99 protein-coding genes and 1 tRNA gene (1 of these 100 running past the window's edge) are annotated in these 113,612 nt (G+C 66.4%); 49 read left to right on the top strand and 51 right to left on the bottom strand.

Going from position 1 to position 113,612, the window contains the following annotated elements:
• Nucleotides 1-1,012, bottom strand: partial view of a YcjF family protein gene (locus CLV77_RS15090; RefSeq protein WP_076980370.1) — the 5' portion only. The gene continues 203 nt to the left of window position 1, outside the view; the window shows 1,012 of its 1,215 coding nt (coding positions 1-1,012); its start codon is at nucleotides 1,010-1,012; the stop codon falls past the left edge of the window.
• Entirely contained in the window at nucleotides 1,009-2,433 is a 1,425-nt protein-coding gene (locus CLV77_RS15085; protein WP_076980369.1) for a YcjX family GTP-binding protein, read from the bottom strand. Before CLV77_RS15085 ends, CLV77_RS15090 begins: the two co-directional genes overlap by 4 nt.
• Before the next feature lie 173 nt (nucleotides 2,434-2,606).
• On the opposite strand from CLV77_RS15085, the gene truA reads away from it, so the two are divergent.
• On the top strand, nucleotides 2,607-3,386 hold the full coding sequence (gene truA, locus CLV77_RS15080) for a tRNA pseudouridine(38-40) synthase TruA (protein ID WP_076980368.1): 780 nt from the start codon (nucleotides 2,607-2,609) through the stop codon (nucleotides 3,384-3,386).
• A 110-nt stretch (nucleotides 3,387-3,496) separates the two neighbouring features.
• Here the strand turns inward: truA and CLV77_RS15075 are convergent, their stop codons facing one another.
• A complete protein-coding gene (locus tag CLV77_RS15075) occupies nucleotides 3,497-4,219 on the bottom strand; it encodes an arylesterase (RefSeq protein WP_076980367.1) in 723 nt (240 codons plus the stop codon).
• On the opposite strand from CLV77_RS15075, the gene CLV77_RS15070 reads away from it, so the two are divergent.
• The 6 genes from CLV77_RS15070 to CLV77_RS15045 all read left to right on the top strand — a co-directional run bounded on the left by CLV77_RS15070 (nucleotide 4,218) and on the right by CLV77_RS15045 (nucleotide 12,264).
• Nucleotides 4,218-5,000, top strand: a complete 783-nt coding sequence (locus tag CLV77_RS15070; RefSeq protein ID WP_083707813.1) for an ABC transporter ATP-binding protein — start codon at nucleotides 4,218-4,220, stop codon at nucleotides 4,998-5,000. The genes CLV77_RS15075 and CLV77_RS15070 overlap by 2 nt on opposite strands.
• The gene (locus tag CLV77_RS15065; protein ID WP_076980366.1) at nucleotides 4,997-7,579 is read left to right on the top strand and encodes an ABC transporter permease; all 2,583 of its coding nucleotides are present in this window, start codon (nucleotides 4,997-4,999) and stop codon (nucleotides 7,577-7,579) included. The genes CLV77_RS15070 and CLV77_RS15065 overlap by 4 nt, the downstream gene beginning before the upstream one ends.
• A gap of 91 nt (nucleotides 7,580-7,670) precedes the next feature.
• The gene (locus CLV77_RS15060; RefSeq protein ID WP_076980365.1) at nucleotides 7,671-8,516 is read left to right on the top strand and encodes a response regulator; all 846 of its coding nucleotides are present in this window, start codon (nucleotides 7,671-7,673) and stop codon (nucleotides 8,514-8,516) included.
• Nucleotides 8,507-9,115 (top strand): response regulator transcription factor, encoded by a 609-nt coding sequence (locus CLV77_RS15055; protein ID WP_076980364.1) that lies wholly within the window; start codon nucleotides 8,507-8,509, stop codon nucleotides 9,113-9,115. Before CLV77_RS15060 ends, CLV77_RS15055 begins: the two co-directional genes overlap by 10 nt.
• A 190-nt stretch (nucleotides 9,116-9,305) precedes the next feature.
• Complete coding sequence (locus CLV77_RS15050; protein WP_076980363.1) at nucleotides 9,306-10,256, top strand: TAXI family TRAP transporter solute-binding subunit; 951 nt, start codon at nucleotides 9,306-9,308, stop codon at nucleotides 10,254-10,256.
• Nucleotides 10,257-10,335: 79 nt separating this feature from the next.
• On the top strand, nucleotides 10,336-12,264 hold the full coding sequence (locus tag CLV77_RS15045) for a TRAP transporter permease (RefSeq protein ID WP_076980362.1): 1,929 nt from the start codon (nucleotides 10,336-10,338) through the stop codon (nucleotides 12,262-12,264).
• 16 nt (nucleotides 12,265-12,280) lie between these two features.
• Here the strand turns inward: CLV77_RS15045 and CLV77_RS15040 are convergent, their stop codons facing one another.
• The 7 genes from CLV77_RS15040 to CLV77_RS15010 form a co-directional block, all read right to left on the bottom strand.
• The gene (locus CLV77_RS15040) at nucleotides 12,281-15,268 is read right to left on the bottom strand and encodes a M10 family metallopeptidase C-terminal domain-containing protein (RefSeq protein ID WP_076980361.1); all 2,988 of its coding nucleotides are present in this window, start codon (nucleotides 15,266-15,268) and stop codon (nucleotides 12,281-12,283) included.
• Entirely contained in the window at nucleotides 15,265-15,759 is a 495-nt protein-coding gene (locus CLV77_RS15035) for a hypothetical protein (protein WP_143815110.1), read from the bottom strand. The genes CLV77_RS15040 and CLV77_RS15035 overlap by 4 nt, the downstream gene beginning before the upstream one ends.
• Nucleotides 15,760-16,208: 449 nt before the next feature.
• Complete coding sequence (locus CLV77_RS15030) at nucleotides 16,209-16,595, bottom strand: hypothetical protein (RefSeq protein WP_076980359.1); 387 nt, start codon at nucleotides 16,593-16,595, stop codon at nucleotides 16,209-16,211.
• A gap of 36 nt (nucleotides 16,596-16,631) precedes the next feature.
• Nucleotides 16,632-18,515, bottom strand: a complete 1,884-nt coding sequence (locus CLV77_RS15025; RefSeq protein WP_076980358.1) for an acyl-CoA synthetase — start codon at nucleotides 18,513-18,515, stop codon at nucleotides 16,632-16,634.
• A 152-nt stretch (nucleotides 18,516-18,667) separates the two neighbouring features.
• Complete coding sequence (locus tag CLV77_RS15020) at nucleotides 18,668-20,458, bottom strand: ABC transporter transmembrane domain-containing protein (RefSeq protein WP_076980357.1); 1,791 nt, start codon at nucleotides 20,456-20,458, stop codon at nucleotides 18,668-18,670.
• A gap of 179 nt (nucleotides 20,459-20,637) precedes the next feature.
• Nucleotides 20,638-20,711: transfer RNA gene (locus tag CLV77_RS15015), tRNA-Gly, on the bottom strand.
• Between the two features lie 233 nt (nucleotides 20,712-20,944).
• The gene (locus CLV77_RS15010) at nucleotides 20,945-21,997 is read right to left on the bottom strand and encodes a ketopantoate reductase family protein (protein ID WP_076980356.1); all 1,053 of its coding nucleotides are present in this window, start codon (nucleotides 21,995-21,997) and stop codon (nucleotides 20,945-20,947) included.
• A gap of 241 nt (nucleotides 21,998-22,238) precedes the next feature.
• Here CLV77_RS15010 and CLV77_RS15005 point away from each other — a divergent pair, with 241 nt between their 5' ends.
• Nucleotides 22,239-23,618 carry a helix-turn-helix domain-containing protein gene (locus tag CLV77_RS15005; RefSeq protein WP_321174935.1) on the top strand — a complete coding sequence of 460 codons (1,380 nt, stop codon included), beginning with the start codon at nucleotides 22,239-22,241 and terminating at the stop codon, nucleotides 23,616-23,618.
• Nucleotides 23,619-23,639: 21 nt separating this feature from the next.
• Here the strand turns inward: CLV77_RS15005 and CLV77_RS15000 are convergent, their stop codons facing one another.
• From CLV77_RS15000 to CLV77_RS14985, 4 genes are all read right to left on the bottom strand, one after another.
• The gene (locus CLV77_RS15000) at nucleotides 23,640-24,389 is read right to left on the bottom strand and encodes a hypothetical protein (RefSeq protein ID WP_143815111.1); all 750 of its coding nucleotides are present in this window, start codon (nucleotides 24,387-24,389) and stop codon (nucleotides 23,640-23,642) included.
• An 82-nt stretch (nucleotides 24,390-24,471) separates the two neighbouring features.
• Entirely contained in the window at nucleotides 24,472-25,521 is a 1,050-nt protein-coding gene (locus tag CLV77_RS14995) for an ABC transporter substrate-binding protein (protein WP_076980353.1), read from the bottom strand.
• A complete protein-coding gene (locus tag CLV77_RS14990; RefSeq protein ID WP_076980352.1) occupies nucleotides 25,518-26,900 on the bottom strand; it encodes a sensor histidine kinase in 1,383 nt (460 codons plus the stop codon). The genes CLV77_RS14995 and CLV77_RS14990 overlap by 4 nt, the downstream gene beginning before the upstream one ends.
• On the bottom strand, nucleotides 26,893-27,564 hold the full coding sequence (locus tag CLV77_RS14985; RefSeq protein ID WP_076980351.1) for a response regulator transcription factor: 672 nt from the start codon (nucleotides 27,562-27,564) through the stop codon (nucleotides 26,893-26,895). The genes CLV77_RS14990 and CLV77_RS14985 overlap by 8 nt, the downstream gene beginning before the upstream one ends.
• A 163-nt stretch (nucleotides 27,565-27,727) precedes the next feature.
• On the opposite strand from CLV77_RS14985, the gene CLV77_RS14980 reads away from it, so the two are divergent.
• From CLV77_RS14980 to CLV77_RS14970, 3 genes are all read left to right on the top strand, one after another.
• Nucleotides 27,728-28,705, top strand: a complete 978-nt coding sequence (locus CLV77_RS14980) for a Bug family tripartite tricarboxylate transporter substrate binding protein (RefSeq protein ID WP_076980350.1) — start codon at nucleotides 27,728-27,730, stop codon at nucleotides 28,703-28,705.
• Nucleotides 28,706-28,783: 78 nt separating this feature from the next.
• Nucleotides 28,784-29,215 carry a tripartite tricarboxylate transporter TctB family protein gene (locus CLV77_RS14975; protein ID WP_076980349.1) on the top strand — a complete coding sequence of 144 codons (432 nt, stop codon included), beginning with the start codon at nucleotides 28,784-28,786 and terminating at the stop codon, nucleotides 29,213-29,215.
• Nucleotides 29,216-29,227: 12 nt separating this feature from the next.
• The gene (locus CLV77_RS14970) at nucleotides 29,228-30,766 is read left to right on the top strand and encodes a tripartite tricarboxylate transporter permease (RefSeq protein ID WP_076980348.1); all 1,539 of its coding nucleotides are present in this window, start codon (nucleotides 29,228-29,230) and stop codon (nucleotides 30,764-30,766) included.
• Nucleotides 30,767-30,853: 87 nt separating this feature from the next.
• On the opposite strand, the gene CLV77_RS14965 is transcribed toward CLV77_RS14970, so the two are convergent.
• The 8 genes from CLV77_RS14965 to nirD all read right to left on the bottom strand — a co-directional run bounded on the left by CLV77_RS14965 (nucleotide 30,854) and on the right by nirD (nucleotide 37,973).
• Complete coding sequence (locus CLV77_RS14965) at nucleotides 30,854-31,741, bottom strand: NAD-dependent epimerase/dehydratase family protein (RefSeq protein ID WP_076980347.1); 888 nt, start codon at nucleotides 31,739-31,741, stop codon at nucleotides 30,854-30,856.
• Nucleotides 31,741-32,688, bottom strand: a complete 948-nt coding sequence (locus tag CLV77_RS14960) for a VOC family protein (RefSeq protein WP_076980346.1) — start codon at nucleotides 32,686-32,688, stop codon at nucleotides 31,741-31,743. Before CLV77_RS14960 ends, CLV77_RS14965 begins: the two co-directional genes overlap by 1 nt.
• Before the next feature lie 26 nt (nucleotides 32,689-32,714).
• Nucleotides 32,715-34,184 (bottom strand): aldehyde dehydrogenase family protein, encoded by a 1,470-nt coding sequence (locus CLV77_RS14955; RefSeq protein ID WP_076981147.1) that lies wholly within the window; start codon nucleotides 34,182-34,184, stop codon nucleotides 32,715-32,717.
• Between the two features lie 32 nt (nucleotides 34,185-34,216).
• Nucleotides 34,217-35,029 (bottom strand): ABC transporter permease, encoded by an 813-nt coding sequence (locus tag CLV77_RS14950; protein ID WP_083707812.1) that lies wholly within the window; start codon nucleotides 35,027-35,029, stop codon nucleotides 34,217-34,219.
• Entirely contained in the window at nucleotides 35,026-35,796 is a 771-nt protein-coding gene (locus tag CLV77_RS14945) for an ABC transporter ATP-binding protein (protein ID WP_076980344.1), read from the bottom strand. The genes CLV77_RS14950 and CLV77_RS14945 overlap by 4 nt, the downstream gene beginning before the upstream one ends.
• Complete coding sequence (locus CLV77_RS14940; protein WP_076980343.1) at nucleotides 35,793-36,557, bottom strand: ABC transporter permease; 765 nt, start codon at nucleotides 36,555-36,557, stop codon at nucleotides 35,793-35,795. Before CLV77_RS14940 ends, CLV77_RS14945 begins: the two co-directional genes overlap by 4 nt.
• 67 nt (nucleotides 36,558-36,624) lie before the next feature.
• On the bottom strand, nucleotides 36,625-37,572 hold the full coding sequence (locus CLV77_RS14935; RefSeq protein ID WP_076980342.1) for an ABC transporter substrate-binding protein: 948 nt from the start codon (nucleotides 37,570-37,572) through the stop codon (nucleotides 36,625-36,627).
• Between the two features lie 74 nt (nucleotides 37,573-37,646).
• Nucleotides 37,647-37,973: a nitrite reductase small subunit NirD gene (nirD, locus tag CLV77_RS14930; RefSeq protein ID WP_076980341.1), complete on the bottom strand. Its 327-nt coding sequence runs from the start codon at nucleotides 37,971-37,973 to the stop codon at nucleotides 37,647-37,649.
• A gap of 147 nt (nucleotides 37,974-38,120) precedes the next feature.
• Between nirD and CLV77_RS14925 the strand changes: the two genes are divergently transcribed.
• The 4 genes from CLV77_RS14925 (at nucleotide 38,121) to CLV77_RS14910 (ending at nucleotide 41,537) form a co-directional block, all read left to right on the top strand.
• Nucleotides 38,121-38,651, top strand: a complete 531-nt coding sequence (locus CLV77_RS14925) for a MarR family winged helix-turn-helix transcriptional regulator (protein WP_157802073.1) — start codon at nucleotides 38,121-38,123, stop codon at nucleotides 38,649-38,651.
• A gap of 101 nt (nucleotides 38,652-38,752) precedes the next feature.
• A complete protein-coding gene (locus tag CLV77_RS14920; protein ID WP_076980340.1) occupies nucleotides 38,753-40,090 on the top strand; it encodes a Rieske 2Fe-2S domain-containing protein in 1,338 nt (445 codons plus the stop codon).
• Nucleotides 40,087-40,566: a nuclear transport factor 2 family protein gene (locus CLV77_RS14915; protein ID WP_076980339.1), complete on the top strand. Its 480-nt coding sequence runs from the start codon at nucleotides 40,087-40,089 to the stop codon at nucleotides 40,564-40,566. Before CLV77_RS14920 ends, CLV77_RS14915 begins: the two co-directional genes overlap by 4 nt.
• Nucleotides 40,563-41,537, top strand: coding sequence for a dihydrodipicolinate synthase family protein (locus CLV77_RS14910; protein ID WP_076980338.1), 975 nt, complete (start codon nucleotides 40,563-40,565; stop codon nucleotides 41,535-41,537). The genes CLV77_RS14915 and CLV77_RS14910 overlap by 4 nt, the downstream gene beginning before the upstream one ends.
• 56 nt (nucleotides 41,538-41,593) lie before the next feature.
• Here the strand turns inward: CLV77_RS14910 and CLV77_RS14905 are convergent, their stop codons facing one another.
• Nucleotides 41,594-43,483: an FAD-dependent monooxygenase gene (locus CLV77_RS14905; protein WP_076980337.1), complete on the bottom strand. Its 1,890-nt coding sequence runs from the start codon at nucleotides 43,481-43,483 to the stop codon at nucleotides 41,594-41,596.
• 128 nt (nucleotides 43,484-43,611) lie between these two features.
• Between CLV77_RS14905 and CLV77_RS14900 the strand changes: the two genes are divergently transcribed.
• The gene (locus CLV77_RS14900) at nucleotides 43,612-44,058 is read left to right on the top strand and encodes a MarR family winged helix-turn-helix transcriptional regulator (protein WP_076980336.1); all 447 of its coding nucleotides are present in this window, start codon (nucleotides 43,612-43,614) and stop codon (nucleotides 44,056-44,058) included.
• A gap of 114 nt (nucleotides 44,059-44,172) precedes the next feature.
• Here CLV77_RS14900 and CLV77_RS14895 read toward each other — a convergent pair whose 3' ends face one another.
• The 9 genes from CLV77_RS14895 to CLV77_RS14855 all read right to left on the bottom strand — a co-directional run bounded on the left by CLV77_RS14895 (nucleotide 44,173) and on the right by CLV77_RS14855 (nucleotide 54,780).
• Nucleotides 44,173-45,693 carry a tripartite tricarboxylate transporter permease gene (locus CLV77_RS14895; protein WP_076980335.1) on the bottom strand — a complete coding sequence of 507 codons (1,521 nt, stop codon included), beginning with the start codon at nucleotides 45,691-45,693 and terminating at the stop codon, nucleotides 44,173-44,175.
• A 37-nt stretch (nucleotides 45,694-45,730) separates the two neighbouring features.
• A complete protein-coding gene (locus tag CLV77_RS14890) occupies nucleotides 45,731-46,234 on the bottom strand; it encodes a tripartite tricarboxylate transporter TctB family protein (RefSeq protein WP_076980334.1) in 504 nt (167 codons plus the stop codon).
• Between the two features lie 35 nt (nucleotides 46,235-46,269).
• A complete protein-coding gene (locus CLV77_RS14885) occupies nucleotides 46,270-47,232 on the bottom strand; it encodes a Bug family tripartite tricarboxylate transporter substrate binding protein (RefSeq protein ID WP_076980333.1) in 963 nt (320 codons plus the stop codon).
• Nucleotides 47,233-47,366: 134 nt separating this feature from the next.
• Nucleotides 47,367-48,224 carry a universal stress protein gene (locus CLV77_RS14880; RefSeq protein ID WP_076980332.1) on the bottom strand — a complete coding sequence of 286 codons (858 nt, stop codon included), beginning with the start codon at nucleotides 48,222-48,224 and terminating at the stop codon, nucleotides 47,367-47,369.
• 11 nt (nucleotides 48,225-48,235) lie between these two features.
• On the bottom strand, nucleotides 48,236-49,903 hold the full coding sequence (locus CLV77_RS14875; RefSeq protein ID WP_076980331.1) for a formate--tetrahydrofolate ligase: 1,668 nt from the start codon (nucleotides 49,901-49,903) through the stop codon (nucleotides 48,236-48,238).
• Between the two features lie 98 nt (nucleotides 49,904-50,001).
• Nucleotides 50,002-50,883, bottom strand: a complete 882-nt coding sequence (locus tag CLV77_RS14870; protein WP_076980330.1) for a methionyl-tRNA formyltransferase — start codon at nucleotides 50,881-50,883, stop codon at nucleotides 50,002-50,004.
• 65 nt (nucleotides 50,884-50,948) lie between these two features.
• Complete coding sequence (gene frc, locus CLV77_RS14865) at nucleotides 50,949-52,226, bottom strand: formyl-CoA transferase (protein WP_076980329.1); 1,278 nt, start codon at nucleotides 52,224-52,226, stop codon at nucleotides 50,949-50,951.
• Nucleotides 52,227-52,266: 40 nt separating this feature from the next.
• Nucleotides 52,267-54,015, bottom strand: a complete 1,749-nt coding sequence (gene oxc / locus CLV77_RS14860) for an oxalyl-CoA decarboxylase (protein WP_076980328.1) — start codon at nucleotides 54,013-54,015, stop codon at nucleotides 52,267-52,269.
• Between the two features lie 66 nt (nucleotides 54,016-54,081).
• Nucleotides 54,082-54,780 (bottom strand): GntR family transcriptional regulator, encoded by a 699-nt coding sequence (locus tag CLV77_RS14855; RefSeq protein WP_076980327.1) that lies wholly within the window; start codon nucleotides 54,778-54,780, stop codon nucleotides 54,082-54,084.
• A 531-nt stretch (nucleotides 54,781-55,311) separates the two neighbouring features.
• Between CLV77_RS14855 and CLV77_RS14850 the strand changes: the two genes are divergently transcribed.
• From CLV77_RS14850 to sucD (CLV77_RS14840), 3 genes are all read left to right on the top strand, one after another.
• Nucleotides 55,312-55,854 (top strand): hydrolase, encoded by a 543-nt coding sequence (locus CLV77_RS14850; RefSeq protein ID WP_076980326.1) that lies wholly within the window; start codon nucleotides 55,312-55,314, stop codon nucleotides 55,852-55,854.
• Between the two features lie 72 nt (nucleotides 55,855-55,926).
• A complete protein-coding gene (gene sucC / locus CLV77_RS14845) occupies nucleotides 55,927-57,120 on the top strand; it encodes an ADP-forming succinate--CoA ligase subunit beta (RefSeq protein WP_076980325.1) in 1,194 nt (397 codons plus the stop codon).
• 4 nt (nucleotides 57,121-57,124) lie between these two features.
• A complete protein-coding gene (gene sucD, locus CLV77_RS14840; protein ID WP_076980324.1) occupies nucleotides 57,125-58,006 on the top strand; it encodes a succinate--CoA ligase subunit alpha in 882 nt (293 codons plus the stop codon).
• Nucleotides 58,007-58,165: 159 nt separating this feature from the next.
• On the opposite strand, the gene CLV77_RS14835 is transcribed toward sucD (CLV77_RS14840), so the two are convergent.
• Nucleotides 58,166-58,705 (bottom strand): DUF2127 domain-containing protein, encoded by a 540-nt coding sequence (locus tag CLV77_RS14835; protein ID WP_076980323.1) that lies wholly within the window; start codon nucleotides 58,703-58,705, stop codon nucleotides 58,166-58,168.
• Between the two features lie 235 nt (nucleotides 58,706-58,940).
• On the opposite strand from CLV77_RS14835, the gene CLV77_RS14830 reads away from it, so the two are divergent.
• The gene (locus CLV77_RS14830) at nucleotides 58,941-60,191 is read left to right on the top strand and encodes a lytic murein transglycosylase (protein WP_425319794.1); all 1,251 of its coding nucleotides are present in this window, start codon (nucleotides 58,941-58,943) and stop codon (nucleotides 60,189-60,191) included.
• 307 nt (nucleotides 60,192-60,498) lie between these two features.
• On the opposite strand, the gene fdhF is transcribed toward CLV77_RS14830, so the two are convergent.
• The 3 genes from fdhF to CLV77_RS14815 form a co-directional block, all read right to left on the bottom strand.
• The gene (gene fdhF / locus CLV77_RS14825) at nucleotides 60,499-63,294 is read right to left on the bottom strand and encodes a formate dehydrogenase subunit alpha (protein WP_076980322.1); all 2,796 of its coding nucleotides are present in this window, start codon (nucleotides 63,292-63,294) and stop codon (nucleotides 60,499-60,501) included.
• A 72-nt stretch (nucleotides 63,295-63,366) separates the two neighbouring features.
• On the bottom strand, nucleotides 63,367-65,067 hold the full coding sequence (locus CLV77_RS14820) for an NAD(P)H-dependent oxidoreductase subunit E (RefSeq protein WP_076980321.1): 1,701 nt from the start codon (nucleotides 65,065-65,067) through the stop codon (nucleotides 63,367-63,369).
• Between the two features lie 93 nt (nucleotides 65,068-65,160).
• Nucleotides 65,161-66,045 carry a LysR family transcriptional regulator gene (locus CLV77_RS14815; RefSeq protein WP_076980320.1) on the bottom strand — a complete coding sequence of 295 codons (885 nt, stop codon included), beginning with the start codon at nucleotides 66,043-66,045 and terminating at the stop codon, nucleotides 65,161-65,163.
• A 209-nt stretch (nucleotides 66,046-66,254) separates the two neighbouring features.
• Between CLV77_RS14815 and sucC (CLV77_RS14810) the strand changes: the two genes are divergently transcribed.
• The 5 genes from sucC (CLV77_RS14810) to CLV77_RS16440 all read left to right on the top strand — a co-directional run bounded on the left by sucC (CLV77_RS14810) (nucleotide 66,255) and on the right by CLV77_RS16440 (nucleotide 71,902).
• Complete coding sequence (sucC, locus tag CLV77_RS14810) at nucleotides 66,255-67,430, top strand: ADP-forming succinate--CoA ligase subunit beta (RefSeq protein ID WP_076980319.1); 1,176 nt, start codon at nucleotides 66,255-66,257, stop codon at nucleotides 67,428-67,430.
• Nucleotides 67,430-68,308 carry a succinate--CoA ligase subunit alpha gene (gene sucD / locus CLV77_RS14805; RefSeq protein ID WP_076980318.1) on the top strand — a complete coding sequence of 293 codons (879 nt, stop codon included), beginning with the start codon at nucleotides 67,430-67,432 and terminating at the stop codon, nucleotides 68,306-68,308. The genes sucC (CLV77_RS14810) and sucD (CLV77_RS14805) overlap by 1 nt, the downstream gene beginning before the upstream one ends.
• 24 nt (nucleotides 68,309-68,332) lie before the next feature.
• On the top strand, nucleotides 68,333-69,337 hold the full coding sequence (locus CLV77_RS14800; protein WP_076980317.1) for an NAD(P)H-quinone oxidoreductase: 1,005 nt from the start codon (nucleotides 68,333-68,335) through the stop codon (nucleotides 69,335-69,337).
• A gap of 47 nt (nucleotides 69,338-69,384) precedes the next feature.
• Nucleotides 69,385-70,659, top strand: coding sequence for a Na+/H+ antiporter NhaA (locus tag CLV77_RS14795; protein ID WP_076980316.1), 1,275 nt, complete (start codon nucleotides 69,385-69,387; stop codon nucleotides 70,657-70,659).
• A 217-nt stretch (nucleotides 70,660-70,876) separates the two neighbouring features.
• Nucleotides 70,877-71,902, top strand: coding sequence for a LysM peptidoglycan-binding domain-containing protein (locus CLV77_RS16440; RefSeq protein ID WP_076980315.1), 1,026 nt, complete (start codon nucleotides 70,877-70,879; stop codon nucleotides 71,900-71,902).
• A gap of 60 nt (nucleotides 71,903-71,962) precedes the next feature.
• On the opposite strand, the gene CLV77_RS14780 is transcribed toward CLV77_RS16440, so the two are convergent.
• Nucleotides 71,963-73,528 (bottom strand): bifunctional metallophosphatase/5'-nucleotidase, encoded by a 1,566-nt coding sequence (locus CLV77_RS14780; RefSeq protein WP_076980314.1) that lies wholly within the window; start codon nucleotides 73,526-73,528, stop codon nucleotides 71,963-71,965.
• 139 nt (nucleotides 73,529-73,667) lie between these two features.
• Between CLV77_RS14780 and CLV77_RS14775 the strand changes: the two genes are divergently transcribed.
• Together CLV77_RS14775 and CLV77_RS14770 are read left to right on the top strand one after the other, a co-directional pair.
• The gene (locus CLV77_RS14775; protein ID WP_076980313.1) at nucleotides 73,668-74,006 is read left to right on the top strand and encodes a DUF952 domain-containing protein; all 339 of its coding nucleotides are present in this window, start codon (nucleotides 73,668-73,670) and stop codon (nucleotides 74,004-74,006) included.
• Nucleotides 74,003-75,091, top strand: a complete 1,089-nt coding sequence (locus CLV77_RS14770; RefSeq protein WP_076980312.1) for a quinone-dependent dihydroorotate dehydrogenase — start codon at nucleotides 74,003-74,005, stop codon at nucleotides 75,089-75,091. Before CLV77_RS14775 ends, CLV77_RS14770 begins: the two co-directional genes overlap by 4 nt.
• A gap of 25 nt (nucleotides 75,092-75,116) precedes the next feature.
• Here the strand turns inward: CLV77_RS14770 and CLV77_RS14765 are convergent, their stop codons facing one another.
• The 3 genes from CLV77_RS14765 to CLV77_RS14755 are packed head-to-tail and all read right to left on the bottom strand — an operon-like array spanning nucleotide 75,117 to nucleotide 77,468.
• Entirely contained in the window at nucleotides 75,117-76,460 is a 1,344-nt protein-coding gene (locus CLV77_RS14765) for an MATE family efflux transporter (RefSeq protein ID WP_076980311.1), read from the bottom strand.
• A 10-nt stretch (nucleotides 76,461-76,470) separates the two neighbouring features.
• Nucleotides 76,471-76,971: a PaaI family thioesterase gene (locus tag CLV77_RS14760; protein WP_076981144.1), complete on the bottom strand. Its 501-nt coding sequence runs from the start codon at nucleotides 76,969-76,971 to the stop codon at nucleotides 76,471-76,473.
• On the bottom strand, nucleotides 76,971-77,468 hold the full coding sequence (locus CLV77_RS14755) for a PaaI family thioesterase (protein WP_076980310.1): 498 nt from the start codon (nucleotides 77,466-77,468) through the stop codon (nucleotides 76,971-76,973). The genes CLV77_RS14760 and CLV77_RS14755 overlap by 1 nt, the downstream gene beginning before the upstream one ends.
• A 143-nt stretch (nucleotides 77,469-77,611) precedes the next feature.
• Here CLV77_RS14755 and CLV77_RS14750 point away from each other — a divergent pair, with 143 nt between their 5' ends.
• The 8 genes from CLV77_RS14750 (at nucleotide 77,612) to CLV77_RS14715 (ending at nucleotide 85,258) form a co-directional block, all read left to right on the top strand.
• Nucleotides 77,612-77,980, top strand: a complete 369-nt coding sequence (locus CLV77_RS14750) for a MerR family transcriptional regulator (protein WP_076980309.1) — start codon at nucleotides 77,612-77,614, stop codon at nucleotides 77,978-77,980.
• Between the two features lie 228 nt (nucleotides 77,981-78,208).
• Entirely contained in the window at nucleotides 78,209-78,607 is a 399-nt protein-coding gene (locus CLV77_RS14745; protein WP_076980308.1) for a MerR family transcriptional regulator, read from the top strand.
• Between the two features lie 67 nt (nucleotides 78,608-78,674).
• Nucleotides 78,675-80,453, top strand: a complete 1,779-nt coding sequence (locus CLV77_RS14740) for an acyl-CoA dehydrogenase C-terminal domain-containing protein (RefSeq protein ID WP_076980307.1) — start codon at nucleotides 78,675-78,677, stop codon at nucleotides 80,451-80,453.
• A gap of 106 nt (nucleotides 80,454-80,559) precedes the next feature.
• A complete protein-coding gene (locus CLV77_RS14735; protein WP_076980306.1) occupies nucleotides 80,560-80,772 on the top strand; it encodes a hypothetical protein in 213 nt (70 codons plus the stop codon).
• Between the two features lie 67 nt (nucleotides 80,773-80,839).
• Nucleotides 80,840-81,469, top strand: a complete 630-nt coding sequence (locus CLV77_RS14730) for a glutathione S-transferase family protein (protein ID WP_076980305.1) — start codon at nucleotides 80,840-80,842, stop codon at nucleotides 81,467-81,469.
• Complete coding sequence (locus tag CLV77_RS14725) at nucleotides 81,466-81,846, top strand: hypothetical protein (protein WP_076980304.1); 381 nt, start codon at nucleotides 81,466-81,468, stop codon at nucleotides 81,844-81,846. Before CLV77_RS14730 ends, CLV77_RS14725 begins: the two co-directional genes overlap by 4 nt.
• On the top strand, nucleotides 81,839-83,050 hold the full coding sequence (locus CLV77_RS14720; protein WP_076980303.1) for an acetyl-CoA C-acetyltransferase: 1,212 nt from the start codon (nucleotides 81,839-81,841) through the stop codon (nucleotides 83,048-83,050). Before CLV77_RS14725 ends, CLV77_RS14720 begins: the two co-directional genes overlap by 8 nt.
• A 12-nt stretch (nucleotides 83,051-83,062) precedes the next feature.
• On the top strand, nucleotides 83,063-85,258 hold the full coding sequence (locus CLV77_RS14715; protein ID WP_076980302.1) for a 3-hydroxyacyl-CoA dehydrogenase NAD-binding domain-containing protein: 2,196 nt from the start codon (nucleotides 83,063-83,065) through the stop codon (nucleotides 85,256-85,258).
• On the opposite strand, the gene CLV77_RS14710 is transcribed toward CLV77_RS14715, so the two are convergent.
• From CLV77_RS14710 to CLV77_RS14700, 3 genes are all read right to left on the bottom strand, one after another.
• Nucleotides 85,240-85,968, bottom strand: a complete 729-nt coding sequence (locus tag CLV77_RS14710; RefSeq protein ID WP_076980301.1) for a Hint domain-containing protein — start codon at nucleotides 85,966-85,968, stop codon at nucleotides 85,240-85,242. The genes CLV77_RS14715 and CLV77_RS14710 overlap by 19 nt on opposite strands.
• A 165-nt stretch (nucleotides 85,969-86,133) precedes the next feature.
• Complete coding sequence (locus CLV77_RS14705; RefSeq protein ID WP_076980300.1) at nucleotides 86,134-86,781, bottom strand: sulfotransferase family 2 domain-containing protein; 648 nt, start codon at nucleotides 86,779-86,781, stop codon at nucleotides 86,134-86,136.
• A 124-nt stretch (nucleotides 86,782-86,905) separates the two neighbouring features.
• Entirely contained in the window at nucleotides 86,906-87,805 is a 900-nt protein-coding gene (locus tag CLV77_RS14700; RefSeq protein ID WP_076980299.1) for a DUF6692 family protein, read from the bottom strand.
• Between the two features lie 445 nt (nucleotides 87,806-88,250).
• On the opposite strand from CLV77_RS14700, the gene CLV77_RS14695 reads away from it, so the two are divergent.
• On the top strand, nucleotides 88,251-89,873 hold the full coding sequence (locus CLV77_RS14695) for an AMP-binding protein (RefSeq protein ID WP_076981143.1): 1,623 nt from the start codon (nucleotides 88,251-88,253) through the stop codon (nucleotides 89,871-89,873).
• A 163-nt stretch (nucleotides 89,874-90,036) separates the two neighbouring features.
• Nucleotides 90,037-91,050, top strand: a complete 1,014-nt coding sequence (locus tag CLV77_RS14690; protein WP_076980298.1) for a hypothetical protein — start codon at nucleotides 90,037-90,039, stop codon at nucleotides 91,048-91,050.
• Between the two features lie 124 nt (nucleotides 91,051-91,174).
• Here the strand turns inward: CLV77_RS14690 and CLV77_RS14685 are convergent, their stop codons facing one another.
• The 6 genes from CLV77_RS14685 to CLV77_RS14660 all read right to left on the bottom strand — a co-directional run bounded on the left by CLV77_RS14685 (nucleotide 91,175) and on the right by CLV77_RS14660 (nucleotide 97,163).
• Nucleotides 91,175-92,479: an SPOR domain-containing protein gene (locus tag CLV77_RS14685; protein WP_100053084.1), complete on the bottom strand. Its 1,305-nt coding sequence runs from the start codon at nucleotides 92,477-92,479 to the stop codon at nucleotides 91,175-91,177.
• 68 nt (nucleotides 92,480-92,547) lie between these two features.
• Complete coding sequence (upp, locus tag CLV77_RS14680; protein WP_083707807.1) at nucleotides 92,548-93,246, bottom strand: uracil phosphoribosyltransferase; 699 nt, start codon at nucleotides 93,244-93,246, stop codon at nucleotides 92,548-92,550.
• Complete coding sequence (locus CLV77_RS14675; RefSeq protein ID WP_076980296.1) at nucleotides 93,243-94,232, bottom strand: adenosine deaminase; 990 nt, start codon at nucleotides 94,230-94,232, stop codon at nucleotides 93,243-93,245. The genes upp and CLV77_RS14675 overlap by 4 nt, the downstream gene beginning before the upstream one ends.
• Entirely contained in the window at nucleotides 94,232-95,434 is a 1,203-nt protein-coding gene (locus CLV77_RS14670) for a phosphopentomutase (protein ID WP_076980295.1), read from the bottom strand. Before CLV77_RS14670 ends, CLV77_RS14675 begins: the two co-directional genes overlap by 1 nt.
• The gene (locus tag CLV77_RS14665) at nucleotides 95,434-96,765 is read right to left on the bottom strand and encodes a thymidine phosphorylase (RefSeq protein ID WP_076980294.1); all 1,332 of its coding nucleotides are present in this window, start codon (nucleotides 96,763-96,765) and stop codon (nucleotides 95,434-95,436) included. The genes CLV77_RS14670 and CLV77_RS14665 overlap by 1 nt, the downstream gene beginning before the upstream one ends.
• Nucleotides 96,766-96,770: 5 nt before the next feature.
• Nucleotides 96,771-97,163 carry a cytidine deaminase gene (locus tag CLV77_RS14660; protein ID WP_076980293.1) on the bottom strand — a complete coding sequence of 131 codons (393 nt, stop codon included), beginning with the start codon at nucleotides 97,161-97,163 and terminating at the stop codon, nucleotides 96,771-96,773.
• 122 nt (nucleotides 97,164-97,285) lie between these two features.
• Between CLV77_RS14660 and CLV77_RS14655 the strand changes: the two genes are divergently transcribed.
• From CLV77_RS14655 to CLV77_RS14635, 5 genes are all read left to right on the top strand, one after another.
• The gene (locus tag CLV77_RS14655; protein ID WP_076980292.1) at nucleotides 97,286-97,501 is read left to right on the top strand and encodes a DUF3072 domain-containing protein; all 216 of its coding nucleotides are present in this window, start codon (nucleotides 97,286-97,288) and stop codon (nucleotides 97,499-97,501) included.
• Nucleotides 97,502-97,633: 132 nt separating this feature from the next.
• Nucleotides 97,634-99,913: an NADP-dependent malic enzyme gene (locus tag CLV77_RS14650; protein ID WP_100053085.1), complete on the top strand. Its 2,280-nt coding sequence runs from the start codon at nucleotides 97,634-97,636 to the stop codon at nucleotides 99,911-99,913.
• A 201-nt stretch (nucleotides 99,914-100,114) separates the two neighbouring features.
• Nucleotides 100,115-102,007 (top strand): propionyl-CoA synthetase, encoded by a 1,893-nt coding sequence (locus CLV77_RS14645; protein ID WP_076980291.1) that lies wholly within the window; start codon nucleotides 100,115-100,117, stop codon nucleotides 102,005-102,007.
• 167 nt (nucleotides 102,008-102,174) lie between these two features.
• Nucleotides 102,175-103,986, top strand: a complete 1,812-nt coding sequence (locus CLV77_RS14640) for a response regulator (protein ID WP_076980290.1) — start codon at nucleotides 102,175-102,177, stop codon at nucleotides 103,984-103,986.
• The gene (locus CLV77_RS14635) at nucleotides 103,983-105,476 is read left to right on the top strand and encodes a sigma-54-dependent transcriptional regulator (protein ID WP_076980289.1); all 1,494 of its coding nucleotides are present in this window, start codon (nucleotides 103,983-103,985) and stop codon (nucleotides 105,474-105,476) included. The genes CLV77_RS14640 and CLV77_RS14635 overlap by 4 nt, the downstream gene beginning before the upstream one ends.
• A gap of 82 nt (nucleotides 105,477-105,558) precedes the next feature.
• Here the strand turns inward: CLV77_RS14635 and CLV77_RS14630 are convergent, their stop codons facing one another.
• Entirely contained in the window at nucleotides 105,559-106,320 is a 762-nt protein-coding gene (locus tag CLV77_RS14630) for an NAD kinase (protein WP_076980288.1), read from the bottom strand.
• Between the two features lie 199 nt (nucleotides 106,321-106,519).
• Between CLV77_RS14630 and glyA the strand changes: the two genes are divergently transcribed.
• The 5 genes from glyA (at nucleotide 106,520) to CLV77_RS16950 (ending at nucleotide 110,172) form a co-directional block, all read left to right on the top strand.
• Nucleotides 106,520-107,806 (top strand): serine hydroxymethyltransferase, encoded by a 1,287-nt coding sequence (gene glyA, locus CLV77_RS14625; RefSeq protein WP_076980287.1) that lies wholly within the window; start codon nucleotides 106,520-106,522, stop codon nucleotides 107,804-107,806.
• 132 nt (nucleotides 107,807-107,938) lie between these two features.
• A complete protein-coding gene (locus tag CLV77_RS14620) occupies nucleotides 107,939-108,712 on the top strand; it encodes an alpha/beta fold hydrolase (protein ID WP_076980286.1) in 774 nt (257 codons plus the stop codon).
• Nucleotides 108,713-108,825: 113 nt separating this feature from the next.
• Nucleotides 108,826-108,951 carry an entericidin gene (locus CLV77_RS16875; protein WP_076980285.1) on the top strand — a complete coding sequence of 42 codons (126 nt, stop codon included), beginning with the start codon at nucleotides 108,826-108,828 and terminating at the stop codon, nucleotides 108,949-108,951.
• Nucleotides 108,952-109,142: 191 nt separating this feature from the next.
• Nucleotides 109,143-109,784: a DUF433 domain-containing protein gene (locus CLV77_RS14610; protein WP_158086717.1), complete on the top strand. Its 642-nt coding sequence runs from the start codon at nucleotides 109,143-109,145 to the stop codon at nucleotides 109,782-109,784.
• 4 nt (nucleotides 109,785-109,788) lie between these two features.
• On the top strand, nucleotides 109,789-110,172 hold the full coding sequence (locus CLV77_RS16950) for a DUF5615 family PIN-like protein (protein ID WP_158086718.1): 384 nt from the start codon (nucleotides 109,789-109,791) through the stop codon (nucleotides 110,170-110,172).
• A 79-nt stretch (nucleotides 110,173-110,251) separates the two neighbouring features.
• Here the strand turns inward: CLV77_RS16950 and lepA are convergent, their stop codons facing one another.
• A complete protein-coding gene (lepA, locus tag CLV77_RS14605; protein WP_076980283.1) occupies nucleotides 110,252-112,051 on the bottom strand; it encodes a translation elongation factor 4 in 1,800 nt (599 codons plus the stop codon).
• A gap of 211 nt (nucleotides 112,052-112,262) precedes the next feature.
• Between lepA and gntA the strand changes: the two genes are divergently transcribed.
• Together gntA and CLV77_RS14595 are read left to right on the top strand one after the other, a co-directional pair.
• Nucleotides 112,263-112,940 (top strand): guanitoxin biosynthesis heme-dependent pre-guanitoxin N-hydroxylase GntA, encoded by a 678-nt coding sequence (gene gntA / locus CLV77_RS14600; RefSeq protein WP_206779614.1) that lies wholly within the window; start codon nucleotides 112,263-112,265, stop codon nucleotides 112,938-112,940.
• A complete protein-coding gene (locus CLV77_RS14595; RefSeq protein WP_076980281.1) occupies nucleotides 112,940-113,545 on the top strand; it encodes a DUF1989 domain-containing protein in 606 nt (201 codons plus the stop codon). The genes gntA and CLV77_RS14595 overlap by 1 nt, the downstream gene beginning before the upstream one ends.
• Nucleotides 113,546-113,612 lie beyond the last annotated feature (67 nt).

The raw sequence follows: 113,612 nt of genomic DNA, 5'->3' as shown, positions 1-113,612 counted from the left end.
CGAAGCGGCGCGACAGTTTCGACAGCAAACCACCCCCCGCGACCGAGCCGATCAGGTCGTCGCCAACCGCCACTGCCCCGGTGGCCACCAAATGGGCAAAGACCGTCCGCGTCAGACGCCAGCTTCCCAGCGTGCCGGCCCGGCCGCCATATATCTCGGCGATGCGGCGGATCATCCGCAGGTTCGAGGTCAGGGCCGCCGCTACGTCTGCCAGCGCCAGCGGCACCACCGCCGTCACCGTCGCCACCTGCCGCGCCGCCGCCTCGACCTCGCGCTGGGCGCGGATGTCCAGGGGCGCCAGGATCTCGGCCTCGGCCAGGTGCAGCAGCGCCGGCGCATCAAAGACATCGCCCCGCCGCTCTGCGAAGCGGTCGCGCCCCCAGGAGACGTCGCTGCGCCCGGCGTAAAAGCCGACCAGCCGGTCGGCGGCGGCACGGGCGTCCGACAATTCCCGGGTGGCCATCGCATGTTCGGCCGCCTGGCGGATGGTGTCGATCCGCCCCAGCCGGGCAAAGGCCGCCAGTTCCCGCAGCGCGATGCCCAGAAGCGCCAGCAGCACGGCCCCGATCAGGACCACCGCCGTCCAGCCCAGCACCGGGTTGCGCGCCAGCATCGACATGGCAAAATCCCAGGCCGCGACCGAGACGCCGAAACTGATCAGCGCCCCCGCCGCCCCCCAGAAAAGCCGCCCCAGAAAGCTGCGCCGCCCGGCCGCGAGCATCGCCGCCTGCTGCATCGCAGCCGGCCGCGCCGGAAGCCCGCCACCGGGTCCGAGGTCCGATTCCAGTTCGGGCACCGGCGGCGCGAGCGCGGGGTCATGGGCCGGATCGGACCGCCCGCCCGCGCCACCGCGCCCGGGTCCGGTCCGCGCCCGGATCAAGTCGTCCTCTGCGGGGCGCGCCCCGCCCGCAGGATCAGGGGGAGGCGTCCGGTGCGCCGAAGCAGGGGCCTGCGCGGCCGCCGGTGCCTCGTCGTCATACTCGATCAGCACGGGTTTGCGGGGAGGCTTCATTTCAGGCGATCTCCGATCAGGAATTCCGCCGCCCGGTCCAGGCGGATGTGGGGCGGCCCCTCGTCCCGGCGCAGGGTCAGGGGCGCCGGGGCGAAATGCATGGCCCCATAATCCCCGTCCAGCCAGCGCGGCGCGCCCTCGCGGGCCGGTGCCAGAAGCACCGCCGGATCGACCGGCAACTCCCCAGGATAGAAGGCCGCCCGGCGCCCCCCGTCCAGCAGCGTGCCGCGCACCACCTCCAGCGGATGACCCTCGTGGGTGATCGTGTCCTCGACCGTGGTCCGCAGCGAGGCAATGGACATGGCCTCGGTCCGGGCGCCGGCGAAATCGGCGCGGCTGCGGGCATCGCGCACCAGCGCCTCCATGATGCCGGTCAGACGGGCGTGCTGGGCGTGGTGAAGATGGTCGGCCTTGGTCGCGGCAAAGAGGATCCTCTCCACCCGGCGGCCCAGGATCGAACTCAGCCAGCTGTTGCGGCCCGGGCGGAAGGCGGTGAGGATCTCGGCCAGGGTGGCGCGCAGATCCTCCAGCGCCGGCGGCCCGGCGTGGATCGCGCCCAGCGCATCGACCAGCACCACCTGGCGGTCGATGCGGGCGAAATGATCGCGGAAGAAGGGTTTGACCACCTCGCGCTTGTAGGCGTCGAAGCGGCGGGCCATCTCGCGGCGCAACGCCCCGCGCCCGGTCCTCGCGCCCGCCGCGACCGGCGGCAGAGGGGCGAATGTCAGCACCGGCGATCCGGCCATCTCCCCCGGCAGAAGGAACCGGCCCGGCGTGCAATCCGAATAGCCCGCGGCGCGGGCCTCCTGAAGGTAGGCGGTGTAGCTTTCGGCCAGGCGCTGGGCCAGCGGCTCGTCGAACTCGGCAGCCGGGTCGGTACGGGCCGCGAGGTCGGCAAAGGCGCGGCCCATCGGGCGCGTGTCCAGCCGCGCCAGCGCCTCGGCCGCCCAGCCGTCGTAATCCTTGTCCAGCAGCGCCAGGTCCAGAAGCCACTCGCCGGGATAGTCGATGATGTCGAGATGGATCGTGCGCGGCCCCGACAGGGCGCCCAGCATGCCCTGCGGCTGGACCTTCAGCGACAGGCGCAGTTCGCTGACGGCGCTGGTGGGTTCGGGCCAGCGCGGGCTGGCGCCGGTCAGGGCGGCCAGGTTGGCCTCGAAGGGAAAACGCGGGATCGTGTCGTCGGGCTGGGGCTGCAGATAAGCGGTACGGATCGCGCCATTGGCGGCCGCCGTCAGCTGGGGCATCCGCCCGCGATCCAGCAGGTTGGCCACCAGCGAGGTGATGAACACCGTCTTGCCCGAGCGCGCAAGCCCGGTGACCCCGAGCCGGATCACCGGCTCGAAGAATGTCTCGGATACGGTCGAGCTGACACCCTCGACCCCGCGGGCCAGACCATCGGCGATTGTTGTGAAAACCACGTCGTCCCCTCTTGTTCCTCCCCCTAGATAGGCCGCGCGAGGCGGTGCCGCCAGTGCCGGCAGGACAGCGGTGCGTCGCCCGGGCACCAGGTCGCACAGCCCGGCGCCTTCTCGTCCCCCTCCCCACGCAATCCCAATTGCCAAATTCGACGACAGGCGCTAGGTCCGCCCGCATGCCGCGCTATGCCCTCAAGATCGAATATGACGGCGGCCCGTTCTCGGGCTGGCAGCGTCAGGTCGCGTTTCCCTCCGTCCAGGGCGCGATCGAGGCCGCCCTGGCCCGCATCGCTCCCGAAAAGCCGCTGATCCAGGGTGCCGGCCGCACCGACGCGGGCGTGCACGCCCATGCCCAGGTAGCTCATGTCGATCTTGCGCGCGAATGGGATCCGTTCCGCCTGGCAGGGGCCATCAACTACCACCTGAAACCCGCCCCCGTCGCGATCCTGGACGTGGCGCCCGTCGCCGACGATTTCCACGCGCGTTTCAGCGCAAGCGGCCGACGCTACATCTTCCGGCTTCTCAGTCGCCGGGCCCCGGTGACCCTGGAGCGCGGTCAGGTCTGGCAGGTGGGCCACCCGCTCGAGCTTGCCCCGATGCAGGAGGCGGCAAGGCTTCTGCTTGGCCATCACGACTTCACCACCTTCCGCTCCAGCACCTGCCAGGCGGCATCGCCGATGAAGACGTTGGACAGGCTGGAGATCACCCGCCGCGACCTCACGGTCGGCGCCGAGTTCACCTTCGACGTGCGCGCCCGCAGCTTCCTGCATAACCAGGTCCGCAGCTTCGTGGGCACCCTGGAACGGGTCGGCGTCGGGGCCTGGCACCCCGAGGACGTGGCGCGCGCCCTCGAGGCCCGCGATCGCAGCGCCTGCGGACCGGTCTCGCCCCCCCAGGGGCTCTACCTCGCCGGGGTGGACTACCCCCGGGATCCCTTCGCTTCCGCAGCCAGCTAGGACTGCCTCGCCCGTTTCATTGTCGCTCAAATATCCCGGACGCACGCTGGCCGCAGGCGGAAGGCCGGATATTTAGACGACAGTGAAACAAGGGGCGGAGCACGCTGCCCTCACCTTGCGCGCACGGCCTCGGCCAGCTCCAGCACCCGGGGGCCGAGGTTCTCGACAATCAGTTCGACCCCCGCCGCGTTGGGGTGGAGGCGGTCGTCCTGGAGGTATTTCAGCAGCAGGCCGGCTGTTTCGGTCCGGGCGGTGATGGGGCCGAGGAAGTCCTTTTCGTAAAGCACACCGTGGCGCTCGGCGAGCGCGGGGTACATGCCGTCGAAGGCCTGCTTGAACTCGGGCCCGAAATTGCGGGAGGCGACGAGACCCACCAGCAGCACCTCGACCTTCTTTTCCCGGGCGGCCAGGATGATCCCTTCGAGGTTGCGCCGCGAAGAGGCGGGGTCGGTCCCGCGCAACAGGTCGTTGCCCCCCAGCGCCAGGATCATCGCATCAACAGAGGGTTGCAGCGTCCAGTCGAGCCGGGCGAGTCCGCCGCGTGTCGTGTCGCCGGAGACGCCGGCGTTGACCAGGCGCACGTCCGCCCCCCGCTCGTCGAGCCAGGCCTGGAGTTGCGGCACGAACCCCTGCCCGCCCCGCAGGCCGTAGCCCGCGGTCAGGCTGTCGCCCATCGCGGCGATCGTCACGGTCTGGGCCAGCGCCCAGCCCGGCGCCGCGAGGGCCGACAAAGTCACCGCGGCGGCCAGCATCGCCTTGCGCAGCCCGCCGGGCGTCCCATATCCAAGGCAGGCGGCACCACGGCGCGCAAACCGAAACAGGGACGATTTCATGGATGACACGGTTCTGTCCCTGCGCGACGCGCGGCTGACATTGGACGGCAACGCGGGCCCGGTCGAGATCCTGCACGGGATCACGCTTTCGGTCAGGCGGGGCGAGACGCTGGGGCTGGTCGGTCCTTCGGGATCTGGCAAGTCGTCACTCCTCATGGTGATGGGCGGTCTGGACCGGGCCACGGGCGGCGAGATCCGCGCCCTGGGCCAGGATCTTTCCGCCATGAACGAGGACCGGCTTGCCCGTTTCCGCAGGGACAATATGGGTGTGGTCTTCCAGTCCTTCCACCTCATTCCGACGATGACGGCAATTGAAAATGTCGCGACCCCGCTTGAGCTGGCCGGGCGCCGGGACGCGTTCGAACGTGCCGCCGAGGAGCTGGAGGCCGTTGGCCTGTCCCATCGGCTCGACCATTACCCGAGCCAGATGTCGGGCGGCGAACAGCAGCGCGTGGCACTGGCCCGCGCCGCCGCCCCCCGTCCCGCCATCCTGCTGGCCGATGAGCCGACGGGCAACCTGGACGGCGAGACCGGCGCACGCATCATGGAGACCCTCTTCGGCCTGCGCGACCGCGCCGGATCGACCCTGGTGCTGGTCACCCACTCGCGCGAGCTTGCGCGGCGCTGCGACCGGGTGATCCGGCTGGTCGACGGGCGGCTGGCCCCGGGCGACGGGCTTGTGCCGGCCGGGCTGGAGGATGATGTCGCGGGTGCGACGGGAGGCCTTGCGCCCGCCTCGGCGGATGCGCTGGCGGCCTCGAACGGCCCCGCGCGTCGATGACCGGGACCGGGCCGCAGGCCAGCACCCCGCAGCGCGCCCGCTTCGCGACCGAGCTTGCCTCGGCCCTGCGCATCGCCCGGCGTGAGCTGCGCGGTGGCTTGGCGGCCTTCCGGGTCTTCCTTTTCTGCCTGATGCTTGGCGTCGCGGCCATCGCTGCCGTCGGCGTCGTGCGCGCGGCAATCCAGGAAGGGCTGACCCGAGAGGGGGCGAGCCTGCTGGGCGGCGACGCCGAGCTGACCTTCACCTACCGGGTCGCCACGGGGCCCGAGCGCGACTGGCTGGAGGCCAACGCCCAGCGCCATTCCGAGGTGGTCGAGTTCCGCTCCATGGCCGTCACCGGCGCGGGCGACGGGGCCGAGCGTGCCCTGACCCAGGTCAAGGCGGTCGACGGGGCCTATCCGCTGGTGGGCCAGGTCGAGTTGTCGCCGCCCATGCCGCTGGCCCAGGCGCTTGCGGGCCGGAACGGCCTGCCGGGTGCCGTGGTACAGCCGCTTCTGGCCGACCGGCTGGGATTGCAGCCCGGCGACCGCTTCCGGCTGGGCACGCAGGAATTCCTGCTGACGGCCCTGCTGGAGCGTGCCCCGGACGGGGCCACCGACGGCTTTGCCCTGGGGCCGCGCACGCTTGTCGCGACGCCGGACCTCGATGGCTCGGGCCTGCTGGGACCCGGGACGCTCTATTCCACCCATTACCGCATGCTGCTGCCCCCGGACGCCGAGTTGGAGCGCGTCAAGGCCGAGGCGCTGGCGCGTTTCGCCGACCAAGGCGCGCGCTGGCGGGATGCGCGCCGGGGCGCCCCCGGCATCCAGCGTTTCGTGGACCGGCTGGGCACCTTCCTGGTGCTGGTCGGCCTGGCCGGGCTGGCGGTCGGCGGGGTCGGCGTCTCGGCCGCCGTCCGGGCCTATCTGGCGACCCGGCGCGGCACCATCGCGGTGCTCAAGACGCTGGGTGCCTCGCGGCGGGTCATCCTGATGGCCTATGGCGCGCAGATCGGGGTGCTGTCGGCGCTGGGCATCGGTGCGGGGCTGTTGCTGGGCCTTGTGCTGCCGAACATCGCGCTGCCGCTGCTGGCCGCCCGGCTGCCGGTGCCGGCGGTGCCCGGGCTGCACCCCGCCCCCCTGTTGCAGGCGGCACTTTACGGGGCGCTGACAGCGGCGGTCTTCACCCTCTGGCCCCTGGCCAGCACCGACCAGATCCGCCCCGCCGCCCTTTTCCGGGAGGCTTTCACCCGGATCCGCGCCTTTCCGCGCCCCGCCTTCATCCTGGTGACGGCGGTGCTGCTGGCGCTGCTGGTGGGGGCGGCGGCGCTTTTCGCGGGTTCGGCCCGGCTGGCGCTGGCGGCCGCGGTGGGGATCGCCGGGGCGCTGGTGGCATTGGCGCTGGCGGCGCTGGCCCTGCGCTGGCTGGCGCGCCGGCTGGCAAGGCTGAGGGCGTTTCGCGGACGGCCCAGCCTGCGGCTTGCCCTGGCCTCGATCGGGGGGCCGGGACAGGAGGCGATGTCGGTGGTGCTGGCCCTGGGCCTGGGTCTGTCGGTCATGGCCACGGTCGGTCAGATCGACAGCAACCTGCGCCAGACCATCGCCGGTGATCTGCCCGAGGTCGCCCCCAGCTATTTCTTCGTCGACATCCAGCAGGACCAGATCGACGAGTTCCGCGACAGGCTGGCCGCCAATCCCGGCGTCACCCGGGTCGAGGCCGCGCCCATGCTGCGCGGGGTCATCACCCGGATCAACGACCGCCCGGCCGAGGAGTTCGGAAACCACTGGGTCCTTCGTGGCGACCGGGGCCTGACCTATGCCGCCACGCAACCGAAGGGCACCCGCCTGACCGCCGGCACCTGGTGGCCCGAGGATTACGCCGGCCCGCCCCAGATCTCCTTCGCCGCCGAGGAGGCCGAGGAGATCGGCCTGACCCTGGGCGACACGATCACGATCAACATTCTGGGCCGGGACATCACGGCCACGATCACCAGCCTGCGCGAGGTCGATTTCTCGAACGCGGGGATCGGCTTTGTCATGGCGATGAACCCCGCCGCGCTGGCCGGGGCGCCCCACAGCTTCATCTCGACCGTCTATGGCGACGCCGAGGCCGAGGCGGCGATCCTGCGCGAGTTGTCGACCGCGTTTCCCAACATCACCGCGATCCGGGTGCGCGATGCCATCGACACGGCCGCCCGGCTGATGGAGGGGCTGGCGGCAGCGATCGCCGCCGGCGCCGGGGTCACGCTGCTGACCGGCTTTGCCGTGCTGATCGGAGCCGCCGCCGCCGGTGAGGGCGCCCGCAGCTTCGAGGCCGCGGTGCTGAAGACGCTCGGCGCCTCGCGGGTGCTGGTGCTGGGCAGCTTTGCCCTGCGCTCGGTCCTGCTGGGGGCGGCAGCGGGAGCTGTGGCGATCGCGGCCGGGGGCGCCTCGGCCTGGTGGGTGCTGGAACGGCTGATGGGGTTGAACTATGATTTCATGGCCCTGCCCGCCCTGGCCGTCGTCGGCGGCGGGATCGCGGTGACGCTTCTTTCCAGCCTCTTCTTCTCGCTGCGTTCCATCTCGCGTCGGCCGGCCCGGGTCCTGCGCGGGCGCGAGTAGCGCCGCGCCGAAAGCCCATCCGCAGTTACCAATCCGAAAGATCCCCTGCGCTATGCAATCGTGGGTAGTGGGTGAAAATCGGGTGACGAGTATGACGGATGAACTTCAGACGCGTGATGTGAATGTGCACGATCTCAACAACATGCTGGCGGCGATCATGATCAGCGCCACGATCGTCGAGCGGGAGTCGGAGGCTCCTGGGATGGCCCATCGACACGCGGGCCATATCCTGGACATGACGCGGAACGCGGTCCGGCTGATCAACGGCGCGGACGACCCAAGGCGGGCGCGCGCATCGGAAGGGGCTGGTGCGACCGCACCCCCCGCCAATTGCGGCGAGGTTGCTCCCGAGGTGCATGGTGCGGCCCCCCGTATGGTGCGCAGCGCGGCCACGGGCGCCGCTCAGGGACCGGCGCGGGGCATGGGCCGGGCGTTGGCGGCCCGCCCTCCCCTGCCCCGGGCGAACCGGCTGGACGGTGTCAATCTGCTGCTGGTGGAGGATGACGCGACCCTCGCCGGGGTTCTCGAAAACTGGCTGGCCCTTTGCGGAGCCCAAGTGACGGTCGCCGGGGACATCGCCACCGCGCGGGGTCACCTGGAGGGCAACACCCCGCCCGAGATTGTCCTCTGCGATCATTTTCTGCCCGACGGCACCGGGCCGGACCTGGCGCGAACCCTCGACGGCCCACTCGACGGGCGGCCCGACGCGCAGCCCGCGCGGATCATGGGGCGCCGATCTGCCCGCGCCCTCGCGGCACGGCCCGCCTTTTGCCTCATGTCGGGCGCGGTCGGCGGCGCCGGCACGCTGGACATGCGGGGCGGAACGGCCCTGATCGACGCCAGCTTCGCCAAGCCCCTGCGCCTGGGCGCCCTGGCGGCCGAGCTTGCCCGCCTAGCCCGCATGGTCCGCCAGGAAAGGACCATGGCATGCGCCTGATGATCGCCGACGACCACGACTTGCTGCGCGAAAGCCTGTGCCATTACCTGGAGGGGGAAGGCGGGTTCGAGATCTCGACCGCCTCCAGCCTGCCCGGCGCCCTGCGCCAGATGGACGGCGCCGCGCCCTACGACCTGGTGCTGCTGGATTACTGCATGCCCGGCATGAACGGGATGAACGGCCTGCGCGAGGCGATCGAGGTGAACGTGGGCCAGCCCGTCGCCCTGATGTCGGGCACGGCCAACCGCTCCGTCGCGCAGGAGGCGCTGGATGCGGGCGCGGTCGGCTTTCTGCCCAAGACCATCGGCGCCCGGTCCCTGGCCCATGCCATACGCTTCATGGCAGCGGGGGAGGTGTTCGTGCCCGTGGGCTTCATGACCGCCGAGGAGGAGGGCGAGACCACGCGCGGCGACCTTTCGGCGCGCGAGCATCAGGTCCTGGGCGGGCTGTGCCGGGGCCTGTCGAACAAGGAAATCGGCCGCGAAACCGAATTGCGCGAAGTCACCGTGAAGCTTTACGTCAAGACGTTATGTCGCAAACTGGGCGCGCGAAATCGGACCCATGCCGCGATGCTCGCACGGGATGCGCAAATATTCTGAAGGACTGAGAGGAATTTCCTGCTTCCATCCCTTGGCTATTGAAGGAATTTGGCACCCGGTTTTTGCATTACCCGGCGGCGTTACTTTACGCCCGCACCTTTAGGTTGTATTCTCATTGAGAAAATCATTGTCATCAACCTTAACACCCGACTATCCATGAACGTGGATCGTCACAGGCCGGGGCACGAGTATGCGAACCTTGTTTTACGCTTTGCTGACGTCATTCAGCTTTGCGAATGCGGTACAATCCGCCCCCGAAACGGTCGGGATCGCAACCTCGAATGCCGGGTCGCTCCATTACAACATGGCCACCGCCATTGCCCGGGCGGCAAACGACGCAGGGTTGAAAACCACCGTTCAGCCCGCGACCAGCGCCAATCAATATCTGCCCCACATCAATGCAGGCGGTATCGAATTCGGCATCTCAAATCTCCAGGAGATGAATTACGCGCTGACCGGCGCAGAATGGTGGAACGGCCTGGCCAGTCCGAACCTGCGCGTCGTCGCCCTGCTGATGCCCCTGCGCGAGGCGATCTTCGTGCGCGCCGACAGCGATATCCGTTCGGTCGCGGACCTGCGCGGGCGCAAGGTGCCGGCCGGCTATGTGGCGCAGAATTCGATCAACGCCCAACTGGCCGCATTCTATGCCGCCGCCGGCCTTGACGAGGGTGACATCCGGCCCGTCAACGTGCCTTCTGTCGTGGCAGGCGCCGACGCGTTCATCTCGGGCGATGCCGAGGCTTTCATCTTCGCGCTCGGCGCCGGCAAGGTCTCGGAAGCGGCCGCCGCCGTCGGAGGCCTGCGCGCCCTGGGCGTTGCCAAGCCCGACGAGGAAACGCTGAAGGCAGCCCGCGGCGCCTGGCCGACCCTGACCTTCGTCGAGGTCGCGGCCGGATCGGCCATCGGGGTCGACGACGACGGTGTCTTCTTCGCCCTGCCCCAGGCGCTGGTGACCCACGCGGGCGTGCCCGACGAGACTGTGGCGGCCATGGCGCGCGTGCTCCACGAGGGGCACGAGGTGCTGACCTCGACCTTCCCGGGCTTTGCCCTCTTCAACCCGATGGCGATGAAGGGCGATGTAGGCACCGCCGAGTATCACCCCGGCGCGTTGCAGTTCTACCAAGAGATCGGCCTGGAATGAGAAGACCGACCGCCCCCGCGCCGGGTGTAGCGCTAGGTCTTGCGCCAGACATCGCGCTGCCCCGCCTTCCGGGCCAGGCGTGAGCGGCAGCGCCGCCCCCCCGTCTTCCCGCCCGCTCACGGCCCTTGTCGCCGACGGGCTTTCCACGCTGCTGGTCCTCGTGGCGATCGCCTGGTCGCTGAACCTGACCCGCAAGCTGGGCTTTCACTTCTACGCACAGCAATACCTCGCCCTACTGCTGGGCCTGTCGCTGGCGATCACGTTCCTGTCGTCACGCAGCTGCGAGGCCCGGCCCACGCGGGCTGCGCCCTGGGGCGATCAGCTGCTTGCGGCCCTGTCGCTTCTGGTGCTGGGCTTCGTCGCGCTGCGCTACCCGGCACTGGTGCTGCAAGTCTTCCTCAAACCCCTCGCGGTCTGGGTGCCGGGGCTGCTGACCACCGCCCTGCTGCTCGAGGCCCTGCGCCGGATCACCGGCTGGGCCCTGCCTGCGATAGTCACGGTCTTCCTTTTCCTGGCGCTGGCAGGAAACATGCTGCCCTGGGACCTGGACCTGCGGGTGCAGGAGTTCCGCCTGTTGTCGGGATATATGGGGTTCGACGCCAACGCCGTGCTGGGCCTGCCGCTGGCAGTGGCGGGCGGGGTGATCGTGGTCTTTCTGCTGCTGGGCGCCCTTCTGGGCCTGACCGGGGGCACGAGGTTCTTCACCGACCTGTCGATCGCGCTCATGGGACGGTTCCGGGGCGGGTCGATGAAGATCGCGGTGCTGTCCTCGGCCCTGTTCGGCACGGTCTCGGGCTCGGCGGTGGCCAATGTCCTGTCGACGGGCACGGTCACCATTCCTCTGATCAAGGATGACGGCTTCTCGCCGCCCAAGGCCGCGGGGATCGAGGCCGCGGCCTCGACCGGCGGACAGCTTCTGCCGCCCGTGATGGGTGCTGCCGCCTTCCTCATGGCCGAGTTCCTCGAGGTGACCTATGCCGCCGTGGCCTATGCCGCGTTGTTGCCCGCGCTGCTGTTCTATGCCGCGCTTTTCATCCAGGCCGACTTCGAGGCCGCACGCCTGAACCTGCGGCCGATGCATTCCTCGCGCCGCCCGCCCCTGCGGCGGCTGTGGGGCGGCTGGCATTTCCCGCTGACCTTCGCGGTGCTGATCTTCCTGCTCTTCGGCCGGGGGTTCCAGGCAGAGCGTGCGGGCCTTTGGGCGGCGGCCACGCTGATCGTGACGGGGATGATCTTTGGCTATGGCGGCCAGCGGCCCGGCCTGCGCGCGCTGGTCCAGGGATTTGCCATCACCGGACGCCGCGCCTCCGAGATCGCGGTGATCGCGGCGGGCGCCGGCGTCGTGATCGGCGTGCTGGGCATCACCGGGCTGGGCTTCAACCTGACCTACGTGCTGGTCGCCCTCGGCGGGGGCAACCCCGTCGTGCTGTTGCTGCTGGCGGCGCTGATCTGCATCGTGCTGGGCATGGGGCTGCCGACCCTGGCGGTTTACGTGCTGCTGGCGGCGCTGGTGGCGCCCGCCCTGGTCGAGACGGGGGTGCCCCCGATGGCGGCCCATCTATACGTGCTTTACTTCGGGATGATGTCGATGATCACCCCGCCGGTCGCCATGGCGGCCTTTGCCGCCGCCTCGATCGCCGATGCACCACCGATGCGGTCGGGGCTGCACGCGATGCGATTTGGCTGGGCGGCCTATGTGGTGCCCGTCCTTTTCGTCGCGGCGCCCTCGATGCTGCTGGCGGCGCCGCTGCCGGTGGCGATCCTGGCGGGGCTGACCGCGCTTGCGGGGATATGGGCGGTCTCGGCCGCGCTGGTCGGCGGGGCCGTGGTTTCCGGACCGGCGCCGCGGATCGCGCTGGCGGCGGCGGGCTTGGCTTTGCTGGTGCCCGCCGATGCGTTCGAGGGGGGCTGGATCACCGATTTGGCCGGCGCCATGGGCCTGGCCCTGGTGTTGATGCTGGCCCGGGGCGAACGGGCGCGACGGGCCCGCGTGGTCGAGCCCGGCTGAACGCCCCCTCCCCCAGTCAGACGAAGATGAAACTGTCGCGCAGGGCCGCGTCCCAGTCGGCATCGGGCAGGGTTGCCATCGCGGGCTCGGCCATCTGCTGGGGGGCGGTGTCGCCCTGCGTGGCGAGGGGTGCGGCCTGAGCGCTGGCGGTGCTGTCGGTCGTCTCGACGTAGACGGCTGTCCAGTCGCCCCACTCGGTCCCGTCATGGGCCCGGATGAAGATGAACTGATCCCCCGCCGCGTCGTCGCCCAGCACCCACAGGTCGGCCAGCTCGGCCGCCGTGATCTCGAGCCCGCCGCTGGCCTGAAGCGTTCCGACCCCGTCAAGGTAAAGGCTGTCGGCGCCGACGGCATCGATCACCTCGTAGGCCACGACCGCATCGCCGTCGGCATCCGCCACCGTCAGCGCATCGGCCAGCCGGGAAGAGCCGCCGGCCGCCACGGTGATGGCGCTGCTGTCGATGGTCGCCAGGTGGTTCGCGGTGACCACGTGGAAGGTGTAGGATTCGGTCCAGCTCGTGCCGTCATAGGCGCGGATACTCAGGCTGCGGGTGCCCAGGGTGCTGTCGGACTGAATCCAGACCGACCAAAGCTGATCGGCGGTGATCTCGTACCCAGCCGAGGCATCGACCGCCCCCACGCCCGAGATGTAGATCCCCTGCCCCGAGCTATCGGTGATCTGGTAAGCCATAGCCGTGTCGCCGTCGGCGTCGGTATAGGTGAGGTTGGCGCCAAGGCTGGTCCAGCGACCGACCGAAAGGGTCTGGTCGGCAACGGTGACCGTGCCGACCGTGTCGGCGGTCGTCACCTCGAAGGCTGCCCAATCGCCCCAGTCCTTGCCGTCATAGGCCCGGATGCGCAGGGTCTGGCTGCCCTCGGCCGAGGCCCCCTCGACGTAAAGATTGGCCAACTGCCCCGCGTCCAGCACGTAGCCCGCCGAGGCGTCGACCTGACCGACACCGCTGAGGTAGAAGCTGCTTTCGCCCGCCAGGTCCAGGATTTCATAGCTGACGGCCGCGTCGCCGTCGGCATCGCTGTAATCCAGCAGGTCCTTGACCGCGACGAAACTGCCGACGCCGACGGTCACCGATAGATCCGCCACCCGGGGCACGTAATTGTCGGTGCTGAGCACGAAGCTTTCCCAGTCGCCCCAGCCGGTCTGGTCGTCATAGGCGCGCACGCGGATGGTCTGATCGCCCAGCACGGCCTCGCCCTGAAGCCAGACGCCGCCCAACTGGCTGGCCGAAATGATATAGCCCGCGCTTGCGTCCACGATGCCCGCGCCGTCGACATAGACGCTGTCGGCGCCGCTGTTGTCCTGGATCTCATAGGCGCTGACGTTGCCCGAACCACCGGTCAGCGTCAGGATCGAGATCAGCGAGATCCAGCGCCCGGAGGCCACGCTTTGGTCCGCGATGCTGACGGTGGCGGAGCTGGCGACCAGCGAGACGGTCTGATCATCGAAGATCAGGGTTTCCACGTTGTTCAGCGTGGCCGTGGCGCCGTTGCCCGACACCTCGGTCACGGCACCGCTGGTGGTGATGGTGTAGCTGGCGGCATTGCCCGAAAAGACGACGCTGTCCTGCCCCGCGCCGCCGTCGATCCGGTCCGCGCCGCCGCCGCCGGTGATGCGGTTGTCGGCGTCGTTGCCCGTGATCGTGTCGTTGCCGCTGCCGGAGACCACATTCTCGATCACGGTGCTGCGGTCGATGGTCAAGGAATTGGGCAGGCCCAGCACGTCCGAGATGGCGCCCGGGCGCAGGTCGATGACCTGATCCTGGCTGGCGTGGCCCAGGTCCAGCGTGTCGTTGCCGCCGGTATCAAAGATCGTCAGCAGCAGCCCGTCGCCAGACGCCCCCGTCCACAGGTCCAGGTAGCCGCCGGCGGTCGAGCCCCGGCCATAGACCGTGTCGCCCGCGTGCTGCGCACCCGGATCGCCGTAAAGCGACTGGATCGCGATGATGTCGGCCTGCATCGGGGTCAGGTGCACGGCATAGTCCAGCCCGTCGGTCGTGTTGGACCAGGGGTCCATGTAGGACATTACCGAGTTGAGCCAACTGTCGTTGAGATAGTGATTGTCGCCGCTTTCCAGCGTGGTGCCGTAATCGGCCGCGCCGTTGTAGTCACCCGCGTGACCCAGACCCAGGGCGTGGCCGATCTCGTGCAGGTAGGTGGAGTAGGAATAGCTGTTGATCGTCGCCTGCCCGTTGACCAGGTCGGGCTGGATCCACGCGGTCGAGACGTTGATGACCGAGCGCAGGATCGTCCCCCCCGAGGTGGTCGACCAGGAATAGGCGCCGCTGTCGGAATCGTCGAAGAAGATGTCGGCGGTCTGGCCCAGGTCCTCGTCCACGAAGACGAACTCGATACCGCTGACGTCGGACCAGGCCTCCAGCGCCCAGGTGGCGTATTGCTGCCCCGCCGAGGTCAGCGAGGTGATGTCGACCGAGATGCTGCGATCGGCGCCCAGGGCAAAGGCCCGGCCCTGCCCGCCGCCGTCCTGCCAGTAGCCATCTGTAAGATAGGCCGCGATCTGGTCGTCGTCGTATTCGGGAAGCGCCTCGCCCAGGTCGGTGACGGTCAGCGTGTAGGATCCGCTGCCGCCAAGGTAGCCGCTGCCGGTCAGGGCCCAGGCGGCCACGTAGTAAGTGCCGCTTTCGCTGGCCACGAACTCGAACTGGGCATCCAGCCCGTTGCCGCCGTCATCGTTGAACGAGATCAGCTCGCCCGCGCCATCGTAGAACAGCAGGTAGGCGTCCGAGACGCCGCCCGTACCGCCGCCGCTCATGGTGATCTGGATGTTGTCGCCGGCGGTGACACTGATCGCGATCCAGTCGCCGTCGCCGGACAGCGAACCCGAGAAGCTGTCGCCCTTGGTCAGCGTGTAGCCGGTGGACGTGCCCTCGGGCGCGTCCGTCCCCTCGACGACGGCGGCGTCGGTTATGCTGTCGGCATCGCCCCGGATGCTGGCCGCGATTTCGTCTTCAAGCGAGGCCCGGATCATCGCTCACCCCTTTGTGTGCTGGTGGTGGTCCCCGTGGCCGCGCCTTGCGCGCCGGGCCATCCGCTGAGGCGCAGAAGGTTGCGCAGGAAGTGCTCAACCGCCGCGGCAGGCAGGGCGCGGCTGTCCTGGACCGATGTGTCGAGCATCGGGCTGCTGCCCGCCGCGCGGCATGGCTGCTGGCGACAGTCCAGCCAGGAAAGACGCCCTTCCAGGCGGGTTGGTGTGGCGGTCCGCATCTCCAGCCGCAGCAGCGTCTCGACCCCAGCGGCGGGATCGTCGCCGGGGGTCGCGGGGGCCCGGGATTGCGGTTCGTGCCCCATCTGGCGCAAAAGCTCAGTGAGGGTGGTGCAAAGCCCGTCGAGGCGCGCGGCCTCGGCCCCCACCACCGGCGCATTGACGGCCCCGGCCCCGCAGTCCAGCGCCGGCCCCTTGGCGCCTAGCGCGCCGCCCGCAGGCAGCATCAGCGCCATCACGGCGACGGCCATCCTCATGTGCGCCGGTGCCGGATCGCGGTGCGCCGTGCGGCGCCCCCGTCCCGGCCCGCGACGACGCGCGGTGGCCTGTGCTGCTGTCCCACTTCCATCTCTCCTGTCACCCGGTGCCGCCCACGCGAAGCGCCCCCCATCCCCGGCGGGCCTTTCGCTTGGCTGATACCTGCCCGGTGCGGACCAATTCGGGTCTGTCGCGCGCGCGGCCTCCATCCCGTCGGCTGCGCTGCGGCGTCCCATCCTGCCGCGCCTTTTCTTGCAGCATATCGCGGGCGGCGGTCCAGATCGTTACCTTTCGGCGATCCGACGTGGCGAAAATCAGCCGAGGCGGGGCGGATTACACGAGATCAGGGTCGGGTATTCCTGCCCCGTGGGACACGCGGGGGCGCGTAAGCGCGCGGGGTCACGGGGCATGCGGGAATCACCGGCCCCACACCGATCAGGTCCCGGGATCAATCCGCGCTGTCGGTATCGCCGATGCCGGCCTTGCGCAGGCCTTCATCAAGACCCTCCCACCACGGGGCGTAGCTGCTGTTCCAGGGGGCGCGACCCGTCTCGTCGGGGGTGCCGTCCTGCCACCAGACCGGCCCCCGCTCCCCCAGCCGGCGCTTGGCGGCGTCGACCTGGGCGCGGGCGGCGGCGACAGCCTCCTGCCCCGCCTCACCCTCTTCCTTCAATGCCATGCCGACGGCGCGTCGGGCCTGCATCAGCGCCTTGACCGCGGCGCGCCGGGTGGCGTCATCAAGCGAGGGGTCGGTCTTGCGCCACAGCCGGCCACGGGCCACGAAATAGCGCCCGTCCGGGGTCTCTGGATAGGATTTGCGCCGCGCGACGGCCATCGAACCCTCTGTCTCCGCCGCGCGGGACCGGCCGCTTCAGCCGGCCTTGCGCCAGGGCACCGTGAATTCGCCCAGCACGGCCGTCATCCGGGCCTCATCGCCGGCGTCGGGTCCTTCGATCTCGGCCACAAGGCCGCGCTTGGGATCCTCGACAACCTGGGCGACGCGGGCGTCCAGACCCTCGCGCTCGAGCGTGGCGTCGAAGACCCGGGTGATGGCGCGGCGGCGCAGGTCGGGCTTGAAGACCTTGCCGACGGCAGTCTTCGGAAGCTCGTCCAGGATCTCGAGATACTTGGGATGGGCGGCGCGTTCGTGGATGCGCCCGTTGGCGAATTCCATCAGCTCCTCCTCGGTGACATCGGCACCGGCGACCAGCTCGACGTAGACGCAGGGAAGCTCGCCGGCGAAGGCGTCGGGCTGACCGATCGCGCCGGCGAAGGCCACCGCGTCGTGCCCGGACAGCGCCTCTTCGATGTCGGCGGGGTCGATGTTGTGCCCGCCCCGGATGATGAGATCCTTGGCCCGGCCGGTGATGTAGAGATACCCGTCGCTGTCGATCCGGCCCAGGTCACCCGTGCGCAGGTAGTCGCCATCCACGAAAAGATCCTTGTTCTTGGATGGGTCGGTGTAGGTGTTGCCCGAAAAGACGCCGGGGTTGGCGACGCAGATCTCGCCCACCTCGTCGGCGCCGCAATCGCGCCAGCCTCCGTTGTCCCGCGCCAGGATCCGCACCCTAGTGTAGGGCAGCGGCAGGCCGACCGACCCGATCTTCTTGGTGCCGCCCGGAGGGTTGCACGACACCAGGCAGGTCGCCTCGGTCAGGCCGTAGCCCTCGACGATGGTAACGCCGCTGGCCTTTTCGAAGCGGTGGAAAAGCTCGACCGGCAGGGGCGACGAGCCCGAGAAGGCCGTCTTGACCGAAGAGACATCGGCATCGACTGGACGCTGCATCAGCGCCGAGATCGCCGTCGGCACGGTGATGATGAAGGTGACCTTCCAGCGTTCGATCAGCTTCCAGAAATTGTCGAACACCCCGTCGCCGCGATAGCCCTGGGGCGTGGGGAAGACCACGTGCGCGCCCGAGGCGATCATCGCCATCAGGATCACGTGGCAGGCAAAGACGTGGAACAGCGGCAGCGGACAGATGATCGTGTCATCCTCGCTGAACAGAAGCTGCTGACCAAGCCAGCCGTTGTAGACCATCCCCGAGATGCGATGCTGGGCCACCTTGGGCATGCCGGTGGTGCCGCCGGTGTGGAAATAGGCCCCCACCCGGTCGACGGGCGGATCTTCGAAATCGAGGGTCGTGTTCTGGCGGTCCAGTTCACGGTTAAAATCCATGACCTGGGCCTTGTGCTCGACTTTGTGCTTGGGGCGGACCAAAGGCACGATCCAGCTTTTGGGCGGCGTGAGATAACGGTTGAGGTCCACCTCCAACACAGTCTGGACATTGGGCGCCAGGCGCGCCGCCTCGGCCGCCTTCTCGGGCAGGTCGGTCTTGGGGAAGGCGCGCAGCGTCACCAGCACCTTGGCCCCCGTCTCGCGCAGGATGGCGGCGATCTGCTCGGGCATCAGTAGCGGGTTGATGGGGTTGGCGATGCCGGCCATGGCGCCGCCGATCAGGGTCACGGCGGCCTCGTTGCAGATGGGCAGGAGGTAGGCGACCACGTCGCCCTCGCCCACGCCGAGGCTGCGGAAAAGGTTCGCGGCCTGGACCGAGCGTTCGTGGAACTGCCGCCAGCTCAGCGTCTCCGCCTTGGCCGTGGGCGCGGACAGAAGCTGGAAGCTTATCGCGTTCCGGTCGCCGTGCCGTGTCGCCACGCGCGACGTGAATTCATACATGGTGCGCGGCAGGTCGCGGCTTTCCCAATCCGCTTCCTGTTCGATCTTCCTGAGGTCCTGCAAGGATGCAAAAGCCATAATGTCCGTCCTCCCTTGGCCCGGCCATGCGCAAGCGCCACCCGGTTGCCCAGAGGATGAGAAGAATTCGCCCCCGGCGCAAGCCGGTTGCTGCCGTGACTTTGCGGAAGATGGGGTGCGGCGGCACCGGGTGCGTGCCCCCGGAAGCCGGATCAGCCGTCGGCCAGCATCCCGTCGGTGAACTGAAGCCGGGCAAGGCGCGCGTAAAGCCCGCCCTCGGCGACCAGGGCGTCATGGCTGCCCTCGGCAACGATGCGCCCGTCCTCGAAGACCAGGATGCGGTCGGCCTTCTTCACCGTGGCCAGCCGGTGGGCGACGATCAGGGTCGTGCGGTCCCGGCTCATGGCGTCGATGGCGGTCTGGACCGCGCGCTCGCTTTCCGCATCCAGGGCCGAGGTGGCCTCGTCCAGAAGCAGCACGGGCGCGTCGCGCAGGATCGCGCGGGCGATGGCGATGCGCTGTTTCTGACCGCCCGACAGCATCACGCCGCGTTCGCCGACATAGGTGTCGTAGCCATCCGGCAGGGCCGCCAGGAAATCATGGGCGGCGGCGGCGCGGGCGGCGGCCTCGACCTGGGCGTCGGTGGCGTCGGGACGGCCGAAGCGGATGTTCTCGCGCGCGGTGGCGGCAAAGATCACCGGATCCTGGGGCACAAGGGCCAACGCCCGGCGGAAATCGCTGCGCGCCATGCTGCGCAGATCGGTGCCATCAAGGCGGATCGCGCCATCGGCGGGATCGTAGAACCGCAGCAACAGCTGAAGAACCGTGGTCTTGCCCGCGCCCGAGGGACCGACCAGTGCCACCGTTTCGCCCGGCGCGATTGAGAAGGACACGTCGCTCAGCGCCGGCTGGTCCGGGCGGCTGGGATAGCGGAAGGTCACCCCCTCGAACGCGATCCGCCCGGTGGTGGGCGACGGCAGGGCGACGGGATCGGCAGGGTCCGAAACGCTGTCGGTGGCCTGCAACAGCTCGGTCAGGCGCTCGGTGGCACCGGCGGCGCGCTGAAGCTCGCCCCAGATCTCGGAAAGGGCACCCACCGAGCCTGCGACCATGACCGAGTAGATTACGAACTGCACCAGCTCGCCCACGCTCATCAGGTCGGCGCGCACATCGCGGGCGCCGATCCACAGCACCCCGACCACGCCCGAGAAGACGAGGAAGATGACGATCACGGTCATCACCGCCCGGGTCAGGATACGGCGGCGGGCCGAATCGAAGCTTTTCTCGGTGACATCCGAGAAGCGCGCGCCGGTTTCCTCCTCGAAGCTGTAGGCCTGCACCGCCTGGACGCTGGTCAGCGCCTCCGAGGCGCTGCCCGAGCTTTGGGCGATCCAGTCCTGGTTCTCGCGGCTGAGCTTGCGCAGCCGGCGGCCCAGCACGACGATCGGAATGATCACCGCCGGCACCAGAAGCAGGACCAGCCCCGTCAGCTTGGCCGATGTGAACAGCATCAGCACCAGCCCGCCGAGGAAGATCAGCACGTTGCGCAGCGCCACTGAGACCGAGGAGCTGAGCACCGAGAGGATCAGCGTCGTGTCGGTGGTCAGGCGGCTCAGCACCTCGCCGGTCATCAGGCGCTCGAAGAACGCGGGGCTCATGCCGATCATGCGGCGGAAGAGGGCCTTGCGGATGTCGGCCACCACCCGCTCGCCCAGACGGGTCACGAGGTAGTAGCGCAGCCCCGTGCCCACGGCGAGGGCGCCGGCAATGGCCAGGGCGGCGGTGAAATACTGGTCCAGAAGGGTGACGGCCTCGGTCTCGAACCCGTCGACGACCCGGCGCACGGCAATGGGCAGGATCAGCGACAGGCTGGCCGTCAGTACCAGCGCCAGCCCCGCCGCGGTCAGCAGGATCCGGTAGGGCATGACAAAGGGCACCAGCACCCGGAGCGCCCCCATGTTGCGCGACTTCGCGCGCTCTTCGTCGCTTGTCCGTCTGACCATGCACCACGCCCCTTCATGTGCCCGGGCACGGTATAGAGGCGCGTTGCCCAGGCAACAAGCCGCCTGCGACCAACGGTCCCGTGAGCGATGCAAGCGCGCGCCAGGCGCGGCGTCATGCGGCGCCATGGGCGGCCGGGACAGGCGTCCAGGCACCTGGAGACATGACAATCGGGAAAGGATGGAGCGGGTAGCGGGAATCGAACCCGCACGACTAGCTTGGAAGGCTAGGGCGCTACCATTACACCATACCCGCGCTCGGGCCTGTTGCTATTGCAGCCCGTGGGCAAGGTCAAGAATCCAATCGGGCGCGGGCGCGGTCGGTGGCCCTTGGAAACGAGGCGGCCCGCCCTGCCCTCCGACGGATCGGTTGGGCGGGGCGGGCCGGCTTCTCTGTGCGTTGGTTGTGCGACCGGGAAGCGGAAGTGTCCGCTCACCGCTTCCCGGCCAAAGGCCGCCCGATATGGGGTCAGGCGGTGTTCGGGTGCCTCAGGCCGCGATGCGGCGATTCGAGGCGATGCGCGTATTGACGGTGTCGACCACGGCGTCGACATCCGCGTTGCTCATGCCGATGGAGTCGCCGATCAGCTTCACGACCATGTCGACGCGCTCGACGTTCTCGGCGCCGCCGTCGATGGCACGGGCCACCGAGGAGGGCTTGAGCAGGTTCTGAGCGGCCGCTGCGTACTTGGCGAAGGGCACCTGGTCACCGGCATCGGCACCCAGCTTGCGGGCGATGGCGTTGACATGCTCGTAGATCGCTTCCGAACGGTCGGCGTCGCCGTGCACGGCTTCCTTGATGGGCTGGACGCCGTCGGATTTGACGCAACGATAGTTGCCGGTCAGCAGCATCGACCACTTGGCAAGCGGCACGAAGAGCGAGTCCGAGACGCGCAGTTTGACGGGAACGTCCTTGCCGTCAAGACGGACGGCGGCGATGTCGGCCTCCATCTGGCGGAGCATCTCGTTGTGCTCTTCCTTCTCGAAGCGCGCGGCCTTGAAGTTGGTGGGCAGGCCCACGAACAGCACGTTCGGACCCTCGTCGGGCAGGCGGAACGCCTGCGGGTCGGGGCTGCACAGGGTGACGTTGCCGGGGGTGAAGGCACTCCAGACGTCGGGGCAGGAAAAGGCGTCGCGCAGGGCGGCGGCCTCGACACCCGGGATCCGGCGCAGGTAGGGCAGCGGCGGCATGTTCATGATCGACAGGCAGGGCAGACCGGCCTCGGCGATTTGGCTCAGCAGCTTGGCGATGTCGTCCGAACCGTACTGCGGCTCCTGCATGGCGAGGGCCACCATGTCGTATTGTGCCAGGTCGACTTCGCCGGGGGTGGTGGCGTCAAGCTTGCCGGGCTGATCGCCCGAACGGATCGCGCGATGCTCGTCCTCGTCGCGCAGCTTGATGCGGACCTCGGTGCCCTCGGCGTTGATCAGGTCGGCGGTCTCGCGGCGACAGACCAGGGTCACGTCGTGACCCGCCATCAGCAGCTTGGTGCCCAGCAGCGAGCCGTAGGAAGCCCCGAGTACGAGAGTTTTGTAAGCCATGATACTTCCGCCCTTTCACAAATATTCCGGTTGATCGGCGCCCCGTGGTGCGGGGATTCGCCGTGAATTCATGAGGTAATATAGTTGCGAAAAACGATGCGCCTAGGTAATTCGAGTAAATGTGTAAAAAGTGTAGCCTACATAAGCCACAAGATGTAACATTGTAAATAATGCTTTATTATCCGAGTATAAGCACAACTGATCGCGAGTTTCCATGCCAAAGACACTGATCGGGCCGCGGATGCGGCAGCTCCGGCGCGAACACAACCAGACGCAGGCCGAGATGGCGCAGGCGCTGGGGGTTAGCCCATCATACATCAACCTGTTGGAAAACAACCAAAGAAGCCTGTCGGTTCCGATGCTCATGGCGCTGTCGGACATCTACGACCTGGACTGGCGCGAGCTGACCACCGACGAGGCATCCAAGAGCATCGCCGACCTGCGCCACGCGATGCAGGACCCGATTTTTGGCGACACAAAGCCCGATCTGCACGAAATACGTGCGGCAATCGACCACGCCCCGCGGCTGGTCGAGGGGTTCTTGCAGTTGTATCGGGGCCACCGGACGACGCTTGAGAAGATCATGCGCTCGGGGATCGAGAAGATGCCCGAGAAGCTTCTTGAGACCTCGCCCGAGACGGTGATCCACGATTTCTTTCGCGATCACTCCAACCATTTCCCCCAGCTCGAAGAAGCCGCGGAGCGGTTGCGGGGCGAGCGCGCGGTGGCGCAGGAGGACCTTTATGTCCACCTAAAGGACCGGCTGCGCGACAAGCACGCGATCCAGGTCCAGACTCGCCCGCTGGAAGAGATGGATCAGACCCTGCGCTTCTATGACGAGGCCGCGGGCACCGTCTTCCTGTCCCAGGCGCTGGACCACAACAACCGGGTCTTCCAGCTGGCCCACGTGCTGGGTCTGATCGAGCTTCCGGACCTTCTGGATCGGCTGATCGAGAACAGCGGCATCAAGTCGGATCAGGGCCTCGCCCGCTGCCGGGTCGAATTGGCGAACTATTTCGCGGGGGCCTATGTCATGCCCTACATCCCCTTGCTGCGCACGGCGGAGCGGGTGCAATACGACATCGACCGGGTCGCCGCGGCCTTCGCCGTCTCGTTCGAGCAGGTCTGCCACCGCCTGACGACCCTGCAACGCGAAGGCGCGCGGGGCGTGCCCTTTTTCTTCCTGCGAATAGACAAGGCCGGCAACGTCTCGAAACGCTTCAACTCGACCTCGTTCAACCTGGCCGAATACGGTGGTGCCTGCCCGGTCTGGAACATCCACGCGGCCTTCTCGAACCCCGGGGTCATCATGCCCCAGTTCGTCGAGCTGCCCGACGGCGAGCGTTATTTCACCATCAGCCGCACCGTCCACCGCCCGGTGTTCAGCCAAGAGACCCAGGACCGGCGGCTGACCTTGGCGCTGGGGTGCGAGCTTCAGCACGCCCATCGCATCGGCTATGCCGCGACCTACAACCGCGATGACGAACGGCTGTTCGGACAGATCGGCCTGAACTGCCACCTCTGCCCCCGGCAGGCCTGTTCGCAGCGCGCCCACCAGCCATTGTTCGTGGAACTGCCCATCGACACCAACCGCCGGGGCAACACCCGCTACGAAAGCTGAGGGGCGGGCCGGCGCGCCGGCCTACCCTTCGGCCGGGGCTGGCGCGCCCTCTTCAAGCAGGGCGTCGAACCAGCCGCGATCCTTTTCGTAACCAAGCTGGATCACCAGCTCGTGCAGGACGGGAAAGCGGGTGAACTGGTCGATGATCCGTTTGCGGTGCCTGGGGGCGGCCCATTTGCGCCCCTGCCCCGCCTCGACCGCGCGCACGCCGTTCAGGGGGCCGTGCAGCTCATCGGGGATCGTCCCCTTGTGGAAATCGGCGAAACGCCCCTCGAATCGCAGGTCCATCTGCTGCGCCAGCAGGGTCTTCACGTCCTCGGGGTGGGCGGTGAGATCTTCGTATTTCAGGAAGAAGATCCCCTGCGGGACCAGGCCCGAGGCGGTCACCTCCATGATCGCCTTGTGGATCTGGAGGATGCCCGGCGCGGTCGGGGTGGGCGTCCTGTCGGGCAGGACAAGGTAGGCATGGTCCGCCCCCATGAAATAGTCGTCGGGCACCGCCGTGTGCCGACTGACCAGAAGGTTGCGCGGGTCGCGCAACATGACCACCAGGTCCAGTTGCTTGCGCCCGGTGTTCCTCTGAAGGATCTGCGGAACCCGGAAGATATCGTAGGGCCGCTTGGAGCAGTGGCTCCCCGGTCGGCCGATTACCGTTTCGGCCGTCACCTCGGAGTCGAACATGCCGAACCCCTGCAACGTGTGACGCAACATGTTGTAGAATAATGTACTGCCCGAGCGGCCATGACCGCACACCAACAGATGACGTTCCATCCGCCTGTCCCCTTTACTCGTCACTCCCCGGAATTTGCCCGCCGGGGTGCCGCCGCGCCCCTGCGCCGCGAACAAGCACGGATCAGGGCACCGATGGCTCTCGAAATGTTTCGGCCCAGAACTTCAGAAGGATCGCGCGCCGGTTTCGGTCAAGCGCGACCAGCAGGGCCGGTGACAGCGGAATGAAACGCCGCACGCTGGGTGCAAGCGCGGTCTCCGCCGCGTCCGTAGATGTTATCAAACCCGCCTCCGACAGCAAGGCCTGCGCCTCGGCCGAGAGCAAAAAATCCAACAATTCCGCTGCGTAAGCCTTCTGGCGGGCACCCCGGGGGATCATGTAACTGCGCGACAGGATCAGGGTATAATCCTCGGGCAGGATCACCCCCACCTCGGGCCGCGCGGCATTGGCCACGTAGGAACCCAGCACGTTGTAGGCCACCACGAAACGCCCTTGCGCCACACCCTCGATGATCTCGGCCGAGCAGCATGTCGCGACCGCATCGACCCGGGCGAAACTTTCCATCAGGGCGCCAAAGGTCGTGGCCTCAAGGCTGTCGCTATAGGCAAAAAGATACCCCAGCCCCGAGGCCGCGATGTCGTAGGTGGCGATGCGCCCCCGGAAACGCTCGGGCCGGGCACGAATCGCGTCCAGCAGGGCAAAGCGGCTGCGTGGCACCGCCCCACCCGCCAGCGCGCGTCGGTTGTAGACGATGACCGCAGGTTCGGTGGTCACGCCCCACAGCTCGTCGCGCCAGCGGCGGCTTTCCGGCAGGGCCTGGGTCGCGGGCGATTGGTGGGAATGGGCGCAGGCGGCATTCACCAGCGCCACCATCTGCTGCACCGCCGAGGAAAAGACCGCGTCGGCCGAGGTGCCCCCTTCCCGGCAATCGGCCCGGCTGCGGGCATAAAGCGCGTTGGACCCCCATTGCTCGTAGGTGATCCCCAGTTCGGGGCGCAGCTGTGCGAAGCGCTCGATGACGGGGCGGATGATCGCGATGTCGGTGGTCGAGCGGAGCAGAAGGGGCGTGTCCCCCTCGCCGAACCGGGCCACGGCCTCCTGGGCGCGCGACGCGGCGGGCAGCACCGTCAGCCCCGGCAGGACAAGCATCAGCGCGAATACAAACGCCCTCATTTCCCCTCCTCCGCCAGGGGCAGGACCAGGGCCGCGCGAAACCCACCCTCCAGCGGCGTCATCTCGACCGCGCCGTCGAAGGCCGCGGCGACCGAGCGCACGATCGACAGGCCCAGCCCCGCGCTGCTTTCGCGCGACCCGGCGTTGCGGTTGAACCTTTCGCCCAGCCGGGCGGTCACTGCCGGAGCCGGCCCCGGGCCCGCGTCCTGGACCCACAGGATCGCCCGGTCGCCGCGCCGTTCCGTGCCGATGGAAACCGGAGGGAGGCCGTGGCGGATGGCATTGCCCAGCAGGTTGCGCGCAGCCTCGCCCAGCGAGAAGGCGTCGGCGCGCACGATCACCGGCTCCTCCCCGATCAGCAGCCGGATTTCGACGCCCGGGGCGATCAGGGCATGGTCATCACGCTCGACGATCTCCAGCGCGACCTCGCGCAGGTCCACCGCCACCCGCTGGGCGCTGTCGGTCCGGTGGATCACCAGTGCCCGGCTGAGAAGCTGGTCCAGCAATTGGCCCAGCGAGCGGGTCCGCCCGAGCAGCCGATCCAGCGCGCGGCCCCGCGTGGCGCCCTCGGCCTCGGTGGCGGCGATCTCGGCCTGGACCCGGATCGCGGCGACGGGGGTGCGAAGCTGATGGGCGGTGTCCGAGATCAGGTTGCGCATGGTCTCGACCTGCCCGTCGAGCCGGCCCATGAAACGGTTCATCGCCCCCAGCATCAGCTGAAGTTCACGCGGCAGACGGTCGGTCGCGATGGGCGTCAGGTCGTTGGGATCGCGCCGGGCCAGGTCTCGGCTGAGCGCCTTGAGCGGATGCAGCGCCGAGCGGATGACGATCCAGGCGATGACCATCAGCGCCAGCCCCGCCACGGCCATCGGCAGGAGCGCATCAAGCATCAGCTCTGCCGTCATCGCCTGGCGCGCCCGCAGGGTCTGGCCCACGGTCACGTCGACCGGTCCCGAGAAGTCGCGCTCGACGAACCGGCGGGTGACGCGAACGAAGCGTGCCGCCTCGCCGTCCATCCGCGCATCGAAAAAGCGCGGGGAGGCACCGCCACGGGACGGCGGCGCGACCGGTCCGGCCCCATCGAGACCGGTGATCAGGCTGCCGCCCGGGCCGGTGACGGTGTAATGAACCCTGTCCTGGGGCGCCTGGGCCAGCAGCTCGAACGCCGAGACCGGCAGGTCGACCAGCGGCGCGCCGTTCTGGATGCGGATCGACTCGGCAATGTCGCTGGCAGCACCCAGCAGGATGCGGTCGTAGGCCTGCCGCGCCGCCTGCCGCCCGTTCCACCAGGTCGACCCGGCCACCAGCAGCCCGCCCAGAAGAAGGATTGCCAGCACCGCGCCCAGGACCCGCCCCGTCAGGCTGCGGGGCCTAACCATCCAGATCGATCCGGTAGCCGATGCCGCGCTGGGTATCGATGGCGATGTCGCTGCCGACGAATTTCTTGCGCAGGCGCGCAATGTAAAGCTCGATCGCGTTGACGCCCACGTCGGCCTGCTCGAACCCGTATAGGGAATCGTAAAGCCGTGCCTTGGACAGGTATTGCCCCCGGTGGCGGACCAGCATGTCCAGCAGGGCGGCTTCGCGCCGGGTCAGCTCCAGCCGGCGGCCGGCCAGGGTGACGCTCCGGTCCTTGGGCGCATAGGTCAGAGAGCCGAGGGTGATCCGCTCCTGCTTGTGATCGGCTTCCCGCCGGACAAGGGCGCGCAGACGCGCTTCCAGCTCGCGCTGATCGAAGGGCTTGCCCAGATAGTCGTCGGCGCCCTGATCCAGTGCCGCGACCCGGTCGTCCACCGATCCCAGCGCGGTCAGCATCAGCACCGGCGTCCGATCGGCCCCCGCCCGCATCTCGCGCAAGAGCGCCAGGCCCGAGCCGTCGGGCAGGTTGATGTCCAGGATGATGGCGTCATAGCGCTGCACGGCGCGGCAGTCCCGGGCGTCCTCAAGACTGGGAGCCAGGTCGCAGACCATGCCGCCGCGTGCCAGGTGGGTGATGACCCCCTCGGCCAGATCCTCGGCATCCTCGACCATCAAGATGCGCATGGCGCGTGCTCCCGCTCGTGGCCCGCCGGATGGCTGACAGGTTCGTGACAGGAACAACGGTTACATATTCGCAACCCGCGGGAAAGGGGCCGGATGGCCCGCATCACGCGGGAACCGGACCGGCGCGGGGGAGCGTGCCGGCCCTGACATTGGAGGAGAACCCATGAAACTTTCCGCACCCCGCGGCGCGCTTGCCGCCGTCCTCATCGCCCTGTCCGCCGCTGCCGCGTCGGCGCAGGAAAACCCCGAATGCATCGCCCCCGCCAACCCGGGCGGCGGCTGGGACTTCACCTGCCGCCAGGTCGGCAAGTCGCTTCAGGACCTGGGGCTGATCGACAGCACCATGCAGGTCGTCAACTTGGCCGGCGGCGGTGGCGGCGTGGCCTTCGCCGAGGTCGTCAACAAGCGCGGCGACGACAATGACCTGATCGTCGCGGCCTCGGCGGCGACGGCTACGCGCCTTGCCCAGGGCGCCTATCCCGGCAACACCATGGACCAGGTCCGCTGGCTGGCCTCGATCGGCGCCGATTACGGTGTCATCGCCGTTGCCGCCGACAGCGAGATCGAGACGCTGCCGCAGCTTCTGGACCAGATCAAATCCGATCCCACCTCGATCTCGATCGCCGGCGGCTCGGCCGTGGGCGGCTGGGACCACCTGAAGGTGCTGATCGCCGCCAACGCCTACGGCATCGATGACGTGCGCTCGGTCAAGTACATCGCCTTCGACGGCGGCGGCGAGGCCGTGACCCAGCTTCTGGCCGGGTCGGTCCAGGGCTTCACCGGCGACATCTCGGAGGCCAAGGGCTTCGTGGATTCGGGCGACATCCGCGTCATCGCGATCCTCGCGCCCGAGCGCCTGCCCGGCGAGTTCGCCGATTTCCCCACCGCCATCGAGCAGGGGGTCGAGGCCGTGGGCGCCAACTGGCGCGGTTTCTACGCACCCGGCGGCATGTCCGACGAGGCCTATGACGCCTGGGTCGGCAAGATCGGCGAGCTTTACGCCTCGGACGAGTGGAAGGACGTGATGGCCGCCAACGGTCTCGCCCCGCTGGACCTGCAGGGCGACGCTTTCGAGGAGTTCGTCTCGAAGTCGGTGGCACAGATCCAGACGATCTCGAAGGAAATCGGGATCATTAAGTGATCCCGCACTGATCCGGTCGGGCGCCGCGGCAAAGGCGGCGCCCGACCCCTTTTCGTCCCCCGACAGAGGAGATCCGCCATGAGCGATCGCATCTTCGGGATCGTCGGTATCCTGCTTGCCATCGGCTTTGCCCTCTCCGCCCTGGCGATCGAGGAAAGCTTCCTGTCGGATGCCGTCGGCCCCAAGGCCTTCCCCCTGATCATTGCCGCGATCCTTGGCCTGTCCAGCGCCACGATCGCCCTGCGCCCCGATGCCGAACCCGCCTGGCCCGCCCTCGCCCGCCTGGTCGAGATCGGCGCCGCCGTCGTCGTCATGATCCTTTACGCCGAGTTCCTGCCCATCGCGGGCTTTGTCATCGCGACCGCCTTCGCCGCCGCCTACCTGGCCTGGCGCCTGGGTTCCGGCCCCATCGAGGCGGTGCTGGTCGGCATCGGCACCTCGCTTGGCATCTACGTCATCTTCCACCTGGTCCTGGGGCTGTCGCTTGCCCGCGGACCGCTTGGCTTCTGAGGAGCGCGCGCCATGGAAACCTTCGCAAACCTTGCCGACGGCTTCGCCATCGCCCTGACCTGGCAGAACCTGCTGCTGGCGCTGCTGGGCTGTTTCCTGGGCACGGTGATGGGGGCGCTGCCGGGCCTGGGTCCGTCGAACGGCGTGGCCATCCTGATCCCGCTGGCCTTCACCCTGGGCCTGGGGGCGACGCCTTCGCTGATCCTTCTGACCTCGGTCTATTACGGGGCCATGTACGGGGGGCGGATCTCGTCGATCCTGCTGAACATCCCGGGCGACGAGCCTGCGATGATGACCTGCCTCGACGGGCACCCGATGGCCTTGAAGGGCATGGCCGGCGAGGCGCTGTCGCTCTCGGGCGTCGCCTCGTTCGTGGGTGCGTTTCTGGCGACCTGGGGCCTGATCCTGCTGGCGCCCCAGCTGGTCAAGATCGCACTGCTTTTCGGCCCCGCCGAGTATTTCGCCCTGTTCGCCCTGGCCTTCATGACTTTGGGCGGCGTCTCGTCGACCAACCAGGCGAAATCGGCCTTTGCCGCGGCCCTGGGCCTTGGGCTGGCGACCGTCGGCGTCGACACCCAGACCGGCGTGCCGCGCTTCACCTATGGTGAGGTCCACCTTTACGACGGGCTGGATTTCCTGGTGGCGATCGTCGGCCTTTTCGCCCTGTCCGAGGTGTTCATCTTCCTTGAGAACCGTCACGGCGGCGCCGAGGCCGACGCGGGCAAGGTCAAGATCGGCCGCCTCTACCCGCCGCTGTCGATGCTGAAGGCCTGTGTGCCGACGATGCTGCGCACCTCGTTCCTGGGCTTCCTGGCCGGCGTTCTGCCCGGTGCCGGGGCCTCGCTGGGCTCTTTCATCTCCTACTCGATGGAAAAGCGCCTGGTCGACAAAGAGGGCACGTTCGGCACCGGCGATCCGCGCGGTGTCGCCGCCCCCGAGGCCGGCAACAACGCCGCCGCCGGTGGCGCGCTGGTGCCGATGCTGGCGCTGGGCGTGCCCGGATCGGGCACCACGGCCGTATTGCTGGCGGTGCTGCTGGCGCTGAACATCACGCCGGGGCCGCTGTTGTTCACCCAGAACCCCGATGTGGTCTGGGGCCTGATCGCCGCGCTTTTCATCGCGAACTTCATGCTGCTTGCGATGAACATTCCCATGGTGGGTCTCTTCACCCGGGTGCTTATGGTGCCCTCGCGCATCCTGATGCCGATCGTGGCGATGGTCAGCTTCGTGGGCATCTACGGCATCTCGGGGTCGACCTTCGACCTGCTGGTGATGATCGGCTTCGGGGTGATGGGCTGGGTGCTGCGCAAGCTGGACGTGCCGCTGGTGCCGATCATCCTGGGCACGCTTCTGGGCAACGCGATGGAGAACAACCTGCGCCGGGCGGTGACCATCGACAACGGCGACTGGACCACGCTGATCGACAGCCCCCTGTCGATCGGGCTTTGGAGCATCGCGCTGATCGGCTTCATCCTGCCGCTGATCATCGGCCGGAAGGTCAAGGCCGGCATGCACGCCCGCCGCGACGAGGAAGGCGCGTTGAGCGACTAAGCTCGGCGCAAAACGGAGTTGGGGGGCACCTGCCCCCCAACGCCCGGATGCTTCCCGGACACTCTCGGGCCAGCCGTTCCCGCCGGCCTAGCCGATTTTTCGCCCCCCACTTTCCGCGCCTTCAGGAACGCTTTCCCAGACATGGGTGGCTGTGAACCCCAGTTCGCGCCTGGCCCGGCCTGAATCTATTCCGCTCCAGCGTTCCGTGTCGCTGTCGGCCCTGATCGGAACGTCCGGAAAGTAGCGGGCGGCAAGGGCGGCTGTCGGTTCGCGCATGTTCGATGTGGGGGCTGCGATATTGTAGGCGCGGTGCCCCTCGAGATCGGCGTCCAGTGCGAGGCAGACTGCCGTCACGGCATCGCGCACGTCCACATAGCTCCAGAATCCGGGCTTGCGGAAGCCGGGGTCGGACATCAGGGATTTGATCCGAACGAAGGCGGGATCGTAATTGATGCCGGGCAGGCGCAGGCTGATCGCCGAAAGGGCGTCCCGCGCAAAGGCCTCGCCCAGCTGTTCGCCGGCCACCTTGGATAACCCGTAGGGATCGACAGGGGCCAGTGGATGATCCTCGGCCACGGGAAGAACCTGAGGGGCGACGGGGGCCGGATGATAAAGAAAACCGTAGGCCGCGATACTGGATGCCAGAACCGCGCGGCGCAGCCCGCAAGCCCGGGCCGCGTGCAACACCGCGTAGGTCATCGCGACATTGTCGGTATAGGTCGTCACGTCGTCCGTCCGGTCGGGGGCAATCCACGCGGCCAGATGCACGACCGCATCGGCCCCGTCCAATGCCTGATAGATGACGCCGGGCTGGGTGATGTCGGCCACCCAGGACCTGTGAGTGGCTGTCGGGGGCGCGGTCCGGTCAAGACCCAGGACATCGTGGCCCTGATTTACCAGCGTCTGGACCACCTGCCGTCCCAATTGGCCATTGCTTCCGGTGACGACGATCCTGCGCGGGCTGGAGGTATCCATCACGAAAGCTTCCTGGCGATCAGCTCGTCGCAACTTGCCTGGGTCAGGAGCTGGTTCTGGTAATCCCCTGCCATGGCCTTGCGGGCGCGTGGCGAGGGCGACATGGCCATCCCCCAGCGGCAGGGACGGATCACGGCCGTGCTCCAGTATTCGGCGTCCTGCGGCACGTGGGACGCCTCGTCGATCTGCTGCACTTCGGTCGTGAACTCCGCCACGAAGCCCATTGGATCCACGAAATAGGAAAACACATTGTTGCCGGGCCCGTGGCGTCCCACGCCCCAGTCCAACTCGTGCCCGCGCAGCTTCACCCTTCCGGACGCCTGCATGAGGTTCTCGATATCCGGAAGCTCGAACGCCATGTGGTTCAGAGACATGCCCGTCGCACGCGCAAGCGCCACGGAATGATGATCGGCATTGCAGCGAATGAACTCAAGCCGGCCATTGCTGTCGCTGAGCTTGAACCCCAGCGTGTCGCAGAAGAACGAGAACTGGCTGTCCACGTCCGCGCTGTTGATCACGACATGCGCCAGCTTGTGGGGAACCCCCGAAAGCTCGAGGTTTCCCGCGACCGGTTGCATGTCGGACGAGATGGTCAGCGGCAGACCATCGGGGGTTTCCAGCACGAAGCCGAAACCACCGCCCAGCCCGGCAGGTAGCTGATGCGGGGCCGAACGGATCTTGACGCCAAACGAAGCGGCCCGGGCGTGCAGCGCATGAACCGTTGCCGCATCGGGCGCGGCAAAACCTGCGCCGCGCAGCTGTGCCGTCGGCCCTTCGACCAGGCGCAGGATATGGTGCTCTCCCCCCGCCGCACGCAACAGCTGCCCGGGCGCATCGGAGGCAACGGGTCGAAGCCCCCAGACCACGGAATAGAAATCGGTGGCGGCCTTCAGATCCGGCACCGCCAGTTCGACGTGCCGGATCGACGATACTTGGGGGTTCTGCATTGCATCCTCCTTCGTCTACAGCGGCCTCAGGCAAACGCGCCCATGAAATGCACGGTCTTGGTCTCGGTGTAGCTCAGCAATTCGCCCAGGCCCTCCTCGCGGCCGATGCCGCTGGACTTCATGCCGCCGAAGGGCGTGCCGTAGAAATGGCCCGAAGCGCCGTTGACCCAGATGTAGCCGGATTTGACACGCCGGACGGCGCGCATCGCGGTCTTGATGTCATTGGTCCAGATCGACGCCGTAAGCCCGTATTCCGTACTGTTGGCAAGGTCGAAGGCCTCTTCTTCAGTCCGCCATTTGAAAATGGACAGGACCGGCCCGAAGATCTCTTCGCGGGCCAGGGTCATGCCCGCCTCGACATCCGAGAAAACGGTAGGTTGCAGCCAGTATCCCCGCTCAAACTCCTTGCCGGGGGGACGTTGCCCGCCGAAGCGCAGGCGCGCGCCCTCTTCGTTGCCCTTGGCGATCATCGACTGCACCCGCTCGTAGTGGCGCCGGGAATTGAGCGGCCCCATCTGCGAGGCGGGATCCAGCGGATGTCCCACGCGTATCCGTGCGACTGCCTCCAGCAGGCGTTCCACCACCTCGTCGTGAATATCTTCATGCAGAAGCAGCCGGCTGGTCGATCCGCAGGATTGCCCCTGCCACGAGAAGTTCATGCCGGCGAGGCCCACCTCGGCGATCTTGGCCGGGTCCATGTCGGGAAAGGCGATGAGGGGGTTCTTGCCACCCAGTTCAAGGGTCACGTTCTTGACCCCCGATTCCGCCGCCGCCATCTGGATCGCGCGGCCCGTCGGGACCGAACCGGTGAAGGCAATCCGCTTGATGGATGGATGGCGCACGATCGCATCGCCCGTGGGCATGCCGTTCCCGGTCAGAATATTCACGCAGCCCGCGGGTAGGATGTCGCGGCACAGCTCCCCCAAGAGTGCGGCCGACAGCGGGCTTTGCTCGGGCGGCTTGACCACGACGGTGTTGCCGGCGATGAGAGGCGCCGAAATGGCGTGTGCGGCGAACTTGATCGGATGATTGAACGGCACGATGCGCCCGACGACACCATAGGGCTCGCGCAGTGTCAGATGCAGATGCTCGGAGCTGGCGGGGATCGTCTCGCCCTTCAGCTCGGTCGCCAGACCCGCGAAATAATCCATGGTATCAGCGGCCTGCCCGACATCCGCCGCCATCTTGGTGATGGTGTTGCCTGTGTCGCGCACTTCCAGTTCCAAAACCTCGTCCGCGCGTTCGCGCAGGGCGGCGGCCAGCTTGCGCAGATAGGCACCCCGTGCGACGGGGCCGATCCTTGCCCATTCGGGCTGGGCCCGTTCGGCGGCTGCAACGGCGCGGTTCACATCGGCCGCTGTCGCTGCGGGTACCCGGCCCAGCTCGCTTTCGTCCGCCGGGTCGGTCGAGACCAGCTCGGCCCCCGACTCGCTGGCGACAAGTTCGCCGTCGATCAGCATTTTGGTGCTGACGGGATAGTTCTGCTTCTTGAGCATTGAAGGGCTCTCCAGGTCTATGGTGGGGTTCATCAGAACCGGTTGACGATCCTGCGTTCCATCACTCCGAGCGCGTAGTTCACTGCCATGGCCAGGCAGCAGACGATGGCGATGGCGGCGTAAACGCCTTCGCTGTCGAAGATTGAATATCGCCACGAGATCAGGCGTCCGAGACCGCCCGAGTAGGTCAGAAACTCCAGGCCGATCACGGCGATGAGGGCGAAGGTCAGGCCCATGCGGAACCCCGCGAACAGAACCGGGGTCGCGGCCGGAATGAGGATCTTGCCCATCAAGCGAGGCCCTCTGAGGTTCAGGCTGCGGCCAAGCTTGAGAAGGATCGGATCGATGCCGCCGAAGCCGATTGCCAGGTTCACGCTGATCGGCACGGCGCCCATGATCGTCGCCATGGTGATGATCATCAGGCTGTTGGGGCCCAACAGAGTCATGAACACGGGGTAAAGCAGAATGGCAGGCGCGGAATAGAAGCCCACCAGAACGGGCTGAAGCGCCTTGCGCACCGTGCTGTAATGATAAAGCAGCCCCCCTCCGACCAGACCCACCAGCAGGCTCATGACCAGCGCGACGCCGACTTCCCAGAACGTGACCAGAAAGGCTGTCCAGAGTTCCTGGGTGAACAGATCCTGCCAGAGACGCAGAAGCACGCGGCTGGGTTCGGCGATGATCAGCCTGTTGAGGATGCCGGATCGCACCAGCAATTCGAGTATCAGGAAAAAGCCGACCACGAAGATGAGCTGGCCCAATTTCTGCGAACGCTTGGAGTTGCGAGGAAAGGCGCGGTGACCTGCAAGAAGGCTGCCGGTGGTCGCCATTGTCGGCTTGCTCATTTCGCCCCCGTTTCTTCCAGCAGCACCTTCCAGACGCGCAACTCGATATCGCGGGCGGTTTCCGAAGACAGATCCTCAATGGAGCGGGGGCGGGCCAGGGGAACGTCGATGATCTCGCGGATGGTCGACGGCCGCGACGACATGAGGAGTATCCGGTCGGAAAGCTGGATCGCCTCGCTGATCGAATGGGTCACGAAGACGATCGTCTTGCCGCTCTTGTCCCAGATCCGCAGAAGCTCGATGCCCATGATCCGGCGCGTCTGTTCATCAAGCGCGCCGAAGGGTTCGTCCATCAGCAGAATTTCCGGATCCAGCGCAAGGGCACGCGCGATCGCGACACGCTGGTTCATTCCGCCCGACAGCTGGGAGGGATATTTCTCCTCGAACCCGTTCAAGCCCACGAGGTCGATCATCTCGCGTGCCGTCCGACGCCGCTGCGCCTCTCCCACGCCACGGACTTCCAGCCCGAATTCGACGTTGGCCTGGATGGTGCGCCACGGCAGCAAAGACATCTGCTGAAACACCATGGCCATCCGCTCGTCGGGTCCGGTGACAGGCTGCCCGTGGATCGACACGGTGCCGCGCGACGGCGTGGCGAGGCCCGCGACCATGTCCAGAAGGGTGCTTTTCCCACATCCCGAGGGGCCGAGGATGGACACGAACTCCCCCGGCTGGATCTGAGCGTCGGCCTGTTTGATCGCCACGAATTCCGTGCCCGGAACACCGAAGGTCTTCGATACATTCTCGATGGATACACTGACGCTCATATTTCCCTCCACCGGCTGAACCGGTTTTCGACCGCCGCCATAATTCCGTTCAGCGAGACGATGATGACCAGGACCGCCAGGATGATGGCGAGCATCCCTGCGATGTTGCCCGAATTGTAAAGATCGTGAACGAGGTGACCGACACCTGCTTCTGATTGAAACAGCTCGGCCAAGAGGGCGCCCATGAACGACAGCCCGACCCCCAGACGTATCGCGCCGAAGACGGGTGGCACGATCCCCGGAAGCAGGATCTTGGTCGCGAACTGCAGCCGCGTCATGCACAAGGATTGGCCCAGCTTTTCATGCCGGACGGTCGTATCGCGTGTCGCCACCAGCGTGTTCAGCAGAATGGGAAACGCGGCATGCACGGCGGCATTGGCGATCTTTGGGCCCATTCCGGTTCCGAAAATGAGCATCAGGATGGGCAGGAAGACGATCTTGGGAACCGAGTACAAGGCAAGGATCAAGGGGTTGGCAAAACTGACAAGCGCCGCGCTACTGCCGATGACGAGCCCCAGAGAGATGCCGATACCGGCGGCGATCAGAAGCCCGAAGCTCGCCTCGAGAAGCGTCACGCCGAAATCCTGGAGGATCTCGGGCCGGATCAGCAGTTGCGCCCCTTCCTCGACGATGTGGGTCGGGCCGGGCAGAAAGGGAAAGATCCCCCCAAGCGCATTCATTGCGAGTGCGGCAGCCACCAATGCGGCCGCCTGGATCAGCAGGATAGACAGAAGGTTCGGGGACACGCGGAACTGAAGCATGGTCGACTCCGATGGGTTGAAGCCTGCCCGTCAAAAGCGGTGACGGGCAGGCATGTGCCTTTCGGGATCAATCAAGCAGACTGAAGTCGCTGACATCTTCGATCGTGGGCGGGGTCTTGAGGGCCCCGGTGCTTACGGCCTCGGCAAGGGAGCCTTCGAAATTGGCCGTGGGGATGGGTCCCACCTTGAAGAAATCCTTTGGCGCCTCCGAGATGATGCGCTGGATCTGTTCCAACGGGACGCCCATCGCTTCCGAGCCGATCTTTGCGGCCTCTTCGGGGTTGGACCCGATGAACTCGGCGGCTTCGCGAACCGCCACCAGGAATTTGCGGACCGTTTCGGGGTTTTCCTGAATGAACGCCTCATTCGCGACCAACGAGCCTTGGGCATATTCCTTCAGATACTCGGAGATGTCGAAGATGATCCGGGCCTCGCCGCTGTCGACCAGATCAAGCACATATGGCGCGCTATGCCAGGAAGCCGCCACACGACCGTTGCGAACGGCGGCCCAGCTGTCACCGGGACTGCCGACAGGCACCACGGTCACGCTGTCCTCGACCCCCGCCGCCTTGAGTGCCGGCAACAGGCCCGTGTGGGATACCGAACCCGGGCGGCTGATGCCGACCGACTTGCCGGCGAAATCCTTGACCTCTTTGATCTCGGAGTCGGTAGGTACGATGTAGACGATGCCGTATCCCGGCGCCGTCCAGCTTGAGATCAGGCGCACCTTCTCGCCACGCCCGTTTGCGATGATTGCCGCGCTGGTTGCGACCATCGCGATGCTTGCGGCGCCGCCCGTGACGGCGCGGACGACCTCGCTGCCGCCCTGAAAATGGGTCAACTCGATCTCCAGCCCCTGTTTTTCGAAGGACTTGATGTGATCGGCCACGAAGAACGGCAGATTGTCGATGATGACCTTCCGCGTGGAGGCAACGCTCAGCACCTCGGCGGGGGCAGGCAGGGCCAAAAGACTGATCGCTCCGGCCAGTATCAGGCCGCCCAGTTTGAATTTCATGTCGTGTCCTCCCTGTTGTGTTTATGGGTCTGCCGCGGCGGACCCTGCCGAGTTTCCTCGGCCGCCAGGTGCAGTCAGCCTGCCCTCGCGTCCTCCCTGAGCTCGACGAAAACCTCCCCGTTTTCTATCCGACAGGGATACACCCTCAGATCCACATCCACGGGCCCGCCTTGGCAGGCGCCGGTCGGGATGTGGAAATTCGCCTGGTGGAGGGGACACTCGATACAATCGTCATCGACTATTCCCTCCGACAGGCTTGCTTGCGCATGCGGGCATCGGTCCTGGGTCGCAAAAAATTCGCCCTCAAGGTTGAAGACCGCGATATCCTCGCCGCGGATACTGACCCTTCTGGCCTCTTCCGAAGCAAGATCGCCAACCGTCATGACCTTGTGCCAACCCACGGGATGCCCCCTTAATAGATCGTTCGATAACGGCTAGTATGCGTATAGGTTGATTTGAGTCAAACGTTTTTCCTTGCCTTCGCATAGGGTATGGATACTGCAAGAGAAGGGTCGCGACGTGACCCTGGAGGACGAAGAGGAGTGGACATGACGAACGATCGGGATAACGACGCTGCCCCTGACCTGCTTGAAACCGAGCATGACCACGCCCTGAAATCGGAAGATCAGGGCACGCTTCCCTCCACCCGCGATCAAAGCCTGGCCTACATGCTTCGCGTGGGGCACCGAGGCTTCTCCCGGCTGCTCGAGGATCGGATCGCACAGCATGGCGTATCGCTCAGCCAGTGGTATTTTCTGCGCGTTTTATGGGAGCAGGACGGCCTGACACAGGCCGAAGTGGCCAAACGCGCCGGGATGATGACGTCAAACACGGCCACCGCCATGGCCACGCTGGAGCGCCAGAAACTGATCGTGCGGCGCCAGCATCCGACGGACCGGCGCAAGACAAGTGTCTACCTTACCGGCGCAGGTCGGCAGCTGAAGTCGCTGCTGGTCCCGATAGCCAGCCAAGTCACCGAGACCGCGGTCAAGGGTATCGATCCCGAGCTTCTGTCGCAAATCAAGGCCGCGCTGATTCAGATCCGCAAAAACATCGAACAGGCACTCGATAACGAGTGACCCCCAGGCCCTCCCCCGAATCCAGCTTGACTCCGTTCAAATTTCGTCCGCAATATAGCGGACTACATTTAACTGTCAGCCTTTCGGAGGAGAAGCGCGCGATGAACGTCGAGGCACCGTCCCAGAAAACCAAGCATGGCGAGTTTTTGGCAGACTACCCCAGAACCGGCAAGGACACCCCGGCCGGAAAGCTGCTGCGCCATTACTGGCACCCTGTCTGCCTGTCCGAGGATCTGAAGGATCTGCCCTACCCCGTCCGCATGCTGGGCGAAGACCTGGTTGCTTTCCGCAAGCCCTCGGGTGAGCCGGGGCTGCTGCTGCGCCGATGCCCTCACCGTTGCGCTTCGCTGGAATACGGCCAGATCCATCCGCACGGGCTGAAATGCTCCTATCATGGCTGGACGTTCGACAGCGACGGCACCTGTACCGAGATGCCGCTGGAGCCGGAAGACAGCCCCATGTGCAAGGAAGTGCGTCAGACCTGGTACCCCGTCCAGGACTGGGCGGGCGTCGTCTGGGGATATTTCGGAGAGGATCGCGAGACGCCCCCGCCCCTTCCCAAGCTTGATATCCTTTCGCGCGAGGATGGTGAGGTCGTTCTGGAACGCGGAGATGTCCGCAACTACAACTACCTTAATTTCATGGAAAATTTTGCGGACATGGGGCACGTTTACGTGCTGCACATGCTGGCACCCGGCGTCGTTCCGGACGATGTAGCGCCCTATTGCGACATGAGCGTGAATACCGAGTGGCGCAACATCCAGCACGCCAATTTCGAAACCGGCTACGGCATGAAAAGCGTGCTCGTGCATCCGACCGACAACGCGGACCGCAGGTATGTAAACACCTGGAGCATCTGCTTTCCCTACACCTACCGGTTCGGGGGGATCTCGGCCGGGCTGCCGCCAGACTTCACCGACGATCGTCGCGAATCCGGCGGCATGCTGCGGATCATCGACGACGAAAGCTTCGAAATCATCCGCTTCACCCTTCTGCGCGAAGGAAACTTCAAATCGACCTTCTATCCCCGCGCCCATGCGAATGCGCGCGGCCTGGCGGAGGGCACGACCGGGATCGGCGAAAAGAAGGAATACGACAACCGGAAGTACTCGGGCTGGGAGGGCCTGCCGCCGGTAGAGGATCTTGTCCTGCAGGAATCTCAGGGCGTCATCCCCGAACGCCAGTATGAGAACCTCGGCTCGTCGGACACGGGGGTCGCCCTGTTGCGCCGCATCTTCCGCAAAGGCCTTGCCGCGATCGAGAAGGGAAGGATGCCGAAACCGATCGAAGCGGATACCGACGGCGTTGTCCGGACCGACACGTTCAAGGGATTCCTGTCGCCCGAAGAGATCGTCCTGGGGGCGGAGAACCTGCCCTCGTCCGAGAATGGCGCAGGGCTGATCCGTGACGAGGCCGGCGCCCTGGTCTTTACCAAATGAGCGCGCCCGCCGATGACGACGCCGCCCTTCTGGAAATCGCGCGATGCGAAAGGCTGGTGCAGAACTTCTACGGATACCTTGATGAGAAGCGCTATGACGACTTGTGCGATCTCTTTGATGTCGATGGGGTCTGGGTGCGGCTTGGCACCGAGCTTGTCGGCCGCGACCGCATCCGGGAGACGATGGCCGAGCGGAGCGACTGGCTGACCGCGCATGTCGTGACGAATCTGCGCGTAACCCTGACCGGGCCCGATTCCGCCGAGACGGTCCAGTATGTCACGCTCTATCGCCACGAAGGGCGATCCCCCCAAGATGGCCCCGCACCGGTGGTTCTGCCGCTTGGCATTCTGCGCCACACCGACCAGCTGGTGAAACGGGAGGGGCGCTGGCTTTTCGCCAGAAAGGCAAGCCGCGCGCTGATGGTCGATCGCCAGCGGGTCACGCATTACGATCAGGAAAAGGGGAAGGGAACATGATGCAGGCCGCTGACTACCGGGGGCTTTATGCCATCATCCCGACGCCGGCCATTCCGGGCGCGGAAGACATGACTGTCCGCAATACGGTGGACACCGCCGAGACAGAGCGCCTGTTGAACCGGCTGATCGACGACGGTGTCGACGGACTCATCACGCTTGGCACGACCGGCGAATGCGCCACCCTGTCCGAAACCGACTATCGCACCTTTGCCGGCTGCGTGGTCGAAACCGTCGCCAAACGGATCCCGGTGATCATGGGAGCATCGGCGCTGGGCTCTGCCACGGTGGGGGAGCGGCTTTCCTTCCTCACCGATCTGGGTGTCGAAGGCACATTGCTCGGCCTGCCCATGTGGCAACCGGCCTCAACGCGCACGGCCGTGGGTTTCTTCACCGAAATCTCCCGAAGCTTTCCCGACATCGCGGTCATGGTCTATGCCAACAAACGCGCCTTCCGCTACGAGTTTCCGGACGAATTCTGGTCCGCCATCTCCGAAAGCGCGCCCACTGTGACGGCTGCGAAATATTCGCGCCCGCGTGATCTGACCAGTCTCATGAAGGCGACCAAGGGCAGGATCCACATCATGCCAAACGAGTCCACCCTGACACAGTTCCACGAACAATCTCCGGCCACCACAACCGCATGCTGGGCCACTGCGGCAGGTATGGGTCCCCGCCCGGCGAAGGCCCTCATGAAGGCGGTCGAGGACCGGGATCAGTCGGCCATCGCGCGCATCGATGCGGCCCTGAAATGGGCCAACGCGCCTCTCAAGCCTTACATGGGCGACCCCGAGATCTTCGCGCTTTATAACATCCAGATTGAAAAGGCCCGGATCAACGCCGCCGGCTATTGCAACTGCGGTCCTGTGCGCCCGCCCTACAGCGAGATCCCTGACGAGATCGCGCGCGCGGCAGCCGAGTGCGGCGCCCGCTGGCACACGCTCTGCCACTCACCGACGATAGACATCCCGTAGAAGCTGGACACCTCTCAGGGCCCTGCCCGCGGGCCGTATCCTTTCGGCCGCGCGGGTCAGGTCCGGCCCATGGCCCCGGCAAGGAAGGCTGAAACCTCGGCCCCCTTGTCGAAAGGAAGGATGTGCGCCACGTGCTGGTCGGGCCTCACGATAACTACGCAGCCGCTGTCGCGGTCGATGGCACGGGTTTCGAAGATGTCGTCGTCCGGCAGCGCGCAGAAGCATTTTTCATAGTCTATCAGGCCATAGCGCCCCTTGCGCGGCTGAAGAAATGCCGGCAACTCCTTGCCCTCCAACTCCAGGCGGCGCTGAAAGATCACGCGCAGATCGGCCTCGGCGTCGATGTCCTGGCCCGAAGATACCGCATTGAAAAAGGGCGATGAGGGGTCTTCTGCCAGCATTGTCAGCAGCTGCCGGGTGGCGCTGCGGGGGTGGTTCACATCCTCATCCGGGCAGAAGGCAAACAGGCGCCAGCGGGTATCGGCCTTGATGACATGACCCAGGTGCATGTGCTTGGCATCGGCCAGGCGCATCACCGGGGCGGAGTGGAACCGCGATCCGATCTCGAAACCTCGGGCCAGGTTCTGCCACGTGGCCGGGCCGATCAGACGCGACGGGGGATAGGTCACGGACAAGCCGGCGGTGTAGCGTCCGTGCTCGACGAAATAGCGCTGGAACTTCGGCGTCTCCTCCCCGCCGCTCTCGTGGCGCTCGCTCAGGATGCTTGCCCATTCGCGGTCGAAGGAAATCAGGTCGGCGGCGACGGCCTGCCGTTCCGCCGAATAGCTGCAAAGCAGGTCTGGCCCCGCGCGCCCCTGCAGCACCGACACCAGCTTCCAGCCCAGGTTGAAGGCGTCGCCCATGGAGACGTTCATGCCCTGGCCGGCCTTCGGGCTGTGGGTGTGGCAGGCATCTCCAGCGATGAAGACGTGGGGAAGCCGATCGGCGGCGGCTGCCTCCGGCAGGTCATCGAAGCGGTCGGTCAGGCGTTGACCGATCTCGTAGACGGACCACCAGACCACCTCCTTGGCCTCAAAGGAGTAAGGGGCGAAGATGCGTTTCGCGGCGGCGATCAGGTGATCCTTGCTGAAGTTGCGGCCCGCGATCCTTTCGCCGGGGGCAAGCTTGTCCAGTTCGATGTAAAGCCGGACAAGGTAGCCGCCTTCGCGCGGGATGATGAGGATGTTGCCCTCCCCCGTGGTCTGGATCAGCGTCTTGAAGCGAATGTCGGGAAAGTCGGTCACGGCCAGAACGTCCATGACCCCCCAGGCCTGGGAGGCCGAGTCGCCCTTCAACTCCAGCCCGATCGCCCGCCGGACCGTACTGCGCGCGCCGTCGCAGCCGACCGCGTAGCGCGCCCTTACGGTTCGGGCGGGGCCGCCGTCGGTCGGATCCAGCTGCACGGTAACGGGGTGGTCGCCTGCCCCCTCGTCGACCGACAGCCCTGTCAGCTTCCAGCCGTAGTCGGGCACCAGCCGGGAGGGCGACCGGCGCATCAGTTCGAGGTACATGTCATGCACCCGCGCCTGGTTCAGGATCATGTGGGGCATCTCAGATAGCCCGTCCTCGACATCCTGGATACGGCCCGTGCGCGCGATGTGGGCGGGGTTCTCGGCGTCAGGCTTCCAGAAAGTCGTTTCGTTCACCCAATAGCCCTGGCGCATCACCGTGTCGGCAAATCCGAAGGCCTGGAACATCTCCATCGACCTGCACGAGATGCCGTCGGCCTGGCCCCGCTCCAGCGGGCCCTCCTTCTGCTCGACAATGCGCGTGGTGATGTCGGGAAAGGCCGCAAGCTGGGCCGCCAGGGTCAGGCCTGCCGGACCGCAGCCGACGATCAGCACGTCGACATTTTCGGGTAGCGGCCCCTGGGCCGTCTCCCGCCCGGGGGCCGGATCGTGCAGGTCGGGATCCCCGGCGTGAAATCCGTCGAGATGGTATTGCATGCTCCGGGCCTCCAATGGAGTTTTGATATGTATACATACTAAAATGCCATGCCAGGCGTCAACAAAGTTCGATATGCTCACTTACCATTTCTGGGTATATGTCGATGGGTTGTCTGAAGGAGCCAGCAATGAGCGATGATCAACCGATCAGCCCCACCCTGCCGGGTCACCTGATCCGCCGCTTGCATCAACTGTCCACGCAGATCTTCGCACAGCGGATCAAGGACGCGGGATCGGACCTGACCCCTGTGCAGTTCGCGGCACTGGACGCCCTTGCCGCGCGGCCAGGTATCGATCAGGCCCGCCTTGCCGAGATGATTGCAAAGGACCGCGCCACGATCGGCGGTGTCGTCGACCGGCTGGAGCAAAAGGGCCTCATCTCACGCGAGGTCAGCCCCGAGGACAAGCGGGCGCGCGTCGTTCGTCTGACGCCCCAGGGCCAGGCCACGCTCAGCCACCTGCTGCCCGTGGTGCAGGAGTTGCAGCGCGATATTCTGCCCGGCCTGTCAGCGGCGGAATACGATCAGTTCCTCGCCCTCGTCGGCAAGGCCACGCGGGCAGCCGAGGCGAACTAGGCCCCGCCCCCGCCGGATACGGATTGCCCCCGAAAGCAGAAGGGCCCGCGGCATCTCTGCCGCGGGCCCTTTGTTATCCGGGGCCTGTGGGACGGTCCCGGGGTCCTTTGGGGATCAGGTCGCCGGCTTCTCGCGGCGGCGGACCCGGTCGCGGATCATGCCGAAGAGCGGCAGCAGGATCAGGATGATCGCGATCACCGTGATCGGGCCTGCGATCGGCCGGGTGAAGAAGATCGACGGATCACCCGAGGACAGCAGCAGCGACTGGCGCAGCGTCGGCTCGGCGATGGGGCCGAGAACGATGGCCAGCACCGCAGGCGCCAGCGGGTAGTCGAACTTGCGCAGGAAGAAGGCGCCAAGACCGAAGGCGATCATCAGCCAGACATCGTGCATGTCGTTGGTCGCCGCATACCCGCCCACGATCGAAAGCACGAAGATCATCGGTGCAAGGATCGTGAAGGGCATCCGCAGCATCCAGATGAACAGCGGGATGAAGGACAGGTTGATGACCAGGGCGAAGAAGTTCGACACGTAGAACGAACCGATCAGGCCCCAGACGAAGGCAGGCTCGTCCGTGAAGAGGCGCGGGCCCGGGGTCAGGCCCCAGATCACCATGCCGCCCAGCAGGATCGCCGTGGTGGGCGAACCGGGGATGCCCAGCGTCAGCATCGGCAGCATGGAGCCGGTCGATGCCGAGTTGTTGGCAGCCTCGGGGGCGGCCACGCCGTCGGGGTTGCCCTTGCCGTAGGAGCCGGGATCGCGCGAGGTCAGCTTGGCCACGCCGTAGGACATCAGCGAACCGGGGGTCGCGCCAGCCGCGGGAAGGATCCCCACGAAGAAGCCCAGGAACGACCCGATCGAAGTGCCGCGCCAGCCTTGGGTGATGCCTTCCTTGGCGTCCGCGAACACGCCCTTGACGCTCATCTTCGCCTCGGTCGTGGTGATCTTGCCGCGGGTCGTGTCGATGGTCCAAAGCATCTCGCCGATACCGTAGACACCGATCGCCAGCACCAGGAAGTTGATCCCGTGCAGGAAGCCGGGGATGCCGAAGAACACCAGACGCGGTTCGCCCGAGATCTCGTCGAAGCCGACGGCCGCAAAGACGAGGCCCAAGCAGATCGACAGGATGGTCTTGGGGATGTCGTCACCGCCAAGGCCGACGAAGGTGGCGAAGGCCAGCAGCATCAGCGCGAAGATCTCGGGGTTGCCGAAGCTCAGCGCGACCGATGCCAGCATCGGTGCGAAGGCGGTGAAGAGGATGATCGAGACGGTGCCGCCCACGAAGGAGGCGATGGCCGCGGTGACCAGTGCCAGGCTTGCCCGGCCCTTCATCGCCAGTGGTCGCCCGTCGAAGGTGGTGGCAACCGCGGTCGATGCGCCGGGGATGCCCAGGGTGATCGAGCTGATCGCCCCGCCGTACATGGCGCCGTAGTAGATCGCCGCCAGGAAGATGATCGCCGATGCCGGCGGCACCAGGAAGGTGATGGGCAGCAGGATCGCCACCCCGTTGACCGAACCGAGGCCGGGCATCGCCCCGATGAACAGTCCCAGCGTGACACCAATCACGATGAGGAGCAGGTTCAGCGGTTCCAGTGCCTCCAGCAGGCCACTTGTCAGTAGTGCAAGGATTTCCATTGTAATCAGTCCTGTATATCGCTCGTGACCCGCGCCATCAGTAGATGATGGTGTTCAGGTAGTTGTAGATCGGCTCCATGAACTCCATCCCCTTCGGCAGGGTGATGCGCATCAGCGCCTCGAAGAAGAAGAAGAAGATTACGGGCGTCACGACGGTAAGCGTCAGAGACAGGCGCAGCGTATGTCGGCCGAGGAACCAAAGGTAATAGAAGAGAAACATTCCCATCGCGACATACATCGAGAAGATCCCGACCAGCGCGACAAAGACGAAGATCCCCCCGAAGACCTGGAGCAGCATCTTGCGCCCCTCGGCATCGAGAACGGGTTCGTCGGATTGGGAAGGCGGCGAAAGCCGCCTTACCCCTTTGTAGAAAATCATCACGGTACAGATCAGCATGATGGCCGAGAGCCAGAACGGCCATGCCCCGCCCCCCGGTCCTTCACCGCTGATGTACCCGATGTCCAGTTCGGTACTCTTCCACATCATGTAAATGGACAGGACGGCCAGGACACCTGCCGTTACCAATTCTCCAAGCCGCATCTCAGCCTCCCTAAAGTACCGTTAACGCGCGTGGGTTATTCGCCCATCTTCGCGAGCAGTTCCTTGTGATTTTCGATCTGGGTGTTCCAGTATTCCTTCTGCTCCTCGGGGTTCATCCAGAGGGGCGAAAGGCTCTCGGACTCCATGTAGCCCTGCCATTCCTCGGTGTCGTAGATGGTCTGGAACAGGTCCTGGTAGTACTTGGCAGCGTCGTCAGACATGCCCGGCGCGCCAACGACGGCCCGCTGGTTGTAGTAGCTGAAGTCCTTGCCAAGTTCCTTGACGGTCGGAACATCCGGGAATGCCGGCATGCGCTCGTCCGAGAAGGCCAGCAGGGGAACCACGTCACCCGAGGCGTAGAAGCCCTTGGTCTCGGCAGGGTTGTTGACCGAGGCCATGATCTGCTGACCGGCCAGGTCCTTGGCGACGGCACCGCCCCCTTTGTAGGGGATGTACTTGATGTCGAGGTCGAAGTTCTGCTCGAGCCAGGTGATGACCAGGCTGTCTTCCTGACCTTTACCCGTGCCGCCCATGACGTAGCCGCCCTCTTTCACCTTCGCGACCCACTGGTCGAAGTCGGTGATGCCGCTGTCCTTGTGGACCCACAGCACGAAGGGGTCGACGCCCATCATGGCGACGGGGGTGAAGGTGGTCACGTCGATGCCCAGGTTTTCCTGGCGCAGCGGGGTGGTGAAGAACGAGTTCAGGGTCACCAGAATGGTGTGGTCGGGATCCGAGGCGCCCTTCAGCGCGATCAGAGCCTCTGCACCGGAGCCGCCGCCCTTGTTGTTCGGGACGAGCGGACGAACCGTCAGCTTCTTCTTCTCGGCGACCGACTGGATGAAGCGGGCGATCTGGTCCGCGCCACCGCCGGCACCGGCCATGATGACGAAGTCGATCGGCTTCGTGGGCTCGAAGGCCGCTGCCGAGTTGGCAAAGGTTGCGGTCAGCGCGGTTGCGCCAGCCAGTGCAATGAAAGTCCGTTTGGTAATGGACATATTGGTATTCCTCCCAAGGTTGGTTTTGATTGCGAACCGACGGCAGTTTTCTGCTCTTTCAGTTCATTGTGCTCGTTTCTGTCCTGTTTCCTCCCTTCCTATCATTATTGATGAATTTCTATTTGTCCCGGGGTCTAGTGGCTCATCCACACGGGCATATTGCCGCGATCAATCACCGTCTGCGTGTTGCCTCCGAAGAGGGTTTCGCGCTCGTGACTGTCGCCATAAGCCCCCATAATCATTACATCAGCGCCGAATATCGCGCTTTGAGACAGCAAATCCTGTCCGATGGAGCGGGACGCCTCGAACGTGACGAGTTCCGGGGTCACACCATGTAGACGAAGGTATGCCACCAGATCCTCTGCCGAGGTGCCCGGACCGGCGTCCTTGCCGGTGCTCAGGATGCCGATTCGGTCGGCGCTGCAGATGATTCGCATGCCCTCGGAAAGGGCGCGCGCGGCCTCGGACGAACCGTTCCAGGCGATGGTCACCACCTTGCCCAGCTCGGTCGGCGGGGTCTCCACCGGCGGGCACATCAGCACCGGCCGGCCCGAGTGGAACAGCGCCGCCTTCAGCGTGTTCGTGCCCAGGTTGCGGTCACGGTCCGGCTTGGCGACGCAGATCACGTCTGCCAGCCGGCCGTGGCGCTTGATGACGTCCAGCTGGCGGCCGACCTCTTCGACGAAGGAGACGGTCGCACGCTCGCCGATGTTCTGGCCGGTGTCGTCAAGGCCGAGCTTCTGCGCAAGCGCATGAACCTCGTCCTTGAGACCCTGCTCTTCCTGGTCCGCAAGAGCATAGGTGTTCTGGACCAGCTGCCGACGCAGGGCGTCGGGGATCGGAACCCCGTAGGGGATCAGATCCTCGGGCCGTGGGCGACAGTGGGTCACCTCGATATGGGCCTTGAACCTGTGGGCCAGGGCTGCGGCGTGGGCAAGGACGTTGTCGCCCTTCCCGTCGCCTCGAACCGGTACCAGAATCTTGCGGATCACGTGCTAGCTCCTCAGAAGAGACCGTCGATCAATCCGTCATCGTTGATGCAGATATTCTCGGCGGAGGGTTTGCGCGGAAGTCCGGGCATGGTCATGATCTCGCCGCAGATGACGACGACGAACCCTGCCCCTGCCGAGATACGGACCTCGCGGACTGGAAGGCTGTGACCGTTGGGTGCCCCGCGGCGGTTGGGATCGGTGGTGAAAGAGTATTGCGTCTTCGCCATACAGACGGGCAAGTCGCCATATCCCTGGGCCTCCCATTCCCTGAGTTGGTCGCGGATCTTCTTGTCGGCCAGAACCTCGTCAGCACGGTAGATGCGCTTTGCAATTGTTTCAATCTTTTCAAACAGCCCCATCTCCGACGGGTAGAGCGGAGCGAACTGTGCGGAGCGGCCTTCGATCATCTTGACCACGTGCTCGGCCAGGTCGGTGATGCCCGCGGAACCCTTGGCCCAGTGCTTGCACAGGATCGCCTCGGAGCCCTGGCTGCGGACGTATTCCTTGACGGCCTCGACCTCGGCGTCGGTGTCGGTGACGAAGTGGTTGATGGCGACCACGGCGGGCACGCCGAACTGCTTCACGTTCTCGATGTGGCGGCCCAGGTTGGCACAGCCCTTCTTGACCGCGTCGACGTTCTCGGCGCCCAGGTCGTCCTTGGCCACGCCGCCGTTCATCTTCATGGCGCGGACGGTGGCGACGATCACCACGGCCTCGGGCTTCAGCCCGGCCTTGCGGCACTTGATGTCGAAGAACTTCTCGGCACCCAGGTCGGCGCCGAAGCCGGCCTCGGTCACGACGTAGTCGGCGACCTTCAGCGCGGTGGTGGTGGCCACGACCGAGTTACAGCCATGCGCGATGTTGGCGAAGGGGCCGCCGTGGACGAAGGCGGGGTTGTTCTCAAGCGTCTGCACCAGGTTGGGCTGCATGGCCTGCTGAAGCAGGACGGTCATGGCGCCGTCGGCCTTGATGTCGCGGGCGTAGACCGGGGTGCGGTCGCGGCGGTAGGCCACGATGATGTCGCCCAGGCGCTTTTCCAGGTCGGCCAGATCGGTGGCCAGACACAGGATCGCCATGACCTCGGAGGCCACGGTGATGTCGAAGCCGCTTTCACGCGGGAAGCCGTTGGCGACGCCGCCCAGGTTGCAGACGATCTGGCGCAGGGCGCGATCGTTCATGTCCATGACGCGGCGATAGGCGACGCGGCGGATGTCGATTTCCTGCTCGTTGCCCCAGTAGATGTGGTTGTCCAGCATCGCGGCCAGCAGGTTGTGGGCGCTGGTGATGGCGTGGAAGTCGCCGGTGAAGTGAAGGTTCATGTCCTCCATCGGGACCACCTGGGCGTAACCACCGCCCGCGGCGCCGCCCTTCATGCCGAAGCAGGGGCCCAGCGAAGCCTCGCGGATACAGATCGCCGCCTTCTTGCCGATGGCATTGAGACCGTCGCCCAGGCCCACGGTGGTCGTGGTCTTGCCCTCGCCCGCCGGCGTCGGGTTGATGGCCGTCACCAGGATCAGGTGCCCGTCCTTGCGGTCCTGCACCGACTTGATGAACGACTCGGAGATCTTGGCCTTGTCGTGACCGTAGGGCAGCAGGTCGTCGGAAGAGATACCCAGCTTTGCGCCGATTTCCTGGATGGGCTTCTTGTTGGCCTTGCGGGCGATTTCGATGTCGGACATCAGGTGGCTCCCATAAAATTTATGTCGTTATGTCGTTGGCGCGTCGCGACGAATTTCGCCGCGGCCGCCCTGGTCGTGGATCCGCAACTCCCCGCGGATCAGCCCTGGTACCAGGCACCCGCAGGCTGCTTGTCGCCGCCGACGGGACGCAGGCGCTTGATCAGGATGCGGCCGCCGTCGGCCTGCATCGTGATGCCCTCGTCGGTGGCGGACACCACCTCACCGGGGGTTCCGTCACCTTCCAGCAGCGCGCTGTCGTAGATCTGGACTTCGGTGTCCTTGATCGTGGCGCGTGCGCCCGGTGCGGGGTTGGCAGCGCGGATGATGTTGTAGACCTCCTGCGCGGGCTTGGACCAATCGATGGTGGCGGCATCCTTGCCGAACCAGCTTTCGTAGGACCCGTCCTCGAGGCGCTGGTCGTGCTTGATGATGACGCCGGCCTTCACCAGCTCCAGCCCCTCGATCATGGCGTCGACGCCCATCGGGAAGAGCTTCTTGAAGTAGACATCGCCAAGGGTCTCGTCGGGGCCGATCTCGCAGGTCTTCTGCAGCATGATCGGGCCTTCATCGAGGCCGTCATCGGGCCAGAAGATCGACAGACCGGTCATGGTCGATCCCATGGCGATGGGCCAGTTGATCGACGAGGGGCCACGGTGCATCGGGCAGAGCGAGGGGTGATACTGGAACGTGCCGTAGGTGGGGGCGTCGCGCACCTCCTCGGGGACGAACAGCAGCACGTAGGCCATCATGCAGATGTCGGCGTTGAAGCTTTTCATCAGTTCCAGCGCCTCGGGGGTCTTCCAGGACGCCGGCTGATGCACGGGCAGGCCCTTCTCGCGGGCGAATTCCACCAGCGGATCCTCGGGCTTGCCTTCCTTGGTGGGGGCGCAGCACACCGCGACGACATCCTCGCCGCGTTCCAGAAGACGTTCCAGAACAGCCTTGCCAAAGGCCTGCTGGCCATGAACCACAATACGCATCTCTTTCCTCCCTTGTCCGAGCGCGCCGACCGATATGTGGCCGGTCGCGCCCGGCGGATTTTCTTTTATTCAGCGGCGATCGATTTTTTCGGCTCGCCGACGGCGCCCGACTTGACCACGCGGTCAAGATCCTCGCCCGAGTAGCCCAGAACCTGTTGCAGGATCTCGGTGGTATGCTCGCCCAGCAGCGGCGACCGGGTCACCTCGACGGGGCTGTCGCTCAGCTTGATCGGGCAGCCGACGCTGGTGTAGCGGCCGCGCTCGGGGTGATCGACGTCAACGATGGTGCCGGTCTTGCGCAGGCCCTCGTCCTCGATGATCTCCTTGGTCGACAAGATCGGACCGACGGGGATGTTCAGCGGGTTGCAGATGTCCATGACCTCGAACTTGGTCTTGGTCATCGTCCACTGCTCGATCCGCTCGAAGATCTCGTTGAGCTTGTCGAGGCGGTCCTTCGGAGTGGCATAGCCCTCCTTGGTCTTCCACTCGGGCTCGCCGATGACATCGCAGACCTGCTCCCAGACGGCTGCCTGGGTGATGAAGTAGGTGTAGGCGTTGGGATCGGTTTCCCAGCCCTTGCACTTGAGGATCCGGCCCGGCTGACCGCCGCCCGAGTCGTTGCCGGCGCGCGGGGTCGCATCGCCGAACTCGACGCCTTCGCCAAACTGCGAATACTCGGTCAGCGGGCCCTTCTCCAGGCGCTGCTGGTCGCGCAGCTTGACCCGGCAGAGGTTGATGACGCCGTCCTGCATCGCCGCCGAGACCTTCTGGCCGCGGCCAGACTTCTCGCGGTGGAACAGGGCGGTGACGATCCCGAGGCAGAGGTGCAGGCCGGTGCCCGAGTCGCCGATCTGCGCGCCGGTCACCAGGGGCGGGCCGTCACGGAAACCGGTGGTCGAGGCCGAGCCGCCGGCGCATTGGGCGACGTTCTCGTAGACCTTGCAATCCTCGTACTTGCCGGGGCCGAAACCCTTGATCGAGGCCAGGATCATGCGCGGGTTGATCTCCTGGATACGCTCCCAGGTGAAGCCCATGCGGTCCAGCGCGCCGGGGGCGAAGTTCTCGACCATGACGTCGCATTCCTCGATCAGGCGCGTCAGCACCTCCTTGCCCGTCTCGTTCTTCGAGTTCAGCTCGATCGAACGCTTGTTGTGGTTGAGCATGGTGAAATAGAGGCTGTCCGCGCCGGGGACGTCCACCAGCTGCTTGCGGGTGGCGTCGCCCACGCCGGGACGCTCGACCTTGATGACGTCGGCGCCGAACCAGGCCAGAAGTTGGGTGCAGGTCGGTCCGGACTGGACGTGGGTGAAGTCAAGGATCTTGACGCCTTCAAGGGCTTTCATGGTGCGCTCCTGTTCGTAAAAGCTGATTGCGCGTGGTGCGTCACTTCTTCTTCACCACGCTTTGCGGATTGAGGTTGCCGATGCGCCCGCTTTCAGTGCCGGCGTTCTCGTCAATGACCGCATTGATAAGGGTGGGTTTGCCCGAGTCCATTGCCTCGTTTACCGCACGCGACAATTCGTCTGGGGTGGTCGCCGTGACCCCGACGCCGCCGAAGGCCTGCATCATCAGGTCATAGCGCGAGTTCTTCACGAAGACCGTGGGCGCCACATCGGAACCGCCTGTCGGGTTCACGTCGGTGCCCCGGTAGATCCCGTTGTTGTTGAAGATCACGATGCAGACCGGCAGGTCGTAGCGGCAGATCGTCTCCACCTCCATGCCCGAGAAACCGAAGGCGCTGTCGCCCTCGACGGCCAGCACGGGCTGGCCGGTCTCGACGGCGGCGGCGACGGCTGCGCCCATGCCGATCCCCATGATGCCCCAGGTACCCACGTCAAGCCGCTTGCGGGGCTTGTACATGTCGATGATCGAGCGGGCGAAATCGAGGGTGTTGGCGCCTTCGTTCACCAGGATCGCATCGGGGCGCTCCTTGATGATGGTCTTCAGCGCGCCCAGGGCCCCGTGGAAGTCCATGGGGTTGTTGTTGTTCTGAAGCTTGTTGGCCATCTTGGCCACGTTGCCCTCGACCTTGGAGCGGATCGCGTCGGTCCACTCGGCGGGCGGGGCCGACCAGTCGTCGCCCATCTTGTCCAGCAGAGCGTTGACGCAGGATTCCACGTCGCCGACCAGCGGTGCCGCGATCTCGACGTTGCTGTCCATCTCGCGCGGTTCGATGTCGATCTGGATGAATTTCTTCGAGCCGGGCTCGCCCCAGGTCTTGCCCTTGCCGTGGGACAGAAGCCAGTTCAGGCGCGCGCCGATCATCACCACCACGTCGGCCTCTTTCAGGGCCAGCGAACGGGCGGCACCTGCGGACTGGGGATGGGTGTCGGGCAGCAGGCCCTTGGCCATCGACATGGGCAGGTAGGGGATGCCGCTTTTCTCGACCAGCTCGCGCACCGCGTCGTCGGCCTGGGCATAGGCGGCGCCCTTGCCAAGGATGATGAGCGGCTTCTTGGCGCCCTTCAGAAGGTCGATGGCGCGGTCCACGGCCTCGGGGCCGGGGATCTGGGCGGGGGCCGGGTCGATGACCTTGACCAGGGATTTCTGACCCTCAAGCTCGTCCATCGTCTGGGCAAAGAGCTGGGCGGGCAGGTCCAGGTAGACACCGCCCGGGCGGCCCGAGACGGCGGCGCGGATGGCGCGGGCGACGGCGATGCCGATGTCTTCGGCGTGCAGCACCCGGAAGGCGGCCTTGCAGAGCGGCTTGGCGATCGCCAGCTGGTCCATCTCCTCGTAGTCGCCCTGCTGGAGATCGACGATCTCACGCTCGGACGAGCCCGAGATCAGGATCATCGGGAAACAGTTGGTGGTGGCGTTGGCCAGGGCGGTCAGGCCGTTCAGGAAGCCCGGCGCCGAAACGGTCAGGCAGACCCCCGGCTTCTTGGTCAGGTAGCCCGCGATCGCGGCGGCGTTGCCGGCGTGCTGCTCGTGACGGAAGGAGATGACGCGCATTCCCTGGGCCTGGGCAAGGCGGCCCAGGTCGGTGATCGGGATCCCGGGCACGCCGTAGATCGTGTTCAGATCGTTCAGCTTGAGGGCGTCGATGACAAGATGAAAGCCGTCGGTCAGCTCCTGCGGAGCGTTTGCTTCACTTGCGGCGACGTCGAGGCTTTGCACGGTTGCGGACATTTTGATCTTCCTCCCAAGGAGCGTTGTGGTCTGCCGCGGCCCCCATATGACCGCAGCAGTCTCGGATTAGGTTGAACGGTTTCGGGCTTGTGTCTCGATCCGCGACCATGCCCGGCGGACGTGGGCATGCAGTCGCATCGTGTGGTCGCGCACCAGTTGCGACGCGAGCTCCGCGTCGCGGGCCTCCAGCGCCTCGATGATGCTCATGTGGTCGACGACCGAGCGCGTGGCGCGGTCCCCTTCTTCCAGCGCGCGGCGGCGCACGGCGTGAATGTGAACGAAAAGACCGTCGGCCATCGTCTTGAGAAGCGAACAGCCCGACATCTCCAGGATCAACTCGTGGAACTGGATGTTGGCGTCCGAGTACTCGGCAAGGTCGGCGCGAGCGGCGCTGGCCGAGTGGCGCATCGCGTGCTTGCGCAGCTTGCCCAGATCGGCGTCCGAGGCGTCGGTGGCGGCCAGTCGCGCGGCCATGCTTTCCAGCGCGGCCCAGGCGACGATCATCTCGAGGATCTCGTCCAGCGTCTTGCGCAGGACGAACACGCCCTTGCGGGCCTGGATGTCGACGAAACCGTCCTGCTGAAGGCGCACCAGCGCCTCGCGCAGCGGCGTGCGGGAGATGCCCAGCTGATCGGCCAGCGAGCGTTCGTCCAGCCGCAGGTTGGCGCCTTCCTCGTAGATATTCATCTCGACAATCGCGTCGCGGAGAAGGTCATAGATATGATCCTTCAGCGTGAACTTGGTTGCGATCGGCTTGAGCTTCATGAGAAAAGGCGGCCCCTGAAAATCTGACGAAACCGAATCCCGGTTCGTTGGCATACCATAGACCACACAACCAGCGCTGACAACATGTCACAGGTGCCTTTGGGGAGCCCGGTGCTGGCCCGACCCGCAGGCGGGGGCCGGAAATCCCACTATCACGGGGAAAATATCGTCGAAGATGGGGGTGAATTTTCTTGCCTCGGACCCGATAGCGGAACGGCTGTCACTGATGCGGAACACCGCTTTACCTACCCGATTGCGCCCTAAAAACCTGACAATTTCGATGTGCACACAGGCGATTCTTCCCCATTGCCGCACCCTGCCCCGCCTGGCGGCCGAGGCCCTTGAGAGCCTCCTGACCCCTCTTAAACAACCAGCCAAAGGTTCCCATTCCTACGCGAATGGGATACACCTTTCTGCGCCTGCGAAAGGCTGCTGACGCGACCACTCTTGATGCGCCGGGCCGAAGTTGGTATCTGGAATACCACGGGTGCTGCTGGCGTCCGTGCGCATCGAATCAAACGGGGATCCATCGTGCTTATCCGCGCCGCCGACTCTATCCTGATCGTCATTGACATGCAGGAACGGCTTGTCCCCGCCATGCAGGCCCCCGCCCGCACCATCCGCAACGCCGCGACCCTTATTACCGCCGCCCGCGCGATGGACGTGCCCGTCCTGCTGACCGAACAATACCCCGAGGGGCTGGGCCGCACCGTGCCCGGCATCGCGAAGGTTTCGGACGGTGTCCCGATCTTCGAGAAGCTGCATTTCTCCTGCATGGAAGATGAGGCGATCCGCGACGCCGTGGCCGAAAGCGGCCGCCGTCAGGTCGTGCTTGCCGGGATGGAGGCACATATCTGCGTCGTCCAGACCGCCGCCAGCCTGATGGAGGACGGTTTCGAGGTCTTCGTGGTCTCGGACGCCACCGCCTCGCGCACCCTCGAAAGCGAAACCGCCTGCATCGAGCGTCTCAGCGCCGGCGGCGCCGGCATCGTCACCACCGAGATGGTGGTGTTCGAGTGGCTCGGCCGGGCCGGCACCGACGCTTTCCGCCAGATATTGCCGCTGGTCAAATGACCGGACGAGGATGAGAACACCGTGGATTACGCACATCAGGGACAGATCCAGTAAAGGGAGGTCACACTCGACATGAACATCCATGAATATCAGGCCAAGAGGCTGCTGCGCGACTATGGCGCGCCGGTCGCCGACGGTCGGCCCGTACTGAAGGCCGAAGACGCCAAATCCGCCGCGGGCGAGCTGGACGGACCCGTCTGGGTCGTCAAGGCACAGATCCACGCCGGCGGACGCGGCAAGGGATCGTTCAAGGAAGCTGACGCCGGCGAGAAGGGTGGTGTGCGCATCACCAAATCCGTCGAGGAAGCCGCCACCGAGGCCAAGAAGATGCTGGGCCGCACCCTGGTGACCCACCAGACCGGCCCCGCCGGCAAGCAGGTCAACCGCATCTACATCGAGGACGGTTCGGGCATCGCGCGCGAACTCTACCTTGCGCTGCTGGTGGATCGCCAGACCAGCCGCATCGCCTTCGTCTGCTCGACCGAGGGCGGCATGGACATCGAGGAGGTCGCCGCCTCCACCCCCGACAAGATCCTGTCGTTCAGCGTCGATCCCGCCGCCGGCTACCAGGCCTTCCACGGCCGCCGCATCGCCTTTGCCCTCGGCCTCGAAGGTCAGCAGGTCAAGCAGTGCGTCCAGCTGATGGGCACGCTCTACAAGCTGTTCAACGACAAGGACATGGAGATGCTCGAGATCAACCCGCTTGTCGTGACCGACAAGGGTGATCTGATGTGCCTCGACGCCAAGATGGGCTTTGACGGCAACGCCATCTACCGCCACCAGGACATCGCCCAGCTGCGCGACGAGACCGAGGAAGATCCCAAGGAACTCGCCGCCTCCAAATACGACCTGAACTACATCGCCCTCGACGGCGAGATCGGCTGCATGGTCAACGGCGCGGGCCTGGCCATGTCGACCATGGACATCATCAAGCTGGAAGGCGCCGAGCCTGCCAACTTCCTCGACGTGGGCGGCTCCGCCACCACCGAGAAGGTGACCGAGGCGTTCAAGATCATCACCTCGGATCCCAACGTCAAAGGCATCCTGGTCAACATCTTCGGCGGCATCATGCGCTGTGACGTCATCGCCGAGGGCGTGGTCGAGGCCGTCAAGGAAGTGGGCCTTCAGGTTCCGCTGGTTGTCCGCCTCGAGGGGACGAACGTGGAAGAAGGCAAGAAGATCATCAACGAAAGCGGCCTGAACGTGATTGCCGCCGACGACCTGGGCGACGCCGCCCGCAAGATCGTCAAAGCGGTGAAGGGGTAACAGCATGTCCGTACTCGTAGACAAGAACACCCGCGTCATCTGCCAGGGCATCACCGGCTCTCAGGGGACCTTCCACTCCGAGCAGGCGATCGCCTACGGCACCAACATGGTCGGCGGCGTCACCCCCGGCAAAGGCGGCCAGCAGCACCTGAACCTGCCGGTCTTCAACTCGGTCCACGAGGCCATGGCCGCGACCGACGCCAACGCCACCGTGATCTACGTGCCGCCCCCCTTCGCGGCCGATTCGATCCTGGAAGCCATCGACGCCAAGATCCCGCTGGTCGTCGCCATCACCGAAGGCATCCCGGTGCTGGACATGATGCGCGTCAAGCGGGCGCTTGAGGGCACCGACACCATCCTGATCGGCCCCAACTGCCCCGGCGTCATCACCCCCGGCGAATGCAAGATCGGCATCATGCCCGGTCACATCCACCGCAAGGGCACCGTCGGCGTCGTCTCGCGCTCGGGCACGCTGACCTACGAGGCCGTCAAGCAGACGTCCGATGTGGGTCTGGGTCAGTCCAGCTGTGTCGGCATCGGCGGCGACCCCATCAAGGGGACCGAGCATATCGACGTGCTGGAATGGTTCCTGGCCGACGACGACACCCACTCGATCATCATGATCGGCGAGATCGGCGGCTCGGCTGAAGAAGAGGCCGCCCAGTTCCTGAAAGACGAAGCCAAGCGCGGACGCAAGAAGCCCGTCGCAGGCTTCATCGCCGGTCGCACGGCCCCTCCGGGCCGCCGCATGGGCCACGCAGGCGCCATCGTCGCCGGCGGCAAAGGCGGTGCGGATGACAAGATCGAGGCCATGAAGTCGGCCGGCATCGTTGTCGCCGAAAGCCCCGCCGGCCTGGGCGAAGCCGTTCTGAAGGCCATCGGCTGATCCAAGAAATACCGGAGGGCGGTCCCCGCCCCCCGGCCCCGGCGGCCCCGAAGCCGCCCGTCATTCCCCGCCGGTGCTCCCAAGAGCCGGCGGGGTTTTTTGTGATGGTGAGGGATGGGAAGCTTTGGTTCGGATCGGCTGGTTCGGCCTAACTGGCCCCTACCCCAACCGCCGCTTGCGCTGTTCGTCGCGCAGGGTCAGGAAGATCACCGCAAGATCGATGGCGCTCAGCACCAGAAGCATCCGGCCGCCGACGGCGAACCATTCCCACATCTGATAGGCGACAAAGCCGCCCAGCACCAGGATCGCGGCGTGGCTGGCCCAGCGGGCACCGCGCAGGATGGCGGCGACGACCACAAGGTGCAGCAGCCCGTGGCTGAGAAAGTAGATCTTGTAGAAGGTCAGGTCCGCAGGCGGCGCGTTGCCCAGCCAGGACAGCACCCGGGCCGCGACGAAATCCTTGGGATCCTCCGACAGCTCCTTTTCCACCAGCCAGCGCAGCAGCGGCGGCAGCTTGGCGGCAATGCCCAGTTGCAGCGCCGCGGCGGTCGAGATCTGGACCACGGCCAGCAGCGCCTTGGCGAGGATCGTGGCGATGAAGATCCGGTGTTCGGTGCTGGTGTCGGGGGCTTCGGGCACCGTGTCGCGGTACTCCGTGCCCGCCGGTGGCGTGCCTGTGGTGCCGTCGTCTGCTGCCATGCGTCTGGTTCCCGGGTCCTGTTCCGCCCGCGCGTTTGGTATCCCATCGGCCCGCCCCTGCCAATCGTCGCGGGCGGTGATCCACCGACACGGCCGCCTTTGCCGCACCGGGGCTTTTGCCGGGCGCGCCGACGTGTCAGCCTGTGCCTGCCGGGCGCCGTCAGGCCCCACCCCGTCAACCCGAGAGTGTCCCTTGCAAAATCGCCCCCATCCCCGACCCGCCCGCCTTGCTGCTTTGATTGCCGGGCCCGCCCTGGCGCTGGCGCTGTCGCTGGGCGCCACCACCGTGCCGCAGCCCGCCGCGGCCCAGGACCGCGCCGCGGTGGAGAGGCAGTTCCGTGATTGGCTGGAACAGAGCATCTGGCCCAAGGCCCGGGCCCAGGGCGTATCGCGCGCGACGTTCGAGGCGGCGTTCCGGGGCGTCTCGCTGAACTGGAAGCTGCCGGACCTTGTGCCGCCCGGCACCCGGCCCAGCACCCCCAAGCAGCAGCGCCAGGCCGAATTCGGCAGCCCCGGCAAGTATTTCAATCGCGGCTCTGTCGACGGGGCGACGGTGATCGGCCGGCAGATGGCGGGGCGCCATGCCCGCGCCCTGTCGCGCACCGCCGCCGCCACCGGCGTGCCTGGGCGTATCATCCTGGCGATCTGGGGCCGCGAAAGCGGCTACGGGCGCGTCAAGATCCCCTACAATGCCTTCGAGGTGCTGGGCACCAAGGGCTTCATGTCCAGCCGCGCCGACTATTTCGCGGGGGAGCTGGTGGCCGCCCTGCGCATTGCCCAGGCCGGACACGTCCGCGCCAATGGCATGAAAAGCAGCTGGGCCGGCGCCCTGGGACAGCCCCAGTTCATGCCGTCGAGCTTTCTGGAACATGCCGCCGACGGCAATGGCGACGGGCGCGCCGATATCTGGAACTCCGAAGCCGACACCATCGCCTCGATCGGGCGCTATTTGCAGCGGCACGGCTGGGTGGCCGGGCGCGATTGGGGCTTCGAGGTGGAGGTGCCGGCCTCGGTCTCCTGCACGCTGGAGGGGCCGGACCAGGGTCGGCCCATCGCCCAGTGGGCGGCGATGGGGATCACCCGCGTGTCTGGCAAGCCCTTCCCCGAACATGAGCTGCGCGGCGAGGGCTATTTGCTGATGCCGGCCGGGCGAAGCGGCCCGGCCTTCGTGGTGACGCCCAATTTCTACGTCCTCAAGGATTACAACATGAGCGACCTCTACGCGCTGTTCGTGGGCCACGTGGGTGACCGGATCCAGTATGGATCGGGGGATTTCACCGGGCGCTGGGGCAAGGTCGGCGGGCTATACCGTTCGGATGTGGCGTCGATGCAGCGCGCGCTGGAGAAGATGGGCCATGACGTGGGCGGGGCCGACGGGCTGCCGGGTTTCAAGACCCGCCGCAGCATCGGCCGCTGGCAGGAGGCCCAAGGCCGCCCTGCCACCTGCTTCCCCGAGGCGCGGATGAAGGCATCGCTGGGCGGCTGACATAGGGCCGAGCGACTGGGCTGAGCGACCGGGGAATGCGACAGCGCCGCGCGACCGGGATCACCCCGGCGCGCTGCATGTCAAAATCCGAAAATGTGTGGCGTGCCGGGAATAATGAAGCCCCGTCGGCCGCCCTCCCAAGGGCCGACGGGGCTCTCATCGGGTCCGGATCCCGAGAGTGATCTTTTAAATATCAGCACGCCCTTGGCGCGTCTATACGCCGCAGCGCGGTTTCACGGGTTTTTGCGCCCCGCGGCGCCCCTTTTCGCCCCTTTCGGGACGTCTCGGGCGCCGCGGGCCAGGGCCGTCACTCGGCCGCGATCTCCTGCGTCGCCTTCGAAACCCGGCAGGCCGAGAACTTGAACTCGGGGATCTTGCCATAGGGGTCCAGCGCGGGGTTGGTCAGCATGTTGGCGGCGGCCTCGACATAGGCGAAGGGCACGAAGACCATATCCTCGGACACAGCCCGGTCGGCGCGGGCCATGATGCTGATCGACCCGCGGCGCGTCTCGATCGTCATCTTCTCGCCCGGCTCGATGCCCAGACGGCGCAGGGTGCGTGGATGCATCGAGGCGTTGGCCTCGGGCTCGACCGCGTCCAGCACCGTGGCGCGGCGGGTCATCGACCCGGTGTGCCAATGCTCAAGCTGCCGGCCGGTGGTCAGGATCATCGGGAACTCGGTGTCGGGCACCTCGTCGGGGGCGATGATGCTGGCGGGGGTAAACTTTGCCCGCCCTTCGGACCGGGGGAAGCCGTCGGAGAAGACGATGGGCTGGCCCGGATCGGTGGCCGAAAGCGACGGGTATGTCACCGCGTTCTCGGTTTCCAGACGGTCCCAGGTGATGTTCTCCAGCGATTTCATCGACAGCTTCATCTCGGCGAAGACCTCGCGCGGGTGGGTGTAGCTCCAGTCCAGCCCCAGCCGCTTGGCCAGATCGACCGTGATCGCCCAATCCTCGCGCGCCTCGCCCGGAGGCGCCACGGCGGGGCGGCCCATCTGCACCTGACGGTTGGTGTTGGTCACGGTACCGGTCTTTTCGGCCCATGCGCTGGCGGGCAGGATCACGTCGGCATAGTTGGCGGTTTCGGTCAGGAAGATGTCCTGCACCACCAGATGCTCCAGCTTGGCAAGCGCGTCGCGGGCGTGGCCGGCGTCGGGGTCCGACATGGCCGGGTTTTCGCCCAAGATATACATGGACGAGATCTGGCCGTCGTGGATCGCATCCATTATCTCGACCACGGTCAGGCCCCGCTGGCTGTCGACATCGCCCTGCTTCCAGATGTCCTTGAAGGCCGACCGCACGCCGTCATCCTCGACGCTTTGATAGTCGGGCAGGAACATCGGGATCATGCCGGCGTCCGAGGCACCCTGCACGTTGTTCTGACCGCGTAGCGGATGCAGGCCGGTGCCGGGGCGGCCGACGTGGCCGCACATCAGCGCGAGGCTGATCAGGCAGCGCGAGTTGTCGGTGCCGTGGATGTGCTGGCTGACGCCCATGCCCCAGAAGATCATGCCGGCGCGGGCGTTGGCGAACTCGCGGGCCACTTCGCGCAAGGTGGCGGCGGGGATGCCGCAGATCTCTTCCATCTTCTCGGGGGTGAAATCCTTGAGGTGGGATTTCATCGCGTCCCAGTTCTCGGTGAAGGCCTCGATATACTGCTGGTCGTAAAGACCTTCCTCGACGATCACGTTCATGATCGCGTTCAGCATCGAGACATCGGCACCCGGACGGAATTGCAGCATGTGCGAGGCGTGCCGCTTCAGGCCCTGTCCGCGCGGATCCATCACGATCAGCTTGCCGCCGCGCTTGGCGAACTGCTTGAAGTATGTCGCGGCGACGGGGTGGTTTTCGGTCGGGTTGGCGCCGATGACGATGGCGACATCGGCGTTCTCGATCTCGTTGAAGGTGGCGGTCACGGCGGCCGAGCCCACGTTTTCCATCAGGGCCGCCACCGAGGAGGCGTGGCACAGACGGGTGCAGTGGTCGACGTTGTTGTGGCCAAAGCCCTGACGGATCAGCTTCTGGAACAGATACGCCTCTTCGTTGGAGCACTTGGCCGAGCCGAAGCCGGCGATGCCCTTGCCGCCCTTCTCGTCGCGGATCTTCGCCATGCCGCCGGCGGCGACATCAAGCGCCTCTTCCCAGGTGGCTTCGCGGAAATGGGTCCAGGGGTTGGCCGGATCGACGTTCAGACCCTTTTCGGGCGCGTCCTCGCGCCGGATCATGGGCTTGGTCAGGCGGTGGCCGTGGGCCACGTAGTCAAAGCCGAAGCGGCCCTTGACGCACAGGCGGTTTTCGTTGGCGGGGCCATTCAGACCCTCGACGTACTTGATCTTGTCGTCCTTGATCTTGAACGACAGCTGACAGCCGACGCCGCAATAGGGACAGACGGAATTGACCTCGCGGTCGTAATCCTCGGTGTCGCCGATCTGGTTCTCGTCGACCACGGTGGCGGGCAGCAGCGCGCCGGTGGGACAGGCCTGAACGCATTCGCCACAGGCGACACAGCTCGATGCACCCATCGGGTCGTCCATATCGAAGACGATCTTTTCGTCGTGGCCGCGCCCGGCCATGCCGATCACGTCGTTCACCTGAACCTCGCGGCAGGCGCGGACGCACAGGTTGCAGTGGATGCAGGCATCAAGGTTGACGCGCATGGCGACATGGCTGTCGTCCAGCAGCGGCACGCGGGTGTGTTCGATGGCCGGGAAGCGGCTTTCCTCGACGCCGTTCAGCTCGGCCATCTTCCAGAAATGCGAGCTGGCGTCATGGGCCAGATCACGCTTGGGCTGGTCGGCGGCCAGAAGCTCCATCACCAGCTTGCGCGATTTCTCGGCCCGTTCGCTGTCGGTCTTGACGACCATGCCTTCGGAGACGGGACGGATGCAGGAGGCGATCAGCGTGCGCTCGCCCTCGACCTCGACCATGCAGGCCCGGCAGTTGCCGTCGGGGCGGTAGCCCGGCTCGGGCTTGTGGCACAGATGCGGGATGACAAGGCCCCGGCCTTGCGCGGCTTCCCAGATGGTCCAGCCGTCAGGGACGGTGACCTCTTTGCCGTTCAGGGTGAAGGTGACGGTTTTGGTGGAGTTCGCATCAAGCATGGGAAACGTCCTTTTGGCGGGGCGCCGGCGCGGGGGCCGGGCATGTCATGGCGGTGGGCGAGGAGACGCGGATCATTGGCTGATGTCCTCGGGGAAATGCTTCATGGTCAGACGGATCGGGTTCGGCGCCGCCTGCCCCAGACCGCAGATCGAGGCATCGCCAAGCACGGTGCACAGATCTTCCAGCAGGGGCTGATCCCATGTGTCGGCCTCCATCAGTTTGACCGCCTTTTCGCAGCCCGTGCGGCAGGGGGTGCACTGACCGCAGCTTTCGTCTTCGAAGAACCGCAGCATGTTCAGGGCGGCATCCTTGGCGCTGTCGTGCTGGGACAGGACCACCACGGCGGCCGATCCGATGAAGCTGCCATGGGGTTGCAGCGTGTCGAAATCCAGCGGGATGTCATCCATCGAGGCAGGCAGCAGTCCCGACGAGGGGCCACCCGGCTGATAGGCCTTGAACGTATGGCCGTCCTGCATGCCGCCGGCGGCTTCGATCACGTCCAGAATGGTAGACCCGGCCGGGAGCAGATGCACACCCGGTTCGCGCACCCGACCGGAGACCGAATAGGACCGAAGCCCCTTGCGGCCGTTCTTTTCATGCGACGACAGGATCTCGGGCCCGTTGCGCACAATCTTGGAAACCCAGTAAAGCGTCTCGACATTGTGGACCAGCGTCGGACGGTCGAAGACGCCGACCTGCGCCACGAAGGGCGGGCGGTGACGCGGCAGGCCGCGCTTGCCTTCGATCGACTCGATCATCGCGCTTTCCTCGCCGCAGATATAGGCGCCGGCGCCGCGGCGCAGGTCGATATATCCCTCGGAGACCAGACCGGCCTGTTCCAGCGCCTCGATCTCGCGGCGCAGGATCTCAAGCACGGCGGGGTATTCATCGCGCATGTAGATGAAGCATTTCTCGGCCTCGACCGCCCAGGCGGCGATCAGCATGCCTTCAAGGAAGGGATGAGGCGTCCGCTCAAGGTAGTAGCGGTCCTTGAAGGTGCCGGGCTCGCCCTCGTCGCCGTTGACGGCCAGATAGCGGGGGCCGTCGTTCATGCGCACGAAGGACCATTTCCGCCCCGAGGGGAAGCCCGCGCCGCCCAGACCGCGCAGGCCCGAGGCAAGCACCATGTCCTGCACCTCGTCGGGGGTGCTGGAGCCTGCGCGAAGCTCTTCCAGCATGGCATAGCCGCCGTCGCCGCGGTAGGTCTCGAAGGTCTCGTATTCGGGGATCACGGCGTGGGTGTCGCGGGACTCGACCGCGCGGGCGACCAGCTCGGGTGTGGCGTGATCGATATGCTTGTGGCCCAATTCCAGCACCGGGCCGGTGTCGCAGCGGCCCATGCAAGGGGCACGCAGCACGCGCACCTCGCGGCCACCGTTATACTGCTCGGTCAGCTTGGCGATCAGCTCCTGCGCGCCCGCCAGCTCGCAGGACAGCGAATCACAGACGCGGATGGTCAGATCGGGCGGCGCGGTCTCGCCAGCCTTCACCACGTCGAAATGGGCATAAAAGGTGGCAACCTCGTAGACCTCGGCCTGCGCCATGCGCATTTCCTCGGCCAGGGCCCGCAGATGCCCTTCGGACAGGTGGTTATAGCGATCCTGGATCAGGTGAAGGAATTCGATCAGCAAATCGGATCGCCGGGGGCGGTCGCCCAGCAGCGCGCGGACCTCCTCCAGCGCCTGGTCTTCGACCTGGCGGCCCTTGGGGGTCTTGCGGCCCTTGCCAGGGGCCGATTTCCAGACGCCTTTGCGATCATCAAGCGGTGCCATTGCGGTAACTCCTCCCTATCTTGATGCAGAAAATTACATAAGCCAAAGACATCATCAAATTTGAATTTAGACAGGTTGCATAAGAATACCTTATCACGCCTCGCGCCCAAGGATCCGTTGCAGGGCCTGCACCGTCGCCAGACCCTGATGGCGCACGGCGGCGACCAGACAGATGGATTTCGTCAATTCGGGCTCGACCAGAGGCAGCGCGACGGCGTTCTGAATTTCGCCTAAGGACGCAATGAGCGCCTGGGGCACGATGGTGGCGGCGAACCCTTCGTTCACCATGACCAGCGACGAGGTGAAGGCGTTGTTCTCGGACAGCACCTGCGGGTGCAGGTTCATCTCGGCGAAGTGGCGGTCCAGGATTCGGCGGTTCTGCATGTCGCGCACCAGCAGCGTCAGCGGCAGCGCCGCCGCCTCGGCCCAGGTGGCGGTGCCCCGCGCCCGTGGCGCCATCGACCGGGGAGCTACCAGAACATAGGTTTCCTCATAGAGGGGCAGCAGATCCAGCACATCCGCCGACACCCCGTCGGAATAGGTGATGCCGGCATCGATGCTGCCGTCCTCAATCCCTTGCTGGATCTGAAGCGATGAGGCCGAGCGCAGCCGCATCATGATCCCCGGATGCACCTTCGCCACCATCGCCGGCAGGCGCGAGGCATAGGCCAGCGCTGTCGGAACGACGCCCAGTGTAAGCGTACCGGTGATCGTGCCCTTGGCTGACAGGATCTCCTGTTCCATGGCGCGGGCGTCATCGGTGATCCGGCGGGCCCAGCGCAGGACGATCTCGCCCTCCTCTGTGAAACCCTGGAACCGGTTGCCCCGCTTGACAATCGACAGGCCAAGCTGATCCTCGAGATTGCGGATCCGCATCGAGAAGGCGGGTTGCGAGATTCCGCAGACCGCGGCGGCACGCGCGAAATGCTTGTGCCGCGCCAGCGACAGCAAAAGCTGCATGTCCCTAAGTTCCAGCATTTTCGCCACGCTCCTGTCCGAAAGGCTCTGGCCCGCGCGGCCAAAGCGTGAAAAAACCCCTGTGCCGGTTCGCGGCCGCACCTTGGTCCGGCCGCCGGGCCCCTGCCCGGAAGCCGGCGATGGGCGGTCGTTGACGGGTACCGGGCTTTTGGTGTACCAGATACCAACGGTCGCGCCATCATCAAAACCGGATTCACGGGGACAGTGCAATGATCCTTTCCGAGCATCAGTCCAAAGAGCTTCTGGCGCAATACGGCGTGCGAATCCCCGACGGCCGGCTTGCCCGCACCGCCGAGGAGGCCGAACAGCGCTGCCGCGAGATTCGCGCCGAGAAATACGTGGTGAAGGCCCAGATCGGCGCCGGCGGGCGCGGCCTGGCCGGCGGCGTGCGTTTCGCGGCCACCCCGACCTCGGTCCGCGACGAGGCCGAGCGCATGATCGGCAAGCCCCTTGTCACCGAACAGACCTCCAGCGCGGGGGAGACGGTCGCCTCGGTCTATGTGGAGGCCGCCGTCGATATTGCCGAGGATTACTACGTCGCGCTGGTGATCGACCCCTCTTCGGGGCAGCCGACGCTGCTGGCCTCGACCACGGGCGGGGTGGATTTCGAGAAGACCGCGCGCCGGGACCCCGGCGTCGTCGACAGCCTGTCCATGCCCAAGGGCGCCAAGACCCCGGCCGAGACCATCGCAGCCTTCCTGGCCGACACCGGGTTTCCCAGCAAATCTGTCGAGGGCGCGGCCGAGATGGTGCAGAACGCCGCCCGCGCCTTCGTCGACAACGACATGACCCTGGCCGAGATCAACCCGCTGGCCCTGACCGCCCAAGGCGACTGGATCGCGGTGGATGCCAAGGTCATCCTGGACGACAACGCCAGTTTCCGGCACCCCGAGTTCGAGGCCCTGCGCGGCCGCAACGATTGGTCCGCCGATGAACGCGTCGCCCATCAGAACGAAATCAATCTGGTTAAGCTGGACGGCAATATCGGCGTCGTCGTGAACGGCGCGGGCCTGGGGCTTGCGACCAACGACATGCTGATTGACGCCGGCGGCGCCCCCGCCAACTTCATGGATATCCGCACCACCGCCACCAGCTTCCAGATCGCCCGCGGGGTAGAGCTTTTGCTGGCCGATCCCAAGGTGCGGATCATCCTGCTCAACGTGCATGGCGGCGGCATGACCGCCTGCGACACCGTCGCCGAGGGCGTGGCCTTCGCCTATTCCCGGTCCGAGCGGAAACTGCCCATCGTGGCCCGGCTTGCGGGCCAGAGCGCGGATTGGGCGACCCGGCTGCTGAAGGATCGGCGCCTGCCGTTCGAATCCCGCGACACCCTTGGCGAAGCCGTTCGCCGGGCCGTGGAACTGGCTCAGAAGGGGGGCAAGTGATGGCTATTCTGGTTGATGCCGACACCAAGGTCATCGTTCAGGGCATGACCGGCCGCTCGGGCACGTTCTACACCGACCTGGCCGTGCGCTACGGCTCGAACTATGTCGGCGGCGTCCGCCCCGGCAAGGGCGGCACCCGGCACCTGGGCCTGCCGATGTTCGACAGCGTCGCCGAGGCCCGCGAAGCCACCGGCGCCGACGCCAGCCTTGTGATGGTCCCCGCCCACCATGCCGCCGAGGCCATGCTGGAGGCGATCGAGGCCGGGATCCGCGTCATCGTCTGCGTCACCGAGCGTGTGCCCGTCCATGACATGGTGCGCGTGAAACAGGCGCTGGAAGGCTCCGACAGCGTGCTGATCGGCCCCAATTCCCAAGGTATCCTGACGCCCGACGCCTGCAAGATCGGCGTCATGCCCACCCGCGACGCGCAGCCCGGCCCGATCGGCATCGCCTCGCGCTCGGCCTCGCTGACGTCCGAGGTGCTGGCCCAGTGCAGCCGCGCCGGGCTGGGACAATCGACCACTGTGGGCATTGGCGGCGACGCGGTCCACGGCCTGGGCTTTCGTGGCTGCCTTGAGAAATTCCGCGAGGATGACGCCACCCGCGCCGTGGTGCTGATCGCCGAGATCGGCGGCCGCGAAGAGGAAGAGGCCGCCGAATATCTGGCATCGGTCGATTACGGCAAGCCGGTCGTCGTGCTGGTCGTTGGCCGCCACGCTCCGGCCCAGCGCCGGATGGGCCATGCCGGCACCCTGTCGCTGCTGGGTGCCGCCAGCGCCGAGGAAAAGGCCGACCTGCTGCGCAAGGCCGGCGCCATTGTCGCGCGCGACACCGATGATGTCGTGCCAAGCATCCAGAAAGCCCTGAACAAGGGCTGACAACCGAAACGAGACGAGAGGCCCATGGCATCCAAGACCCCTGCGGACCTGCCCGCGAAGATGAAGGTGATCGAGGCCCGCGAGCCGGGCAAGCCCGAAGTCCTGCAAACCGCCGAGCGTCCGGTCCCTACGCCGGCCGCCCACGAGGTCCTGATCAAGGTGACCGCCGCCGGCGTGAACGGACCCGACATGGTGCAACGCCGCGGCCATTACCCGCCGCCCAAGGGCGCCTCTGACCTGCTGGGCCTCGAGGTGTCGGGCGAGGTCGTGGCCCTCGGCGACGATGTCACCGGCTGGAACACCGGCGACCGGGTCTGCGCCCTGACCAACGGCGGCGGTTATGCCGAGTATGTGGCCGTCGACGCCAGTCACTGCCTGCCCATCCCCCAAGGGATGTCCGAAGAGGACGCGGCCGGCCTGCCCGAGACCTTCTTCACGGTCTGGAGCAACATCTTCCACGGTCACGACATCCCCAAGGACGGCAACTTCCTGGTCCACGGCGGATCGGGCGGCATCGGATCGACTGCGGTGCAGCTGGGCGCGGCCATGGGGCTGAATGTCTTCACCACCGCAGGCTCGGCCGAGGCGTGCCAGTTCTGCACCGATCTGGGCGCCACCCGCGCGATCAATTTCCACGACGAGGATTTCGTGGCGATCCTGCGCGAGGCCGGCGGCGCCGACATCATTCTGGATATCATCGGGGGCGACTACGTTGCCCGCAACATCAAGGCCAGCCGCCATGACGCGCGCATCGTCAGCATCGCATTCAACGCCGGCTCGAAGATCGAGATCGACCTGATGCCGATGATGCTCAAGCGGCTGACGCTGACCGGCTCGACACTGCGCTCGCGGCCCGACACTTTCAAGTCGGTCGTCGCCAGCGCACTTCGGGAAACCGTCTGGCCCCTTTTCGCGCAGGGGAGATTGCGCGCTGTCACCCATGCCAAGCTGCCGCTGGACCAGGCGGCCGAGGCGCATGAGATGATGGAAGCGGCCAGGCATCACGGCAAGATCCTGCTGTTGCCCTGACGGGCATGGGCAGGCTGCGAACCACAGGACGATATGGGAGGGCTCTAATGGGCAAGGTGTGGAATTTCGTGCAGGAGTATTCGCTTCTGCTGATCTGCGGGGCGGTCGTGGCCCTGATCTGGGCGAATACGTCGCCCGAGGCGTATCATCACTTCGTAGAATACGAGCTGGTCAAGGACAGCTTCATCGGTGCGCTGCACGATGACGGCTCGGGCCACGTGACCCGCTCGATCACCCTGCACTGGCTGGTCAACGACCTGCTGATGGCCTTCTTCTTCGCCCTCGCCGGCAAGGAAGTCTGGGAAGCCGTCGCCCTCAAGCAGGGCTCGTTGCGCGGCAAGAAGGCCCTGACCCCGCTGATCGCCACCGCCGGCGGCATGCTGGGCCCGGTCAGCGTCTACCTGCTGGGCGCGCTGATGGTCGGCAAGATGGCCGCCCTGGCCAACGGCTGGGCCATCCCCACCGCGACCGACATCGCCTTTTCGTACCTCGTGGGCCGCATGGTCTTCGGCGCGGGTCACCCGGCGGTCGGTTTCCTGCTGCTTCTGGCCATCGCCGATGACGCGGCCGGCCTGATCATCCTTGCGGTCTTCTACCCCCAGGGCGACCTGGCCCCCGTCTGGCTGCTGCTGTCAGTCGCCGCGGGCGTCGGTGTCTACGTGCTGGCCAACTGGCTGCCGCGCCGCCTGGACCGGGGGAACGAGGCGCGCCCCGTCTCGACCTTCTTCCGCAAAACGATCTCGTTCTGGCCCTATGCTATCGCCGGCGCGCTTAGCTGGTACGGCTTTTACAAGGCCGGCATCCACCCGGCCCTGGGCCTTCTGCCGATCGTGCCCGCCATTCCGCACGCTGATGTCGATTACGGTATCTTCGCGGACGCCGAGAAGCATCTTACCGACCTGCTCAACCACATCGAGCACATGCTGAAACGCCCGGTCGAGGTGATCCTGCTGGGCTTTGGCCTGATGAACGCGGGCGTGGAATTCTCGGCCATCGGCGACGCCACCTGGCTGGTGCTGGCCGGCCTGATCGTGGGCAAGCCCTTCGGCATTCTGCTCTTCGGCTGGATCGGGGCGCGGGTGATGGGCTTTGGCCTGCCGGTCGGCATGAAGACCTCGGACCTGTTCGTGCTGGGCTGTGTGGCGGCCATCGGCTTTACCGTGTCGCTCTTCGTGGCGGCGGTGGCCTTCCCGCCGGGCGACATCCAGGACGCCGCCAAGATGGGCGCGCTGATGTCCTTCGGGGCGGCCGGCATCTCGCTCATCATGGGCAAGGTGTTCAAGTCCAACCGGATGGCGGAGGCCGCGCAGCCGGCCGAGTGATCCGACACTCATCGGGCGGGGCCTTTGCGGCCACGCCGACCGGGCCCGGCGGAGCGATCCGCCGGGCCTTTTCCATGGGTGCCCCCGGCCGGATCACCCCGGCGCGGAGGACCATGGCGAGCGGGCCGCGCAAGGCGCGCATGTCGGGTGCTTCTCCACCGGCGGGAACCGCCCGTGCCACTTGCAGGTTTGGCTTTGCAACAACCCGGGATTTTCCATGCGCAGCACGTCTCACAGCTACCTGGTCGGGGCCTTTCTGCTGACCACGCTCGCGGCCCCGGCCCTGGCCCAGACCGCCCCGGTCGTGTCACCGGGGCCAAAGCTGATCGCCGCCCCGGGCAGCCCCAAGGCCCTGGCCGCCGCGGGCGTGGGGGCCGCAGCCCAGCCAGCCCCCACCCCCGGCCCCGTCGCGCCCGCCCAGGATTGCGGGCTTTACGAGGCGATCGAGCCCGACGACACCATCGCCAGCATCGCCGCCCGCTGCGGGATCGAGGAATCGCTTCTGCTGCTGGCCAACCCCGACATCGGCAGCGACCTGGACCTGCGGATCGGCGAATCGCTGATGATCGGTCCGACGGGCACCGCCGCCGCCGAGAAGGCCCAGGCGGAGCCCGCCCCGCCCGCGCAATCGACCGACACCCCAGCCGAGGTCACCGTGGAAGTCCCCGCGGAAGACACCGCCCAACCGCCCGCGCCTGCCTCAGTCCCCGCCTCAGCCCCGGCGGCCACCGCCAATGCGCGCGGAACCACGGTCACCAGCACCGCTACTCTGGACGGCAACACGGAACAGGAACTGGCCCCCGGCCAGGGCGACGTCATCATCTCGAGCACCGACAAGGGGTTCGCCGCGCCCGATCCGGCGCCGGAAGCGCCCGAGGCACCGCGCACCGCCGCCGCGCCCGAAGCCCCGGTGACCGAGCCCGCCCCCGAAGCACCCGAGGCGCCCGCCGCCCCGGTGGCGCCCGAAAGCTATTCGCGGGATGTCATCGGCCTGTGGCAGGAGGTCGGAGGAAGCTGCGGCAATATCGAGACCTCTTGGGCCTTCACGCCGACCGAGATGCGCAACAACGGCCTGGTCTGCGCGATCGACGGGATCGAGGCCGAAGGCGCGGCCCTGCGAGTGAAGGTCCGCTGCGGCGCCGAGAGCGATGCGCGCAGCTACCTGGTCGCGCCCTTCGCAGGGGCCGGGATGACCGTCACCGGAAACCAGTTCCAGACCAACCTGGAACGCTGCCCCGGCTGATCCACATGCCGCGCCCCGGCAATACCAAGGCGCGGCCTTTTTCTTCGCGCCTGTCCCGGCCTATTCGCCCGCGCGCTTGATGCGGCCATCGGTGCTGGGCGCGACCGGCGCGTTGGCGACCATGTACTCGGCCAGCACGTCCGCAAGATCGGGCCCGAAGTCATAGGCGTCCGCCGCGTCGGTGAACATCTTGTAACCGTCGCCGCCATTGCGGACGTAGTTGTTGGTCACGATGCCGTAGGTCGCCGCCGGATCGAGCGGCGCGCCCCCGACCAGAACCTCGCGCACCCGCGATCCCGGCTCTCCGGCCGGATCCCAGGTAAAGCTGAGCCCCGCGACTTGCGGGAAGCGCCCGGCGCCCTCCTCGACCTGGCTGACACCATTCTCCAGCGCGTCGAGCAGCACCTGCCCCGAGGCCGTGAAGGTCGACAGCGTGTTCTGGAAGGGCAGCACGGTCATCACCTCGCCCATGGTCACGTCGCCCGCGTCGATCGAGGCGCGGATCCCGCCCGAATTGGCAAAGGCCACCTGGATCCCCTGGTCGCGGACCCGGTCCAGCATCGCCTCGGCAACCAGGTTGCCCATGGCGCATTCCTGCACGCGGCAGACCTCGCGCCCGCCTTCGATCGGTTCCGCCGCTTGGGCCACCACCTTCTGGCGGATCTCTTCCAGCGGGGCGGCCAGCTCGGCGATGCGTGCCTTGGTGTCGGCATCCTCGACCACCTTGCCGTCAATGATGATCGGATCGCCCTTGGCCGATACGATCGCGCCCGCGTCGTCGAAGGTGACCGTCAGCTCGCCCAGGTACTTGCCGTAGGCATAGGCCTGCACGATGGCCGTGTCACCGACGGTGGTCGGATAGGGGCCGGCGGCCTTCTCGTCGCTGTTGGACAGAAGGGTGTTGGAGTGCCCGCCCACGATCACGTCGACGCCGGTCGTCGCCTCGGCGATACGCTTGTCGGTCTCGTAGCCCGAGTGGCTGAGCACGACGATCTTGTTGACCCCCTCTTCCTCAAGCCGATCGACCTCGGCCTGGACGGCCTCGGTAGGGTCGGTGAAGATCACGTTCTTGCCGGGGCTTGCCAGCTCGTCCGTGTCCCGGGGCGTCAGGCCGATCAGGCCGATCTTCTCGCCACCCTTCTCGATCACGACCGACTTGCGGATCACGTCCGAAAGCAGCGGCTCACCCGAGATGTCGGCGTTGGACATCAGGATCGGAAACTCCACCGCCTCGGCAAAGCTGCGCAGGACCTCGGGGCCGTCGTCGAACTCGTGGTTGCCGACGGTCATCGCGTCGTACCCCAGCTTGTTCATCATCTCGGCCGCGACCTTGCCCTTGTAACGGGTGTAGAAAAGCGTGCCCTGGAACTGGTCGCCGCCATCCACCAGCAGAACATTCTCGCCCCTGCCGCGCGCCTCCTCGACGGCGGTCACAAGACGGGCCGAGCCGCCGAAGCATTCGCCCGCGTCGTTGTCCTCGGCGCTGCAGCCCGAGTCGTATTTCGAGATCGGCTCGAACCGGGAGTGGAAGTCGTTGGTATGCAGGATGGTCAAGGTCATATCGGCCTGGGCCAGGCCCGCAGAGAGGGTCAGTGCAGAGGCGCTCAGCAGCAAACGGCAGAACATGGGGATTCCCCTTCGGTGGGTTGCGACATGGGCGAAGAGTGCCGGGGAAGCGGCAGCGTGTCAAAGTTTCAGATCGTGCCCCCCGACCACCCCACGCCTGCCGCTTGACCCGCCCGGGCAATGGCGGCATCACCTTGCCATGCTGATTTACAAGATCTTCCGCCCCGCCGAGTGGCAGGCGCTTTCCAGCGATGGCCGTACCGATGGCGCGCCTGTCGATCTGGCCGATGGCTATATCCATTTCTCGACCGCCGAACAGGCGCAGGAGACCGCGGCCAAGCATTTCGCAGGTGCGGGCGAGCTGGTGCTGGCGGCGGTCGATGCCGACCGCCTTGGCGAGTCCCTGCGCTGGGAGCCCTCTCGCGGCGGCGCCCTTTTCCCGCATCTTTACCGACCGCTCGAACTGACGGACGTGCTGTGGCACCGCCCCCTGCCCGAGCGCGACGGACAGCACCATTTTCCGGCGGAGATGACATGAGCCTGACCGAACGCCTGGGGCTGCCGCTGTTGCGGCGGATCGATCCCGAACTGGCCCATGGCCTGTCGATCCGGGCGTTGGAAAGCGGCCTGTCGGGGATGCTGACCGGCAACGCGGGTCCCGTGACCTCGGACCGGCTCAGGGTGCGGCTGGCGGGAATGGACTTGGCCAACCCGGTGGGGCTTGCGGCGGGGTTCGACAAGAATGCCCAGGCGATCCCGGCCCTGGCCCGCGCCGGCTTCGGCTTTGTCGAGCTGGGCGCCGCCACCCCCCGGCCCCAGGACGGCAACCCGCGCCCGCGCCTCTTCCGCCTGCCCGAGGATCGTGCCGCGATCAACCGCTTCGGCTTTAACAACCAAGGGGCCGAGGTCATTGCCGGGCGCCTGGAGGCTTCCCGGCCGGCGGCCACGGACGCAGGCGTTCCGGTCGGCCTGAATTTGGGTGCCAACAAGGACAGCGCCGACCGTGCCGCCGATTTCGGCCGTGTGCTGGCGACCTGCGGGGCCCATGTGGATTTCGCCACCGTCAACGTCTCGTCGCCCAACACCGAGCGGCTTCGCGATCTACAGGGGGCCGAGGCGCTGGCCGCCCTGCTGTCGCAGGTGCTGGCGGTGCGCGACGGGCTGGAACGGCGGGTGCCGGTCTTCCTGAAGATCGCGCCCGACCTGACGGCGGAGGAGCTGGCCGACATCGCCCGCGTCGCCCGCGAGGTGGCGATCGACGGCATCATCGCAACCAACACCACCCTTGATCGCGAGGGGCTACGCAGCCCCCACCGGGACGAGCGTGGCGGCCTCTCGGGTGCCCCCCTTTTCGAGAAATCGACGCGGGTGCTTGCCCACCTGTCGCACCTGACCGAGGGGAATATCCCGCTGATCGGCGTCGGCGGCATCTCCACCGCCGAACAGGCCCTGGCCAAGATCCGCGCGGGTGCTACGGCGGTGCAGCTTTACACCGCCATGGTCTATGGCGGCCTGTCGCTGGCGCGCGAAATCGCGACCGGTCTGGACCGTCTGTTGGAGCAGCGCGGTTTTGCCAGCGTCGCCGAGGCCGTCGGCACCGGTCGGGACGAATGGCTTCTTTGATGTTCCATGCAGGGGCGCGGCGGGCCTAGCCCCGCTGCGCCGCCAGCCTTTCCAGCGCGCCATATCTCAGGCCCAGCGTCACGCCGCGCACCAGGAAGAACAGCAGCATCGCCGCCCACAGGCCGGCGTTGCCGAAGAGCGGCATCAGCGTCGCCACAAGCACCACGTAGGCCACGAATGACACCAGCATCATGTTGCGCATGTCGCGGGTGCGGGTCGCGCCGATGAAAATTCCGTCCAGCATCCAGGCCGCCAGCCCCGCCAGCGGCGCCAGCACCATCCAGTGCAGATGGAGCAGCGCCTCGGCGCGCACCTCGGGGGCGGTGGTCATCACCTCGATGATCCGTCCGCCGAAGACCGCGAAGGCGGCCGCCAGCAACAGCGACGCCACCCCGCCCCAGAGCGAAGTCAGGACAGCGCCCCGCCGAAGCCGCGCCCGGTTACCCGCCCCCAGGGCCTGGCCGACCAGCGCCTCGGCGGCGAAGGCAAAGCCGTCCAGCGCATAGGCGGTGATGTGCAGGAACTGTAGCAGGATCTGATTTGCCGCCAGGGTCACGTCGCCGAAATCGGCCCCGAAGAACAGGAACGAGACGAAGGCCGCCTGCAACAGGACTGAGCGCAGAAGGATGTCGAGGTTCACCGACGCCATCCGGTGCAGCCGCGCCCGATCGAAGATGCGGCCCACGTCGCGCCAGACCCCGCCCGCGATCCCGTCCCGGCAAAGCCAGAGGCCCAGCGCAAGCCCCGTCCACTCGGCCAGGAACGTGGCCAGGGCCACGCCGCCAACGCCCCAGTCCAGCCCCAGCACGAACAACAGGTCCAGCGCTATGTTCAGCCCGTTCATCCAAAGCTGGATCACCAGCACGCCGCGCGTCCGCTCCAGCGCGATCAGCCACCCGGTGATGCCGTAAAGGGCAATGGCGGCGGGGGCGGACCAGACCCGGATCGCCATGTATTGCCGCGCCAGCCCCTCGACCTCGGCCGAGGCGGGCGAGAGCGCGAAACCGGCGGCATAAAGCGGGTATTGCAGCGCGATGATGGCAAGCCCCGCCGCCCCGCCGATCAGCAGGACCCGCGCCAACAGCGCCGAAACCTCGGCCCGGTCCCCGGCCCCCTCGGCCTGGCTGGCAAGCCCCGCCGTGCCCATCCGGAGAAAGCCGAAGATCCAGTAGATGGCGGTCAGGATGATCGCGCCGATGCCGACCGCGCCGATGGGCGCAGCCAGACCCATCTGTCCGACAACGCCAGTGTCGACCGCGCCCAGGATCGGTACCGTCGCGTTGGACAGCACGATGGGAACGGCGATGGCCAGCACACGCCTGTGGGTTATGGCCCGGCCGGTCCCGCCCGGCGGGGATGACGCGCTCATGCCCGGCCGGTCACGTGTCGCGGGCCGGCATCATGAAATGCCCCGTGGCCTGGGCGAAAAGCCGGTCGCGGTTGTCCTGCCACGCCTCGACGTGGACGCTGGCATAGCGCCGTCCCGAACGCACGACCCGGGCCCGCGCATAAGCATCGCGCGGCAGGCCCGAACGCAGGTAATCCACCGTAAAGTCGATGGTGCGCGGCAGGGCCGGCGGCGTCATGGAGGCATCCAGCGGGCGGCCGTTCTCGATATCCTCCCACAGGATCGACCAGCTCAGCTCGATAATGGCGGCGACCTCCAGGAAGGCCGCCGTGACGCCCCCATGTAGCGCCGGCAGCGCCGGGTTGCCGATAAGCGTCTCGGCGAAGGGCAGCAGCGCCGTAAGCTCGTCCCCCCGACGGTCGAAGCGGATGCCGAGGAACCCCACGAAGGGCACGCCACCGACCAGCGTGGCCAGCGCCGTGTCCCGGCGCTGTTTGACGATCTGCATCGGTTCGGGTCTGCTTCGCGGCATCATTTGCCCCCCTTCTGCGTGTCCGTCTGCATGTCGATGTTCAGCCGTGCCTCATCCTTGCGGGCGGGGCGGCTGTGCTCGACCGTGAAGGCGCCGCTGGCGGTCGCGACCGGGCGGTCGGTGTCCTCGTCCAGGGCCACGGCCCGCACAAAGGCGACCGAGCGGGTGATGTGATAGCATTCGGCCCGCGCCGTGATCCGCTGGCCTGGCGTTGCCGCGCGCATGTAGTCGATGCGCAGGTCCATGGTCGCGGTCGCCATCGGTCCCGAGGGGTGCGCCATGACCGCCGCCCCGCCGCAAGTATCCATCAGCGCCGAGACCGCGCCGCCATGGATCACCCCGGTCTGCGGATCGCCGACCAGCGCCGGATCATAGGGCATCGACAGCACTGCCGCGCCCTCTCCGATCTCGTCCAGGGTGATCGAGAGGGCCTTGGAATATGGGATCGCCTCGATGAATTGCCGGGCCAGGCGCTGCATCCGGTCTTCGTCGTTCATTTCGCTTCCTTTCGGCCAGCCACGCCCCGATCAGGCAGACCGAGTCGCCCCTTGGGTTATGAGGATTGGCCATATCCGTTTCTGGCGCTACCTTCCAATGGGCAGGACATTAGTGCACTCTTGTTCTACACATGGGAGGGAGCATGAGCGGATCACCCTTATCGTTCAAGGAGATGTGCGCGAAATTCGACGTCACACCGCGAACGCTACGGTATTACGAGTATATCGAACTGCTGACCCCCCAGAAGCAGGGGCGCAACCGGTTCTATGGCCCGCGCGAAGAGGCGCGGATGACTCTCATCATGCGGGGGCGCCGCTTCGGTTTCTCCCTCGAGACGATTCGACGTTTCCTTCTGATCTACGAAGAAGAAGGCACCGACGCGCAGCTTCGGGCCTGGGTGGACATCGCCTCCGAGCAGCTCGAGGAGCTGCGCCGCCAGCAGAACGAGCTGGCCGAGACCATCGCCGAGCTGGAACGGATGCGCGACGACACCGCCAAGCGGATCGGCTAGCACGCGCCGGGGGCACCCACCCCCGAGTGGTTTTACCAGCATCCGAGGTGCCATTCCCCGCCGCGCGGGCCGCTGATCTGGACCGGCGGCAGGCCTCGCAACGCCATAACCTTACGTAAGCGTAAACGTGACGTGACGTCGCCTGACGTTCGCGTCAACCTTGTCTTGATTTACGTTCGAATTCCCTCAATCCTCGGGCTGTAATCGGTACTGAAGGGGAATTTTCCAGTGACAGACGAATATCTTACCATCCGCGAGATGTGCGATGCCTTCGGCGTCACCGCGCGCACCCTGCGGTTCTACGAGGCCAAGGAACTTCTTTCGCCGCTGCGCGATGGGCAGAAACGCCTGTTCAGCAAGCGGGACCGGGCACGTCTGAAGTTGATCCTGCGCGGCAAGCGTTTTGGCTTCAGTCTTGAAGAGATCCGGCAGCTTCTGTCGCTCTACGATCTCGACGATCAGCAGATCACCCAGTTGACGCGCACCTGCGCCGTCGGGCGCGAACGCCTTGCGGCGATGATCGCCCAGCGCGACGAGCTCACCATCGCCATCGAGGAGCTGCAGGAGCAGCTTAACTGGGGTGACCAGATGATCAACGCGCTGCGCCAGCAGGCCGCCGCCGAGTGAACCCGCGCGCCGCCCCTGCGGGGCGGGCGCCACGTCCAAGTTGAATTCCAAGAAAGGTCGCACCCAAATGCCATCCTACACGGCGCCCGTCCGGGACATGCAGTTCCTGCTTCACGATGTCCTCAAGGTCACCGAGACCGACATCCCCGGTTATGACGATCTGGAGGCCGATTTCACCGCCCCCGTTCTGGAAGAGGCCGGCAAGCTGGCCTCGGACGTGCTGGCGCCGCTGAATCCGGTGGGCGATCACGAGGGCTGCACCCTGGAAAACGGCGTCGTACGCACGCCCAAGGGCTTTTCCGAGGCGTTCGACAAGCTGCGCGAAGGCGGCTGGACCGCGCTGGACTGCGATCCCGAATATGGCGGTCAGGGCATGCCCTATCTGCTGGGCACCGCAGTGGGCGAGATCTTCGTGTCGGCCAACATGGCCTTCAATATGTATCAGGGCCTGACCCACGGTGCCTATTCCGCGATCCACGCCCACGGCACCGACGCGCAGAAACAGACCTATCTGCCGAAAATGGTGACCTGCGAGTGGACCGGCACCATGAACCTGACCGAGCCTCATTGCGGCACCGACCTTGGGCTCATGCGCTCCAAGGCCGAACCGCAGGACGACGGCAGCTACCGCATCACCGGCCAGAAGATCTTCATCTCGGCCGGTGAGCATGACATGGCCGACAACATCATCCATCTGGTGCTGGCCCGGATCACCGGCGCGCCCGCGGGCATCAAGGGCATTTCGCTTTTCATCGTGCCGAAGTTCATGGTGAACGAGGACGGCAGCCTTGGCGATCGCAACGCGGTCACCTGTGGCAACCTCGAAGAGAAGATGGGCATTCACGGCAACGCCACCTGCGTGATGAACTACGACGGGGCCACCGGCTATCTGCTGGGGACGGCCGACAAGGGCATGCGGGCGATGTTCACCATGATGAACGAGGCCCGGCTGGGCGTCGGCCTTCAGGGCTATGCCCAGGCGGAGGCGGCCTATCAGAACGCCGTGGCCTACGCCAAGGACCGGCTTCAGGGCCGTGACGTGACCGGGGCCAAGAACCCCGACGGTCCCGCCGATCCGATCATCGTGCATCCCGACATCCGCCGCAGCCTGATGGACCAGAAAAGCTTTGTCGAAGGGGCGCGCGCGCTGACCTTCTGGGGGGCCCATCTGATCGACCGCGCCCACCGGGCCGGCGATGCCGAGGCCGACGGCCTGATCTCTTTGCTGACGCCGGTCATCAAGGGGTTCCAGACCGACAAGGGCTTCGACATGACGGTGCAGGCCCAGCAAGTCTTTGGCGGGCATGGCTACATCGAGGAATGGGGCATGTCCCAGTTCGCCCGCGACGCCCGTATCGCCATGATTTACGAAGGCGCCAACGGCGTGCAGGCGCTGGATCTGGTCGGGCGCAAGCTGGCGTTGGACGGCGGCAAGCATGTCATGGCCTTCTTCGATCTGGTGAAGACCTTCATCGCCGAGAACAAGGATGAAGAGCGTCTGGCCAAGGACTTCCTTGATCCGTTGAAAGCCGCGTCCAAGGACCTGCAGGCGGCGGCCACCTACTTCATGCAGACCGCGGCCAAGAACCCGAACCACGCGCTGGCCGGCTCGACCGACTTCCTGCATCTCTTCGGGCATGTCTGCCTTGGTCTGATGTGGGCGCGGATGGGCAAGGCGGCGCTGGAGGGTCTGGACGCCGGTGCCTCGGAGACCGACTTCCTGAACGCCAAGCTGGCGACCGGGCGCTATTACATGGCGCGGCAGTTGCCGGCGACGGGGATGCATCTGGCCCGCATTCAAAGCGGCGCCGACACCGTCATGGCGCTGGAGGCCGACGCCTTCTGATCGGGGGCCGGACGGGGAGCAGAACGGCCCCCCGTCCGGGCCTCTGGCGACAGGGCGACAGATGTGACAGCCTGCGCGGACACCGCCCCACAGCCCGGAGTCCCACATGGCCAAACGTCTGCGTCTGACGCGCCGAACCAATATCGCAATGACCGAGGATGCCTATCGCAACATGCGCCGCTTCGCCAAGGAAGCCGAGCTAGAGGAGGGGGAGGCCCTGTCGTTCCTGTTCGAGCATTTCAACAGCGTGATGGACGCCGACAACCTTTCGCACCGCCTGCGCCTGTTCAAGGCCGAGCTTGGCGAGAGGCGCCGCTAGGGCAACCGACACATGCGATACGCCCCGGCCGGAAGGCGCAGGGGAAAGATTGGGAGATACGACCGAGATGACTGCAAAACTCTACTGCTTCGGAGAATCCGGCAACGCCTACAAGGCCGCGCTGGCGTTGGAACTTTCGGGCATGGACTGGGAACCCGTCCACGTCGATTTCTTCGCCGGAGAGGCCCGCACCCCCGAATTCCGCGCCCTGAACCCGATGGGCGAGGTGCCGGTGCTGATCGACGGCGATTTGAAACTGACCCAGTCGGGCGTGATCCAGCAATATGTGGTGGACCAGACCGGCAAACTGGCCGGCGCGCCCGAGGACCGTTACGAGGTGCTGCGCTGGGTTCTGTGGGACAACCACAAGTTCTCGTCCATCACCGGCAATACCCGTTTCCTGATGAACTTCCTGCCCGAGGACAAGCGCCCGGCCGAGGTGATCGCCTTTCAGCAGGGCCGTCTGAAGGCCGCCTACCAAGTTCTGGATGGGCATCTTGAGGGGCGCGAATGGATGGCCGGCGAGAGCCTGACGATGGCCGACCTCAGCTGCTGCAGCTATCTCTATTACCCCGAGCCCTTCGGCTTCGACCGCAAAGACTGGCCCAACATCGACGCCTGGCTTGACCGTATCTCTGCCGTGCCGGGGTGGAAGCACCCTTACGACATGATGCAGCGGGCGTTCCCACCGAAATGACCCGCGAGACCACCCTCCTGTGGCTGTTGCCCGGTCTGGCGCTTGTGACCGCCGCGCGCCTTCTGCTGCGCGTGGCCGCCAGCCCCGAAGGGCGCGGCCAGCCTGCCCTGCCCTCGCCCTTCGGCGACGCGGTGGCAGCACTGGCGGGGTGGTTCGCCTTGTTCGGCATGAGCTTTGCCGCCTTCTTCCAGCTGGGCCTGATCGCCGCCGTCCTTGTGGCGCTGGCGGGCTGGCTTCTGCCCCGCGCCCTGCCCGCAGGCGCGGCTCTGGTTCCGTATCTGTATCTGAAACTGCCCCTTGCGCTGGGGGCGATGATCGTCGCCTGCCTGCTGCTTTTCGGGGTCATTCTGGTTTTCGAAGGAGTCTTCTATGGCTGATGCCTTTATCTATGACGCCGTGCGCTCGCCGCGCGGCAAGGGCCGCAAGGACGGCGCGCTGCACGAGGTGACCTCGGTCCGCCTCTCGGCCGACATGCTGAACGCCGTGAAGGACCGCAACAACCTCGAGACCAGCGCGGTCGAGGATGTCATCTGGGGGAACGTCACCCAGGTCGGCGAACAGGGTGGATGTCTGGCCCGCACGGCGGTGCTGGCCTCGGATTTCGATGAAAGCGTGCCGGGCCTGTCGATCAACCGCTTCTGCGCCAGCGGCATGGAGGCCGTGAACCTGGCCGCCAATCAGGTGATGGGCGGCGCGGGTCAGGCCTATGTCGCCGGCGGGGTCGAGATGATGGGCCGCGTGCCAATGGGCAGCGACGGCGCCGCCATCGCCGCCGATCCCACCGTGGCGATGAAGACCTATTTCGTGCCTCAGGGCATCTCGGCCGACATCATCGCCACCCGTTACGGCATCAGCCGCGACGACGCCGATGCCTTTGCTGTTGAAAGCCAGCGCCGCGCCAAGGCGGCGTGGGACGCGGGCCGGTTCGACCGCTCGATCATCACCGTGCGCGACATCAACGGCCTGCCGATTCTGGACCATGACGAATACATGCGCCCCGAGACGGACATGCAGTCGCTGGGCGGGCTGAAAGCCTCGTTCAAGGAGATGGGCGAGATGATGCCCGGCTTCGATCAGGTCGCGCTGATGAAATACCCCGATCTGGAGCGGGTGAACCACATCCACCACGCCGGCAACTCGTCGGGGATCGTCGACGGGGCCGCCGCCGTGCTGATCGGCTCGAAGGAATTCGGCGAGGTGCATGGCCTCAAGCCCCGCGCCCGCATCCGCGCCACCGCCAAGATCGGCACCGACCCCACCATCATGCTGACCGGCCCCGTGCCCGTGACCGAAAAGATCCTGCGCGACAGCGGCATGAACATCGGTGACATCGACCTGTTCGAGGTGAACGAGGCATTCTCGTCCGTGGTGCTGCGCTTCATGCAGGCCTTCGACGTTGACCACGACAAGCTGAACGTCAACGGCGGCTCCATCGCGATGGGCCACCCGCTGGGGGCGACCGGCGCCATCATCATCGGCACCCTGCTCGACGAGATGGAGCGGGCCGACAAGAACATCGGCCTTGCCACCCTGTGCATCGCGTCCGGCATGGGCGCGGCCACCATCATCGAACGCGTGTAAGGAGTCCGGGACATGAGCGATTTTACCATGAAAACCGACGCCGACGGCGTCGCCATCATCACCTGGGACGTGGCCGACAAGTCGATGAACGTCATGAACCAGCAGGGCTTCGCGGATCTTGAGGCGCTGTTCGATCAGGCCTTCGCCGACGACGCGGTCAAGGGCATCGTGCTGACCTCGGGCAAGGACAGCTTTGCCGGCGGCATGGATCTGAACATCATCGCCAAGATGAAGCAAAGCGCGGGCGATCAGCCTGCCCGCGGGCTTTTCGACGGCATCATGCAGATCCACCAGCTTTTGCGTAAGATCGAACGCGCGGGCATGGATCCCAAGACCAACAAGGGCGGCAAGCCCGTCGCCGCCGCCCTGCCGGGCACGGCGCTTGGCATCGGGCTTGAGATACCGCTGGCCTGTCACCGCATCTTCGTGGCCGACAATCCCAAGGCCAAGATCGGCCTGCCCGAGATCAAGGTCGGCATCTTCCCCGGCGCCGGCGGCACCACCCGCCTTGTGCGCAAGCTGGGCGCGATGGGGGCCGCCCCCTTCCTTGTCGAAGGCAAGCTGATGGAGCCCGCCAAGGCCAAATCCGCGGGTCTCGTCGATGAGGTGGTCGCCGATCCGCTGGCTGCGGCCCGCGAGTGGGTGCTGTCGGCCAAGGATGCCGACATTCTTAAGCCGTGGGACGCCAAGGGCTACAAGATGCCCGGCGGCACCCCCTACCACCCCGCGGGTTTCATGACCTTCGTCGGTGCGGCGGCGATGATCAACGGCAAGACCAAGGGCGCCTACCCGGCGGTCAAGGCCCTGCTGGGTGCGGTCTACGAAGGCGCGATGGTCCCCTTCGACACCGCCCTCAAGATCGAGGCCCGCTGGTTCACCAACATCCTGATGAACCCCTCGTCCGAGGCGATGATCCGGTCGCTCTTCATCAACAAGGAGGCGCTTGAGAAAGGTGCCAACCGTCCCGAGGGCGTGGCCGACCAGCGCGTCAGGAAGCTGGGCGTGCTGGGCGCGGGCATGATGGGGGCGGGCATTGCCTATGTCGCCGCCAATGCCGGCATCGAGGTCGTGCTGATCGACCAGGACCAGGCCGCCGCCGACCGTGGCAAATCCTACTCCGAGGGGATCCTGGACAAGGGCATCTCGCGCAAGAAGGTTACGGCCGAGGGCAAGACCCAAGTGCTGGACCGCATCACCGCCACCACCGAGATCGAGGCGCTGAAGGGCTGTGACCTGATCGTCGAGGCCGTGTTCGAGGACCCGCAGGTCAAGGCCGAGATCACCGCCAGGGTCGAAGCCGTGATCCCCGAGGATTGCATCTTCGCCTCCAACACCTCGACCCTGCCGATCACCTCGCTCGCCAAGGCCTCAAGCCGTCCCGAGCAGTTCATCGGCATCCACTTCTTCAGCCCCGTGGACAAGATGCTGCTGGTCGAGATCATTCGCGGCAAGCAGACCGGCGACCGGGCCGTGGCCAAGGCGCTGGATTTCGTCCGCCAGATCCGCAAGACCCCGATCGTCGTCAACGACGCGCGGTTCTTCTACGCAAACCGCTGCATCATCCCCTACATCAACGAAGGGATGCGCATGGTCAAAGAAGGGGTCGAGCCCGCGCTGATCGAGAATGCCGCCAAGATGCTGGGCTTCCCGCTGGGGCCGCTTCAGCTGAACGACGAAACCTCGATCGACCTTGGCGTCAAGATCGCCAAGGCCACCCGTGCCGCGATGGGCGACGCCTATGACAACGACGAGGCCGACGAGGTGCTGTTCTGGCTGTTCGATCAGGGCCGTCTGGGCCGCAAGTCCAAGTCGGGCTTCTACGCCTATGACGACGCGGGCAAGCGGACGGGCATCTGGGAAGGGCTGCGCGAGAAGTTCACCGGTGGTGACCAGCCGCAGCTGACCGAGGTGCAGCACCGTCTGATGATGGCCCAGGTGCTGGAAGCCGTGCGTGCGCTGGAAGAGAACGTGCTGATGGACATCCGCGAGGGCGACGTGGGCGCGATCCTGGGCTGGGGCTTTGCGCCCTGGTCGGGCGGCCCGTTCAGCTGGCTGGACATCATCGGCGCGCAGCAGGCGGTCGACATCTGCGACGACCTCAGCCGCCGTCACGGCCCACGCTTCACCGTGCCCGATCTGCTGAAAGAAGTCGCGGCGTCGGGCAAGGGCTTTTACGCCCGCGCCGACGCTCAGCGCAGCGCGGCGTAATCCGGCTCGGGCATGTAGGTGCCGCCGATGCCACCCCGGTCAACCAGCTCGTCCAGCAGGCTTTCGCAATGGGCGGGCTGGAGGACCGGGTAGTCGATCCCCTCGCCCGTGCTTTCCGGCTGATCGGACCATTCGTCCGACAGCAGCGAACGGCCGGCGCGGTCGCCCGAGGCGCGGGACTTGCCCGCTGGGCACAGGATCATGGCGCCGCCCTCGGCGATCAGCACCTCGTTCTGGTCCATGATCAGGTAGACCAGTTCCAGCCGGCCGACGGGGGCGAGGCGGGTAATGCCGAAATATCCCTCAAGCTCGGTCACGGGCACGCCCACCGAGAAGACGCCGAACATCTCGAGTGCGGCGTCCTCCTCGAACAGCACATGCTGGCCTTGCATCAGGGTCAGGGCCCCGGTGTTGCCCAGCGCCCCGGCCGGCACCACGTAGGGCCACAGGTTCGCGGGACAGGCATCGGTGCTGCTCCAGACCGGCTGGCGGAAAATCTCGCGCACGGTCTGGGTGCCGCCGTCGAGGGTTATCACCTCGTCTCCGGCGCGCAGGGCATGGGCCGGGCGCCACCCCTGTGGGGTAGCCAGCCTGACTGACGCGGCAAAGCCGGCCCCGTGTGGCGTGGGTGGTGTCACGACTTCATGGCCATATCGGGCGTAGTCGCCCTCGTGAGCCCGGTCGGCAGCCTGCGGTACATCCTCGAACATTCGTTCTTATCACCTTGATCGCCCCCCAGCGAAATTTCAGCACACATCTTCCTGAGGGAGTCCGTGTGACACAACCCGGGCGAATTGAGGACATTGTTTACAATTTTGAGAATATCAACGGTACAAGGCCTAACTGTTGCGGGCTGAGGCATTAATGCGACTAGTCTAAAAGTCGTAGTCGAAGTTTTCGAGGTCATGTTTGCAGATCTCCTCAAGGCGCCGCCGCTCGGCCGGACCGTAAGCCGCGCGGTGATCGGCGGGCCGGTCCGAACGGTTTGCGACAGGCAGCGGCGCCAGGCGCAGATCCAGCAGATTTTCAAGCTTGGACAAGTCTGTGTCGATTCGTTCCAGCCGCAGGTATAGGTCACAACGTTCCACCCCCCGTGCATCGGTGACGTAGCTTGCGAAAGGCGCGTTGCGGAAACTGTCGCCGACCTGGCGGTCATGCAGGAAGGTCGCGAAATCCACCTCGCGGGCCAGGCGCACCACCGGGTGGTCGAAGCTTTGCGCCCGCGCCCAGTGGTAATAGCTGAGCACCCGCTCGTATGGGTTTCGGACAATGGTGAAGACGCGGGACTCGGCGATCTGGGCGGCGCTGATCCAGGGATCGATGTCGGCCAGGGTGGAGTGTTTCCAGATCCGTCCGTTGCTGACCGCCCCGCGCAGGCGGTGCCTGCGGCGGCGGGCCTTGGGCGTGTCGCCGATCAGAATGTCGTCGGCCATCGCCCGCGCTTCCAGCGCCAGCGCCAGCGAGGTGCCCCCGGTCTTGGGCACGTGAACGAAGATATAGCGGAGCCCGGGCGAGATGATCATCCCTCACCATACCCGCCGCCTTCGCCTGCACAACACGGGCCCACCCGACGCGCCGGACCTGATGCAAGAACGCCCGCGGTCATCGACCGCGGGTGCCTTTGGCGTTACAGGGTGGATCCCGGCGTCAGGCCGCGCGGCAGAGAAGGAAGCCGCGATAGCCGACGGTCAGACCCTGGTCGAGGTGGAACAGCATCTCGGCATTGGCGCGCTCGAAGCCGGTCGTCTCCTCGACCCAATCGCCATCGGCCAGCGGGGCGACGGTGATCTCGGTCCCCTCGGCGGTCAGGCGGGTGCCCTGGGCCAGGTTCTCGCGGCTGGCCTGCTTGTCGGCGTCCAGCTGGATCAGCGTGCCCGACAGCTTGATCGCGCCCTGCTGCCCGTCCATGGCCAGAACGGGGTTGCCGTTCTTGGTGCGGCGGAACTCGCAGGCAGGCTCGGCCCCAAGGGCGGTGGTGACCTCTTCAGGCTTCATCTCTTCGGCGTCGACCTTGGCCAGCTCGGCCGAGGCCATGGCCTTCTCGACCGTCCCGGTCTCGGTCGGGCTCTTGTCCTTGCCAAGCTCGGGGTCCTTGGCGTCACCGTTCTTCTCGATATCCTCGATCAGGAAGCGCATCTCGGCGATTTCCTTGCGCTGCGCGGTGATGATCTCGTCGGCCAGCTTGCGCACGCGGGGGTCAGAGATCTGGGCGCGCTCGGACACCATGATCGCGATCGAGTGGTGCGGGATCATGGCGCGCATGAAGCTTTCGTCGCCGACGGTCGTCTGGCTGCGGACCAGCCACAGGCTGACGGCGAAGACCAGGATCGAACCGGCATAGATGGCGATGTTGGCCATCGTGCTCTTGTACATGGACAGCATGAAGCTGAGCATGATGACCGCCATGACCGCCCCCATCAGAAGCGCCATGTAGCTGCGGGTCTCGCTGAAGAAGAGATGCTCCAGCGCGTAGGTGTTGAGATACATCAGACCGAACATCACGACGGTCGAGGTCGCGATCATCGCAAAAAAGCGCCAGTAGGACATGGGACGTTCTCCTTTATCGTGCAGTGGCTTCCGGTTTCGCCCGCTCACTGCACCGGCAGGGAGCTTGAAGTTTTTCAAAAGGCCGGGCAGCCGCCCGGCCGGGATGTCACGAAGGATGACGGTGGGCATTTCCTGCCCTGGGTAGATCGCAACGTGGCGCGACCAAGGGGGCGCAGAGCGCCGCCGCAACTTGTTACATGACACCCTTCATGGATTGCATACCGAACAATCACCTTATGGCGATGGTTCCCGAAAACGCCTGTATAGACAGGAAAAAATGCCTCCCGCGCGGGAAGGTTCGGGGCGGAACCGGGCGCCATTTCCACTCCACAGCTCGGCGCTTTCGGCCTCTCAGAACAGGTGCGCGAGTGGGCGAAGACAGTTGCAACCTCCGGGCCTCGTGCCCAATACTGACCCGCGCACCCTGGAACTGGCGGAGGACAAGATGGGCTGGATGGCGGACGAGACGGGACTGGAGAAATGCCGCGCCAACCACGTGCCCCTGACGCCCCTGTCGCACCTGGCGCGCGCCGCGCGGGTATTCCCCGACAGGCTGGCCGTGGCCTACGGCAAAACACGCCTCAGCTACAGGGACTACCACGCCCGGGCGAGCCGCCTGGCCTCGGCGCTGAACCGCGCGGGTGTCGCCCCCGGCGACGTGGTCGCCACCCTGATGCCCAATGTGCCGCCCCAGGCCGAGGCCCATTTCGGCGTTCCCGCCAGCGGCGCCGTCCTCAACACCATCAACACCCGGCTTGAGGATGACACCGTCGCCTACATCCTGGATCACGGCGGCGCCCGCGTCTTGCTGGTCGACAGTCAGTTCCTGTCCCTGGCCGAGGCCGCGATCACCCGCATGTCCGGCCCCGCCCCCCGCCTGGTCGAAGTGCCGGACGAGGATGCCGGCTGGCCCGCCTCGGGCCGGCACGAGACCTATGAGGCGTTCCTTGAGGGGGGCGACCCCGCCTTTGACTGGATCCTGCCGGGGGACGAGTGGGAAAGCCTTGCGCTCAACTACACCTCGGGGACCACGGGGCGGCCCAAGGGTGTGGTCTACCACCACCGGGGCGCCTATCTGATGACCATGGGCACGGTGCCCAGCTGGCGCATGACACTCTACCCGGTCTACCTGACCATCGTGCCGCTGTTCCACTGCAACGGCTGGAACCACACCTGGATGATTCCGCTGTTGGGCGGCACGCTGGTCTGCTGCCGCGACGTGACGGCCCGCGCCATCCATGACGCCATCGCCGACGAGGGGGTCACCCATTTCGGCGGTGCGCCCATCGTGCTGAACATGCTGGTCAACGCGACCGAGGACGAGCGCCGCCCCCTGCCCCACGCGGTCGAGGTTTTCACCGCAGGCGCCCCGCCCCCCGCCGCCACCCTATCGGCAATCGGGCGGCTGGGCTTCAACGTCACCCATGTCTACGGGCTGACCGAAAGCTACGGCCACGTGACCGAGTGCCTGTGGAACGCAGAATGGAACGACCTGCCCGAGGAGGAGCGCAGCGCCCGCGCCGCCCGCCAGGGGGTGCTGATGCCGATGATGGAGGAGATCACGGTGCTGGACGCCGAGGGCAACGAGGTGCCCCGCGACGGCAAGACCCAAGGAGAGATCGCGATGCGCGGCAACGCCATCATGAAAGGCTATCTCAAGAACCCCGAGGCCACGCGCGAGGCCCTGGCCGACGGCTGGTTCCACTCGGGCGACCTGGCGGTGCTGCATCCCGACGGGCACATCCAGATCGCCGATCGGGCCAAGGACATCATCATCTCGGGCGGCGAGAACATCTCGTCGGTCGAGGTGGAAAGCGCGCTGATGCACCATCCAGACGTGCTGCTCTGTGCGGTGGTGGCCATGGCCCACGAGAAATGGGGCGAGGTGCCTTGCGCCTTTGTCGAGTTGAAGCCGGGCCGCGAGGGCGACGCCGACGGCATCATCGCCTTCGTGAAGGGCCGGCTGGCCGGGTTCAAGGTGCCCAAGAAGGTCATCTTCACCGAGTTGCCCAAGACCTCGACCGGAAAGATCCAGAAGTTCGAGCTTCGCAAGATGACCGGCGGCTGATCACGCCCCCTCCTGCCCCCGGCCCCGGGCCTGGTCCGGGCTTGGTCCGGGCCCGCCCGAGAATTCACGCGAAAGCGCCCTGTGCGGCGCCGACGCGTCGTTGTCGCCCGACGTCGCCGGGGTTATAGTTGCCGCCAATGAACGAACGAGAGCAGTGCGCCGCATGACGGCCTTGGATGCCTACGAGAAACTTGAATGCCTGGGCACGTGGCGCCGCGACCGGCGCGCGCAGCGGCGGGATGTGGCCGTGTCCATCGGCAACGCCTCCCTTGTGATCTCGGATCTCAACGACACGGCGCTGGCCCATTGGTCGCTGGCCGCCGTCAACCGCCTCAACCCCGGCGAGCGCCCTGCCCTCTTCAGCCCCGACCAGGAGGCCGGCGAGTTGCTGGAGCTGGACGAGGAGCTGATCATCGACGCCATCGAGCAGGTGCGCCGCGCCGTGCGCCGGCAACGACCGCAGCCCGGGCGCGTGCGGCTGCTGAGCTTTGTCGCGATCACGGCGGCGGTGCTGATCTTCTCGGTCTTCCTTCTTCCCGGCATCCTGCGCCAGCACACGGTGCGCGTGGTCCCGGAGGTCACCCGCGCCGCCATCGGCGAGACGCTGCTGCGCAAGGTCGAGGCGCTGGCGGGTTCGGAATGCCGTTCACCGGGGACACAACCCGTGCTGGCCGCGATGCGCGACCGGCTGACCGGGCTGGACCGGGGCCGGATCATCATCCTCAGCGGCGACCTGCGCACGCCCCAGCACCTGCCCGGCGGGCTGATCGTGCTGAACCGTTACGTGGTCGAGGATCACGACGGCCCCGAGGTCCTGGCCGGCCACGCCCTGGCCGAAGGGCTGCGCGCCCGCGACCGCGATCCGCTGGACCGGCTGCTGCAGGAGGTAGGCGCCTGGCCGACCCTGCGCCTGCTGACCACGGGCGAGGTCAGCGACGCCACCCTTGAAAGCTATGCCGAGACGCTGCTTGCCTCGCGCCCCGCGCCCCTGTCGGACGAACGGCTGCTGGCCACGTTCGAGGCGACGGGCGTGCCGGCCACCCCCTACGCCCTGGCGCAGGACGAAACCGGCACCACCACCCTGCCCCTGATCGAGGGCGATCCCTTCCGCGACCGCCTGGCAGAGCCGCTGATGAGCGATGCCGACTGGATCCGGCTGCAAGGCATTTGCAGCTGAGGGCGCAACCGCCGCAGCCACCCGTGGGCGTCCAGCGCAGTGCCACATACCGCCCCTCCAGAACGACAAGGGGGCGGGATTGCTCCCGCCCCAAGTCGCTGCACCTTGCCTGTTATGCTTGGGTTTATCTGAGACTGGCCGCCGGAAAGCCGGCGCGACGCGCCTGTTCCAGCACCCGGGCGGCATCGTCCGGGGCATAGGGGCCAGCCGCGACGATCGTCCCGCCCGAGGTCCGGCCCAGCCGGGGCGTCAGCCCGATGCTGCGAAGCCGGGCGACGGCGCGGTCGATGGTCGCCTGATCCGAATAGACCCCGACCGAGACCAGCCGTGCGGCTTGGCCTGACTTCGCCGCATTCTTTGTTGTGCGGGCGGTCTCGGACGGGGTCCTCGTTGTCCGCGCGCGAGCGGACGGTGTGATGGTGCGGGTCGTAACTCTGGGGGCTGCGCGGGTCTGCACGTCGATCTCGTGGATCGGGGCGCCCTCGGCCAGAAGCGCCCGCTTCTGCTGGGCGTAGCTGACATAGGGATAGCGCAGGAAGCCGTAGCGGACGGTCACGTCCTCGCCGGTGGTGGCGTCGATCAGGCGGCGCGGAACGGTGCGGGTCCAGATCAGGCTGCTGGCCAGTTCACCCGACAGCTTGCCGATGCCGCGCTTGGGGTTGAGCCGGCCGTCGTCCCATGTGCGCTTGTAGCCCCGGGGAATGGTGACGGGGCGCGGCGGGGCGATGACCACGTCGTTGGTGATCGCCGAGCGGGTGACGGGGACCGCCCCCTTGCTGGAGCCGCGCACGTTCAGGCGCGGCTTCACGGCGATGCCGGTGTTGTCGTTGAGGCCCCGGTTGACGGGGGCACGCACCGCGTCGGCCGGATGCTGGGCCTGCGGGCCGCAGCGCACCGGGTAGCGGGTGCCGCTGTTGACATAGGCGCTGGAGGCCGGGCCGTAGTCGCAGGCCGGGCGCGCGGTGACGCGGGGCTTGGCCACGGTGCGGGCGGGCTTGGGCGCGGATTTGGGCTTGGGCTTGGCGACCGCGACGGGCTTGCGCACGACCTGCCGGACGACGGGCTTGGGCACGACGACGGGCGCCGGCTTCAGCACGACCGCGCGGGGCGGTTCGGTCACGGTGGGATTGACGGTGGTGGCGGGCGGATCCACCTTCTCGGCCCCGACAATCGCGGTTGGACGGGCGCCGCAGACAACCTTGCGGCTGCGGTCCACGCGGGGAACCCATGTGGTGTTGCCGCCGAAGCCGGCGCGCACGTAGATGCACCCCTTGCTGTCGACGAACTGCTTGCCGGTGTAACTGGCGGGCGGGCGCTCGGCCGGCCCGGAAGAGTTCCTGAGCGTCTGGGCCTGCGCCGTGGCGGCCCCTGCGGTCATGCCGGCCAGTGCCAGCGCGGCGACCATGGCGGCCACACGGTAATTTCTCATTGCTCGACCCCCGTCAGATGGTGCGAATCATGCGGGATTGTTGGCGCGGAGTAAACTAAAAACTTGGCTTATTTTGTGCCAAACATCCGATCGCCCGCATCCCCTAGTCCCGGAACAATATAGCCCTGTTCGTTGAGATGGCTATCGAGAGAGGCCGTAATCACCGGAACGTCAGGGTGGATTTCCGCCATTTTCGCGACCCCCTCGGGGGCGGCTACGAGACAGAGAAAGCGGATCTGGGTCGCGCCCGCCTGCTTGAGCATGTCGATCGCCGCGGCCGAGGAATTGCCCGTCGCCAGCATCGGGTCGACGACGATCACCAGCCGGTCGGAGATGTCGGCCGGAACCTTGAAGTAATACTGTACCGGCAGCAGCGTCGCCTCATCCCGGTAAAGCCCGACAAAGCCGACCCGCGCCGACGGGATCAGCTCGAGCATGCCGTCCAGAAGGCCGTTGCCCGCCCGCAGGATCGACACCAGCGCCAGCTTGCGCCCGTCAAGGACCGGCGCCTCCATGGGCGACACCGGGGTCTGGATGGGACGCGTGGTCATCGCAAGATCGCGCGTCACCTCATAGGCCAGAAGCTGGGAGATCTCGCGCAGAAGCTGGCGGAACACGGCCGTCGGCGTGCCGACCTCGCGCATCAGGGTCAGCTTGTGCTGCACCAGCGGGTGGTCGGCGATGGTCAGGTTGGGATGGTCCGGGTGCCCGCTTTGCGAGGGGCGCGCGGCTTTTTCGTTGGTCGGCTTGGGGGGCGTGTCACTCATGTCTCGGGCTCCAGCTTGCGGATCAGGCTCTGGCGGATGTCGTCGGGGCAGAACGCCGCGTCGAGCGCTGCGCGGGTGGTGGCGGCGATGTCATCCTCACTCCATCCCCGGTGGCGGCACAGCCCCTCGTACTCGGCGGTCATGTCGGTGTGGAAGAAGGGCGGATCATCGGTTGAGACCGATACCGCGACCCCGGCCTCGCGCAGCCGGTCGATGGGGTGATGGGCCAGGTCGGGATACAGCCCCAGCGCCACGTTCGAGCCGGGACAGACCTCTAGCATGACCCCCTCGTCGGCGATGCGGTGCAGCAGGTCCGGGTCCTCGTGGGCGCGCACGCCGTGGCCGACCCGCTCCACCCGCAGGTGGTCCAGCGTCTCGCGGACGCTTTCGGGCCCGCCCCATTCGCCCGCGTGCGAGGTCAGGCGCAGCCCGGCCTCGCGGGCCGCGTCGAAGGCCCAGGTGAAATCGGACGCGCTGTACTGCCCCTCGTCGCCGCCCATGCCGAAGCCGGTCAGCCAGTCGCCCGCGGTCTCGGCAGCGCAATGGGCGATGCGGCGGGACTGTTCGGGTCCGAAATGGCGGATGCAGGTGACGACACCGCGCAGCACGATGCCGTCGTTGGCGCGGGCCTCCTCGGCGGCCTCGCGGATCGCGGCCAGGTATTCGCGCCATGCCGCCAGGTCGCCGCCACCGCAGAAGTCGGGCGACAGGAAACATTCCGAGTAGATCACACCATGGGCCGCGCTTTCCTCCAGCACGGCGCGGGTCAGGCGGTAGAAGTCGCGCGGGCTGGTCAGGGTCGTGCAGGCGGCCTCGTAGACGCGCAGGAAATCGACGAAGTTGCGGTAGGCATAGCGCCCCTGCGCGTCGAAGATGCCCCCGATGTCGATGTTCTTCTCGCGGGCGAGGCCCGCGATGAAGGCCGGCGGCGCCGCACCTTCGAGGTGCAGGTGAAGCTCGGCCTTGGGCAGGGAACGGATGCTCATCAGAATGCCTTTCCGGGTCCGGTTTGCGACAGACCCAGATGGGCCGCCACCGTCGCGGCCACATCGACGAAGCCGTGCAGGCCGATCTGCCCGCTCCGGTCGGCCGATGCAACCACCGGAACCCGTTCACGGGTGTGATCCGTGCCGCGCCAGGTCGGATCGTTGCCGTGATCGGCGGTGAACAGGATCAAATCGCCCGGCCGCCTCCGCGCCAGAAGCTCGGGCACCCGGCTGTCCAGCCATTCCAGAGCCCCGGCATAGCCCGAGACATCACGCCGATGACCGTAAAGCGTGTCGAACTCGACCAGGTTGGCGAAGGTGAGCGAGCCATCGGGCGCATCGGCGACCCGCGCCACCAGGTGATCGAAAAGGGCCGCGTCATCGGCCCCCTTCAGCGTGCGGTCGATCCCCCGCCCCGAGAAGATGTCGCCGATCTTGCCGATCCCGACCGTCTCGCGCCCCTCGTCGCGCGCCCAGTCCAGAAGGGTGGGCGACGGGGTGGCCATGGCGAAATCCCGGCGGTTGGCGGTGCGCCGGAACGGATCTTCGGTGGTGCCGGTGCCGGTAAAGGGCCGCGCGATCACCCGACCGACCCGCATCTCGTGGGCCAGCGGGGCCAACTGCCGGCAGAGGTCGTGCAGCCGCTCCAGCCCGAAGGCGTCTTCGTGGGCCGCGATCTGCAGCACGCTGTCGACGGACGTGTAACAGATGGGCCGGCCCGTGCGCAGATGCTCGGCGCCCAGCTCCTCGATCACCGTGGTGCCAGAGGCGTGGGCGTCGCCTAGAATACCGTCGGTTCCGGCCCGCGACGCGATCTGTCGCGACAGCTCGGGCGGGAAGGCGGGATGGGTGTCGGGGAAATAATGCCAGTCCCAGGGCACCGGCACGCCGGCCAGCTCCCAGTGACCCGACGGGGTGTCCTTGCCGCGCGAGACCTCCTGCGCCGCGCCCCAAAGGCCCGAGGGGGTTGCATCGAAACCCGGCATCGCCGCGCCCGAGGACAGGCGCACCGCCTCCCCCAGCCCCAGCGCGTCGAGGTTGGGCATATGCAGCGGGCCGCTTCGCCCCTGCTCGGCGCGGCCCTCGGCGCAGGCCTGGGCGATATGGCCCAGGGTATCGGCGCCGGCATCACCAAAATCGCCCGCGTCGGGCGCCCCGCCGCAGCCGACCGAATCCATCACGATGAGGAAGGCGCGCGCCATCAGCCGATCCTTTCCATGACCAGCGGCCCCGGGCCCGTGGGGGCCGGGCCGAGGGCGATCGCCGCCCGCACCTGCTCGGCCGCCCGCGCGGCGCTGGCCGCGTCGGCGGCATGGACCCGCGCCAATGGCTGGCCCGGCGCCACGGCCTCGCCTAACGACACCAGTGACGAAAGGCCGACCGTGGGATCGATGGCCGCGTCCTCGTGGCGGCGGCCGCCGCCCAGGTCGATCACCGCCATGCCCAGCGCCCGGCCGTCGATGGCCTGGACATGGACCGCGGCGCCGTCGCCGCCGGGGGTCGCCGCCACCTCGACGATCACGGGCGCGCCGGGAAGCCGGTCGCGCCAGCGCTCGACGAAATCCGCCGGCCCGCCCATGCCCCGCACCATCCGCGCGAAATGCAGGGCGGCCTGGCCGCTGTCCAGCGCCCCGGCGATCATCCCCGCACCCGTGGTCGGCGCATCGGCCAAACCTGCCATTACCAGAAGCTCGGCCCCCAGCGCGATCGTCAACTCGCGCAGGCGCGGATGCTCGGCGCTGCCCGTCAGGCATTCCACCGCCGCCATCACCTCGAGCGCGTTGCCGAGGCTGGTGGCCAGCGGCTGGTTCATGTCGGTCAGCAGCGCGCCCGCGTTCAATCCCGCACCGCGCGCCGTCTCGACCAGGGCGCGGGCCAGCGTTCGCGCGGCCTCCATGTCCTGAAGGAACGCGCCCGTGCCGGTCTTGACGTCGAGGATCAGCGTCTCGGCCCCGCCCGCCAGTTTCTTGGACAGGATCGAGGCGGTGATCAGGTCGACGCTTTCGACCGTGGAGGTCAGATCCCGCACCGCGTAGAGCCGCCGGTCGGCGGGGGCGATGTCCGGCCCGGCCGAGGCGATGGCGCAGCCCGCGCCGCGCACCAGCCCCGCCAGGCTGTCGGCATCCAGATCGCAGTTGAGACCCGGGATCGCCTCGAGCTTGTCGAGCGTGCCGCCCGTATGGCCCAGCCCCCGGCCCGAGATCATCGGCACGAAGGCCCCGCAGGCCGCCAGCGCCGGTGCCAGCACCAGCGAGGTGCAATCGCCCAGCCCGCCGGTCGAATGCTTGTCGAGGACGGGGCCCGGCAGGTCCCACGCCAGAACCTTGCCGGTACCGCGCATGGCGGTGGTCAGCGCCACCCGCGCCGGCACGCCCAGCCCGTGGATGCAGGCCGCCATCGCGAAAGCGCCGGCCTGCGCATCGCTCAGCCGATCGGGGCCGTCGGCCACAAGGGCGCCGGCGATCCAGGCGGCTTCCTCGGGCTTCATCTCGCGCCCTTCGCGCAGGCGGGCAAGGATCCGGCGGGCGTCCACGCGCCTCAGCCTTCCGCCATCTGGGCGGCGTCGAAGGCCCCGGGCAACAGCTCGGCCAGGGTCTGGCGAACCTCGGCCCCGTCCAGGTTGCGCATGGTGACGGTCACGTCCGGTCCGCCGAACTCGCGCAGTTTCTGGCGACAGCCGCCACAGGGAGCGACGGGTGCGGCACCCCCGGCCACGACCACGACCTCCTCGAGGCGGGTGACGCCCGCGGCGACCATGGCCGCAATGGCCCCGGCCTCGGCACAGGTCCCTTCGGGGTAGGCCACGTTCTCGACGTTGCAGCCGACGTAGATCCGCCCGTCGGATCCGCGCAGGGCGGCCCCCACGCGAAAGCCGGAGTAGGGCGCATGGGCGTTTTCGCGGACCTTTATCGCGGCATCGAGAAGGGACATCGCATCCTCCGGGCGTGGGCGTGACTGTTGCGCTCAATCGTGCTGTGCGCGGGTGGCAAGCGCAAGGGCGGATCGGAACCCTGCGGCCCCGTTGGCGGTTCTTCCCCGAAAGGAGAAAGCCGATGCCCCAGGACCCCAACGTGATTGCCACCGCCCCCGTCGCCGGATCCGCCGTGCCCGGCGATGATGCCACCATGGACGAGGCCATGACCCCGCAGCAGAAGGACATGATGCGCGCCTTGTGCGAGGAGACGGGCCAGCCGATGAACACCACGCTGACGCGCCGCCAGGCCGACGCGCGGCTGGAGGAACTGCGCGAAATCTCGCGCAAGGACTAGAACCCTCCTCCCCCCTGCGGCAAAATTTTCCTGCGCGGACTCTTTGACGGGAAGCGCCGGGATGATATGCCATGCCAATTGGTTTAACATTAAACCATATTGCACATTGCCATGCCGAGGGAGAGACGAGCCGTGAGCGACAGCCGCAAGGAAAGCCTGAAACAGGCCGCACTGGACTATCACGAGTTTCCCAAGCCCGGAAAGCTGGAGATCCGCGCCTCGAAACCGCTGGCCAACGGTCGTGACCTGTCGCGCGCCTATTCGCCCGGCGTTGCCGAGGCCTGCCTTGCCATCAAGTCCGAGCCTGCAGACGCCCGCCGCTTCACTGCCAAGGGCAACCTGGTGGGCGTGGTCTCCAACGGCTCGGCGGTGCTGGGGCTGGGCAACATTGGCGCGCTGGCCTCCAAGCCGGTGATGGAAGGCAAGGCGGTCCTCTTCAAGAAATTCGCCGACATCGACTGTTTCGACATCGAGGTGAACGAAAGCGATCCGGTCAAGCTGGCCGAGATCGTCTGCTCGCTGGAGCCGACCTTCGGCGCCATCAACCTTGAGGATATCAAGGCCCCCGACTGTTTCATCGTCGAGAAGATCTGCCGCGAGCGGATGGGCATTCCCGTCTTCCACGACGACCAGCACGGCACCGCGATCGTGGTCGGCGCGGCGGCGGTCAACGCCCTGCGCGTGGCCGGCAAGGACATCGGCGAAATCAAGATCGTCTCGACCGGCGGCGGGGCTGCGGGCATCGCCTGTCTGGACATGCTGATGAAGCTGGGCGCGCGGCGCGAGAATATCTGGCTGTGCGACATCGCGGGCTTGGTCCACGAGGGCCGCACCGAGGAGATGACCGACCAGAAGGCCGCCTTCGCCCAGAAGTCCGACCTGCGCAACCTGGACGACGTGATCGACGGCTGCGACCTGTTCCTGGGGCTGTCGGGCGGCGGCGTGCTCAAGCCCGATATGGTCGCGCGCATGGCACGGCAGCCGATCATCCTGGCGCTTGCCAACCCCGAACCCGAGATCATGCCCGACGAGGCCCGCGCCGTGGCCCCCGACGCGATCATCGCGACCGGCCGTTCGGACTATCCCAACCAGGTCAACAACGTCCTGTGTTTCCCGTTCATCTTCCGCGGCGCGCTGGACGTGGGCGCGACCGAGATCAACGACGCGATGAAACTGGCCTGTATCGAGGCGATCGCGGACTTGGCGCGCGCCACCTCCTCGGCCGAGGCCGCCGAGGCCTATCGCGGTGAGCCGATGACCTTCGGCCCCGACTACCTGATCCCCAAGGCCTTCGATCCGCGCCTGACGGGTGTCGTGGCCTCGGCCGTGGCCCGCGCCGCGATGGAGACGGGCGTCGCGACCAAGCCGATCGAGGATCTGGCCGCCTACAAGGCGCGGCTTGACGGCTCGGTCTTCAAGTCGGCCATGCTGATGCGCCCGGTCTTCGAGGCTGCCGCCACCGCCTCGCGCCACATCGTCTTCGCCGAGGGCGAGGACGAGCGTGTGCTGCGCGCCGCCCAGGCCATGATCGAGGAGACGACGGACACCCCGATCCTGATCGGCCGCCCCGAGGTCATCGCCGCCCGCTGCGAACGTGCCGGCCTGAACCTGCATCTGCGCGACGATTTCAACGTGGTGAACCCCCAGAAGGACAAGCGGTACCGCGAATACTGGACCACCTATCACGGCCTGATGGAGCGGCGCGGCGTCACCCCCGACCTCGCCAAGGCGATCATGCGCACCAACACCACCGCCATCGGCGCGGTCATGGTGCACCGGGGCGACGCTGACAGCCTGATCTGCGGTACCTTCGGCCAGTACCTGTGGCACCTGAAATACGTCCAGCAGGTCCTGGGCACGCCACAGCTCAAGCCCGTCGGCGCACTCAGCCTGATGATCCTGGAAGACGGACCGCTGTTCGTGGCCGACACCCACATCCACGCCGAACCTACCCCCGAGCAGATCGCCGAGACCTGTATCGGCGCCGCCCGCCACGCCCGCCGCTTCGGCCTGACGCCGAAGATCGCGCTGTGCTCGCACTCGCAGTTCGGCAACCTGGATTGCGACACCGGCCGGCGGATGCGCGCGGCAATGGCGATCCTGGATTCCGAGCCCCGCGATTTTCTTTACGAGGGCGAGATGAACATCGACGCCGCCCTCGACGAGGAGCTGCGCGACCGCATCTACCCCAACAGCCGCTACCGGGGTGCCGCCAACGCGCTGATCTTCGCCAATTCCGATGCGGCCTCGGGAGTGCGCAACATCCTCAAGGTCAAGGGCAACGGGCTGGAGGTCGGTCCGATCCTGATGGGCATGGGCAACCGGGCGCATATCGTGACCTCGTCGATCACGGCGCGCGGGCTTTTGAACATGTCCGCCATCGCTGGAACCCCGGTCGCCCATTACGGCTAACTGGCACGCCTCGAGCGTTCCCCGGGGGCGGTGCGGAAACGCGCCGCCCCCTTTGCATTCGGGCCCCTTCGGGTGCGCGCCGCTCCAAGGCACACGCCCCGAAAACACCGGCCCGTGGGCAGTTTGCCGAACGATCTTGCACCCCCGCCCCCGCCCGCGTAACAAACGGTCGCGGATGATGCTGAAGGGGGGAGTTCTTGCATGGGTTACGCCGAGGTCTACCAGGGTTGGAAGAACGACCCCGAAGGGTTCTGGATGGAGGCCGCCGGCGCCATCGACTGGGTCCGGCCACCTTCAAAGGCCCTCTTCGACGACAACCCGCCCTTCTACGAGTGGTACGCCGACGCGCTGGTCAACACCTGCCACAACGCCGTTGACCGCCATGTCGACGCCGGACGCGGCGAACAGGTCGCCCTCATCCACGACAGCCCCGCGACCGACAGCGTCTCGCGCATGACCTATGCCGAGTTGCAGGAAAAGACCGCACGCCTGGGCGGCGCCCTGCAGCGCCAGGGCGTGCAGAAGGGCGACCGGGTCATCATCTACATGCCCATGGTCCCCGAGGCGATCGTCGCCATGCTGGCCTGTGCCCGGATCGGCGCGGTCCATTCGGTCGTCTTCGGCGGCTTTGCCGCGGCCGAGCTTGCCACCCGGATCGACGACTGCACCCCGCGGGCCATCATCGCAGGTTCCTGCGGGGTCGAGCCGGGGCGCGTGGTCGACTACAAGCCCCTGCTGGACGGCGCCATCGAGATCGCCACCCACAAGCCCGAATTCACCGTCATCCTCCAGCGCCCCGAGAAAGAGGCCACTCTGACCGCCGGGCGCGACCACGAGTGGAACGCGTTCCAGGAGGGTGCCCCCCTTGCCGATTGCGTCCCGGTCGAGGGCAACCACCCGGTCTACATCCTCTACACCTCGGGGACGACGGGCGCGCCCAAGGGCGTCATCCGCCAGACCGCCGGCCATCTGGTCGCCCTGAACTGGACCATGAAGAACGTCTACAACGTCAACCCCGGAGAGGTTTTCTGGGCCGCCTCGGACGTGGGCTGGGTCGTAGGCCACAGCTACATCTGCTACGCGCCGCTGATCCACGGCAACACCTCGGTCGTGTTCGAGGGCAAACCCGTCGGCATGCCCGACGCGGGCACCTTCTGGCGGGTGATCCAGGATCATTGCGTGCGCTCGTTCTTCACCGCGCCCACCGCCTTCCGCGCCATCAAGCGCGAGGATCCCACCGGCTCTCTGATCGAGAACTACGACATCAGCTGCCTGCGGGCGCTCTACCTCGCCGGTGAGCGGGCGGACCCCGACACGATCGAGTGGGCCCAAAAGGTGATGAGGGTTCCGGTCTACGACCACTGGTGGCAGACGGAGACCGGCTTTCCCATGGTCGCCAACCCCGTCGGGATCGAGCCGCTGCCGGTCAAGATCGGCTCTCCCAGCGTGGCGATGCCGGGGTATGACGTGCAGATCCTGGACGAGGCGGGCACCCCCCTGCCCGCCGGCGAGCTGGGCGCCATCGCGGTAAAGCTGCCGCTGCCCCCGGGCACCTTCCCGACCCTGTGGAACGCCAGCGACCGCTTCCGCAAAAGCTACCTCGAGACCTTCCCCGGCTATTACGAGACCGGGGACGCCGGCTATGTCGACGAGGACGGGTATCTTTACATCATGGCGCGCACAGACGACGTCATCAACGTCGCCGGGCACCGGCTGTCCACGGGCGCGATGGAAGAGGTTCTGGCCAGCCATCCCCAAGTCGCCGAATGCGCCGTGGTGGGTGTGAAGGACGAGTTGAAGGGCCAGCTTCCGATGGGGTTTGTCTGCCTCAACAAGGGCGCGGCAGGCTCGGCCGACGAGATCGTGGCGGAATGCGTCAAGCTGATGCGCGACACCATCGGTCCGGTCGCGGCCTTCAAGCTGGCCTGCGTCGTCGACCGCCTTCCCAAGACCCGATCGGGCAAGATCCTGCGGGGAATCATGAGCCGTATTGCCGACGGAGAGGCCTATAAACCGCCGGCGACAATCGACGACCCGGCGATTCTTGACGAGATCCGCGAGGCGGTTGGCGCCCTGGGCTACCCCAAAGGATAGGTGATGAGGCCCATTGAGGCCGAATTTCCTTGCCCTATCAATACCTTGCTCGCATACTGCGGGTATGCGAGCGCACTATTTCCCTTCATCCGCGAAGCGAAGTAGTATTATATGCATATTTTGAGATGCTTTGTTTTCAGGCATTAACGCATTCACGGTGGTCCTCTGTGAGCAATTCTGAACCAACTTATTCCGACGGCCCCGCGCAGGACGCCGACCGCCTTGCCATTCTGAACCACGACCTACGTTCCGCGGTCAGCGACATCGTGGGCGGCCTGCGCCTGATCGATCACCAGCAGCTTGACCAGCCGACGCTGGTCCAACTTGAACGTATCCGCACATCGGCCGAGCAGCTTGCCCGCATCCTGGAGGACGAGCTTTCCTCGCCCCCCGGGCGGGTCGCGCCCAATTCCGCCAACCGCTCCAACCTCAACCTCGAACGCTTCCTGACCGCGCTGGACCTGCGCTGGTCGGGCCACGCCCAGCAGCGGCACCTGAACTTCGTCCAGGATATCGCACCCGATCTGCCGCAGGTGATCTCGACCGACCGCATCGCGCTGGACCGGGTGCTGACCAACGCGCTGTCGAACGCGATGAAATTCGCCCGCCGGGGCGACGTGACCTTTCGCGCCTCCGTCGTGAACCGCAACACGCTACGCTTTTCGGTGCTCGACGACGGGCCCGGCTTCTCGGACGAGGCTCTGGAGCGGCTGTTCCTGCCCGACGGACGGCCCCAGCACGCGACCGAACCGGGCACTGGCTTGGGGCTTTTCATCTCCTACGAGCTGGCGCATCGTCTGGGCGGCAAGCTGTCCGTCCACAACCGCAGCGAGGGCGGCTCCTGCGTGCAGCTGGACCTGCCGGCGAACGCCTGGCAACTGCCGAACATCGCCCGCGACAGCGGCATTCCCGACCTCAGCCACCTCAAGGTGCTGGTGGCCGAGGACAACCCCACCCTGCAGCTTGTCGTCTCGCAGATGCTGGGCAGCATGGGCGCCGAGATCGAGATCGCGTCGGACGGGGTCGAGGCGGTGAACTGGCTGCAACGCGAGAGCTTCGACGTGATGCTGCTGGATATCGAAATGCCGCGGATGAGCGGGCTGGATGTCCTCAAGACCGTGCGGCGCATGCCGGCCCCGCTGAACGACATGCCGATCATCGCCATGACCGCCTTCGTGCTGAATGCCAACCGCGAGGCGATCCACGCCGCCGGTGCCGATGGCATCATTTCCAAGCCGATCACCCGCACCGATGCCTTTGGCGAGGCGATCATCGCCTTCTACGACCGGGCGCGGAATCAGCCCGCCCCCAAGCCGGAGTTGCCCCTTGGGGGCGACATGCTGGACCGGCGCCAGTTCGACGAGCTGATGGCCATCGCCGGGCGCGGAACGCAAGGCGAGCTTCTGGATCGGCTGACCCAGGACCTGACCGTCACCGGGGACCGGTTGCGCGCCGCCGCGGGCGAGACGATGCAGGCCGAGATCCGCGCCATGACCCACAACCTGATCGCCCTTGCCGGCGCCATCGGGGCCACCTGCCTTCAGGACACCGCGCAGAAGCTGAACCTGGCCGCCCATGACAACGACATGGAGCAGGTCGAGGCCCTTCGTGGAAAGGCGCTGGAGCTGCTGGAGCGGCTGAAGCCCATGCTGCTGGACGCGGCCCGGGATGAGCCGCTGGCCCAGCGGGCGGCCCGCCTGCCCCTTTCGGAGCTGCCGCTGCCCTGCAAGTTCGCGGGTCCGGCCCCGGCCGCCGCTGCTGATCCGGATGCCGAGGCCGAGGCGCCCGCCCCGGCGGTTCAGACCTTCGGCACCCCGGCCGAAGGCATCCGCACCCATGCCGGCCCGCCGGCCGGGGGCGATCGGCTCCTCTCTCCGGTTCCCGGGCCTGTCACGCCCGCCGGCCCCCAGGCTGGCCACGTGCCCCCCGGTGACCTGAAGCCGCCCCGACGCTCCAACGCCGGAGGCCGCACCACATGACAAGCGACGATACGGCCGCCGACGCCGCACCGGGCCGGCACCGGGGCAGCGAGCCCCCGCCGCCTGTCGTACTGGTGGTCGAGGATACCGCCTCGCTTCAGATGATCTACGCCCGGATCCTCGAGCGGGCGGGTTGGCACGTCGAGACGGCCGACACAGCCGCCGCCGCCCTCAAGCAGTTCCGCCGCCACGCGCCGCTGGTCGTGGTGCTGGACCTGATGCTGCCCGACGGCAGCGGCATGGAGGTGATGCGCAGCTTTTTGGCCGAAGCGCCCGATACGCGGATCGTGGTCATCACCGCCGACGGGTCGATCAAGCTGGCGGTCGAGGCGATGCGCAGCGGTGCCCACGAGTTTCTGGTCAAGCCCCTGGACGAGGTCCGGCTGAGCACGGCCGTTGCCGATGCCGCCGCCGTCGGTCCCGCGAAGGAAGAAGGGGTCGACGCGCTTCAGTCCCCGATCAGCCTGGGCGGCGCCCGCTCGGCCGCCATGCGCCAGCTTCTTGAGGAGGCGCGCGCCGTCAGCCGGTCCAAGGCGACTGTCTTCCTCAGTGGCGAAAGCGGCACGGGGCGGCGTTCGATCGCGCTGAGCATCCACGCCATGTCCCCCCGCGCGCACCTGCCCTTCGTCGAGGTGAACTGCGCCTCGGCCACCGCCCTGCAGCTCGAGTCCGAGCTCTACGGCCATGGAGACGCCGATGGCTCCCCGGCACGCCAGGGCGCGGCCCTGCGCGCCGATGGCGGCACGTTGCTGCTGCGCGATGTCGGCGCCCTCGACCCCGAGGCGCAGGCCATCCTGCTGCGCTTCCTGCAAACCTCGACCGTCATTCCGCCGGGCAAGTCGCGCCCGGTGAAGGTCAACCTTCGCCTGATCGCCACCTGCAGCTTCAACCCGATGGAGATCGAGAAGCCCAACCGACTGCAGGACGACCTGTTTTATTTCCTCTACGTGATCCCCTTCCGTGTGCCGCCCCTGCGCGAACGCAAGGAAGACATCGAGGCCATCGCCGAGACCCTGCTCGAGGAATGCTGCCGCGAGGAGGATTGCGACATGGAGGGGTTCGCCCCCGACGCCATGGAGGTCATGAAGACCTGCCACTGGCCTGGAAACATCCGCCAGATGAAGAACGTGCTGCGCCGGGTGGTTCTTTTGAACCCCGGCCCGCTGGTGACCGCCGCGATGCTGCCGCCCGAACTCAAGGCCTCTTCCCCCGACGCGGGCGACGTGCCCGATGGTGGCGGCTACGAGGGGCTGGTCGGCCGCACCCTGGCCGAGATCGAGCGCTACGTGATCGAGGAGACGATCCGCCAGACCAACGGGTCGCTGCCGCGGGCGGCGCGGATCCTGGGCGTTGCGCCTTCGACCCTCTATCGCAAGCGCGAGGCTTGGCAGGACGGACCTACTGCGGACACGGACGGGTCAGGGTCTATGGCCACCCCACATGACGACGAGGACGGCGACGGTTTGGGCGAGGATCTCGCGCGCTCCTGAGCGTGCGCGCGCCCGGACCCTGGTATCCTGTGGACCGGCGCCTTCCGCCTCCCCCGCCGCGACCCTCAGGGTCCTCACGTTCTCAGGTGAACTGTTCCTGGATCAGCCGCTCTTCCAGCCCGTGCCCGGGATCGAAGAGGATGCGGTGGGCGACGGTCGGTTCGCTTTCGATATCCACCCGGACCACGTTGCGCACCGAGCGGCTGTCGGCATCGGCCATCACCGGGCGCTTCTCATGCTCCAGCACGTCGAAGCGGACCTTTGCGGTCTTGGGCAGCAGCGCCCCCCGCCAGCGCCGGGGCCGAAAGGCCGACATCGCCGTCAGCGCCAGCACGTCCGAGCCGATGGGCAGGATCGGCCCGTGCGCCGAGTAGTTGTAGGCGGTCGAACCCGCCGGCGTGCAGACCAGCGCCCCGTCGCAGACCAGCTCGGACAGGCGTTCCTTGCCGTCCACTGTGATCCGCAGCTTGGCCGCCTGCGGACCGGCGCGCAGCAGCGACACCTCGTTGACCGCCAGCGCCTCGACGATCTGGCCGTCGGCGGTGGTGGCGGTCATGGCCAGGGGGTTGATGACCTCCTGTTCGGCGGCCAGAAGACGCTCGTTCAGGGCCTCCTCGGAATACTCGTTCATCAGGAACCCGATGGTGCCGCAATTCATCCCGTAAGTGGGCAAGCCTAGCGAGCGGGAGCCGTGGAGCGTCTGAAGCATGAAGCCATCGCCGCCAAGGGCCACGATCACGTTGGCATCCTCGGGGGGCATGTTGCCATAGCGCGCGGTCAGCCGGTCGAAGGCCTGCCGGGCCTCAGGGCTTTCACTGGCCTGGAATGCGATCTTGAGTGCCATCGGTGCATGACCTTTCCTGTCGCCCGGAGCATCCCCGCCAAGGGCATGAAACGCAACCGGCATTCTGCATGGGGCGGCTGCGCGCCGGGGCCGGTGAACTCGCTTCGGGCCCGAGTGGAACTGCGGCGATAACGGACTTTCCGGGTCGCTTCACATCGGGTAAGCCTCTGACGACGTCAATACCCACGGAGCCCTGTCAATGACTGCAACCCGCGACGCTTTCTTCACCGAGTCCCTCAAGACTCGAGACGCCGACATCTTCGGCGCCATCCGCAACGAACTCGGCCGGCAGCGGGACGAGATCGAGCTGATCGCGTCCGAGAACATCGTCTCGAAAGCGGTGATGGAGGCCCAGGGATCCGTCCTGACCAACAAATACGCCGAGGGCTATCCGGGCCGGCGCTACTACGGTGGCTGCGAGTTCGTGGACGTGGTCGAGAACCTCGCCATCGACCGCGCCAAGCAGCTTTTCGGCTGCGGTTTCGTCAACGTTCAGCCCAACTCGGGCAGCCAGGCCAACCAGGGCGTGTTCCAGGCCCTGCTGAAACCCGGCGACACCATCCTGGGCATGTCGCTGGATGCCGGCGGCCACCTGACCCACGGCGCCGCCCCCAACCAGTCCGGCAAGTGGTTCAACGCGGTCCAGTACGGCGTGCGCGAGGAAGATCACCAGATCGACTACGACCAGATCGACCGTCTGGCGGACGAGCACAAGCCGCAGATGATCATCGCCGGCGGCTCGGCCATCCCGCGCATCATCGATTTCGCCCGCATGCGCGCCGCCGCCGACCGGGTGGGCGCCATCCTGCTGGTGGACATGGCCCATTTCGCGGGGCTGGTGGCGGCCGGCGAATACCCCTCGCCCTTCCCCCATGCCCATGTGGCCACCACCACCACCCACAAGACCCTGCGCGGCCCCCGTGGCGGCATGATCCTGACCGATGACGAGGCCATCGCCAAAAAGGTCAACTCGGCCATCTTCCCCGGTATCCAGGGCGGTCCGCTGATGCATGTGATCGCCGGCAAGGCCGTGGCCTTCGGCGAGGCCCTGCGCCCCGAGTTCAAGGATTACATCCGCCAGGTCGTGAAGAACGCCCAGGCCCTTTCGGACCAGCTGATCAAGGGCGGGCTCGACACCATCACCCACGGCACCGACAGCCACCTTCTGCTGGTCGACCTGCGTCCCAAGGGCGTCAAGGGCAACACCACCGAGGAGGCCTTGGGCCGCGCCAACATAACCTGCAACAAGAACGGCGTGCCCTTCGACCCCGAGAAGCCGACCGTGACCTCGGGCATCCGCCTGGGTTCCCCCGCCGGCACCACCCGTGGCTTTGGCGAGGACGAGTTCCGCCAGATCGCCGACTGGATCATCGAGGTTGTCGACGGACTGGCCGCCAACGGCTCGGCCGGCAATGTCGAGACCGAGGAGCGCGTCCGCCGCGGCGTGCTGGAGATGTGCGCACGCTTCCCGATCTACCGCGACTGATCGGCCCACCGGTCACTGTCTTTCGCAGGGGCGGCCTCGGGGCCGCCCCTTTGCGTTTGCGCCCCGCCCCATGGGCGCCGTGCCCTGCCAGCGCCCTTCCCCTTCGCGCCCGGCTGATCTAGATCTTTGCCCATGCTCAATATCCTGCGCCACGGCGACCCTGCCCCCGATCAATCCAACCCCGGCCAACCCGCCCTTCTGATCGCCCACGGGCTTTTCGGCTCGGCCCGCAACTGGGGCGTGATCGCCAAGCGGCTGGCCGACAGCCGCGAGGTGCTGGCGGTGGACATGCGCAACCATGGCCGCAGCCCGTGGTCCGAGCCGCACAGCTATGACGCCATGGCCGAGGATCTGGCGCAGGTGATCGCCGATCACGGCGCGCCCGTGGACCTGCTGGGCCACTCGATGGGGGGCAAGGCCGCGATGACGCTGGCGCTGGCTCAGCCCGCCCTGATCCGCCGCCTGATCGTGGCCGACATCGCTCCCGCCGCCTATGGGCACAGCCAGCGTCACCTGATCGAGGCGATGCGCGCCGTGGATCCCGCCCGCGCCACCACCCGGCCCGAGGCCGACGCCCAGCTTGCGGCCCATGTGGACGACCCTCAGGTCCGCGCCTTCCTGCTGCAATCCTATGATCCGCGCGAAGGCTGCTGGCGGCTGAACCTCGATGCGCTGGACCGCTGGATGCAGCAGACCGTCGGCTGGACCAATCCCGAGGGGCGGTTCGACGGCCCCACCCTGTTCCTGTCAGGGGCCGAAAGCGACTATGTCCGCCCCGAGCATCGCCCCGCGATCAAGGCGCTGTTCCCCGCCGCGCAATTCGCCAAGATCCCCGGCGCGGGCCACTGGCTGCACGCCGAGAAACCGCGCGAGTTCGAGGCCGCCGTGCGGGTGTTCCTTGGCTGAGACGCAACCAAGGGCACCTTGGAGGGCGTCGAGACGCGGCACCCAGCCTCTTGCCCCGGCCCCCGGTTTGGGCCATTCAGTCTGACGACCCAACCCGACGGAGACCACCGCCCATGACCCGCACCACCCTTCGCCTGATCGCCCTCGCCGGGCTTGTCGCCCTGTCGGGCTGCGCCACGCTGAACGGCATCGGCCAGGACGTGGAAAAAACCGGCCGCGTCATCCAGCGCGCCGTCTAAAGGGCCACGGGCCCGTCCCCACTTCCCCCGACAACAGCCAAAGAGCCGCGCCCGAACCGAGGGGTGGGCGAGAAGCGCCCGCCCCGTGGGGGCGGTTCGGGCGCTGCCCAGCTAGTAACTCCAAATGACGTCACACTTGTTTAGCTCGACGAATGCCCCTATCTTCATTCTACCTAAATCGAGATTTTGTGATGTCGAATGTCTCTCGTATCCCCAAAGTTTATACTGACGAACAGACAGCTAGACTGGCGCGCATCAGCCTGGGGCAACTTCGCTATTGGGACCGCACAAAGTTTTTCGAACCTTCGCTTGCCTATGAAGATAGACGCGTTGCTTTCAGTCGCCTTTACACGATCGAAGACATCGTCGCCCTGCGCGTACTAGGCGAGCTGCGCCACCAGCACGATGTTTCGCTACAACATCTTCGTAGAGTCCGAGACAAATTTCAACTTGAGCAGTCCGCTTGGGCTGAAGAAGAAATTTTCGTTAACAAAAAGCGCGTATATTTTAAAAATGAGCGGGGAACTTTTGTGAACTCTGAAACGGATGAAGAAACCCTACCTCACATCCCCATTCCCAGGGTGTTCGCCAGTGTGAAGCAAGACGCACAGAAAATGGGAATAAGGCCGCAGTCAGCCGTGGGGAAAAGGTCTAAAAGGACTCCTGTTGCGCGAAAATCGGAAGTATTTGAAGGCACGCGCATACCGATAGAAACCGTGAAAGAATACTTTGACGCCGGTCTAGGAGAGGACGACGTTCTAAGAGACTACCCAACCCTCAAACCGGAGGACATTAAAGCCGCTACTCGCTGGCTCGGACTGAGGGCCGCCTAATTTTATGCTATTTTATCTAGACGAAAACGTCCCAGCCAGTGTCGAAAGAATTCTGACAGACGCGAGCCATACCGTTGTCTGGACTAGGGATGTAACTGGCGAAGGCGCTCCTGATGCGGTAGTTGCAACCGTATCAGAGCATAACGAGGCAACCTTAATTAGCCATGATAAAGATTTCAAAAAAATTGCACCTCGAATACCCGACGGTCAACGAACGAGATTTAGAAAATTGAGCATCGTCCGCCTTCGATGCGAAAAACCAAACTCCTCGACGCGCATGGCGGCTGCATTGAAATATATAGAACTTGATTACTACCAGAGAGAGAAATTCTCGGACAAAAGATCAATCATAGAAGTAAACAAGTCTACGATTATAATATTTAGATAAATTTAGGAACATCCCTTAAAAACACTTAAGGAATCCTAGTTCGCGCAGATTCGAAGTACCTGGATGATTTCATCCACCCTCACCCATCCATCTTCAGCGCATTAATGAACGCTTCCTGCGGGATGTCGACCTTGCCGAACTGGCGCATCTTCTTTTTGCCCGCCTTCTGCTTCTCCAACAGCTTCTTCTTGCGCGTCGCGTCCCCGCCATAGCATTTGGCGGTCACGTCCTTGCGCAGGGCGGCCAGGGTCTCGCGGGCGATGATGCGGCCGCCGATGGCGGCCTGGATCGGGATCTTGAACATGTGGCGCGGGATCAGGTCCTTCAGCTTCTCGACCATGGCGCGGCCCCGGGTCTCGGCCCGGTCGCGGTGAACCATGGTGGAAAGCGCGTCCACAGGCTCGTCATTGACCAGGATCTGCATCTTCACCAGGTGGTCCTGACGGTAGCCGATCATCTGATAATCGAAGCTGGCATAGCCCTTCGTCACCGACTTCAGCCGGTCGTAGAAGTCGAACACCACCTCGTTCAGCGGCAGGTCATAGACCACCATCGCCCGGCTGCCGGCATAGGTCAGGTCCATCTGGATGCCGCGCCGGTCCTGACACAGCTTCAGCACGTCGCCCAGAAACTCGTCCGGGACAAGGATGGTCGCCTTGATCCGCGGCTCCTCGATATGGTCCACGTGGGTCAGGTCGGGCATGTCGGCGGGGTTGTGAAGCTCGATCATCTCGCCGTCGCGCATGTGGACGTTGTAGATAACGCTGGGCGCGGTGGTGATGAGGTCGATGTCATATTCCCGCTCGATCCGGTCGCGGATCACCTCAAGGTGCAAAAGCCCCAGAAAGCCGCAGCGGAAGCCGAAGCCCAGCGCCGCCGAGGTCTCCATCTCGAAGCTGAAGGAGGCGTCGTTCAGCGCCAGCTTCTCGATCGCGTCGCGCAGGTCCTCGAACTCGGCGTTGTCGACGGGGAAGAGGCCGCAGAAGACCACCGGCTGGCTGGGCTTGAAGCCCGGCAGCGCCTTGTCGGCACCCTTCTTCTCGTGGGTGATGGTGTCGCCGACGCGGGTGTCGCGCACCTGCTTGATCGAGGCGGTCAGAAAGCCGATCTCGCCGGGGCCCAGCTCGTCCACGGTCTGCATCGGCGGGCGGAAGACGCCGATCCGGTCCACATGGTGGATCGAGTCGTTGTGCATCATGCGGATCCGGTCGCCCTTTTTCAGCACGCCGTCGATGATGCGCACCAGAACGATTACGCCCAGATAGGCATCGTACCAGCTGTCGACCAGCATGGCCTTCAGCGGCGCGTCCCGCTCACCCTGAGGCGGCGGCAGCAGCTTGACGATGGCCTCCAGCGTCTCGTGGATGCCGATGCCGGTCTTGGCGCTGACCTGAATGGCGCCCGAAGCGTCGATGCCGATCACATCCTCGATCTGCTCGGCCACACGCTCGCAATCGGCGGCCGGCAGGTCGATCTTGTTGAGGACGGGCACGATCTCGTGGTCGGCGTCGATGGCCTGATAGACGTTGGCGAGGGTCTGCGCCTCGACACCCTGGGTGCTGTCGACGACCAGCAACGATCCTTCGACCGCGCGCATCGAACGGCTGACCTCATAGGCGAAGTCGACGTGGCCGGGCGTGTCGATCAGGTTCAGCACATACTTGCGCCCGTCGTCGGCAACATAGTCGATGCGGACCGTGTTGGCCTTGATGGTGATCCCGCGCTCGCGCTCGATATCCATCGCGTCCAGCAACTGTTCCTTCATGTCCCTGTCCTGGACGGTGCCAGTGGACTGGATCAGCCGGTCGGCCAAGGTGGATTTGCCGTGGTCGATATGGGCCACGATCGAAAAATTGCGGATATGGGACAGATCGGTCATGGACGGGATATGCTGAGGTTTTCGGGGCCGGTCAAGCGCCTTGCGCGGGCCCGCGGCACCACGGGCGCCCCCGGGGGCCGGATCGGGGCACTGACGGCCCCCGGCGCACCCCGCCGGGCCCTCCGCTGGGCAGGAAAGCGCCGGTCGCCGCCGCGTGGCCGGGAACCGCCGCCCCCCGCCGGCGGTTCCAGAAAGACCCAGTACATCACGAGTGAGCCCCCAGATCATGCCCGGCACGAAAGAGGAATTCCAACAGTTCATCCGCTCCGACGACTTTCCCTGCGTGGGGGCGAAATCCGCCCTGGTGCGCGACGCGATCCAGCTTGTCGAGGTGGGCGCATTCGACAGCACCCAAAGCGATCTCGACATCCACCGCGCCCTGCTTGCCTTCGGCGACGAGACGCTCGATCTTGACGGGCCGCTGGTGCAATCCTTCGTGGTGATCTTCGACGGCCCCCGCGACCTCGACGAGCGCGGCTTCGAGAAATGCCTCTGGGACCGGCTGCAATCCCTGCACAACATCGACGTCTCGGCCGGCCATGAATGGACCGAGGACACGTCGGCCGATCCCTCCTCGGCCCATTTCTCGCTGTCGCTGGGGGGCCAGGCCTATTTCGTCATCGGCCTGCATCCGCAATCGTCGCGCGCCGCGCGCCGGTTTCACCGCCCGGCCCTGGTCTTCAACTCCCACGAACAGTTCGAGCGTCTGCGTCGGGACGGGCGCTACGAGAAGATGCGCCAGGTGATCCGCGCCCGGGAGGAGGAGTTCCACGGCGGCATCAACCCGATGCTGAAGGATTTCGGCTTGGGCGGCGAGGCCGCGCAATACAGCGGCCGCCGCGTCGGGCGCAACTGGTCATGCCCCTTCTCCAAGAAGGACGTCGCCTGATGGTCAGCCGCATCGCGCCGCGCAGCGGCACCGCCTTCCGGCTCGACAAGGGGCAGTACCTGACCGTCATCGACCCCGAGGGGGAACAGGTCTCGGACCTGCTGGCCTACAGCGCCGCCGACACCCGCGAATACATCTCCTCGGGGCGCAGCATCGATTACGCCGGGCGGATGTTCCTGACCACGGGCGACCCGCTCTATTCCAATCGCTCCAACGTCATGCTCAGCATCCTGGCCGACGAGGTGGGCCGCCACGATTTCACCCTCACCCCCTGCTCGCGCGACACGTTCCGCATTATCTACGGCGACGAGGATCCCCACCACGGCTGCCAGGGCAACCTCGAACGGGCCCTGGCCCCCTATGGCATCACCCCCGACGAGATCCCGATCGCCTTCAACGTCTTCATGAATGTCGACGTCGATGCCAGCAGCGGCAAGATCGAGGTTCGCCCACCGAAAAGCCGCGCGGGCGACCGGCTCCTGCTGCGGGCCGAGATGGACCTGATCGTCGCCATGACCGCCTGCTCGGCCGGCCAGTCGAACAATTTCACCTACAAGCCCATCGACTACCAGATCACCGACACGCTTCCCGACTGGGCCCTCTGACACCCACGAAGGCTGCATCGAGCCCCGCGCCACCCCAAACTCATTGTCGCAAAAATATCCCCGCCGG

This window comes from Brevirhabdus pacifica, assembly GCF_002797755.1.
GTDB classification, from domain to species: domain Bacteria; phylum Pseudomonadota; class Alphaproteobacteria; order Rhodobacterales; family Rhodobacteraceae; genus Brevirhabdus; species Brevirhabdus pacifica.
The sequence above is the reverse complement of the archived record's forward strand: the minus strand, read 5'-3'. Positions and strand labels throughout refer to the sequence as shown.

Excerpts from the sequence above, each read along its gene's own strand:
- CLV77_RS14990 (WP_076980352.1), bottom strand. The coding sequence starts at position 26,900 with ATGGTTAGGCCCCGCAGCCTGACGGGGCGGGTCCTGGGCGCGGTGCTG.
- CLV77_RS14675 (WP_076980296.1), bottom strand. The coding sequence starts at position 94,232 with ATGAGCATCCGTTCCCTGCCCAAGGCCGAGCTTCACCTGCACCTCGAA.
- CLV77_RS14645 (WP_076980291.1), top strand. The coding sequence starts at position 100,115 with ATGGGTTACGCCGAGGTCTACCAGGGTTGGAAGAACGACCCCGAAGGG.
- CLV77_RS14835 (WP_076980323.1), bottom strand. The coding sequence starts at position 58,705 with ATGGCAGCAGACGACGGCACCACAGGCACGCCACCGGCGGGCACGGAG.
- CLV77_RS14705 (WP_076980300.1), bottom strand. The coding sequence starts at position 86,781 with ATGATCATCTCGCCCGGGCTCCGCTATATCTTCGTTCACGTGCCCAAG.
- CLV77_RS14920 (WP_076980340.1), top strand. The coding sequence starts at position 38,753 with ATGAACGTCGAGGCACCGTCCCAGAAAACCAAGCATGGCGAGTTTTTG.
- CLV77_RS15005 (WP_321174935.1), top strand. The coding sequence starts at position 22,239 with ATGCGGCAGCTCCGGCGCGAACACAACCAGACGCAGGCCGAGATGGCG.
- CLV77_RS14960 (WP_076980346.1), bottom strand. The coding sequence starts at position 32,688 with ATGCAGAACCCCCAAGTATCGTCGATCCGGCACGTCGAACTGGCGGTG.
- CLV77_RS16950 (WP_158086718.1), top strand. The coding sequence starts at position 109,789 with ATGCTATTTTATCTAGACGAAAACGTCCCAGCCAGTGTCGAAAGAATT.
- CLV77_RS15020 (WP_076980357.1), bottom strand. The coding sequence starts at position 20,458 with ATGGTCAGACGGACAAGCGACGAAGAGCGCGCGAAGTCGCGCAACATG.
- CLV77_RS14875 (WP_076980331.1), bottom strand. The coding sequence starts at position 49,903 with ATGTCCGACATCGAAATCGCCCGCAAGGCCAACAAGAAGCCCATCCAG.
- sucC (WP_076980325.1), top strand. The coding sequence starts at position 55,927 with ATGAACATCCATGAATATCAGGCCAAGAGGCTGCTGCGCGACTATGGC.
- fdhF (WP_076980322.1), bottom strand. The coding sequence starts at position 63,294 with ATGCTTGATGCGAACTCCACCAAAACCGTCACCTTCACCCTGAACGGC.
- CLV77_RS14735 (WP_076980306.1), top strand. The coding sequence starts at position 80,560 with ATGGCCAAACGTCTGCGTCTGACGCGCCGAACCAATATCGCAATGACC.
- CLV77_RS14750 (WP_076980309.1), top strand. The coding sequence starts at position 77,612 with ATGAGCGGATCACCCTTATCGTTCAAGGAGATGTGCGCGAAATTCGAC.
- CLV77_RS14770 (WP_076980312.1), top strand. The coding sequence starts at position 74,003 with ATGAGCCTGACCGAACGCCTGGGGCTGCCGCTGTTGCGGCGGATCGAT.
- CLV77_RS14800 (WP_076980317.1), top strand. The coding sequence starts at position 68,333 with ATGGCATCCAAGACCCCTGCGGACCTGCCCGCGAAGATGAAGGTGATC.
- CLV77_RS15030 (WP_076980359.1), bottom strand. The coding sequence starts at position 16,595 with ATGGCCGTCGCGCGGCGCAAATCCTATCCAGAGACCCCGGACGGGCGC.
- CLV77_RS14610 (WP_158086717.1), top strand. The coding sequence starts at position 109,143 with ATGTCGAATGTCTCTCGTATCCCCAAAGTTTATACTGACGAACAGACA.
- oxc (WP_076980328.1), bottom strand. The coding sequence starts at position 54,015 with ATGTCCGCAACCGTGCAAAGCCTCGACGTCGCCGCAAGTGAAGCAAAC.
- CLV77_RS14980 (WP_076980350.1), top strand. The coding sequence starts at position 27,728 with ATGAAACTTTCCGCACCCCGCGGCGCGCTTGCCGCCGTCCTCATCGCC.
- CLV77_RS14870 (WP_076980330.1), bottom strand. The coding sequence starts at position 50,883 with ATGCGTATTGTGGTTCATGGCCAGCAGGCCTTTGGCAAGGCTGTTCTG.
- CLV77_RS14940 (WP_076980343.1), bottom strand. The coding sequence starts at position 36,557 with ATGCTTCAGTTCCGCGTGTCCCCGAACCTTCTGTCTATCCTGCTGATC.
- CLV77_RS14820 (WP_076980321.1), bottom strand. The coding sequence starts at position 65,067 with ATGGCACCGCTTGATGATCGCAAAGGCGTCTGGAAATCGGCCCCTGGC.
- CLV77_RS16440 (WP_076980315.1), top strand. The coding sequence starts at position 70,877 with ATGCGCAGCACGTCTCACAGCTACCTGGTCGGGGCCTTTCTGCTGACC.
- CLV77_RS15010 (WP_076980356.1), bottom strand. The coding sequence starts at position 21,997 with ATGGCTTACAAAACTCTCGTACTCGGGGCTTCCTACGGCTCGCTGCTG.
- frc (WP_076980329.1), bottom strand. The coding sequence starts at position 52,226 with ATGAAAGCCCTTGAAGGCGTCAAGATCCTTGACTTCACCCACGTCCAG.
- CLV77_RS14670 (WP_076980295.1), bottom strand. The coding sequence starts at position 95,434 with ATGGCGCGCGCCTTCCTCATCGTGATGGATTCGGTCGGCTGCGGCGGG.
- CLV77_RS14965 (WP_076980347.1), bottom strand. The coding sequence starts at position 31,741 with ATGGATACCTCCAGCCCGCGCAGGATCGTCGTCACCGGAAGCAATGGC.
- CLV77_RS14715 (WP_076980302.1), top strand. The coding sequence starts at position 83,063 with ATGAGCGATTTTACCATGAAAACCGACGCCGACGGCGTCGCCATCATC.
- CLV77_RS14795 (WP_076980316.1), top strand. The coding sequence starts at position 69,385 with ATGGGCAAGGTGTGGAATTTCGTGCAGGAGTATTCGCTTCTGCTGATC.
- lepA (WP_076980283.1), bottom strand. The coding sequence starts at position 112,051 with ATGACCGATCTGTCCCATATCCGCAATTTTTCGATCGTGGCCCATATC.
- CLV77_RS14815 (WP_076980320.1), bottom strand. The coding sequence starts at position 66,045 with ATGCTGGAACTTAGGGACATGCAGCTTTTGCTGTCGCTGGCGCGGCAC.
- CLV77_RS14710 (WP_076980301.1), bottom strand. The coding sequence starts at position 85,968 with ATGTTCGAGGATGTACCGCAGGCTGCCGACCGGGCTCACGAGGGCGAC.
- CLV77_RS14780 (WP_076980314.1), bottom strand. The coding sequence starts at position 73,528 with ATGTTCTGCCGTTTGCTGCTGAGCGCCTCTGCACTGACCCTCTCTGCG.
- CLV77_RS14755 (WP_076980310.1), bottom strand. The coding sequence starts at position 77,468 with ATGAACGACGAAGACCGGATGCAGCGCCTGGCCCGGCAATTCATCGAG.
- CLV77_RS15065 (WP_076980366.1), top strand. The coding sequence starts at position 4,997 with ATGACCGGGACCGGGCCGCAGGCCAGCACCCCGCAGCGCGCCCGCTTC.
- CLV77_RS14595 (WP_076980281.1), top strand. The coding sequence starts at position 112,940 with ATGGTCAGCCGCATCGCGCCGCGCAGCGGCACCGCCTTCCGGCTCGAC.
- CLV77_RS15000 (WP_143815111.1), bottom strand. The coding sequence starts at position 24,389 with ATGGAACGTCATCTGTTGGTGTGCGGTCATGGCCGCTCGGGCAGTACA.
- CLV77_RS15060 (WP_076980365.1), top strand. The coding sequence starts at position 7,671 with ATGACGGATGAACTTCAGACGCGTGATGTGAATGTGCACGATCTCAAC.
- CLV77_RS15050 (WP_076980363.1), top strand. The coding sequence starts at position 9,306 with ATGCGAACCTTGTTTTACGCTTTGCTGACGTCATTCAGCTTTGCGAAT.
- CLV77_RS14855 (WP_076980327.1), bottom strand. The coding sequence starts at position 54,780 with ATGAAGCTCAAGCCGATCGCAACCAAGTTCACGCTGAAGGATCATATC.
- CLV77_RS14995 (WP_076980353.1), bottom strand. The coding sequence starts at position 25,521 with ATGAGGGCGTTTGTATTCGCGCTGATGCTTGTCCTGCCGGGGCTGACG.
- CLV77_RS14925 (WP_157802073.1), top strand. The coding sequence starts at position 38,121 with ATGACGAACGATCGGGATAACGACGCTGCCCCTGACCTGCTTGAAACC.
- CLV77_RS14915 (WP_076980339.1), top strand. The coding sequence starts at position 40,087 with ATGAGCGCGCCCGCCGATGACGACGCCGCCCTTCTGGAAATCGCGCGA.
- CLV77_RS15035 (WP_143815110.1), bottom strand. The coding sequence starts at position 15,759 with ATGAGGATGGCCGTCGCCGTGATGGCGCTGATGCTGCCTGCGGGCGGC.
- CLV77_RS14635 (WP_076980289.1), top strand. The coding sequence starts at position 103,983 with ATGACAAGCGACGATACGGCCGCCGACGCCGCACCGGGCCGGCACCGG.
- CLV77_RS15055 (WP_076980364.1), top strand. The coding sequence starts at position 8,507 with ATGCGCCTGATGATCGCCGACGACCACGACTTGCTGCGCGAAAGCCTG.
- CLV77_RS14885 (WP_076980333.1), bottom strand. The coding sequence starts at position 47,232 with ATGTCCATTACCAAACGGACTTTCATTGCACTGGCTGGCGCAACCGCG.
- CLV77_RS14730 (WP_076980305.1), top strand. The coding sequence starts at position 80,840 with ATGACTGCAAAACTCTACTGCTTCGGAGAATCCGGCAACGCCTACAAG.
- CLV77_RS14760 (WP_076981144.1), bottom strand. The coding sequence starts at position 76,971 with ATGCCGCGAAGCAGACCCGAACCGATGCAGATCGTCAAACAGCGCCGG.
- CLV77_RS14700 (WP_076980299.1), bottom strand. The coding sequence starts at position 87,805 with ATGTCCTACTGGCGCTTTTTTGCGATGATCGCGACCTCGACCGTCGTG.
- CLV77_RS14630 (WP_076980288.1), bottom strand. The coding sequence starts at position 106,320 with ATGGCACTCAAGATCGCATTCCAGGCCAGTGAAAGCCCTGAGGCCCGG.
- CLV77_RS14775 (WP_076980313.1), top strand. The coding sequence starts at position 73,668 with ATGCTGATTTACAAGATCTTCCGCCCCGCCGAGTGGCAGGCGCTTTCC.
- CLV77_RS14895 (WP_076980335.1), bottom strand. The coding sequence starts at position 45,693 with ATGGAAATCCTTGCACTACTGACAAGTGGCCTGCTGGAGGCACTGGAA.
- CLV77_RS15025 (WP_076980358.1), bottom strand. The coding sequence starts at position 18,515 with ATGGCTTTTGCATCCTTGCAGGACCTCAGGAAGATCGAACAGGAAGCG.
- CLV77_RS14905 (WP_076980337.1), bottom strand. The coding sequence starts at position 43,483 with ATGCAATACCATCTCGACGGATTTCACGCCGGGGATCCCGACCTGCAC.
- CLV77_RS14685 (WP_100053084.1), bottom strand. The coding sequence starts at position 92,479 with ATGAGAAATTACCGTGTGGCCGCCATGGTCGCCGCGCTGGCACTGGCC.
- upp (WP_083707807.1), bottom strand. The coding sequence starts at position 93,246 with ATGAGTGACACGCCCCCCAAGCCGACCAACGAAAAAGCCGCGCGCCCC.
- CLV77_RS14720 (WP_076980303.1), top strand. The coding sequence starts at position 81,839 with ATGGCTGATGCCTTTATCTATGACGCCGTGCGCTCGCCGCGCGGCAAG.
- CLV77_RS15075 (WP_076980367.1), bottom strand. The coding sequence starts at position 4,219 with ATGAAATCGTCCCTGTTTCGGTTTGCGCGCCGTGGTGCCGCCTGCCTT.
- CLV77_RS14740 (WP_076980307.1), top strand. The coding sequence starts at position 78,675 with ATGCCATCCTACACGGCGCCCGTCCGGGACATGCAGTTCCTGCTTCAC.
- CLV77_RS14970 (WP_076980348.1), top strand. The coding sequence starts at position 29,228 with ATGGAAACCTTCGCAAACCTTGCCGACGGCTTCGCCATCGCCCTGACC.
- CLV77_RS14890 (WP_076980334.1), bottom strand. The coding sequence starts at position 46,234 with ATGCGGCTTGGAGAATTGGTAACGGCAGGTGTCCTGGCCGTCCTGTCC.
- CLV77_RS16875 (WP_076980285.1), top strand. The coding sequence starts at position 108,826 with ATGACCCGCACCACCCTTCGCCTGATCGCCCTCGCCGGGCTTGTCGCC.
- CLV77_RS14910 (WP_076980338.1), top strand. The coding sequence starts at position 40,563 with ATGATGCAGGCCGCTGACTACCGGGGGCTTTATGCCATCATCCCGACG.
- CLV77_RS14945 (WP_076980344.1), bottom strand. The coding sequence starts at position 35,796 with ATGAGCGTCAGTGTATCCATCGAGAATGTATCGAAGACCTTCGGTGTT.
- CLV77_RS14935 (WP_076980342.1), bottom strand. The coding sequence starts at position 37,572 with ATGAAATTCAAACTGGGCGGCCTGATACTGGCCGGAGCGATCAGTCTT.
- sucD (WP_076980324.1), top strand. The coding sequence starts at position 57,125 with ATGTCCGTACTCGTAGACAAGAACACCCGCGTCATCTGCCAGGGCATC.
- CLV77_RS14765 (WP_076980311.1), bottom strand. The coding sequence starts at position 76,460 with ATGAGCGCGTCATCCCCGCCGGGCGGGACCGGCCGGGCCATAACCCAC.
- CLV77_RS14620 (WP_076980286.1), top strand. The coding sequence starts at position 107,939 with ATGCTCAATATCCTGCGCCACGGCGACCCTGCCCCCGATCAATCCAAC.
- CLV77_RS14695 (WP_076981143.1), top strand. The coding sequence starts at position 88,251 with ATGGGCTGGATGGCGGACGAGACGGGACTGGAGAAATGCCGCGCCAAC.
- CLV77_RS14660 (WP_076980293.1), bottom strand. The coding sequence starts at position 97,163 with ATGTCCCTTCTCGATGCCGCGATAAAGGTCCGCGAAAACGCCCATGCG.
- sucD (WP_076980318.1), top strand. The coding sequence starts at position 67,430 with ATGGCTATTCTGGTTGATGCCGACACCAAGGTCATCGTTCAGGGCATG.
- truA (WP_076980368.1), top strand. The coding sequence starts at position 2,607 with ATGCCGCGCTATGCCCTCAAGATCGAATATGACGGCGGCCCGTTCTCG.
- CLV77_RS14690 (WP_076980298.1), top strand. The coding sequence starts at position 90,037 with ATGACGGCCTTGGATGCCTACGAGAAACTTGAATGCCTGGGCACGTGG.
- CLV77_RS15040 (WP_076980361.1), bottom strand. The coding sequence starts at position 15,268 with ATGATCCGGGCCTCGCTTGAAGACGAAATCGCGGCCAGCATCCGGGGC.
- CLV77_RS14655 (WP_076980292.1), top strand. The coding sequence starts at position 97,286 with ATGCCCCAGGACCCCAACGTGATTGCCACCGCCCCCGTCGCCGGATCC.
- sucC (WP_076980319.1), top strand. The coding sequence starts at position 66,255 with ATGATCCTTTCCGAGCATCAGTCCAAAGAGCTTCTGGCGCAATACGGC.
- CLV77_RS14985 (WP_076980351.1), bottom strand. The coding sequence starts at position 27,564 with ATGCGCATCTTGATGGTCGAGGATGCCGAGGATCTGGCCGAGGGGGTC.
- CLV77_RS14955 (WP_076981147.1), bottom strand. The coding sequence starts at position 34,184 with ATGCTCAAGAAGCAGAACTATCCCGTCAGCACCAAAATGCTGATCGAC.
- CLV77_RS14975 (WP_076980349.1), top strand. The coding sequence starts at position 28,784 with ATGAGCGATCGCATCTTCGGGATCGTCGGTATCCTGCTTGCCATCGGC.
- CLV77_RS14950 (WP_083707812.1), bottom strand. The coding sequence starts at position 35,029 with ATGAGCAAGCCGACAATGGCGACCACCGGCAGCCTTCTTGCAGGTCAC.
- CLV77_RS15070 (WP_083707813.1), top strand. The coding sequence starts at position 4,218 with ATGGATGACACGGTTCTGTCCCTGCGCGACGCGCGGCTGACATTGGAC.
- CLV77_RS14900 (WP_076980336.1), top strand. The coding sequence starts at position 43,612 with ATGAGCGATGATCAACCGATCAGCCCCACCCTGCCGGGTCACCTGATC.
- CLV77_RS14725 (WP_076980304.1), top strand. The coding sequence starts at position 81,466 with ATGACCCGCGAGACCACCCTCCTGTGGCTGTTGCCCGGTCTGGCGCTT.
- glyA (WP_076980287.1), top strand. The coding sequence starts at position 106,520 with ATGACTGCAACCCGCGACGCTTTCTTCACCGAGTCCCTCAAGACTCGA.